This window comes from Serratia sp. H1w, from assembly GCF_000633355.1.
In the GTDB taxonomy this organism is placed as follows: domain Bacteria; phylum Pseudomonadota; class Gammaproteobacteria; order Enterobacterales; family Enterobacteriaceae; genus Chania.
This window is the reverse complement of record NZ_AYMQ01000006.1, coordinates 57,672-173,014: the sequence shown is the minus strand read 5'-3', so window position 1 is coordinate 173,014 and position 115,343 is coordinate 57,672. Positions and strand designations below refer to the sequence as shown.

109 protein-coding genes and 1 pseudogene (2 of these 110 cut by a window edge) are annotated in these 115,343 nt (G+C 54.5%); 50 read left to right on the top strand and 60 right to left on the bottom strand.

Features of this window, described 5'->3' with window-relative positions:
- On the top strand, positions 1-196 hold the 3' portion of the coding sequence (gene degS, locus U869_RS0102115) for an outer membrane-stress sensor serine endopeptidase DegS (protein ID WP_025122665.1). Its footprint begins 863 nt before the window's first position; 196 of the gene's 1,059 nt are visible here — the last part of the coding sequence; its start codon lies off the left edge, out of view; it ends in the stop codon at positions 194-196.
- Positions 197-255: 59 nt separating this feature from the next.
- Here the strand turns inward: degS and murA are convergent, their stop codons facing one another.
- From murA to mlaF, 7 genes are all read right to left on the bottom strand, one after another.
- Complete coding sequence (gene murA, locus U869_RS0102110; protein WP_025122666.1) at positions 256-1,515, bottom strand: UDP-N-acetylglucosamine 1-carboxyvinyltransferase; 1,260 nt, start codon at positions 1,513-1,515, stop codon at positions 256-258.
- Positions 1,516-1,568: 53 nt separating this feature from the next.
- Positions 1,569-1,823 carry a BolA family iron metabolism protein IbaG gene (gene ibaG, locus U869_RS0102105; protein ID WP_025122667.1) on the bottom strand — a complete coding sequence of 85 codons (255 nt, stop codon included), beginning with the start codon at positions 1,821-1,823 and terminating at the stop codon, positions 1,569-1,571.
- Between the two features lie 155 nt (positions 1,824-1,978).
- Positions 1,979-2,281 carry a lipid asymmetry maintenance protein MlaB gene (mlaB, locus tag U869_RS0102100; RefSeq protein WP_025122668.1) on the bottom strand — a complete coding sequence of 101 codons (303 nt, stop codon included), beginning with the start codon at positions 2,279-2,281 and terminating at the stop codon, positions 1,979-1,981.
- Positions 2,281-2,910: a phospholipid-binding protein MlaC gene (mlaC, locus tag U869_RS0102095; protein WP_025122669.1), complete on the bottom strand. Its 630-nt coding sequence runs from the start codon at positions 2,908-2,910 to the stop codon at positions 2,281-2,283. Before mlaC ends, mlaB begins: the two co-directional genes overlap by 1 nt.
- A 14-nt stretch (positions 2,911-2,924) precedes the next feature.
- Entirely contained in the window at positions 2,925-3,470 is a 546-nt protein-coding gene (gene mlaD, locus U869_RS0102090; protein WP_025122670.1) for an outer membrane lipid asymmetry maintenance protein MlaD, read from the bottom strand.
- Positions 3,471-3,474: 4 nt separating this feature from the next.
- A complete protein-coding gene (gene mlaE / locus U869_RS0102085) occupies positions 3,475-4,257 on the bottom strand; it encodes a lipid asymmetry maintenance ABC transporter permease subunit MlaE (protein WP_025122671.1) in 783 nt (260 codons plus the stop codon).
- Positions 4,258-4,261: 4 nt separating this feature from the next.
- Positions 4,262-5,077 (bottom strand): phospholipid ABC transporter ATP-binding protein MlaF, encoded by an 816-nt coding sequence (gene mlaF / locus U869_RS0102080; protein ID WP_025122672.1) that lies wholly within the window; start codon positions 5,075-5,077, stop codon positions 4,262-4,264.
- Between the two features lie 291 nt (positions 5,078-5,368).
- On the opposite strand from mlaF, the gene U869_RS0102070 reads away from it, so the two are divergent.
- From U869_RS0102070 to npr, 11 genes are all read left to right on the top strand, one after another.
- Positions 5,369-6,346, top strand: a complete 978-nt coding sequence (locus U869_RS0102070) for a calcium/sodium antiporter (protein WP_025122674.1) — start codon at positions 5,369-5,371, stop codon at positions 6,344-6,346.
- A gap of 15 nt (positions 6,347-6,361) precedes the next feature.
- The gene (gene kdsD / locus U869_RS0102065) at positions 6,362-7,333 is read left to right on the top strand and encodes an arabinose-5-phosphate isomerase KdsD (protein WP_025122675.1); all 972 of its coding nucleotides are present in this window, start codon (positions 6,362-6,364) and stop codon (positions 7,331-7,333) included.
- A gap of 17 nt (positions 7,334-7,350) precedes the next feature.
- A complete protein-coding gene (kdsC, locus tag U869_RS0102060) occupies positions 7,351-7,905 on the top strand; it encodes a 3-deoxy-manno-octulosonate-8-phosphatase KdsC (protein WP_025122676.1) in 555 nt (184 codons plus the stop codon).
- Positions 7,902-8,480 carry an LPS export ABC transporter periplasmic protein LptC gene (gene lptC, locus U869_RS0102055; protein WP_025122677.1) on the top strand — a complete coding sequence of 193 codons (579 nt, stop codon included), beginning with the start codon at positions 7,902-7,904 and terminating at the stop codon, positions 8,478-8,480. The genes kdsC and lptC overlap by 4 nt, the downstream gene beginning before the upstream one ends.
- Complete coding sequence (lptA, locus tag U869_RS0102050; protein ID WP_025122678.1) at positions 8,449-8,988, top strand: lipopolysaccharide ABC transporter substrate-binding protein LptA; 540 nt, start codon at positions 8,449-8,451, stop codon at positions 8,986-8,988. Before lptC ends, lptA begins: the two co-directional genes overlap by 32 nt.
- Positions 8,989-8,994: 6 nt before the next feature.
- Complete coding sequence (lptB, locus tag U869_RS0102045) at positions 8,995-9,720, top strand: LPS export ABC transporter ATP-binding protein (protein WP_025122679.1); 726 nt, start codon at positions 8,995-8,997, stop codon at positions 9,718-9,720.
- Positions 9,721-9,770: 50 nt separating this feature from the next.
- Positions 9,771-11,207 (top strand): RNA polymerase factor sigma-54, encoded by a 1,437-nt coding sequence (gene rpoN, locus U869_RS0102040; RefSeq protein ID WP_025122680.1) that lies wholly within the window; start codon positions 9,771-9,773, stop codon positions 11,205-11,207.
- A gap of 23 nt (positions 11,208-11,230) precedes the next feature.
- A complete protein-coding gene (gene hpf / locus U869_RS0102035; RefSeq protein ID WP_025122681.1) occupies positions 11,231-11,518 on the top strand; it encodes a ribosome hibernation promoting factor in 288 nt (95 codons plus the stop codon).
- A 194-nt stretch (positions 11,519-11,712) separates the two neighbouring features.
- Positions 11,713-12,174, top strand: a complete 462-nt coding sequence (ptsN, locus tag U869_RS0102030; protein WP_025122682.1) for a PTS IIA-like nitrogen regulatory protein PtsN — start codon at positions 11,713-11,715, stop codon at positions 12,172-12,174.
- A 129-nt stretch (positions 12,175-12,303) separates the two neighbouring features.
- Positions 12,304-13,161 (top strand): RNase adapter RapZ, encoded by an 858-nt coding sequence (gene rapZ / locus U869_RS0102025; protein WP_025122683.1) that lies wholly within the window; start codon positions 12,304-12,306, stop codon positions 13,159-13,161.
- Positions 13,158-13,430, top strand: coding sequence for a PTS phosphocarrier protein NPr (gene npr / locus U869_RS0102020; protein WP_025122684.1), 273 nt, complete (start codon positions 13,158-13,160; stop codon positions 13,428-13,430). The genes rapZ and npr overlap by 4 nt, the downstream gene beginning before the upstream one ends.
- A 39-nt stretch (positions 13,431-13,469) precedes the next feature.
- Here the strand turns inward: npr and U869_RS0102015 are convergent, their stop codons facing one another.
- From U869_RS0102015 to U869_RS0102000, 4 genes are all read right to left on the bottom strand, one after another.
- A complete protein-coding gene (locus U869_RS0102015; protein WP_025122685.1) occupies positions 13,470-14,963 on the bottom strand; it encodes an aldehyde dehydrogenase family protein in 1,494 nt (497 codons plus the stop codon).
- A gap of 20 nt (positions 14,964-14,983) precedes the next feature.
- The gene (locus U869_RS0102010; protein ID WP_025122686.1) at positions 14,984-15,349 is read right to left on the bottom strand and encodes a cupin domain-containing protein; all 366 of its coding nucleotides are present in this window, start codon (positions 15,347-15,349) and stop codon (positions 14,984-14,986) included.
- A 181-nt stretch (positions 15,350-15,530) separates the two neighbouring features.
- Positions 15,531-16,832, bottom strand: coding sequence for an FAD-binding oxidoreductase (locus U869_RS0102005; protein ID WP_025122687.1), 1,302 nt, complete (start codon positions 16,830-16,832; stop codon positions 15,531-15,533).
- A 97-nt stretch (positions 16,833-16,929) separates the two neighbouring features.
- On the bottom strand, positions 16,930-17,697 hold the full coding sequence (locus tag U869_RS0102000; protein ID WP_025122688.1) for a response regulator transcription factor: 768 nt from the start codon (positions 17,695-17,697) through the stop codon (positions 16,930-16,932).
- 286 nt (positions 17,698-17,983) lie between these two features.
- Between U869_RS0102000 and U869_RS0101995 the strand changes: the two genes are divergently transcribed.
- Positions 17,984-19,111: an iron-containing alcohol dehydrogenase gene (locus tag U869_RS0101995; protein ID WP_025122689.1), complete on the top strand. Its 1,128-nt coding sequence runs from the start codon at positions 17,984-17,986 to the stop codon at positions 19,109-19,111.
- A gap of 168 nt (positions 19,112-19,279) precedes the next feature.
- On the opposite strand, the gene U869_RS0101985 is transcribed toward U869_RS0101995, so the two are convergent.
- The 10 genes from U869_RS0101985 to U869_RS0101940 form a co-directional block, all read right to left on the bottom strand.
- Complete coding sequence (locus U869_RS0101985) at positions 19,280-21,196, bottom strand: transcription antiterminator (RefSeq protein WP_029988109.1); 1,917 nt, start codon at positions 21,194-21,196, stop codon at positions 19,280-19,282.
- 51 nt (positions 21,197-21,247) lie between these two features.
- Complete coding sequence (locus tag U869_RS0101980) at positions 21,248-22,477, bottom strand: lactonase family protein (protein WP_025122691.1); 1,230 nt, start codon at positions 22,475-22,477, stop codon at positions 21,248-21,250.
- 184 nt (positions 22,478-22,661) lie between these two features.
- Positions 22,662-23,402: a KDGP aldolase family protein gene (locus tag U869_RS0101975; RefSeq protein WP_025122692.1), complete on the bottom strand. Its 741-nt coding sequence runs from the start codon at positions 23,400-23,402 to the stop codon at positions 22,662-22,664.
- On the bottom strand, positions 23,399-24,517 hold the full coding sequence (locus U869_RS0101970; protein ID WP_025122693.1) for a DgaE family pyridoxal phosphate-dependent ammonia lyase: 1,119 nt from the start codon (positions 24,515-24,517) through the stop codon (positions 23,399-23,401). Before U869_RS0101970 ends, U869_RS0101975 begins: the two co-directional genes overlap by 4 nt.
- Positions 24,501-25,640: an amidohydrolase/deacetylase family metallohydrolase gene (locus tag U869_RS0101965; protein WP_025122694.1), complete on the bottom strand. Its 1,140-nt coding sequence runs from the start codon at positions 25,638-25,640 to the stop codon at positions 24,501-24,503. The genes U869_RS0101970 and U869_RS0101965 overlap by 17 nt, the downstream gene beginning before the upstream one ends.
- 55 nt (positions 25,641-25,695) lie before the next feature.
- A complete protein-coding gene (locus U869_RS0101960) occupies positions 25,696-26,346 on the bottom strand; it encodes a DUF4310 family protein (protein ID WP_025122695.1) in 651 nt (216 codons plus the stop codon).
- A gap of 11 nt (positions 26,347-26,357) precedes the next feature.
- On the bottom strand, positions 26,358-27,134 hold the full coding sequence (locus U869_RS0101955; RefSeq protein ID WP_021180718.1) for a DUF4311 domain-containing protein: 777 nt from the start codon (positions 27,132-27,134) through the stop codon (positions 26,358-26,360).
- 85 nt (positions 27,135-27,219) lie between these two features.
- Positions 27,220-27,516 (bottom strand): DUF4312 family protein, encoded by a 297-nt coding sequence (locus tag U869_RS0101950; protein WP_025122696.1) that lies wholly within the window; start codon positions 27,514-27,516, stop codon positions 27,220-27,222.
- Complete coding sequence (locus U869_RS0101945; protein ID WP_025122697.1) at positions 27,516-27,881, bottom strand: glycine-rich SFCGS family protein; 366 nt, start codon at positions 27,879-27,881, stop codon at positions 27,516-27,518. The genes U869_RS0101950 and U869_RS0101945 overlap by 1 nt, the downstream gene beginning before the upstream one ends.
- Before the next feature lie 36 nt (positions 27,882-27,917).
- Positions 27,918-28,235: a glycine dehydrogenase gene (locus U869_RS0101940; RefSeq protein WP_369795085.1), complete on the bottom strand. Its 318-nt coding sequence runs from the start codon at positions 28,233-28,235 to the stop codon at positions 27,918-27,920.
- A gap of 436 nt (positions 28,236-28,671) precedes the next feature.
- Here U869_RS0101940 and rnk point away from each other — a divergent pair, with 436 nt between their 5' ends.
- Positions 28,672-29,082, top strand: coding sequence for a nucleoside diphosphate kinase regulator (gene rnk / locus U869_RS0101935; protein WP_025122699.1), 411 nt, complete (start codon positions 28,672-28,674; stop codon positions 29,080-29,082).
- 42 nt (positions 29,083-29,124) lie between these two features.
- On the opposite strand, the pseudogene U869_RS29130 reads toward rnk, so the two are convergent.
- A pseudogene (locus U869_RS29130) lies at positions 29,125-29,912 on the bottom strand (sulfite exporter TauE/SafE family protein).
- A 117-nt stretch (positions 29,913-30,029) separates the two neighbouring features.
- Here U869_RS29130 and U869_RS0101925 point away from each other — a divergent pair.
- Positions 30,030-30,794 carry a helix-turn-helix domain-containing protein gene (locus tag U869_RS0101925; RefSeq protein ID WP_025122700.1) on the top strand — a complete coding sequence of 255 codons (765 nt, stop codon included), beginning with the start codon at positions 30,030-30,032 and terminating at the stop codon, positions 30,792-30,794.
- A 43-nt stretch (positions 30,795-30,837) separates the two neighbouring features.
- Here U869_RS0101925 and cybC read toward each other — a convergent pair whose 3' ends face one another.
- Positions 30,838-31,224, bottom strand: coding sequence for a cytochrome b562 (cybC, locus tag U869_RS0101920; protein ID WP_025122701.1), 387 nt, complete (start codon positions 31,222-31,224; stop codon positions 30,838-30,840).
- A gap of 255 nt (positions 31,225-31,479) precedes the next feature.
- Positions 31,480-32,820: a metalloprotease PmbA gene (gene pmbA, locus U869_RS0101915; RefSeq protein ID WP_025122702.1), complete on the bottom strand. Its 1,341-nt coding sequence runs from the start codon at positions 32,818-32,820 to the stop codon at positions 31,480-31,482.
- 200 nt (positions 32,821-33,020) lie between these two features.
- Between pmbA and yjgA the strand changes: the two genes are divergently transcribed.
- Positions 33,021-33,569, top strand: coding sequence for a ribosome biogenesis factor YjgA (gene yjgA / locus U869_RS0101910; protein WP_025122703.1), 549 nt, complete (start codon positions 33,021-33,023; stop codon positions 33,567-33,569).
- Positions 33,570-33,581: 12 nt separating this feature from the next.
- Here yjgA and U869_RS0101905 read toward each other — a convergent pair whose 3' ends face one another.
- From U869_RS0101905 to aaeX, 5 genes are all read right to left on the bottom strand, one after another.
- Entirely contained in the window at positions 33,582-33,881 is a 300-nt protein-coding gene (locus U869_RS0101905; protein ID WP_025122704.1) for a barstar family protein, read from the bottom strand.
- Positions 33,882-33,885: 4 nt separating this feature from the next.
- Positions 33,886-34,341: a ribonuclease gene (locus U869_RS0101900; RefSeq protein WP_025122705.1), complete on the bottom strand. Its 456-nt coding sequence runs from the start codon at positions 34,339-34,341 to the stop codon at positions 33,886-33,888.
- Positions 34,342-34,506: 165 nt separating this feature from the next.
- Positions 34,507-36,474 (bottom strand): p-hydroxybenzoic acid efflux pump subunit AaeB, encoded by a 1,968-nt coding sequence (aaeB, locus tag U869_RS0101895; RefSeq protein WP_025122706.1) that lies wholly within the window; start codon positions 36,472-36,474, stop codon positions 34,507-34,509.
- Positions 36,474-37,409 (bottom strand): p-hydroxybenzoic acid efflux pump subunit AaeA, encoded by a 936-nt coding sequence (gene aaeA / locus U869_RS0101890; RefSeq protein WP_025122707.1) that lies wholly within the window; start codon positions 37,407-37,409, stop codon positions 36,474-36,476. Before aaeA ends, aaeB begins: the two co-directional genes overlap by 1 nt.
- A gap of 7 nt (positions 37,410-37,416) precedes the next feature.
- Entirely contained in the window at positions 37,417-37,620 is a 204-nt protein-coding gene (gene aaeX / locus U869_RS0101885) for a p-hydroxybenzoic acid efflux pump operon protein AaeX (RefSeq protein WP_025122708.1), read from the bottom strand.
- Positions 37,621-37,946: 326 nt separating this feature from the next.
- Between aaeX and aaeR the strand changes: the two genes are divergently transcribed.
- The 4 genes from aaeR (at position 37,947) to U869_RS0101865 (ending at position 43,013) form a co-directional block, all read left to right on the top strand.
- Entirely contained in the window at positions 37,947-38,858 is a 912-nt protein-coding gene (aaeR, locus tag U869_RS0101880; protein ID WP_025122709.1) for an HTH-type transcriptional activator AaeR, read from the top strand.
- A 390-nt stretch (positions 38,859-39,248) separates the two neighbouring features.
- Entirely contained in the window at positions 39,249-40,151 is a 903-nt protein-coding gene (locus U869_RS0101875) for an acetamidase/formamidase family protein (RefSeq protein WP_025122710.1), read from the top strand.
- A gap of 10 nt (positions 40,152-40,161) precedes the next feature.
- Complete coding sequence (locus U869_RS0101870) at positions 40,162-41,505, top strand: APC family permease (RefSeq protein WP_025122711.1); 1,344 nt, start codon at positions 40,162-40,164, stop codon at positions 41,503-41,505.
- Positions 41,506-42,068: 563 nt separating this feature from the next.
- Entirely contained in the window at positions 42,069-43,013 is a 945-nt protein-coding gene (locus U869_RS0101865) for a nucleoside hydrolase (RefSeq protein WP_025122712.1), read from the top strand.
- A gap of 306 nt (positions 43,014-43,319) precedes the next feature.
- Here the strand turns inward: U869_RS0101865 and U869_RS0101860 are convergent, their stop codons facing one another.
- Together U869_RS0101860 and U869_RS0101855 are read right to left on the bottom strand one after the other, a co-directional pair.
- Entirely contained in the window at positions 43,320-43,640 is a 321-nt protein-coding gene (locus U869_RS0101860) for a hypothetical protein (protein WP_025122713.1), read from the bottom strand.
- 284 nt (positions 43,641-43,924) lie between these two features.
- Positions 43,925-44,623 (bottom strand): RluA family pseudouridine synthase, encoded by a 699-nt coding sequence (locus tag U869_RS0101855; RefSeq protein ID WP_025122714.1) that lies wholly within the window; start codon positions 44,621-44,623, stop codon positions 43,925-43,927.
- A gap of 357 nt (positions 44,624-44,980) precedes the next feature.
- Between U869_RS0101855 and U869_RS0101850 the strand changes: the two genes are divergently transcribed.
- From U869_RS0101850 to U869_RS0101825, 6 genes are all read left to right on the top strand, one after another.
- Positions 44,981-46,522, top strand: a complete 1,542-nt coding sequence (locus U869_RS0101850) for a class I adenylate-forming enzyme family protein (RefSeq protein WP_025122715.1) — start codon at positions 44,981-44,983, stop codon at positions 46,520-46,522.
- A gap of 138 nt (positions 46,523-46,660) precedes the next feature.
- Positions 46,661-48,016: an MFS transporter gene (locus tag U869_RS0101845; protein WP_025122716.1), complete on the top strand. Its 1,356-nt coding sequence runs from the start codon at positions 46,661-46,663 to the stop codon at positions 48,014-48,016.
- A 52-nt stretch (positions 48,017-48,068) separates the two neighbouring features.
- Positions 48,069-49,646 carry an acyl CoA:acetate/3-ketoacid CoA transferase gene (locus U869_RS0101840; RefSeq protein WP_025122717.1) on the top strand — a complete coding sequence of 526 codons (1,578 nt, stop codon included), beginning with the start codon at positions 48,069-48,071 and terminating at the stop codon, positions 49,644-49,646.
- A 76-nt stretch (positions 49,647-49,722) separates the two neighbouring features.
- Positions 49,723-50,460 carry a 3-oxoacyl-ACP reductase FabG gene (fabG, locus tag U869_RS0101835; RefSeq protein ID WP_025122718.1) on the top strand — a complete coding sequence of 246 codons (738 nt, stop codon included), beginning with the start codon at positions 49,723-49,725 and terminating at the stop codon, positions 50,458-50,460.
- A 10-nt stretch (positions 50,461-50,470) separates the two neighbouring features.
- Complete coding sequence (locus U869_RS0101830; protein WP_025122719.1) at positions 50,471-51,655, top strand: thiolase family protein; 1,185 nt, start codon at positions 50,471-50,473, stop codon at positions 51,653-51,655.
- A 191-nt stretch (positions 51,656-51,846) separates the two neighbouring features.
- On the top strand, positions 51,847-53,004 hold the full coding sequence (locus U869_RS0101825) for a sugar diacid recognition domain-containing protein (protein WP_025122720.1): 1,158 nt from the start codon (positions 51,847-51,849) through the stop codon (positions 53,002-53,004).
- A gap of 60 nt (positions 53,005-53,064) precedes the next feature.
- Here U869_RS0101825 and tldD read toward each other — a convergent pair whose 3' ends face one another.
- The 9 genes from tldD to csrD form a co-directional block, all read right to left on the bottom strand.
- Entirely contained in the window at positions 53,065-54,510 is a 1,446-nt protein-coding gene (gene tldD, locus U869_RS0101820) for a metalloprotease TldD (RefSeq protein WP_025122721.1), read from the bottom strand.
- 7 nt (positions 54,511-54,517) lie between these two features.
- The gene (gene nit1 / locus U869_RS0101815) at positions 54,518-55,375 is read right to left on the bottom strand and encodes a deaminated glutathione amidase (protein ID WP_025122722.1); all 858 of its coding nucleotides are present in this window, start codon (positions 55,373-55,375) and stop codon (positions 54,518-54,520) included.
- A complete protein-coding gene (gene yhdP, locus U869_RS0101810; RefSeq protein WP_025122723.1) occupies positions 55,372-59,184 on the bottom strand; it encodes an AsmA2 domain-containing protein YhdP in 3,813 nt (1,270 codons plus the stop codon). The genes nit1 and yhdP overlap by 4 nt, the downstream gene beginning before the upstream one ends.
- 232 nt (positions 59,185-59,416) lie before the next feature.
- Positions 59,417-60,886 (bottom strand): ribonuclease G, encoded by a 1,470-nt coding sequence (gene rng, locus U869_RS0101805; protein ID WP_025122724.1) that lies wholly within the window; start codon positions 60,884-60,886, stop codon positions 59,417-59,419.
- Between the two features lie 74 nt (positions 60,887-60,960).
- Complete coding sequence (locus U869_RS0101800) at positions 60,961-61,545, bottom strand: nucleoside triphosphate pyrophosphatase (RefSeq protein ID WP_025122725.1); 585 nt, start codon at positions 61,543-61,545, stop codon at positions 60,961-60,963.
- A gap of 10 nt (positions 61,546-61,555) precedes the next feature.
- Positions 61,556-62,044, bottom strand: a complete 489-nt coding sequence (gene mreD / locus U869_RS0101795) for a rod shape-determining protein MreD (RefSeq protein WP_025122726.1) — start codon at positions 62,042-62,044, stop codon at positions 61,556-61,558.
- Positions 62,041-63,030: a rod shape-determining protein MreC gene (gene mreC, locus U869_RS0101790; RefSeq protein WP_025122727.1), complete on the bottom strand. Its 990-nt coding sequence runs from the start codon at positions 63,028-63,030 to the stop codon at positions 62,041-62,043. Before mreC ends, mreD begins: the two co-directional genes overlap by 4 nt.
- Before the next feature lie 96 nt (positions 63,031-63,126).
- Positions 63,127-64,170 carry a rod shape-determining protein MreB gene (gene mreB / locus U869_RS0101785; protein WP_021180765.1) on the bottom strand — a complete coding sequence of 348 codons (1,044 nt, stop codon included), beginning with the start codon at positions 64,168-64,170 and terminating at the stop codon, positions 63,127-63,129.
- 321 nt (positions 64,171-64,491) lie between these two features.
- Positions 64,492-66,423, bottom strand: coding sequence for an RNase E specificity factor CsrD (gene csrD, locus U869_RS0101780; protein ID WP_025122728.1), 1,932 nt, complete (start codon positions 66,421-66,423; stop codon positions 64,492-64,494).
- A gap of 295 nt (positions 66,424-66,718) precedes the next feature.
- Here csrD and U869_RS0101775 point away from each other — a divergent pair, with 295 nt between their 5' ends.
- From U869_RS0101775 to accC, 6 genes are all read left to right on the top strand, one after another.
- Positions 66,719-67,696 (top strand): MDR family oxidoreductase, encoded by a 978-nt coding sequence (locus U869_RS0101775; RefSeq protein ID WP_025122729.1) that lies wholly within the window; start codon positions 66,719-66,721, stop codon positions 67,694-67,696.
- A gap of 132 nt (positions 67,697-67,828) precedes the next feature.
- A complete protein-coding gene (gene msrP / locus U869_RS0101770) occupies positions 67,829-68,830 on the top strand; it encodes a protein-methionine-sulfoxide reductase catalytic subunit MsrP (protein ID WP_025122730.1) in 1,002 nt (333 codons plus the stop codon).
- Positions 68,831-69,454: a protein-methionine-sulfoxide reductase heme-binding subunit MsrQ gene (gene msrQ, locus U869_RS0101765; RefSeq protein ID WP_025122731.1), complete on the top strand. Its 624-nt coding sequence runs from the start codon at positions 68,831-68,833 to the stop codon at positions 69,452-69,454.
- A gap of 261 nt (positions 69,455-69,715) precedes the next feature.
- The gene (aroQ, locus tag U869_RS0101760) at positions 69,716-70,168 is read left to right on the top strand and encodes a type II 3-dehydroquinate dehydratase (RefSeq protein WP_025122732.1); all 453 of its coding nucleotides are present in this window, start codon (positions 69,716-69,718) and stop codon (positions 70,166-70,168) included.
- 32 nt (positions 70,169-70,200) lie between these two features.
- The gene (accB, locus tag U869_RS0101755; protein ID WP_025122733.1) at positions 70,201-70,662 is read left to right on the top strand and encodes an acetyl-CoA carboxylase biotin carboxyl carrier protein; all 462 of its coding nucleotides are present in this window, start codon (positions 70,201-70,203) and stop codon (positions 70,660-70,662) included.
- Between the two features lie 11 nt (positions 70,663-70,673).
- Positions 70,674-72,023, top strand: a complete 1,350-nt coding sequence (accC, locus tag U869_RS0101750; RefSeq protein ID WP_021180772.1) for an acetyl-CoA carboxylase biotin carboxylase subunit — start codon at positions 70,674-70,676, stop codon at positions 72,021-72,023.
- Between the two features lie 173 nt (positions 72,024-72,196).
- Here the strand turns inward: accC and gatZ are convergent, their stop codons facing one another.
- The 6 genes from gatZ to U869_RS0101720 all read right to left on the bottom strand — a co-directional run bounded on the left by gatZ (position 72,197) and on the right by U869_RS0101720 (position 78,891).
- A complete protein-coding gene (gatZ, locus tag U869_RS0101745; RefSeq protein WP_025122734.1) occupies positions 72,197-73,492 on the bottom strand; it encodes a tagatose-bisphosphate aldolase subunit GatZ in 1,296 nt (431 codons plus the stop codon).
- A 32-nt stretch (positions 73,493-73,524) separates the two neighbouring features.
- Positions 73,525-74,484 (bottom strand): sugar kinase, encoded by a 960-nt coding sequence (locus U869_RS0101740; RefSeq protein ID WP_025122735.1) that lies wholly within the window; start codon positions 74,482-74,484, stop codon positions 73,525-73,527.
- A 22-nt stretch (positions 74,485-74,506) separates the two neighbouring features.
- Entirely contained in the window at positions 74,507-75,496 is a 990-nt protein-coding gene (locus tag U869_RS0101735) for an ABC transporter permease (RefSeq protein WP_025122736.1), read from the bottom strand.
- On the bottom strand, positions 75,496-76,989 hold the full coding sequence (locus U869_RS0101730) for a sugar ABC transporter ATP-binding protein (protein ID WP_025122737.1): 1,494 nt from the start codon (positions 76,987-76,989) through the stop codon (positions 75,496-75,498). Before U869_RS0101730 ends, U869_RS0101735 begins: the two co-directional genes overlap by 1 nt.
- 92 nt (positions 76,990-77,081) lie before the next feature.
- The gene (locus tag U869_RS0101725; RefSeq protein WP_025119630.1) at positions 77,082-77,972 is read right to left on the bottom strand and encodes a substrate-binding domain-containing protein; all 891 of its coding nucleotides are present in this window, start codon (positions 77,970-77,972) and stop codon (positions 77,082-77,084) included.
- A gap of 64 nt (positions 77,973-78,036) precedes the next feature.
- The gene (locus U869_RS0101720) at positions 78,037-78,891 is read right to left on the bottom strand and encodes a tagatose bisphosphate family class II aldolase (RefSeq protein ID WP_025119629.1); all 855 of its coding nucleotides are present in this window, start codon (positions 78,889-78,891) and stop codon (positions 78,037-78,039) included.
- Between the two features lie 390 nt (positions 78,892-79,281).
- Between U869_RS0101720 and U869_RS0101715 the strand changes: the two genes are divergently transcribed.
- The 8 genes from U869_RS0101715 to fis all read left to right on the top strand — a co-directional run bounded on the left by U869_RS0101715 (position 79,282) and on the right by fis (position 86,577).
- The gene (locus U869_RS0101715; RefSeq protein ID WP_025119628.1) at positions 79,282-80,112 is read left to right on the top strand and encodes a DeoR/GlpR family DNA-binding transcription regulator; all 831 of its coding nucleotides are present in this window, start codon (positions 79,282-79,284) and stop codon (positions 80,110-80,112) included.
- A gap of 10 nt (positions 80,113-80,122) precedes the next feature.
- On the top strand, positions 80,123-81,082 hold the full coding sequence (locus tag U869_RS0101710; protein ID WP_025119627.1) for a sugar kinase: 960 nt from the start codon (positions 80,123-80,125) through the stop codon (positions 81,080-81,082).
- A gap of 375 nt (positions 81,083-81,457) precedes the next feature.
- Positions 81,458-81,700, top strand: a complete 243-nt coding sequence (locus U869_RS0101705) for a YhdT family protein (protein WP_025119626.1) — start codon at positions 81,458-81,460, stop codon at positions 81,698-81,700.
- Positions 81,690-83,135, top strand: coding sequence for a sodium/pantothenate symporter (gene panF / locus U869_RS0101700; protein ID WP_025119625.1), 1,446 nt, complete (start codon positions 81,690-81,692; stop codon positions 83,133-83,135). The genes U869_RS0101705 and panF overlap by 11 nt, the downstream gene beginning before the upstream one ends.
- A 10-nt stretch (positions 83,136-83,145) precedes the next feature.
- Entirely contained in the window at positions 83,146-84,027 is an 882-nt protein-coding gene (gene prmA / locus U869_RS0101695) for a 50S ribosomal protein L11 methyltransferase (RefSeq protein WP_025119624.1), read from the top strand.
- 190 nt (positions 84,028-84,217) lie between these two features.
- A complete protein-coding gene (locus tag U869_RS0101690) occupies positions 84,218-84,952 on the top strand; it encodes a carbonic anhydrase (protein WP_025119623.1) in 735 nt (244 codons plus the stop codon).
- Between the two features lie 341 nt (positions 84,953-85,293).
- Complete coding sequence (dusB, locus tag U869_RS0101685) at positions 85,294-86,259, top strand: tRNA dihydrouridine synthase DusB (RefSeq protein ID WP_037408237.1); 966 nt, start codon at positions 85,294-85,296, stop codon at positions 86,257-86,259.
- 21 nt (positions 86,260-86,280) lie between these two features.
- Positions 86,281-86,577, top strand: coding sequence for a DNA-binding transcriptional regulator Fis (gene fis / locus U869_RS0101680; RefSeq protein WP_000462905.1), 297 nt, complete (start codon positions 86,281-86,283; stop codon positions 86,575-86,577).
- Positions 86,578-86,646: 69 nt separating this feature from the next.
- On the opposite strand, the gene U869_RS0101675 is transcribed toward fis, so the two are convergent.
- Positions 86,647-89,946: an autotransporter domain-containing protein gene (locus U869_RS0101675; RefSeq protein WP_025119621.1), complete on the bottom strand. Its 3,300-nt coding sequence runs from the start codon at positions 89,944-89,946 to the stop codon at positions 86,647-86,649.
- Between the two features lie 561 nt (positions 89,947-90,507).
- On the opposite strand from U869_RS0101675, the gene lpxP reads away from it, so the two are divergent.
- Together lpxP and U869_RS0101665 are read left to right on the top strand one after the other, a co-directional pair.
- Positions 90,508-91,428, top strand: coding sequence for a kdo(2)-lipid IV(A) palmitoleoyltransferase (gene lpxP, locus U869_RS0101670; protein ID WP_025119620.1), 921 nt, complete (start codon positions 90,508-90,510; stop codon positions 91,426-91,428).
- Positions 91,429-91,552: 124 nt separating this feature from the next.
- On the top strand, positions 91,553-92,245 hold the full coding sequence (locus tag U869_RS0101665) for a CTP synthase (protein WP_025119619.1): 693 nt from the start codon (positions 91,553-91,555) through the stop codon (positions 92,243-92,245).
- Between the two features lie 30 nt (positions 92,246-92,275).
- On the opposite strand, the gene U869_RS0101660 is transcribed toward U869_RS0101665, so the two are convergent.
- Both U869_RS0101660 and U869_RS0101655 read right to left on the bottom strand, forming a co-directional pair.
- A complete protein-coding gene (locus tag U869_RS0101660) occupies positions 92,276-92,965 on the bottom strand; it encodes an LrgB family protein (protein ID WP_025119618.1) in 690 nt (229 codons plus the stop codon).
- Positions 92,958-93,380: a CidA/LrgA family protein gene (locus tag U869_RS0101655; RefSeq protein ID WP_025119617.1), complete on the bottom strand. Its 423-nt coding sequence runs from the start codon at positions 93,378-93,380 to the stop codon at positions 92,958-92,960. Before U869_RS0101655 ends, U869_RS0101660 begins: the two co-directional genes overlap by 8 nt.
- 134 nt (positions 93,381-93,514) lie before the next feature.
- Between U869_RS0101655 and U869_RS0101650 the strand changes: the two genes are divergently transcribed.
- Positions 93,515-94,393 (top strand): LysR family transcriptional regulator, encoded by an 879-nt coding sequence (locus tag U869_RS0101650; protein ID WP_029987244.1) that lies wholly within the window; start codon positions 93,515-93,517, stop codon positions 94,391-94,393.
- A 275-nt stretch (positions 94,394-94,668) separates the two neighbouring features.
- Positions 94,669-96,372, top strand: a complete 1,704-nt coding sequence (locus U869_RS0101645; protein WP_029987243.1) for a SulP family inorganic anion transporter — start codon at positions 94,669-94,671, stop codon at positions 96,370-96,372.
- Positions 96,373-96,411: 39 nt separating this feature from the next.
- Here the strand turns inward: U869_RS0101645 and U869_RS0101640 are convergent, their stop codons facing one another.
- The 6 genes from U869_RS0101640 to dcuC form a co-directional block, all read right to left on the bottom strand.
- Positions 96,412-98,061, bottom strand: a complete 1,650-nt coding sequence (locus tag U869_RS0101640; protein WP_025119616.1) for a Na+/H+ antiporter — start codon at positions 98,059-98,061, stop codon at positions 96,412-96,414.
- A gap of 185 nt (positions 98,062-98,246) precedes the next feature.
- Positions 98,247-99,608 (bottom strand): NCS2 family permease, encoded by a 1,362-nt coding sequence (locus U869_RS0101635; protein WP_025119615.1) that lies wholly within the window; start codon positions 99,606-99,608, stop codon positions 98,247-98,249.
- A gap of 386 nt (positions 99,609-99,994) precedes the next feature.
- Positions 99,995-100,399: a VOC family protein gene (locus U869_RS0101630; protein ID WP_025119614.1), complete on the bottom strand. Its 405-nt coding sequence runs from the start codon at positions 100,397-100,399 to the stop codon at positions 99,995-99,997.
- A gap of 46 nt (positions 100,400-100,445) precedes the next feature.
- Positions 100,446-101,114 (bottom strand): glutathione S-transferase family protein, encoded by a 669-nt coding sequence (locus tag U869_RS0101625; RefSeq protein ID WP_025119613.1) that lies wholly within the window; start codon positions 101,112-101,114, stop codon positions 100,446-100,448.
- The gene (locus U869_RS0101620) at positions 101,111-101,566 is read right to left on the bottom strand and encodes a lipocalin-like domain-containing protein (protein WP_025119612.1); all 456 of its coding nucleotides are present in this window, start codon (positions 101,564-101,566) and stop codon (positions 101,111-101,113) included. Before U869_RS0101620 ends, U869_RS0101625 begins: the two co-directional genes overlap by 4 nt.
- Before the next feature lie 108 nt (positions 101,567-101,674).
- A complete protein-coding gene (gene dcuC, locus U869_RS0101615; RefSeq protein ID WP_081795876.1) occupies positions 101,675-103,147 on the bottom strand; it encodes a C4-dicarboxylate transporter DcuC in 1,473 nt (490 codons plus the stop codon).
- Between the two features lie 205 nt (positions 103,148-103,352).
- Here dcuC and U869_RS0101610 point away from each other — a divergent pair, with 205 nt between their 5' ends.
- Complete coding sequence (locus U869_RS0101610) at positions 103,353-104,699, top strand: adenylosuccinate lyase family protein (RefSeq protein ID WP_025119610.1); 1,347 nt, start codon at positions 103,353-103,355, stop codon at positions 104,697-104,699.
- Positions 104,700-104,757: 58 nt separating this feature from the next.
- Here U869_RS0101610 and U869_RS0101605 read toward each other — a convergent pair whose 3' ends face one another.
- Positions 104,758-105,669 carry a LysR family transcriptional regulator gene (locus U869_RS0101605; RefSeq protein ID WP_025119609.1) on the bottom strand — a complete coding sequence of 304 codons (912 nt, stop codon included), beginning with the start codon at positions 105,667-105,669 and terminating at the stop codon, positions 104,758-104,760.
- A gap of 351 nt (positions 105,670-106,020) precedes the next feature.
- Between U869_RS0101605 and U869_RS0101595 the strand changes: the two genes are divergently transcribed.
- Both U869_RS0101595 and U869_RS0101590 read left to right on the top strand, forming a co-directional pair.
- Positions 106,021-106,281: a YdgH/BhsA/McbA-like domain containing protein gene (locus U869_RS0101595; protein ID WP_025119608.1), complete on the top strand. Its 261-nt coding sequence runs from the start codon at positions 106,021-106,023 to the stop codon at positions 106,279-106,281.
- Positions 106,282-106,475: 194 nt separating this feature from the next.
- Positions 106,476-107,225, top strand: coding sequence for a 3-oxoacyl-ACP reductase family protein (locus tag U869_RS0101590; protein ID WP_025119607.1), 750 nt, complete (start codon positions 106,476-106,478; stop codon positions 107,223-107,225).
- 60 nt (positions 107,226-107,285) lie between these two features.
- Here the strand turns inward: U869_RS0101590 and ssb1 are convergent, their stop codons facing one another.
- Positions 107,286-107,828 carry a single-stranded DNA-binding protein SSB1 gene (gene ssb1, locus U869_RS0101585; protein WP_025119606.1) on the bottom strand — a complete coding sequence of 181 codons (543 nt, stop codon included), beginning with the start codon at positions 107,826-107,828 and terminating at the stop codon, positions 107,286-107,288.
- A 287-nt stretch (positions 107,829-108,115) separates the two neighbouring features.
- Here ssb1 and uvrA point away from each other — a divergent pair, with 287 nt between their 5' ends.
- Positions 108,116-110,944, top strand: coding sequence for an excinuclease ABC subunit UvrA (gene uvrA / locus U869_RS0101580; RefSeq protein ID WP_025119605.1), 2,829 nt, complete (start codon positions 108,116-108,118; stop codon positions 110,942-110,944).
- Positions 110,945-111,108: 164 nt separating this feature from the next.
- A complete protein-coding gene (locus U869_RS0101575) occupies positions 111,109-112,161 on the top strand; it encodes an NAD(P)-dependent alcohol dehydrogenase (RefSeq protein WP_025119604.1) in 1,053 nt (350 codons plus the stop codon).
- A gap of 10 nt (positions 112,162-112,171) precedes the next feature.
- Here the strand turns inward: U869_RS0101575 and U869_RS0101570 are convergent, their stop codons facing one another.
- The 3 genes from U869_RS0101570 to U869_RS0101560 form a co-directional block, all read right to left on the bottom strand.
- Positions 112,172-112,525: an MmcQ/YjbR family DNA-binding protein gene (locus tag U869_RS0101570; RefSeq protein WP_025119603.1), complete on the bottom strand. Its 354-nt coding sequence runs from the start codon at positions 112,523-112,525 to the stop codon at positions 112,172-112,174.
- 243 nt (positions 112,526-112,768) lie between these two features.
- A complete protein-coding gene (locus tag U869_RS0101565) occupies positions 112,769-113,962 on the bottom strand; it encodes an amino acid aminotransferase (protein WP_025119602.1) in 1,194 nt (397 codons plus the stop codon).
- Between the two features lie 74 nt (positions 113,963-114,036).
- Positions 114,037-114,504 carry an Lrp/AsnC family transcriptional regulator gene (locus U869_RS0101560; protein ID WP_025119601.1) on the bottom strand — a complete coding sequence of 156 codons (468 nt, stop codon included), beginning with the start codon at positions 114,502-114,504 and terminating at the stop codon, positions 114,037-114,039.
- Positions 114,505-114,728: 224 nt separating this feature from the next.
- Between U869_RS0101560 and U869_RS0101555 the strand changes: the two genes are divergently transcribed.
- On the top strand, positions 114,729-115,343 hold the 5' portion of the coding sequence (locus tag U869_RS0101555; RefSeq protein WP_025119600.1) for a transporter substrate-binding domain-containing protein. 153 nt of this gene lie beyond the right edge of the window; 615 of the gene's 768 nt are visible here — the first part of the coding sequence; its start codon is at positions 114,729-114,731; its stop codon lies beyond the right edge, outside the window.

The following is a 115,343-nucleotide window of genomic DNA, read 5'->3' as shown; positions in this document are numbered from 1 at the left end:
GGCTGCCAATGCAGGGTTCCATATTAATGACATCATCATTAACGTCGATAACAAACCGGCGGTGTCGGTATTGGAGACGATGGATCAGGTGGCGGAGATCCGCCCTGGGACGCAGATCCCGGTGGTAGTGCTGCGCGATGGGCAACGCATTACGCTGCATATGGCGGTGGGTGAGTTCCCGGAAGATAATAGCTAGGTAATAAAAAGCCCGGCAAGCCGGGCTTCATTCGCAGTAACAGGCCAAACCGGTGACGGTTACTCGCCTTTCACGCGTTCGATATTGGCACCCAGCGCGCGCAGTTTGTCTTCAATGCGCTCGTAGCCACGGTCGATGTGATAAATACGATCCACCACCGTGACGCCATCGGCAATACAACCCGCCAATACCAGGCTGGCAGAGGCACGCAGATCGGTCGCCATCACCTGAGCACCAGACAGCTGCTCTACGCCGTGGCAAATCAAGGTGTTGCTCTCAATTTCCGCGTGTGCGCCCATACGGACCAGTTCAGGCACGTGCATGAAGCGGTTTTCGAAGATCGTTTCGGTGATCACGCCGGTGCCTTCCGCAACCAGATTCAACAGGCTGAACTGCGCCTGCATATCGGTTGGGAAACCAGGGTGTGGCGCCGTGCGCAGGGTTACCGCTTTCGGGCGTTTACCATGCATGTCCAGGCTGATCCAGTCTTCACCGACTTCAACATCGGCACCGGCTTCACGCAGTTTGGCCAACACCGCATCCAGAGTATCTGGACGGGTATTGCGGCACAGCACTTTGCCACCGGAAACGGCAGCGGCAACCAGGAAGGTGCCGGTTTCGATACGGTCTGGCAGCACACGGTAAACCCCGCCACCCAGGCGCTCAACGCCTTCGATGGTGATCTTGTCCGTGCCCGCGCCGCTGATTTTGGCACCCAGCGTATTGAGGAAGTTGGCGGTATCGACGATTTCCGGCTCACGCGCCGCGTTCTCGATGATGGTGGTGCCAGTGGCCAGCGTTGCGGCACTCATGATGGTAACGGTCGCGCCCACGCTAACCTTGTCCATCACGATATGAGCGCCCTTCAAGCGCCCTTCCACGGAAGCCTTGACGTAGCCTTCTTCCAGTTTGATTTCCGCACCCAGTTGTTCCAGGCCGGTAATGTGCAGATCAACCGGACGCGCACCAATGGCACAGCCGCCTGGCAGCGATACCTGGCCACGGCCAAAGCGAGCCACCAACGGCCCCAATGCCCAGATGGAGGCACGCATGGTTTTCACCAGATCGTAAGGAGCACAAAACTCGTTTACGCCGCTGGCATCAACAAATACCGAACCATTACGTTCGATCTTGGTGCCCAACTGGTTGAGCAGCTTGATGGTGGTATCAATGTCCTTCAGCTTCGGGACGTTTTGCAGTTCGACAGGCTCTTCCGCCAGCAAGGCGGCAAACAGGATCGGCAGGGCGGCGTTTTTCGCCCCGGAAATGGTCACTTCACCGCTCAGACGGGTCCGGCCATGCACACGAAATTTATCCATTTGACTACTCTCTGTTATCTGTTCTGAGCTGCCTGCCCGCAGGGCAAACAGCCTTAAAATCCGTTGAGTTTGCGATCCCGCTGCCACTCTTCTGGGGTATAGGCCTTGATCGACAAGGCATGAATACGGTTGTCCGCGATGTATTCCATCAGCGGCGCATAGACGGCCTGCTGCTTCTTGACGCGGCTCATGGTGGCGAACAGTTCACCCACGGCGATCACCTGAAAATGGCTGCCATCGCCGGTCACGTGCGCGTCTTCCAGTGCCAACGCTTTCATCAGCACGTCTTTAATTTCGCTATTTTCCATAGTATCCAGTTCTGCATCGAAGGATCATAGTCACCCGGGGCGACTGCTTGGCGCCTATCTTAGTGGAATCCGCCGCTTTCTTAAACCAAAGAAAAAGCCCCTGAGCAACAGGGGCCTTTAGCTGACTTTTCCCGGTCAAGCCGCCAAAGATGTGGCTAACTTGCGGTTTCGACAGGCATTATTGCTGACAAATTGTAGAGCGTGATCAACGTTTGCAACCGTTCGGTGATGCCGGAAATTTTTATCTCGATTCCCTGCTGACGCCGCTGCTCACGTAAATGCAGCAACAGTGCCAGACCGGCGGAGTCTACACGCTGCAACTGAGCAACATCGATCACGGTTTTATCCGCCAACAACATCTCACGTTGCTGCCATAGCGGCAATAACGTCTCACGATCCAGCTCGCCGCTCAGCACCAGCGTTTGCTGTTGTGCTACCCAGCTCAGCGCTGCGGCCATCAGTTTTTCTGATCCAGAGTGATCGGCTGTTTCGCGGCCGCTTGCAGTTGCTGGGTCAGACCGTCAACGCCTTTCAGACGCAGGGTGGATGCCCACTCATTCTGCTTGGTTGTGATCATGCTGACGCCTTCGGCGATCATGTCATACGCCTGCCAGTGGCCGGTTTTGCTGTTTTTACGCCATTGGAAGTCCAGACGTACCGGCGGACGGCCACCTTTATCTACGATGGTTACGCGGATCGCAACGATATCGGCTGTGCCCAGCGGCTGCTCAGGTTCGATCTGATAGGTCTGGCCCTGGTACATTGCCAACGCCTGACCATACGCCTGTTCCAGATAGGCCTGGAAGGCGGTGAAGTAGGCTTCACGCTGTGCTGGCGTGGCGTCTTTGTAGTAACGGCCCAGCACCAGTGCCCCGGCATATTTCACCTGCACGAACGGCATCAGTTCTTCATGCACGATGGTGCGCAGGTAGTTGGGATCCTGCTTGATTTTTGGCTGCTCGCTTTTCAGGCGGGTAAAGGTTTTCTGCGCAGCGTCTTGCATCAGGCTATAGGGGTTAGTCTGATCGACCGCATTCGCTAGCGGCGCAACCACCAGCAGGGCAACCATTAAAAAACGTTTCAACATGCAGGTTTCCTCGATTAATGACTTGTAGCGGAATGTGCAGCGGCATCCGGTGCAGGTGCTGCGGCAGCGTCTGGTGAGTTCGGGCTATCCTGACCCCCGCTCTTGTACAGGAACTGGCCGATCAAATCTTCCAGCACCATGGCTGATTTGGTGTCCTGAATGGTGCCACCATCCTTAAGGATAGCAGTGCCCATTTCGGGATCTTCAAAACCGACGTTCAGCGCCAGATACTGCTCCCCCAATAGGCCGGAGGTGCGGATTGCCAGCGAGCTGGTGTCTGGTAGTTGGTTATACTGTTGCTGGATATCCAGCGCTACGCGTGGCGTGTAGGTCTTCGGATCGAGCGAGATAGCCGCAACACGGCCAATCATCACCCCACCGATTTTCACCGGTGAGCGAGCTTTCAAACCACCGATATTATCGAAGGTGGCATAGATACGGTAAGTCGGCTCATTACCGATCGATTTAATATTGGCCACCTGGAGGCAGAGGAAGATGATGGCGCACAGCGCAATCAGCATAAACGCCCCAACCCAGATTTCACTCTTCTTCGTTTGCATCGAATCAATTCCCAAACATCAGTGCTGTCAGCACGAAATCCAATCCCAACACCGCCAGTGACGAATGTACCACGGTCCTTGTCGTTGCCTGACTAATCCCTTCAGAGGTCGGTACGGCATCGTAACCATTGAAGATCGCAATCCAGCTAACGGTAATGGCAAAAACTATGCTCTTGATCAGGCAGTTCAGTAAATCCTGACGCCATTCTACGGCCCCTTGCATCGCCGACCAGAAGAAACCGCTGTCGATCCCTTTCCAATCGACACCAACAATCGAGCCGCCCCAGATACCGATAGCGACAAAAATAATCGTCAGCAACGGCATGCTGATCAGGCCGGCCCAGAAACGCGGGGCCACAATACGCCGCAGCGGATCGATCGCCATCATTTCCAGGCTGGAGATTTGCTCGGTGGCCTTCATCAGGCCGATTTCAGCGGTCAGAGCCGAACCGGCGCGGCCAGCGAACAGCAGAGCGGTCACTACCGGCCCCAACTCGCGCAACAGTGACAATGCCACCATCATACCCAGGCTGGCCTCGGCACTGTAGGTGGTAAGAACGATGTAGCCTTGCAGCCCCAGCACCATGCCGATAAATAAGCCGGAAACCATGATGATCAACAGCGACTGCACGCCCACGCTGTGCAACTGCTTTAACAGCAGCGGCCACTGCTTGCGGGGCTCCGGGCGCCCGACCAGCGCGTGGAACAGCATCAGCCCGGCGCGTCCAAAGGCTGCGCTGGTGTTGATGCCACGGCGTCCTAACGACGCTAACGCCTTTACAAACATGAGGTTATTTACTCCCTTCCCCTAAAAGCTCGGTCTGATAATCACCAGCAGGGTAACGGAACGGTACCGGCCCATCGGCAATACCATCCAGAAATTGACGCACTCGCGCATCAGGATTGTTCTGTAACTGCATTGCCGAGCCTTCGGCAATGACATGGTGATCCGCCACAATATAGGCGTAGTCCGCGATACTCAAGACCTCTGGCACATCATGGGAGACCACGATGCAGGTGATCCCGAGCGCGTGGTTCAGCTCATCGATCAGCTTGACCAATACGCCCATGGTGATCGGATCCTGGCCGACGAAGGGTTCGTCGAACATGATCAGCGTCGGATCCAGCGCAATGGCACGCGCCAAGGCTGCACGCCGGGCCATACCACCAGACAGTTCGTTCGGCATCAGATCTGCCGCGCCCCGCAGCCCTACCGCTTCCAGCTTCATCAACACCGTGCTGCGCAGGATCTCTTCCGGCAGGCGGCTGTGTTCGCGCAGCGGGTAGGCCACGTTCTCAAATACCGTCAGATCGGTGAACAGCGCCCCCGACTGAAACAGCATGCTCATCTTCTTGCGTGACTCATACAGCTGATGACGCGACAACGCCGGAATGTTGTCCCCATCAAACCAAATTTCACCGCAGTCCGGGCTCAACTGGCCACCAATCAGGCGTAACAGCGTGGTTTTACCAATGCCGGATGGCCCCATGATCGCCGTTACCTTGCCACGGGGAACCGTCAGGTTGATGTCTTCGAATATCAGCCGATCGCCGCGAGAAAAGTTCATGCCGCGCACTTCGACCAGATTATCTGCCTTCTGGTGCATGTTTATTGATCCTGTACAGGCTGTTTTTGTGCCAAATCATCCGTGATGGTAAAGCAATAGGGGCAATGCGTCCTATTTTTACCGAAGATTACCGCCAATTCGTTACCAATGATGCCATAGGTTTTACTTTTAGGCTCCAGACGGTCAAAATTAGGAAATAACGCAAAAAAATAAAGCGGTTCCACTTTTCACCGGGAAAATTCGTTGTTTTGTACAACGAGGGGTAAGCAAGCTGGCCGATGATGGCCTTTGACCGACGAACCGGGATTATACCCACAAATAGGACCCTGAATGTTTCTCGCAATAGTGCTGTTGATCGTTGGTTTATTTTTACTGGTGTATGGGGCGGACAGATTGGTTTATGGTGCGGCGGTGATTAGCCGTTCGCTGGGGGTTCCCCCGTTGATTATCGGCATGACGATAGTCGGGATCGGCACTTCGTTGCCAGAGTTGATCGTGTCGGTCACCGCAGCCCTCAACGGGCAGACCGATCTGGCGGTGGGCAACGTGATTGGCTCCAACATCACCAACATTTTACTGATCCTGGGGGTCGCAGCCCTGATCCACCCGCTGTCGGTTCGCTCTGAGGTGTTGCGGCGTGAATTACCGCTGATGTTAGGGGTCATAGTCCTATGCGGCTATGTGCTGATGGATAACACCCTGAGCCGGTTCGATGGCGTACTGCTACTATTGGCCGCCACTGGATTTATTCTGCTGATGTTGAAAATCGCCAGGCTGGCGCAGCGTGAAGGCAGCGATAGCCTGACGATGGAGCAGCTCGCCGAGCTGCCGCAGGACAGCAGCAACACCGTGGCCATTCTGTGGCTGGTGTTGGCCTTCATTATTCTGCCGCTGTCATCAAAGATGATCATCGATAACGCGTCGGTGATTGCCCACTACTTTGGCCTGAGCGAACTGGTAGTTGGTTTGACGATTATCGCCATCGGTACCAGCCTGCCCGAACTGGCTACCTCGATCGCCGGAGCACTAAAAGGCGAAGATGATATGGCGGTAGGTAATATCATCGGCTCCACGATTTTTAACACGGTGATCGTACTGGGCATCCCCGCCCTGCTATCACCGGGCAGCATCGATCCCGCCGCCTTCCAGCGCGATTACTGGGTCATGCTGGCGGCCGGTATCCTACTTGCCGCCCTGTGTATTGGCCGCAAACATCGTATCGGTCATCTGGCGGGAGCTCTGTTATTATGTGGCTTTATTGCGTATCTTGCAGTGTTGTTCTTTAACCCTTTCAGTACGTTCGGCTAACCGTTGGGAATGTGTATGTCGTCTATTTTTGACTATCAGCAGGCAGGCAAAGAAGTACTACAGATTGAGCGTGATGGCCTGGCCCAGCTCGATCAGTACATCAACGCCGATTTCGTCCGAGCTTGTGAAGCGATCAAAGAATGCTGCGGTAAAGTGGTGGTCATGGGCATGGGCAAATCCGGCCATATCGGCTGCAAAATTGCCGCCACGCTGGCCAGTACCGGCACCCCGGCGTTCTTCGTACACCCGGCAGAGGCCAGCCACGGCGATCTGGGGATGGTCTCTAAGCAGGACATCGTGTTGGCGATCTCCAATTCCGGCGAGTCGAACGAAATTTTGGCGCTGATCCCGGTGTTGAAACGCCAGCAAATACCGCTGATTTGCATGACCAACAACCCGGAAAGCTCAATGGGCAAGGCGGCAGAGGTGCACCTGTGTATCAAGGTGCCGCAGGAAGCCTGCCCGTTGGGTCTGGCCCCGACGACCAGCACCACCGCCACGCTGGTGATGGGCGATGCGTTAGCCGTCGCGCTGCTGAAAGCCCGGGGCTTTACCCCGGAAGATTTCGCCCTGTCTCACCCCGGTGGGGCATTGGGCCGCCGCCTGCTGCTGCGCGTTAGCGATATCATGCACAGCGGCGACGAAATTCCCCACGTCAGCGCCGATGCCACACTGCGCGATGCGCTGCTGGAGATCACCCGCAAGAACCTGGGCATGACGGTGATCTGCGACGATCTGATGAAAATCGCCGGTATTTTTACCGACGGTGACTTACGCCGGGTATTCGATATGGGCATCGATCTCAACAATGCCAAAATCACCGACGTCATGACGCTGGGCGGTATCCGGGTGCGCCCGAACCTGCTGGCGGTCGATGCGCTCAATCTGATGCAGCAACGCCATATCACCGCCGTGCTGGTTGCCGATGGCGACCAATTGCTGGGTGTGGTACATATGCATGACATGCTGCGCGCTGGCGTCGTTTAATGAAAGGAACCCACTGCATGAGTCTGGTTGAAACCTGTTACGGGCCGGTAGCTGAAGACGTCATGGTCCGGGCAGGGAAAATCCGCCTGCTGATTTGCGATGTCGACGGCGTGCTGTCAGACGGCCTGATTTACATGGGCAACAATGGCGAAGAGCTGAAAGCCTTCAACGTTCGTGATGGCTACGGTATCCGCTGTCTGAAAACCTCGGGTATTGAGGTGGCGATCATTACCGGGCGTTCGGCCAAGCTGCTGGAAGATCGGGCAAAAACCCTGGATATCACCCATCTGTATCAGGGCCAGTCCGATAAGCTTTTGGCCTTCCGTGAACTGTTGGATAAACTGTCGCTGATGCCGGATGAAATTGCCTACATCGGTGACGATCTGATCGACTGGCCGGTCATGGCCGAAGTCGGTCTGGCCGTAGCGGTGGCCGATGCGCATCCTATATTGTTACCTCGCGCCCACTATGTCACCCGTATCAACGGTGGCCGTGGTGCGGTGCGCGAGCTGTGCGACCTGATCCTGCTGGCGCAAAACAAGCTGGAGGACGCCAAAGGGCTGTCAATATGAGTAAAACCAAACTTTGGATCACCATCTTGTTGACCGTGTTCGCGCTGGCGCTGATTGGCTGGAACATGGCCGACTTCGGCGACGATGACAGTGCGGTGCCGGTCAACAACGAAGACCCAACCTATCAAAGCCAACATACCGTGACCGTGGTGTACAATCCGGCCGGGCAGCTAAGCTACAAGCTGGTGGCAGAAGAGGTTAAATATTACACCGCCGATGAGTTAAGCTGGTTCACCCAGCCGGTGATGACGCTGTTTGATGAGAATGCCGTGGCCACCTGGTCGATACGCGCCGATCGCGCCAAGCTGACCAAGAACCGCATGCTGTATCTGTACGGCCACGTGGAGGTGAACAGTTTGACAACCACCTCACAGCTGGAAAAAATCAAGACCGATAATGCCCAGATTAATCTGGTCACTCAGGACGTCTCTTCCGATGATGAAGTGACCCTGTTCGGGACGAATTTCACCTCTAACGGCATGAAAATGCGTGGCAATCTGCGGAACAAAACCGCTGAGCTGATTGATAAGGTCAAGACCAACTATGAAATTCAGAACCAAAAACCAACTCCGTAATCTGTTGATCGTCAGCCTCGTTTTGACCGCCAGCGCCCCCGCATTGGCGTTGAAATCGGACTCTGACCAACCAGTCAGTATCGACTCGGTAAAACAGTCGCTGGATATGCAGAGCAACGTCAGCACCTTTACCGACAACGTGGTGATCAAGCAGGGCACCATCGAAATCAAGGCCGACAAGGTCGTGGTGACGCGCCCGGGCGGCGATCAGAATAAAACCTATATTGAAGCGTTCGGCAATCCGGTAACCTTCTACCAGATGCAGGACAGCGGCAAGCCGGTGAAAGGTCACGCGCAGAAAGTCCGTTACGACGTGGCAACACAGCTGATCACCCTCACCGGTAATGCCTATCTGGAACAGCTCGACAGCAACGTGAAGGGCGACCGTATTACCTATCTGGTGCCACAGCAGCAGATGCAGGCGTTCAGCGATAAAGGCAAACGCGTGACCACGGTCCTGGTGCCTTCACAGTTGCAAGACAAAAACGGTCAAAAGAAGAGTAACTAATTACTTATGGCAACACTCATCGCAGAAAACCTGGCGAAAGCCTATAAAGGCCGCAAAGTCGTTGAAGACGTGAGCCTGAAAGTGAAATCTGGCGAGATCGTCGGCCTGCTGGGGCCAAACGGTGCCGGTAAGACCACCACGTTCTACATGGTGGTCGGCATCGTGCAGCGCGACGCCGGGCGCATCGTGATCGATGACGAAGATATCAGTATCCTGCCGCTGCACGCTCGTGCCCGCCGTGGTATCGGCTACCTGCCGCAGGAAGCGTCGATCTTCCGTCGGCTGAGTGTGTACGACAACCTGATGGCCGTACTGGAGATCCGCAAAGACCTCACCAGCGAGCAGCGTAACGATCGGGCCATCGAGCTGATGGAAGAGTTTCATATCACCCACCTGCGCGACAACCTCGGCCAGTCACTGTCCGGTGGTGAACGCCGTCGCGTGGAGATTGCCCGTGCGCTGGCCGCCAACCCGAAATTTATCCTGCTGGATGAGCCATTCGCCGGGGTTGACCCGATTTCCGTTATCGATATCAAGAAAATCATCGAGCATCTGCGTGACAGCGGCCTTGGCGTGCTGATCACCGATCATAACGTGCGTGAGACGCTGGACGTGTGTGAACGCGCCTATATCGTCAGCCAGGGCAAGCTGATTGCCCACGGCACACCGGACGCTATCTTGGCCGATGAGCAGGTGAAACGCGTTTATCTGGGCGAAGAGTTCCGCCTTTAGGTTCCAGCGGCAGGCCCGCAGGCCGCCGTTAACGGAAGTAGCAGAAGATTATGAAGCAAGGTTTGCAACTCAGGCTCAGCCAGCAACTGGCCATGACCCCCCAACTCCAGCAGGCGATCCGCCTGTTGCAGCTGTCCACGCTTGAGCTCCAGCAGGAGATCCAACTGGCGCTAGAGAGCAACCCGCTGCTTGAACAGACCGAAGACCAGCACGAAGAGATCGACGCCAAGGAAAGCGTCGAGACCGAAGGGCTGGATACCCGCGAAGCGCTGGAACAGAAGGACATGCCCGAAGAGCTGCCTCTGGATGCCACCTGGGATGAAATCTACACCGCTGGCACGCCTTCCGGCACCGGTACCGACTATGGCGATGACGAACTGCCGGTCTATCAGGGCGAGACCACGCAGACGCTGCAAGACTACCTGATGTGGCAAGTGGACCTGACGCCGTTCTCTGATACCGACGCCGCCATCGCCACGTCGATCGTCGACGCCGTCGATGACACCGGCTATCTCACCGTGCCGCTGGAAGACATTCTGGAGAGTATGGGTGACGAGAACGTGACAATGGACGAGGTCGAAGCGGTATTAAAGCGCGTGCAGCGTTTTGATCCGGTTGGCGTCGCGGCGCGCGATCTGCGTGACTGCCTGCTGATCCAGCTCTCCCAGTACGCCAAAGACACGCCTTATCTGGCGGAAGCCCGCCTGATCGTCAGCGATCATCTGGATCTGCTGGCTAATCACGACTTTCGCAGCCTGATGCGAACAAGTCGCTTAAAAGAAGATACACTGAAAGAAGCGATGCAGTTGATCCACTCGCTCGATCCGCGTCCTGGGCAGTCGATCAATACCGGCGAATCCGAGTACGTGATCCCGGACGTGCTGGTACGCAAGGTGCAGGATAAATGGGTGGTGGAGCTTAACTCAGACAGCATCCCAAGGCTGAAAATCAACCAGCAATATGCGGCGCTAGGCAATACGGCACGCAACGATGCCGACGGCCAGTATATCCGCAGCAATTTGCAGGAAGCGAAGTGGCTGATCAAGAGCCTGGAGAGCCGGAACGACACGCTGCTCAAGGTCACCCGCTGTATTGTCGAACAGCAGGAAGCGTTCTTTGAGCAAGGCGCAGAATTTATGAAGCCCATGGTGCTGGCGGATATCGCCCAGGCCGTGGAGATGCATGAATCGACAATCTCCCGCGTGACGACGCAGAAGTTCCTGCACAGCCCGCGTGGCATTTTCGAATTGAAATATTTCTTCTCCAGCCATGTGAATACCGACAGCGGGGGCGAGGCCTCCTCGACGGCGATCCGGGCATTAGTGAAGAAATTGATCGCGGCGGAAAACCCCGCCAAACCGCTTAGCGACAGCAAGCTGGCCACGATGCTTTCCGATCAGGGGATCATGGTGGCACGGCGCACCGTCGCCAAGTACCGAGAGTCTTTGTCCATCCCGCCGTCGAACCAGCGTAAACAGTTGGTTTGACCTCAATAGAGAAGGAAGACATTATGCAGCTCAACATTACCGGACACCACATCGAAATCACCGAACCCTTGCGTGAGTTCGTCAACACCAAGTTTGCCAAGCTCGAACAGTATTTTGACCGCATTAATCAGGTGTATGTCGTACTTAGTGTGGAAAAGGTGCAGCAAATTGCGGAAGCAACGGTGCATGTGAATGGCGGCGAGTTGCACGCCACCTCGGAAAAAGAAGATATGTATGCCGCAATTGACTGCCTGATCGACAAACTGGCACGTCAGTTGAACAAACATAAAGACAAACTAAAGCAACACTGACATTCTGGGCCGTTATACCCAGTGTAATGGCCCACATCGTAGTCGACTTGGCTACACGGCAACCCTCGGCGCGGCACCTGTATGGGTATGCGCCGATCAGCCATCAGGGTTAAACAGGCGAAAAACCGTATTTTGCAGGTTCTCAGCGCAAGCTGGCGGGAAAGCGGCAGGACACGGTTTTAAGTGAAGATGAGATGAACAACGAAATAATGCAATTAAGCTCGGTGTTAAACATCGAGTGCACCAGAAGCTCGGTACACTGCACCAGCAAGAAACGGGCTTTGGAAATTATCAGCGAGCTGGCGGCCAAGCAGCTTAACCTGCCTTCGCAGGTGGTGTTTGACGCAGTGCTCACCCGGGAACGTATGGGCAGTACCGGTATCGGCAACGGTATCGCGATCCCACACGGCAAACTGGAGGAGGACACTTTGCGGGCCGTTGGCGTGTTTATCCGCCTTGAGCAACCTATCGCCTTTGATGCCATTGATAATCAACCGGTCGATCTGCTATTTGCATTGCTGGTACCGGCCGATCAATGTAAAACTCATTTGCATACGCTGTCGCTGGTCGCCAAACGGCTGGCCGACAAAACCGTATGCCGCCGCCTGCGTTCAGCGCTGAGCGACGAAGAGCTCTACCAGATCATCACCGAGTAACCATCGGCTGGCGTGACTTCCAGCCATGAAAACGCTACTGTTTTACTTATGATATATCTGGGCCTTGGCCCAGATAATAGATCCTAACGGTGGCGATGAGCGCCATTGAGATGCCAGGGGAGTTACCACATGGTGCTGATGATTGTCAGCGGCCGTTCCGGTTCAGGGAAATCCGTTGCCTTGCGGGCGCTGGAAGACATGGGTTTTTACTGCGTTGATAACCTGCCGGTGGTGTTGTTGCCACAGCTGGCTCAAACGCTGGCCGAACGCAATAGCTCCGCTGCGGTAAGCATCGACGTCCGTAACATGCCGGAATCGCCGGAAGTGTTTGAATATGCAATGACCCAGTTGCCGGAAAGCTTCTCGCCGCAGCTGCTGTTCCTTGATGCCGATCGCAACACTCTGATCCGCCGCTACAGCGACACCCGTCGCCTGCATCCTCTCTCTGCCAAGAACCTGTCGCTGGAAAGCGCGATCGATGAAGAAAGCGATCTGCTGGAGCCGCTGCGTTCCCGTGCCGATCTGATCATCGATACCTCGGAAATGTCGGTGCACGAGCTGGCAGAAATGCTACGTACCCGCCTGCTGGGTAAACGCGAGCGCGAGCTGACGATGGTGTTCGAATCCTTCGGCTTCAAGCACGGTATTCCCATCGATGCCGATTACGTGTTCGACGTGCGTTTCCTGCCCAACCCGCATTGGGATCCGAAACTGCGTCCAATGACCGGTCTGGATAAACCCGTGGCCTCGTTCCTCGATCGTCACACCGAAGTGCACAACTTCATTTACCAGACGCGCAGCTATCTGGAACAGTGGCTGCCGATGCTGGAAACCAATAACCGCAGCTATCTGACCGTCGCCATTGGCTGTACCGGCGGTAAGCACCGTTCGGTGTACGTGGCAGAACAGTTGGCGGATTATTTCCGTTCACGCGGCAAGAACGTGCAATCACGTCACCGCACACTGGAAAAGCGTAAACAACAATGACGGTCAAGCAGACGGTTGAAATCAAGAACAAGCTGGGCATGCACGCACGCCCGGCGATGAAGCTGTTTGAGCTGGTGCAGAGTTTTGACGCCGAAGTGCTGCTGCGCAATGACAGCGGCACCGAAGCAGAAGCCAGCAGCGTGATCGCGCTGCTGATGCTGGATTCCGCCCAAGGCCGCCATATCGAAATTGAAGCCACTGGCCCGCAGGAAGTACAGGCGCTGGCAGCGGTGATTGAACTGTTTAATTCCGGCTTCGACGAAGATTAATGGGGGCGGAGATCTCCGCCCCTAAAAAAACAACGCCGATCAATACCTGACCATCACCGATTTCAGCTCGGTATAGTGCTCGATAAACGCGCTGCCAAACTCTCTACCCATCCCCGACGATTTCACCCCACCGAACGGCAACGCCGGATCGAGGAAGGTGTGCATATTGATCCACAGCGTACCCACTTCAATCCGTGGGATCATGCGCATCGCCTTGCTGAGATCGTTGGTCCATAAGCTGGCGGCCAGACCATAAGGTGAATCGTTGATCATGGCGATCATCTGCTCTTCATCCTCATAGGCCAGGAAAGTGCCCACTGGGCCAAAGGTTTCTTCACGCATTAACGCATCATGCGGCCCATTGGCGCGGATCGCCGTCGGGGCCACAAAGAAGCCCGGTCCGGCCAACGCCTTACCACCGCAAACAATCTGACTCCCCTCGGCCCGCGCCTTATCGAACAGGGCCATGACCTTGCGATAATGTGCCTCGTTGGCCAATGGCCCCACTTCCGTGCTTTCATCCAGCGGTGATCCCACCTTCATGGCCGCCAGGCGCTGCGTCAGCTTCTCCAGCACCTCATCAATATGGCTGGCAGGCAGATAGAAACGTTCCGCTGCGGCGCAGATCTGGCCCTGATTCAGGTAACCTGCCTCGATAATACCGTCGACCATCTTGTCGGCCGAAACGTCCGCCAGAAACGCGGCAGCATTCTTGCCACCCAGTTCCAGCGTGGTGCGCACAATCCCTTGTTCCATCGCAGCTTTCCCCACCGCGATCCCGGTAGGAACCGAACCAGTGAAGGTCACTTTGGCACAACGTGGATGGGCGATCAGTGCCGGGCCAAGGCGTGCGCCTGAGCCGTTAACAATGTTGATTGCGCCAGCCGGGATACCGGCAACCGTTGCCAGTTCGGCCACCCGCAACATGGTCAGCGGCGTGTATTCACTCGGTTTGAGCACCACCGTACAGCCGCAGGTCAGCGCCGCGGCCAGCTTCCAGATGGCGATCATGATCGAGAAGTTCCACGGAATGATGCCAACCACCACGCCCAACGGCTCGCGCCGGGTAAATGCGGTGTATTGTTCACCCTGGAAGGAAGGCAATGAAACGTTCAGCGTTTCCCCGCTGATTTTGCTCGACCAACCGGCAAAATAGCGCAGGAACTGCGAGGCCATATCAATTTCCAGCCCGCGAGACAGTTGAATGGTTTTGCCGGAACACAGGCTTTCCAGCTGCGCCAGTTCCTCGCGATGGGTTTGCAACAAATCGGCTAGCCGCGTCAGGCAGTTGCCACGCTCCAAGGGCGAAACCTGTGCCCAGCTGGCGTGGAAAGCGTCAAAGGCCGCCTGCATCGCCGCATCGACCTCTGCCTGCCCACCTTCATTCACCTGCGCGATGGTCTGCCCGGTTGCCGGGTTAACCACTGCAAAGCGTTCTTCACCAGCCCCAACCACGACCTGGCCGTTAATGTAATGGCCTTGCTGGCGATCCAGAAAGGCCGTCACCTGTGGCAACAGTGTAATATCCGTCATCGCATCGCCCTCCTTACGGGTTAGCCTTCGACAATCGCCAGATAGTGCTTCACAAAGCGATCGGAGGTAATTTCCCAGCGCACCGGGGTGCCCTTCTCGACAAACCAGGAATCGCCGGCCTGATACTGGGCCGATTCACCAGTGTTCTCATTGGTCAGCGTCGCCGTGCCTTCCCATACCGTGGCGTGTTCCGCAAACGGGTATTCCATGACGAAGGTGCCACGGGTGCAACTGAAAACGCCGCAGTTCAGGTTGTCTGTCGGAGCGCCAAAGATCATCGCTACGCCAACGTTGGGTTCACCGGCGACCACCGTCGCCCCCAGGTTGCTGACGCTGCCAATATCTTGCAGTTCTGGTAATGCTTGCTTGAGCAGTAATGGTTTCATGGTTTTTTCCTTTTAGCGTAGTGATAAGGGTTTTCCCCTCACCCTAACCCTCTCCCAAAGGGAGAGGGGATCGAATGTGCAACAAATTAGCTCGGGCATCTGACCACGGCACCGCGCTGGCTCCCTCTCCCTTTGGGAGAGGGCTGGGGTGAGGGGCCAGATAACCGACATTGCTAGTAAACTAACGGCGCCCCTTCCAGTAGCCGGAAGTCTGATGCCAGACCTTGCCCGCGGTGGTCATCACGCGGCGCAGTTTGTCTTTGCCGAAAATATCGACGTGAGGGATCGAACTCATCAGATCGTAGCGATCGGACCCCTCACTCATCCCCTCGGCCAGCACCTTGCAAACGATGTGGCTCGGCGTAACGCCAAAGCCGGAATAACCCTGCACGTAAAACACGTTATCGTGCTGTGGCAAAGTGCCGATCTGCGGGAACAGGTTAGCGCTGCAACACAGCGGCCCGCCCCAGGCCAGGTCGATCTTCACGTCCTTCAGATACGGGAAGATTTTCAGCATCAGGTTGCGGTTCCAGGCTTTCAGATCCGACGGGATATATTCGATCAGCCGGGTAGCGCTGCCGAACAACAGACGGTTCTCATTGGTGACGCGGTAATAGTCGATCACCGGCCGGATATCGCTGTAAGCCCCACGGATCGGGCTGATCTGGCGGATCAGTTCGTCTGACAGCGGCTCGGTAGCCAGTTGGAAGGCATAGGTATTGATGGTCTTTTTGTAGATAAAGGGATCCATGCCGTTGAGGAAACCGTTGCACGCCCATAGCATCTTGTTGGCGCGTACCGATCCCATGGCGGTACGCACGGTAATGCGCTTACCGTATTCCACATTCAGCACGTTACTGTTTTCGAAGATTTTCACTCCGTAACCGCTTAGCGCCTGTGCCTCTCCCAACAGCAGGTTGAGCGAGTGAACGTGGCCACCGCCCATATGTTTCAGTGCGCAGGTATAAGCATCGGAACCCACCACCTGCTTCACTTCCGAGCCGGTATAAAGTTCGATCTCTTCGTCCGGCGAGACCGCCTTGAATTCTTTAAGCCAGCTGCGCAGGGTCTTTTCCTGCCTGGCATTGCTGCCCAGATAGCCATAGCCGAAGCAGAAATCAGCATCGATGGCGTACTTTTTAATACGCTCGCGGATAATCCCGGCCCCGAGGTTACTGATCTTGAAGATGGTTTCTAACCCGGCTGGGCCAACGTGTCGTTTGATCTTCTCCAGATCGTGGCCGATCCCGGCCATCACCTGCCCACCGTTGCGGCCTGTTCCGCCGTAGCCGAGATGGCGCCCTTCCAGAATAGCGATATTGGTGATGCCTTTTTCCGCCAGTTCCAGCGCGGTGTTAATGCCGGAGAAGCCACCGCCGATGATCACCACATCAACATCCAGATCCTCTTCCAGCGTGGGGAAGCGCAGATCGTATTTCTTGGTCGCCGCGTAGTAGGTTAACGATTCGATTTCATTATTCATTTCCGCACTCCTTACCCATTGCCTTAGCCTGGATTATCAGCAGAGTGTGGGCGAGCGGCTATGTCCCTTTAGGGATATTCGCAACACTTTTTTAACATTATGCGGTACGACGCAGGGGGGAAGTTAAAAACAGGCTGAACAGCTCGGCCTGAGAGCCAATATTCAGCTTGCCGTAAATGTTCTTGCGATGATTTTTTACCGTGCCCAGGCTGATAAATAGCCGTTCGGCGATCTGCTGCGATCCGTTGCCGCTCAGGATCAGATCGACGATTTCACGCTCACGCGGACTTAACGCATAGCGTGCCTGGGCGGCGCTATCTGCCTGTGGGGCCGAGGAGGTTGGCACATTAGCCGCTACCACCACTTCCCCATGCAGCCGCGCCACGCTTTTTACCAGCGTCAACGCGCCACGCAGGTCAGCCAACTGGGGATAACGCACGCCGACCGTTTGCCGGGCCGAACCGAAAAAGATGCCCAGTCCCCGCTCCGGCGTCAGTTGCAAAAGCACGCCAGCTTCGTCGTGCCAGCCGGTTTTGCGGTAAAAGTTACGGTAGTAATCCGTCTGATAAAAACCGCAGGGGGCCAGTTGCCGCAGCGTAAATACATCGCCATGGCCGCCACCGTTCAGCGCCTGATAAAAGGGATCTTCGAGGTACGCGCCCTGCTGGTAGATCTGATTGACCGCATCACTGTTTTCTTTCTCGGTTTTCATCAGGCAACGCGGTGCCTGACCGTATTCGAAGGCGTAAACGATGGCATTATCGAAGGCAAAGAACCCCTCCAGATAGCCCAGCAGGCTGGCATAGAATTGGCGGGTCGCCACTGCGTCGATCACCGCCGATAATCTTTCGACCTGAATATTCATTTCGCCCCCGCAATCATTAACAAATTAACAATTAACTTTTCCCAGCGTTCCAGCGACCCACTTTGGGCTGACAGGCTATAAAAAGCACTCAATCGACCAGAATGCAAGGGCGCAACTGTTTACATGTTAATCAAATCACAACTTCGACCCTGACAACGATTACCCGCACAATCTGAGCTGGTTAATATCTTAACAATTTCGGGTTAAGCGGTGGAAAAGCGTTGGTTCGCCTTGCCAGGCTGAATTATGCTGGAGTTTCGATGACCAGATACGCCAAGGAGAGAGCATGACCACTAGTCTGATGATCGCCAACCGGCAAGCCTGGTTTGGCAAGGGCAGCATCCAGCAACTGATCCCACTGCTCCAGGCTGAGACGCAGGCCACGCTGCTGTTCACCTGCCGATCGTTCCTAAACGGTAGCTTCTATGCTGAACTGGCTCCGGCGCTAACGCCGTTGCTAATCGGCAGAGAAATTGTCGCCCATGAAGCCTCCCCCCAGGAAATCGACCAGTGGGTGCCACGCTGGCGGGGCCAGGTGCAAAGAGTGGTGGCTATAGGTGGGGGTAGCGTATTGGATGCTGCCAAGGCGTTCTCCGCCCTGATCGAACACCCGCTGCCGACCCTGCGCTATATGGAAAAAGTGGGCGACAGCAAAATCAGTGGCGCAACGCTGCCGCTGATCGCCATCCCCACCACCGCAGGCACCGGCAGCGAGGTAACCCAGAATGCGGTGATCACCGATACTCAGGTCACCAAGGTGAAAGCCTCTTTGCGACATAACAACTTTGTGCCGCAGGTGGCGATCCTCGACCCCGATCTACTGAAGGGAGCGCCAGATAGCGTACTGGCCTATTGCGCCATCGATGCCTTTACCCACCTGTTTGAAGCCTATCTTTCCAAGACCGCCAGCAGCCTGTCGCGGGAAATGTCGTTGACCGGTATTCACCACTTCCTCACGGCCTGGCCAGCGCTGAAGCACAGCGATGAGGCCCGCGAAGCGATTATGCAGGCATCCTATCTGGGCGGCCTGACGTTAAGCATGGCGGGCCTGGGCGTGATCCATGGCATCGCGGGTGAGGTTGGGGCATTGCGTGATTACCATCACGGCCAGGTCTGTGGCCGCCTGCTGCTGCCGTTCCTGGAGTTGCTGGATGAAAGTGAGCAGGCGCAGCAGCGTACGCTCATGAGCGAGCTTGCCCTGCGGCTATTTCCTAATGAACCGGACACCCCCGCACGCTTTTTGATCGACTTTATCACCCGCCACGCCATCGCCCCGTTCTGGCAGGACGATCTCTCCCTTAGCCAGGCAGAGTTGGCCACCGTGCTGGAGAAGTCCAACAGCAAGAACGCCTGGCTCACCTACACCAGTGAGCAACGCAGATTAATGATCGATGGGGCGTTCTTGATTGAATGATAATATAATCAGGATTATAGCTTCGAGGGGGAACAACAATGAGCTTGGTTGACTGGATTTTAGGCGGCATCGCCCTGGGGCTGATCGTCGGCGCGCTGATGAAGATATTCGGCAAGAAGAAAGATCAATAATTCGGTGGTCCCCCTCTGCATTCAGAGGGGGAAACCGTTAAATACGGCTCAGGCAGTCCAGTGCCACCGCTTTGAAACTGTCGAAATTGTCACTGCCCAGCAGACGGGTCATCGAACGTTCGCGCACGAAGGTGACAAACAGATCGTAGATTGCCATCGCCTCCTCGTAATCCGTTTTGCTGATTGCCAGCAGGAAAATGACGTGCGCCACCTCACCTTCACCCCACGGAATACCCTGCGGAGCCAGCAGCGTCACCACCACCGTCTTTTTCGCTAACAACCCAAGAGAGTGCGGCAGAGCGATCCCCTCCCCCAGCAAGGTGGAAACGATAGCCTCACGCTCAACGACCGAAGGGTAGAAATCACTGCCTACATAGCCTTCCTGCTCCAGTTGGGCGCAGACTTTGTGAAACAGCTGCTCCTGCGTCAGCGGCTCGTTGACGATCATAAAGTGACTGGCATCGAAGAACTTTTCCAGCATGTATGGCTTGGTGCGATCCACCAGCACCAGCTTGCCCAGTTGCTCCAGCTGATACTCCGTAGGGAACGGCGACATCACCACGATCGGCTTGTTCTTCTCGCTGATGCGTGCGTTAGAAATAACAAAATCTTCTTCGATACCGGGAAGAATTTCGTAATCACGCAGCGAAACTATGCGTGTCACCACCAGTTGCGGATACTTGCGCGCAATCTGTGCCTGGATCATCCGTACCGTGGAATTACCGGTATCGCACACCAGCATCACCTGCGGATGGCGCTCATAGCCAATGTTGTAGTGCCGCTCCAGACCCACACCGATGTGCAGCACCAGATAGCCGATTTCGTTTTCACTCAGGGTATAAGGCGTGTGTTTACCCCAGCTCGAGACCGCCGCCAAGGTCACATCATAGGCCATCGGATAATGCTGCTTGATGTTGGCCAACAGCGGGTTCGGAATATTGATCTGGTATTTCACCCGGGTGATCATGGTCTTGATATGGGTGAGTAGATCGGCCCGCAGCTGCTTGTCGTTCTGCAAATTGTAGTTATAGTGCGAGTTGATGTAGGACAGGATGTAATCCACCAGCGCCTCTTCGTCATCGGCGTTGATTTTGGTCGGCTGCACCTCCTGTACCCTTCTGGCAGCGATGTTGACCCGCAAATAAGCCTCTTCCGCCGCCGCGATTTCTTTACCCGTCGCCTTGCTCAGTTCACCTGCCAACCAGGTTGATGCTTTGCGTACTGCGTCATCGCCGTCTTCCACGTCAAAATCCTGTAGCGGATAGCCGTCAGTGATACGCCGCAGCGCCACGGCACAGTAGAAGACCAGGTATTGCTCACCTTCATCGGTCAGGCGGATAGCATATTGCGACAGCAGCGGGTGCAGCAGCCCGGCAAAGGTCAACACCTGCGGCTGATGGAGGATATCGTTGTTCAGCAAGGGGTTTTCCGCATCCGCCAGGTGCAGTTGGAACAGCAGATCGGTCAGACAGGAGCGGATCGCCATTTCCGCACCAAACAGCTTCATCCCGTAGCGCGGCTTGGTCTCGATGGTTAACTGGTAATGCGCCAGGCGCTCCCTCACCTCAGCCATGTCGTTTTGCAGCGTACCCCGGCTGACAAACCATTCATCGGCCAGATCTTCCAGCTTCATCGAGAAGGCTGAGGTCAAAAAGCGAATCAACAGATAATGCACCCGTTCCTGCGCGCTGCGCGGCGTGGCGTGCTGTTTACGTTCCCGATGCTGGAGCGCACTAAAGCGGGCTTCATCATCAACCTGAAGGCGATATCCGGCCCCACGGCTATGGACAAACTGCGCACCATAACTTTCCAGGATATCGTTCAGCGCGGTGATATCGGCGCGCACCGTGCGGGTAGACACGGCAAAACGCTTCGCCAGTTCGTCCTGTGGCAGCGTTTCGGACTGCAAGGCATCGAACAGATAGGCCAAACGTGGGTAGGGAAATCTCACCATTCTCTTTCCGTTATTAACGTGCCCGCCCGAGGGTGCAGGGCGGGCAACTGGTTACTTCGCTGCGGGCAAGAATACCATTTGTGAAGGGCTGCCCACCGGAGTATAGCCTTCTACAAAACTGAGTTTGCCGCTGAGCTTGTCTACGCTAAAGCGTGTGACGTTATCGCTGCGCTGGTTCATGGCGTACAGATAACGGCCACTCGGATCCAGGGTGATAGTGCGTGGGTAATCACCCCGCGTCCAGGTCTCCGCGATCGGTTTCAGTTCGCCCTCGCCGCTAACGCTGAACTGCGCAATGCTGTTGTGCAGGCGGTTGGTCACATACAGGTTGTTACCATCCGCTGACAGGGCCATGCCGGCGGCAAAGCTGGTGCCCTTATAGTCGGCAGGCAGCGTTGACACAGCATGCAGTTGTTGCAGCGTCCCTTGCTGGCTATCGAAGCGGTAGCTGGTAAGTGTAGATGCTTCTTCGTTGATTAGTAGGACAATTTTTCCATTGGGATGGAAGATAAAGTGGCGCGGACCCGCTCCGGCTGAAGAGGCGGCGATCCAGGCAGGATCGTTCGGCGTCAACTTGCCGCTTGCGGCATCGAACCGCCACTGATAGATACGATCCAACCCCAGATCGGTGGAAAACACAAACTTGCCGCTCGGATCGCTGGCAATCATATGCGCATGCGGACCATTGTGATCGCTGATGGCAAAGCTGCCTTCTACTGCGGCGGCTGGTTTGGCCGCGCCCGCTGGGCCTGCATCTTGCTGTACAGAACTGGCAGGCCCCAGCTTGCCTTCACCGTAAACCGGGAACGCCGCAACGCTGCCGCTGACATAGTTAGCCACCAGCAGATGACGGCCATCCGGTGTCAGAGACAGGTAAACCGGCCCGGCCCCCTGTGAATCGACCTGATTAAGTTCGGTCAGGCTGCCGTCCTGCGGGTTGACGCGATAGGCGACAATACCGCCGTGCCGGGTGCCATTAAAATCGGCTACCTCGCTGGCAACGTACAGCGTCTGCCCTTTGGCATCGCTGACCAGTTGAGCCGGATTCGGCAGGCTGCTGACCAGCGTTTTGCCGCTCAGCGCACCGGTTTTCGCATCCACCTGCATGCGGTAAACGCCCTCACCGTTCGGATTGTAGGTACCTATATAGGCAAAATGAGACGACGTAGGTTTCATTGCATCCTCAGCATGTAACGCCGGGCTGGCGATAGCCAACAACGCCAGAGACAGCGCGCTCCACAGCGGAGCGATGGGTAAACTCGATGCCTGCCAGTTTCGCATAGTTATCCTTTTAACCGAAAGATAGAGGTGACAAGATGCCCCTCACCCTAACCCTCTCCCACAGGGAGAGGGGACCGAACGTGCCACATCTTAACGTCTCAAAACGGGCGCAGCATGCAACGCCCCTACTCCGTACCAGCTCCCTCTCTCTTTGGGAGAGGGTTGGGGTGAGGGGAAGCCGGACTTACCCCACCAGCCGCTTGGTGATCTCCAACAGCGTTTTGACGTCTTGCGGACGCGTGTTGCCGCTGGCGGAATCAATGATGGAGCTGTAGATATGCGGGATCACCTGCTTCACGCCCGCTTTCAGGGCAATCTCCAGGATCGGCTCGAAGTTTTCCAGATCGATGCCGCCGGTCGGCTCCAGCATGAAGTCATGCTCGGCACAAGCTTTCGCCACGTACTCGTATTCGTCTTGATGCTTGAGGCCGCCCATCGGGAAATACTTAATCGAGCTGCCGCCCATATCTTTCAGCAAAGCAATAGCGGTTTCGACCGGCACGATGCCATCTGGCGCTTGAGCGCTCAGTGGCCCGGTGGAAATCTTCACCCAGCCCACCCGGCCAGTTGGTGACACCAACCCGTTGACCACAGTTTCGTTTTGCTTCAGCAGTGCACGGCTGGCACCGACACCTGTGAAGACCTGGTTCACGTGCTGCGGTTGGACACGCTCGGAGATCAGGCTGACCATATTCGACTGTCGTGGATCGCCCGCTCCCAGACCAACGGAGAGCGCGTTCTCGATCAGACGCGCGTAACGCGCCATATCCGTGATGGCACTCTCCACATCAGGATAATTTTTGGAAAGAACGCCCACCAGCACGTGCCCCTGCGCCGCATCATAGATTTCCTGCGCGTTGGCTTTTGAGCCAGCCAGCACGTTGAGGCAGACACGATCCTGGTAGTAATTAGGCTTCAGCTTCATGCTTGGGTCTCCGTAAACAGATTTTTAATACAGGTAAACACGGTCATCAGTTGCTGTTCATTCACGCTGCGCACATCCACTTCAATTTTGCCTTCGTTGGCCTTGTAGCCACGGAAGTAGATGGCGATATCACCGGTTTTCAGCCGTTGCACGATATCGACGGTCGACATCCCCAGTACCGCTTCATCAAAGGTGATTTCAACCCGGGCAATATCGCGCCCTGCGCTGTCCCAGACGGTTTTGGCGCTGATGCCATTCAGGGTATTCAGTTGGCTGATAAACGGCGTCATGCGCTCTACCATTTGCGCACCGGTGGTTTTCTCTGAGGTCAGGTAACTTTCAATTGCCTGCGTCAGGCCGAGGATGCCCTCTTTCCCCACCTTCATCGCCCGGCCAATACCGCCGGACTGAAGTTTTACCCATTCCACGTACTGCTTCTTGCCGATCACCAGCCCGCTGGTTGGCCCTTCGATGGCCTTGGCACCGCTGTAGATCACCAGATCGGCTCCCATCTGGTAGTAACACACCAGATCTTCTTCGGCGGCGGCATCGACGATCAGCGGCAGGTTATGCTTACGTGCCACCACGGCTGCTTGCTCAACGGAGAGAATGCTTTTCTGCACACAGTGGTGAGATTTGATGTACAGGATGGCGGCCGTCTGCGGAGTAATGCAGGCTTCAAGCTGCTCAGGGGAACATTCGTTGGCATAACCCGCTTCGACCACTTTGCCGCCACCTAGGGCGACCATGGTATCCACCGGAGCGCCAAAGTTGACGTTGTGGCCACGCGGCAACACGATCTCGCGGGGTTCATTCACCGCTGCCGAGTGCAGGTTAACCAACAGATTGGCGTTGTCCTTGACGATCACCGCCGCCACCGACTGGGCGATACCGGCAGACGCGCAGGAAACGATCACCGCATCTTCCACATTCAGCAAACCGGCAATATAGGCCCCGGTTTTGTTGACCAGATCCTTGATTTCAAAGTAGTGATTCAGGCCGTAATCCACCGCATCAATCACCTCCTGACGTGGCGTGGAAACGCCGAGAATGGTCATGCGACCGGAAGTGTTGATCACCTGCTTTAAATTATATTTTTCATACACTGAAGACATGAGCGGCTTTTCCTTGATCGGTTAATAGGACTTCCCCGGCCACCACGGCAGCCAGCGGCACCAACAGTTGTTCGCCATTGACGGACTCCCCTTCGGAGTCGGCAAATACCTGCGGCCGTTGGCAGAGATCAAAAATGGTCAGGTCGGCATCGAAGCCGGGTTTCAACTGCCCCTTGGTGGTCAGACGCAGCGCCGCAGCAGCATTTTCCGTTACGCAGCCAATGACCTGCGCCAGAGACAGCCCGACGGTAAAGAATTTGGACATTACCGTCGCCAGGCTATGCACCGGGCCAGCCAGGCGGTTGCGGCAGTAGATATCGGAACTGATGGTGTGCGGGAAGATCCCCAGCGCGATGGCCTGCCGGGCAACCTCAAAGCTGAAGCTGGCCGAACCGTGGCCCACATCGAGCAGCACGCCGCGTTTTAACGCACGTTGGATAGACTCGCGCAGCGTACCGGCAGGGGTCAGAATACGATTCGGTTTGCCGTTGTAGCAGTGGGTAATGATGTCACCCTGGGTCAGCAGATCGGCGATTTCGTCCAGATCCGGCGGGTTATTGCCGATATGCACCATCAGCGGCAACTGCTGGTTTTCCTGCTGGATCTCTTTGGCCAATACCAACGGCCTGGTGCCGTTCTGGCCGACCACGCTGCTGCTCATACGCGCCTTGATGCCGATGATGAATCCCGGTTTGCCGTCGATGGCCTGCTTGACCCGTTGTTTGTTGATATCCGCCATATCGGCCAGCTCATTCTGCCTTAACAGACCGATGCGCGAGATATTGAGGAAGGCAAAAACGTTGGTTTTGGCACTGCGCGTCAAAGCATAGAATTCATCAATGTCGTCGGTGCCGGTGCTGCCTGCGTCGACCACCGAGGTGACGCCGCTGCTGACACCCACCAGATCCGGGTCGTCGTGATAAATCGGTGAAGAGGGATAACAGTGTACGTGGGAGTCGATCCAGCCAGCGCTCAGGCGGTAGTTCCCCGCCAGATCCAGTTGCTTGTGGGCGCTGGCATCTGCCGCCAACTGCCCGACGACGGCAATTTTGCCCGCCTCGATAGCCACATCGGCCAGGGTGTCATCCACCAGTCTGGCACGCCGGATGATTAGGTCATACATACTTCGCTACTCCTTGCCAAACCCCGGGTGATTAACCCAGGGCCTGGCATCTTGATTAAGAAATGGCTACCGGGAAGAATGCCCCCAAGATCATCGCCCCCAGGATCGCACCACCGGTAATTGGCTTGCCCCAGACATAGAACAGCAGCGCACCCAGCAGGGAACCCAGACCGATCGGAATCGAAGCGGCCATGGCAGACAGGATGATCAACGGCCCGAGGAAACGCCCTGAGGAGTTACCCGCCCCCATCATCACATCCGCCCCGTAGGTGGAATTGCTCTGGTTGATGGTGAATTTACGCGCCAGAATAATCAGATAACCAATCGCCAGACCAATGACCAGGCCCGTGGCTAACGAGGCGGCAAAGTTGGCAACCGGGAAAACAATCCCCGCACCCAGCAGCAACGCTGGAACACCCAGGCCAACCCCGGTCTGGATCGCCCCGCCAATATCCAGGATCCCTACTAGAGAACCTTCGATAATACGGGCGAACAGGAAGCTGGCACCAAACGCCGCCACTGCACCGTAAACCCCGGTGTCCATCCCGGCACGCAGCATGGAAACGAAAGCGACTTCGTTAAATGCGCCAATGCCATACAGGTAATACATGTGTGTCCCGGCGAACACGCCGGACGAGAGCAGGCCAACAAAAATCGGGAACGACCAGTCGGCATACCAGAAGCCTTTATCTGCTTGTGCTTCCATCATTCAGCTCCTTATTTTCCGCTCAGGGTGTTATGAATGGCATCCAGCCAGCCAGGCACGCCCAGGCTGAAGGATTCGAGAACTTTCATATCAAAGCCGCGGAAGAAGCCGCTCAACACGAACAGCAGCACAATCGCCACCATCATGATCTTGGTGACTTTGTTCCAGCCGCTCTCTTCAACGCCCTTGCCAATCAGGATCCCCAGAACCAGACCCGGCACGGCGTTACCCATGATCAGCTGCGCCAGACCACCGAAGATGGTGCCCCAGAAGCCAGAGCGTTTGCCCGCTTCGATCGCCGCCAGCCAGAAGATCACCGGCATCACGGTGTTCACCAACAGGTTGGCTGCTGGAACCAACACTTTGATCGCCGTAACCTGCAAGGCCGCAGGTACTGCCGAAGCGGTGGTGTTAAGGAAGGCAACGACCAAAATGCCGATGATGCCGCAAGCGATGGCCATCTTTTTGGGATCGTGCATCGTTTCCGCGACGTTGCGGTTTTTGATCATCAAGGCTGCCGCACCCCAGTTTGGGATGATGCGATGGTCAACGTCCTGCGTGAAGGCCCCCGCCGCCACAGAAGACGCCCAGGCGTTGAAGAAGAAGCCCAGACCAAATGAGAAATGTGAAGCCGGATCGCCTTCGCAGGAGTTCAGCTCGCCCAAGGTACGGAACGCACCCATGCCCTGTGTCGTCGGTGCATGGAACATACGTGCAGCGCCAGCCCCTACACCGACGCCAACCAGCCCGCCGATAATAATCGACTTAAATAAGATGATTAAAAACATCAGAATATCCTTCTTATGTCATGCCCAGTGGATCCCAAGACGCAGCCATAGCGCTGTGGCTTGAAACACGACGGATATAACGTTTTTATTTCTGGGTGAAGACCACCTTTTCGGTATTGATGATCGTCACGTTCACGGTTATTTCCAAGGAAACGGCAAAGCTTTTTCTTTCGCGTGGCAGGAAGAAGAAAAGAAATTTTTCTTTGGTGGTTCTCTCTTCCGCCTTTAATATTTTGACGTCCTGCGGTTCGATACGCAGCAGAACATTATTGGTGGATTTTAAAATCACGCCCTGCACATTAGCTAATGCACCGGCAAAGGCTTTAGCTTTAGTATCGCCTTTGCCCTCCACGTTAACCGAGGTGGTATAAGTCTCTTTCATCAAGGATTGCCGTATTTTTTGACATACGCTTCCACTAGCCGCTGGCCTAATTCTTCTTTATCCATAAAGCCAAAGCCTAATACCGTGCAGCCTTCGTTAATTGCCGTTACGCCTTCTTCGATAGAACGCATACCATATCTGGATTTATAACCATATTTGGTTTGCGCAGTAATAGCACCGGCACCGCCGCTGCCACAGAAGGAAATGCCCAGTTGTGCATTCTCTGCCTTCATCACATCGCCCAGCTTCATGTCTGCCGCCATGCCAGGGATGACAATCGCCTTGGCACCCGCATTTTCAATACCTTGCCCTACTTTCTGGCCTTTACCCAGCCGATCGCCGATCACTACGGTTATTTGTCCCATGGGTTCTTCTCCTGAATAATTGTAATAGATTTAACGCTATTGGTTGTTATCTTTAGCCACTTCAAAATGGACCGAAAGCAGATAGGCCTCTTCAATCGGTAGCGTGGCAAACTTATTTACCACTCGCTCTGCCAGTTGCATCGAGCCGGCAGAAATTTCATCAAACAGTGATTTATCCACTTCCGGCAAGGGCTCACCTGTTATTGAGCGCAACACCATTGCGCGGATATGGGACTCCAACATTTGTTGTTGTACCGCATTGGTGTAGATATTCTCTTCACCCAACATGGTAGTAATATCGGCCAGCAGTTGCGTGGTTATCGCTGCGGCCTCATCGATATCAGCCTGTGCCAGGTTACTTACCGAAGCTGTTCCGTCATTCACTTTGCAGTCACCTCTGGATCGGACATTAATCTGTCGCCGTATAATCCGCTTTCTTTGATGCCTTTACCCTAACCCCAGGGGCATTGCTTGTGTAGCGCGTTTTTTTCCAGTTCGAACTGGAAATTAAGTGACGCTGGGGGATCCATTTCGCAAAACCCGGCTTTTTTCGCTAAGACAATGAGATTGCAAAAAGAGTTTGCAACGCAAAGTTGCCAGTTAGCGTCGCGACGCAAAAAACTTCGTGATCGAGATCTCTTTCTTTTCCCGCCCTAACAGCCTACTATCATTAGGACAAACCGACATTCTTTCACACCCCCGCTCCCAACGGTGCGGGGGTGTTGCTTTTGTGTTGTTTTCCGAATTTATGGCGCAGAAAGGGCGCCCTTTGATTGGACTGGAGAGTGGAATGACCAAACCAACCATTACCATTAATGAGCTGGATGCGGAACGCCTGGATGCGCTACTGGCACAGCCAGCCTTTGCCAATACTGACGTCGCCGCCGCGCTGAACGCCGAACTGGATCGCGCTGACATTGTGCCGCCATCGCAGATCCCTGCACACGTCGTCACCATGAACAGCCGCGTACGCTTTCGCGATCTGCATACTTCAGAAGAACATGTGCGCACGCTGGTTTACCCTGCCTCGCTCAAAGACAGCGCTGAACAGCTGTCGGTGATGGCACCTCTGGGTGCGGCACTGCTGGGCATGCATGTGGGTAACCAGATCAGCTGGAAGTTACCTAACGGCGAAGAAGCGCGGATTGAAGTGCTGGAATTGCTGTATCAACCTGAAGCAGCGGGCGAGTATCACCGCTAAGCCAGGTTTCCGGGCGGCCATTCAGCCGCCCTTTTTGTGCCTTTACAGGCATATCGCGATCAGTACCCCCAGCAACAGTACTATATAAATTCTGGCATGCAGCCTGTCATCAATGCCGGGCAATACCCGTTTGGCAAAGACGATCCCCGTAATACCCGCCACCAGCAACACCCCCAGAATCAGCAGGTTCACATAACCAAAATATTCCGGCCCACTGACCTTGCCCGCACCGAGGTAGCTATACAAGACGGTTGCCACCACCGCGACCGGGATCGATAACGGATTGGCCGCGCTGACGCAGTGCTTCATCTCATAGCCTTGGCGACGTAACAGCGGAACGGTCATTACGCTGCCGCCGACTCCCAACATGGCGGCGATCACGCCAATGATTGGCCCACCGACGGCTACCGTGGCCGGAGATAACGCCGTTCTGGCTGGTTTGGTCAGAAATCCTTTACGCAGCAGACAATCGGCAATGGTCACCACCATATAGAGGATAAACAGCCCGCGAATGACGGAGTCGGTCAGTTGCGTGGCGGCAAAGGCACCGATAACCGCCCCCACCGCGATAAAATAGATCAGCGGATCGATAGTTTCCCGCAGGATATTGCCGCTGCGCCACTGGTCACGCTGGCATAGCTGGCGTTCAAAATCATGACCGCCGCCGAGGTTGCCACGGCAATGTGCATCGCCTGATCCGCGTGGTCACCCGAGGAGGAAACCACATGATAGACGAAGGGCACCACCACAAAACCGCCGCCAAAACCAAAAACAAGGGTGGTTATTCCGGTCAAAAAGCCGGTAAACAGCACCAGTAAAATAACAGTCATCGCCCTGCCACTCCGTAAGATCGTTTGCCAATGGGCAGGATAAGCGACTAGGCAATGGCCTGCATGCTATCATTGGCCATCTATCATCGCGTTTCGGCCAATATGATAAGGCAGGCTATGCGCAATACTTCCATTAGCTCCCTCGATCACACGCCAAGAGCGGTGATTGCCATAGGTACCGACTATCCACCGGACTATCTGCTGCCCTTACATAGCCATCGACGCGCACAGTTGCTGTATGGTGCCACTGGTGTGATGCAGGTTTTTACCCGGCAGGGAAATTGGGTGGTACCACCACAGCGTGCCGTATGGATACCGCCGCAGGTCGCCCACGAAGTCAGGATGATGGGAGTGAGCACTCGCAGTCTATACATCGAACCGGATGCACTGATCGCGCCAATCGCCGAGGTTTGTCAGGTGGTCAGCATCAGCCCGCTGATGCGTCAGTTGCTGATCGCCGCCGTTGATATGCCGTTGCTCTATCGGCAGGAAGAGCGGGATGGTGCCTTGGTGGCGCTGCTACTGCATGAGCTAGCCCAGATGCAGACATTACCGCTGCATATCCCACTGCCGGAAGATCCTCGGCTAAGTGCCTTGTGTCAGGCTTTTCTACGCCAGCCAGACGCCCACGCACCACCAGGGCATTGGGCCGACGGCCTGTTTATGAGCCTGCGTACCTTTAGCCGCTTTTTCCGCCAGCAGACCGGGATGTCATTTTCACAATGGCGTCAGCGCGCCTGTGTGGTACTGGCGCTGGCGCGTTTGGCCGCAGGTAACAGCGTTACCCAAGTGGCGATTGAATTGGGCTATGAGAGCAGTGCGGCTTTTTCGGCGATGTTTCGACGGGTGTTGGGGTTACCGCCGTCTTCCTATCTGAATTGATCCCTATGATCGCCTTCGACGATCATAGGGAATAGCGTGGCGTTTAGCGGAATTTCTTGTGGTTGGCATCGCGGGTTTGCTTGAAGTCCTGCGCGACCTTACGCGCTTCCTCCAATTTCCCCTGATTCGCCAACGCCAGCGACTGATCGATCTGTCCAATCAGCGTCGCCAGCCCTTGACGAAATTCCGTCATCTCCGGGCCGTTTGGCGCTTTGCTTTCCAACTTCGGCGGCGTGCCTTTCTGGGCATCCGTGGCAGCAGCGCGCATATTTTGCAGGCTCTGCTTGAAGGTATCGGTGGAGTCGGTTTTCAGTACGATTTTGTAGTTGGCGGCCAGGGTATCCATGTCATCGGCCAGATCGGCCGCCATCGCCCATGAACTGGCTCCCAGCAGCGTCAGTGCTGCCAACACTTTCAATGTCTTCTTCATGCTCACCTTCCCATTATTGTTTTAATTAACTCGTTATTAACATAGGCATAGAACGGCAAAACCGATACTTAATATTTGTAAGGAAGGTTGAAGTGAGCCCCTCACCCTAACCCTCTCCCAAAGGGCGAGGGGACCGATCGAGTTCGCTAAAACTCCCCGTACTTCCCGAAGCAGCACAGGCTAATCCACGATGCCGGACAGCTCCCTCTCCTTTTGGGAGAGGGTTGGGGTGAGGGGAATGAGATGGGTTGGGATTTACTGCCCGGCGATCTTCATTTCCGGCAGCAGCACGGAACCGCACTGGATATTGCTGCGCAGTTCGATATCGCTGCCGATGCTGACGATATTACGCAGCATATCTTTCAGGTTACCGGCAATGGTGATCTCGCTCACCGGATACTGGATCTCGCCGTTTTCCACCCAGAAGCCTGAAGCCCCGCGTGAGTAATCGCCGGTAATACCGCTGACACCCTGCCCCATCAGCTCGGTGACCACCAAACCGGTGCCCAGTTGCTTGAGCATACCGGCAAAGTTATCGCCCTGGCCGGCAATGCGCCAGTTGTGGATGCCACCAGCGTGACCGGTGCTGTGCAGCCCCAGCTTGCGTGCGGCATAGCTGGTCAGCAGCCAGGTTTCCAGCACGCCGTCTTTGACGATGTCGCGGCGCTGGGTACGTACGCCTTCGCTGTCGAACGGCGTAGACGCCAACCCTTTCAGCAAGTGCGGATGTTCTTCAATGGTCATCCACTCCGGCAGGATCTGTTTACCCAACGAATCCAGCAGGTAGGTGGACTTGCGATAAACGCTGCTACCGCTGATAGCACCGACCAGGTGGCCAAACAGACCGGTTGCCACTTCCGAAGCGAACAGCACCGGGGCCTTCATGGTCGACAGCTTACGTGGGGAGAGACGCGCCAGCGTGCGGCGGGCACATTCCTGGCCGACCCACTCAGGGCTGGCCATATCGCCCATCGCACGGCCAATGGTGTAGGCGTAATCCCGCTCCATATCGCCATCATGCTCGGCGATCACACAGCTGGAGAGCGAATGGCGGCTGGAGCAGTAGCTTTGCAGCATGCCATGGCTGTTGCCGAATACCTTGATGCCGTAATGGCTGTTGAAACTGCCGCCTTCGGTATTGGTAATACGCTTGTCCGCCGCCAGCGAAGCCTGCTCGGCACGGGCAGCCAATTCGATACCGCGTTCGGCATCCAGCTCGGTAGGATGGAACAGGTCGAGATCCGGCGCATCAAACGCCAGCAGATCTTTTTCTGCCGGACCAGCGTGAGGATCGGGCGAAGTATAGCGAGCGATATCCAGTGCCGCCTGCACGGTGCGAGCAATGGCATCCGGATTCAGATCGGTGGAAGAGGCACTGCCTTTGCGGTTTTGATAATAGACGGTAATGCCCAACGCGCCGTCGCTGTTGAACTCGACGTTCTCCACTTCGCCGAAGCGGGTGCTGACGCTGATACCGGTGGTTTTGCTCACGGCAACTTCTGCCGCATCGGAACCGGCGCGTGCCAGCTCCAGCGCCTGTGAAACGGCTTGTTCCAGCGCTTTGCGCTGCTCTGCAACTTGGGTGACTACTTTCATCAATCTGCCATACTTAATCAGAGAATCGTTGAAAAAAGTGCCGTGTCGGCATGGTTTTGCGCGTGATAACGCGCCAAAATAATTTCGGCTGTACCCGCTGGCCACAGCCTGATCTACTTTTGAGTCTAACAGGAACCGCGTGGAATTTCGCATAAAGCCGGCAACCTGTTAGGATTAGCCTCTTTTTAACGGAGCCTACCATGAACAAACAGCCTGAAGACTGGCTCGACGATGTCCCGGAGAACGAAAACGAGGACGATGACGAGATTATCTGGGTCAGTAAAAGTGAAATCAAACGTGATGCCGAAGCGCTGAAAGACCTGGGAACCGAACTGGTTGAACTGGGTAAAAACGCCTTGGAACGTATCCCATTGGATGAAGATCTGCGTGCCGCCATCGAGCTGGCGCAGAAGATCAAGAAAGAAGGCCGCCGCCGCCAGATCCAGTTGATCGGCAAAATGCTGCGCGCTCGTGATGTCGAACCGATCCAGACCGCACTCGACAAGCTGAAGAACCGCCATAACCAACAGGTTTCGCTGTTCCACAAGCTGGAAGCGCTGCGCGATCGTCTGGTGGCAGAAGGTGATGACGCGATCCCGTCCGTGCTGGATCTGTATCCAGAGGCCGATCGCCAGCAGTTGCGCGCCCTGATCCGTAACGCGCAGAAAGAGCAGGCCGCTAACAAGCCGCCAAAATCATTCCGCCAAATCTTCCAGTACCTGCGCGATCTGGCCGAGGCGCAACAGTAAACGCCTGCGGCATCAGCGCGGGTGAACCGCTGCCATGCCGCTCGTTTCACGGATATTGAACCGCAGGTTGCCCTCCAGCTCTTCCTCCGCTTCTTCAAACAGCAGAATGATGGCACCAAAGCGGCGTTTGCTGCGGGCGTTGAGATTGAGAAATTCAATCTCGACCGGTAGGCTGATGTCGCCGGTCACAACGTCCCACAGCGCGTCCAGGTTGGCGCCAAATTCTTCACCCAGTGCGAACCGTTCGGCAAAATGGCGATAGAACGCGGGAATGTCTGGTATCTGGTTAAAATCGAACTCTACTTTTCCCATCGGCTCACTCCATCCGCATGAAGTTCTTATAATGGTCGTGCGTGACATAAATCAGACCGTCACTGGAATACAACAGCCGATCAGCACCGCGTCGGCCACATCGGTAGTTGATATCCGCTTCACGCCATACCCGGTTGTTGGCGGTTGGTAACTGCCCTTCACGGTTGGAAAAACGATCGCCACCAATGGCCTTGCCCGGCAATACCTTGCACAGGTTACCGTCGCTCGCATCCCAACCCTGCTCGCGTGCCTGTTTTTTGGTGATGTAGTAGTCAGGAAGCCGCTGATGCTGCTGCACATAGCTGACCACCCTCTTCTGCTCCGTCAGTTGTTCAATGCTGGTGCTTTCTGCCGTCGGGGTCGACACGTTGGTAATCGCCCGATCGCCCTCCCCATGCAGCGCACTGAAACCTGCCACCACCAAAGCAATCAACATCGCGATAAGCGTACGTTTATTCATACCGTCCCTGCATCTATAGCAAAAATTAATGAATCAAAGATGACCAAGATGTAACCATTTCTCTTGCAGAGGGGGCACTGATACGCCCCCAGAGGGCATTTTAGCCCCCGAAGCCGGGGGGCGTAAACCATGCTCAGTATAGACCTTGACGGGAAGCTGAAGATATCAATCAATCAGCGCATGACGGTAGCGGTGCAGCATATCTGCCAGGCGTTTTACCGGCCCGGTGACGCTAAGCGGAGCGAAGTTGTCCACCAACTTTTGCTGATATTCATTCATCTCTTTGAGTAGACGATCGTAGTAATAAGCCCGCTTCACATCACTCTTGGCGGTCACTACGTGGTCGGCGGTGCTGCGGATCTGCTTGTGGAACACCGAAAGCTCTTCCCGCTCCGGGATCTCGGTCATCTGCATCCGCTGGTGGGCAATGATCAGGTTAAGCGCCAGACGATATTTGGCAATGTCGTTCGGGAACATCATCAGCAGTTGGTTCAGGCGCTGATACAGCGCAGGTAGATGGTTCTCCTTACGGCGTGCCGCCTTGGTGGTCAAGGCTGAAACGGCACTGCTGACCAGTTGGTTCATCAACGTCCTGCCAGTGCGTTCGCGTGAAGTATCACGGATCAGGAACAGCACGATCATCGCCACAAAGCAGCCGATAATCTGGCCGATGGCACTATCGATAAACGACGAGACATGGAAGGTCATCGGGTTACTCAACACGATGATGTTAATGGTACTTGCCAGAGTGCCCAGCGATCCCAAACGGCGTTTCTGCACTTCGATGCCGATGACAAAGGACATGATACCCAGGCTCAGACACAGCAAGAACATGCTTTGCTGGGTTTCCGGCAGGATAAACATATAAAACAATGCGCCCAGCGGCAACGCCACCAGCACACCCAGCAGGAAATCGAGCGCCATCATTTTCGGATTTGGCGTACGCATCGCCAGCGCGGTGACTACGGCGATCATCACCATACAGCCGCTACCGGACGTCCAGCCGGTCCACAGCCAGAACAGGCAGCCGATTGAGGTCGCCGCCCAGGCTCGCAGCCCGTTAATCAGCGCGTGGTGGCCTTCCGCCGATGGCCTTTTTACCACCACCTCGCCGGCCAGTATTTCGTTTTCTATCGCATTGATACCGCTGTTGGTATGCACGCCTTTTGCCACCAGCAGATAGCGCGTTGCCGCCCCGACCCAACCGGTGATGGTTGGCAGGTGTTCATCGCTACGGTTGGTCGCCAGCACCTGGCGCACCAGCTTCAGGCGTTTATGGACTTCCTGCGCGGTTTCCGCTGGCACCATCAGCAGTTCACGGATATTTTCCTTCACCGCATCCGGGTGATTAAGCAATATCAGGTAGGTTTCACAAGCCTGGGTGATCAACGTCAGCGAAAGCGTATGTAGCGCATGCAAACGGCTGTTAACCCGCTGCCAACGCGACGACTCCAACATCAGATTGCTGCGCATCCCGTTGATGGCGGTGGTGCTTTTGACCAGATCGCTCCAGGCGCGGTCGATATCCTCTTTGCTGGCGTCGCTAATACACATCTGCATCAGCTTGTACTGCCCCACCAGCAACTGATCCACCGCGCGATCGATATCCTGTTTGATCGAACGTGGGGAGAACAGCAGGTCGGCCAGTATCGCACTGAGGATACCGAGCACGATCTCGCTACAGCGCTCTACGGCGAACTGTGGTGCGGCCAATAGCGAAGTGGTGGTGGTTGCCGAGGTCACGATGATAATCAGCGCCGTATAGCCCGCCAGCCCCCAGGCGTAGGAGTTTTCGACCTTCACCAGCGAGGAGATCCAGGTGCAGACCCCCAGCCAGACACAGCAAAGCATCAGCATCACTACCGGTGCCCGCGCGCAGGTCACGATAATCAACAAACCGACAAAACAGCCGATGAAGGTGCCGATAATACGTAGCCAGCCACGATAGCGAATGGCACCGGAGAAAGGCTCACCCCCGGCGGCAAAGGCTGGGCCAGCAGCCACAATGGCCGCCGTCAGCACTGACCAGCGCGGGGTTTCCAGATTAAGGTGAAAGCCGACAAACAGCGCGAAGACAATCGCAAAGCTGAGCTTGCAGGCAAACCGTAGCCGCAGAAAGGTTGGGCTGCTCATTAGCCGAACTCACGTAACCGATGCATCAACCGGATAAAGGGCGAGCCGCTGTCGACGTTACGATCGTTCTTGCCGGTAATGACCACGGTCGCAGTGGTCCCTGCCGGGTAAGAGTGTTGCTGATCTTTCTCATCCAGCATGATTTTCACCGGTACGCGCTGTGCCAGACGCACCCACTCCAGGTTACTGTCGATCGACGCCAGCCCCTTGCTGTTGGGGGTGCTGCTGCTGTTATTGACCGCCGCAGCCAGGCTATCAACGGTGCCATGCAGAATGCGGTTACTGCCCAGCGGGGTGATCTCGGCGCGATCGCCTTTGTTCAGTCCTTCCAGCTTGGTCTCTTCCAGATAGGCGATGACGTAGAAACTGTTTTTCTTCACCAACGCCACCGCAGTGGAGCCACGGGTAATAAATTCCCCCGTATGGACGTTGAGGTTGGTGACCCAACCGTCTGCGGGCGCACGTACCGTGGTCCGTTCCAGATCCAGCTGCGCCAGATCGCGCACGGCTATAGCCTTGGCCAACTGATGCTGCACGGTTTGCAATACGTTATTGGATTGGTCGATTTCTTCTTGTGACATAGCCTGGATCCCCAAGCGCACACGGCGGCCCGCTTCACGCTTCTTCTCCGCCGCCAGGGTCTGGTAATAAGCCACATCGGCGTTGGCCTCAGCCAGTGCCTGCTGGTAGCGCGGCTGGTCGATCACCATCAGGATCTGGCCTTGCTTCACCAGTTGGTTGTCGGTGACCGGTACGTAGGTCAGCAAACCGCTGACGTCCGGGGCAATCGCCACCACGTCGGCGGTGAATTTGGCATCACGCGTCCACGGTGACTCGGTGTAAAACGCCCAGGCCTTGAACACGGCGATGGCTGCCAGCAGGACCAGCAGCAAGGTGATCGCGATGCGAAGTATTTTTAATGACAGAGTTTTCACAGCAGCCTCAAACGAAAAGACGAGAAACCAGATAAAACAAACAGCAATACAGCGCGGTATTGAACAACGCCGGATGCCAGACAAAATCGTAAATCCCGGTTGGCTGCAACAGGCGGCGCACCACGAAGAACAGTGCCAACGACACCAACAGCTCAAAAAATACCGGGGGGAACGACAGTCCAAAAATGACCATGACCGGAAGCAAACTCATCACTTTTTCCTTAATTGTTTACTACACCGGGACTTTCCCTGCTGATTTCACATACCATTTACATTCTAGCGCACGGACGCCAAACGTTATGATCTGGCAGTTGACCAGGCCACAAACCTGAAAAAGGGTTAAGCTAAGAGCAGGCTTCCGCGAGAGGGAATGTAGGGATGACCTGAGGGATCACGCAGCCACGGCAATCTACCGCGGCATGGCTGACCACGCTCAAGCGTTCAGATGATCTTTACACCCGACGCGTTATATTAGCCTGCTTACTATCAACTAATCTACAATCTGTGATCTAAATCACTTTTAAGCCAGAGTGAACAATGGAAAGACTAAAACGGATGTCCGTGTTTGCCAAAGTTGTTGAATGCGGGTCGTTTACCGCTGCGGCACGCCAGCTCGATATGAGCGTTTCATCCATCAGCCAGACAGTGTCCAAACTGGAAAATGATCTACAGGTGAAGCTGCTGAACCGCAGCACGCGCAGTATCGGCCTGACCGAAGCCGGTAAAATCTACTATCAGGGCTGCCGCCGCATGTTACAGGAGGCCGCCGAAGTGCATGAGCAGCTTTATGCGCTGAACAATACGCCCATCGGCACGCTGCGCATCGGCAGCTCTTCCACCATGGCGCAAAACGTTCTGGCGACCATGACTGCCGACATGCTGCAAGAATATCCTGGCCTGACGGTCAACCTGGTTACCGGCATACCTGCCCCTGACCTGATTGCCGATGGCCTGGATGTGGTGATCCGCACCGGCGCACTACAGGATTCCAGCTTGTTTTCCAAACGCCTGGGCTCAATGCCGATGGTGGTCTGCGCCGCCAAAAGCTACCTGACCCAGCACGGCACACCGCAAAAACCGGCAGACATGGTGAATTTTTCCTGGCTGGAGTACAGCGTGCGGCCCGACAGCGAGTTTGAGTTGATGGCCCCGGAAGGCATCAGCACGCGTATTTCCCCGCAGGGGCGCTTCGTGACCAACGATTCACAAACCATGATCCGTTGGCTCAAAGCGGGTGCCGGGATTGCCTACGCACCGCTGATGTGGGTGATTGAAGAGATTAAACGCGGCGAGATTGAGATCCTGTTCAAGCGCTACCATTCGGAACCCCGCCCGGTTTATGCACTCTACACCGAAAAGGACAAGCTGCCGCTCAAGGTACAGGTCTGTATCAATTACCTGACAGAATACTTTAAACGCGTGGCGGAAGTGTATCAGGGCTACCGTTAATGCCCCCTTAATCCCTGGGGGACCCTCTCCAGGGCTGGATATAGCGTTTAACGCTATAAAACCGATCGCTAATCTTATTCTGAATAATTATCGAAAGATTTTACTTTCGATTGATTCCTATTCTCTACTGATAACTCTGCTGTATTCATTCGGGTTAACCGATCGGTTATGCGGACACTTCCCCCCTAATTAAATGCAATAAACCGCCGCGATAATTATTTTAAGCATATCCTGCCAATATGGCCGAAACGCCTATTCTGTTACCACTTTCGCGTGCTTGCTTCCGCCCCGGCGGGTGTGATTTATTGATGTTTAGCGCTGAAGCGCCAAATTGAAATAACCGCCATACATAATAAAAACACGGCTTCATTATTCATTATAGGAATCACCATGGAAAAGATCTCCCGCTCATACCTGGTCTATGCCATGTCGCGCGATAATGCCCCCGTGGCCACCGTTACCAGCGGCAGCGATGTTTGTTTTGAAACCTGCGACTGCTTCGAAGACCAAATCGCCTCCGAACAGGCTGCCTTCACCGAACTGGATTGGAGCCGCATCAACCCGGCTACCGGGCCGGTTTACGTGCAGGACGCCATCCCCGGCGACGTATTACGGGTCGAAATTAAACGCATTACCCCAACCAGCCATCAGGCCGTCATGGTCACCGCACCGGGCCTGGGCGTGATTGGCGATGAACTGCAACAGCCGCAGATCCGCACCGTACCGCTGGAAGACGGCTTCGCGCTGCTGCCTGGCGGCGTACGTTGGCCTTTAAAGCCGATGATTGGCGTGATTGGCGTCGCCCCGGCCGAAGATCCGATCTCCTGTGGCACGCCGGATGCCCACGGCGGCAACATGGACTGCAAAATCATCACTGAAGGCTGCACGCTGTGGCTGCCGGTTAACGTTCCCGGCGCGCTGTTTGCACTTGGCGATCTGCATGCTGCCATGGGCGATGGTGAAGTCTCCGTTTGCGGCCTGGAGATCCCTGGCGAAGTGGTGGTGAACCTGACCGTGGTAAAAAACCGCGCGCTGCCAACCCCGATGATGAGCACCGCCGATGCGCTGTACACCCTGGCCTCGGCCAAGACGCTGGACGAAGCGGCCGAACTGGCAACACGTAACATGGCGCACTTCGTGGCCGATTACAGCACCGTCTCGCTGGCCGACGCCATCAACCTGCTGAGCATCACCGGCGATCTGCAAATCTGCCAGGTGGTCGATCCGCTGAAAACCTGCCGCTTCGCGCTGCCACGCAGCGTGGCCAAGCAGTTAAACATCCAGCTGGATTAAGGGCCACACCATGTCTGTTGAACAATTTGGTTATAAACAAGAGCTGCACCGAACCCTCACCCTGAAAGATCTGGTGATTTACGGCATGATCTTTATGGTGCCGATCGCGCCCTTTGGCGTGTTTGGCTACGTCTGGGAAGGCGCACAGGGCATGGTGGCGCTGGCTTATCTGATCGGTATGGTGGCGATGTTCTTTACCGCCATGAGTTACTGGTCGATGTCCCGTGCTTTCCCCGTTTCCGGTTCGGTCTACGCCTACGCCCAGCGTGGTATCCACGAAACCGTCGGCTTCTTTGCTGGCTGGCTGATCCTGCTCGATTACATTCTGGTGCCTTCGCTGCTGTATATCGTCAGCGCAGCGGCGCTCGGCCCGATCCTGCCCGAGGTTCCGGCCTGGTTGTGGATCGTCACCTTTATCGTAATTAACAGTGCGATCAACCTGGTGGGGATCCAGTTCACCGCCAAGGCCAACCGCTACATTCTGGTGGCAGAGATCGTGATCCTGACCATCTTCGTCGTGATGGGCCTGACAGCGCTTTATTCCGGCGAAGGAGCGGGTGGCCTGACGCTGAACCCGCTCTACAATGCCGAGAAATTCAGCCTGCCGCTGGTGATGGGCGCAGTGTCGATCGCGGTGCTGTCGTTCCTGGGTTTTGACGGTATTTCGACGCTGTCCGAAGAGAGTAAAGGCGGCGCCGATGCCGTGGGGAAAGCCTCGCTGTATGCGCTGCTGCTGGTGGGGACGCTGTTTATTCTGCAAACCTGGATCGCCGCCGATTTGGCTGCGGGCCAAAACTTTACCAACCTGGATACCGCGTTCTATGACACCGCCAATCTGGCGGGGGGCTCCTGGTTAAAACAGGCCACCATCTGGGCGACGGCACTCTCCTGGGGGATCGCCAATGCGTTAGTCGCGCAGGCCGCCATCTCGCGTATTCTGTTTGCCATGGGGCGTGACCGCCAACTGCCGAAGATCCTGGCCAAGGTGCATCCACGCTTTAAAACCCCTTACGTCAGCACCCTGCTGGTCGCGGTGATCTCCCTCGCTTCCGGGCTGTACTTCAACGGCAGCATCGACAACCTGAGCCGGTTGGTCAACTTCGGGGCGCTGATGGGCTTTTTGATCCTGCATCTGTCGGTGATTAACCACTACATCATCCGCCAGAAATCCAAGGCCTGGGTGCAACATCTGCTGTTCCCGTTGGTCGGCCTGGCGATCATCGCTTTTGTGCTGTACGAAATGGATATCGAAGCCAAGATCCTCGGCCTTAGCTGGCTGGCGGTGGGCATCGTGTATTACTTTGTACTGCGCGTGGTGCTGAAGAGAGAGCCGGTGCTGAAGCTGGAAGACTAGACCATTGGCTAATGACGCCCCTCACCCCCGCCCTCTCCCAATGTACGAGCGGGGGCAACATAAACACTGGTTTCCGGGAGAGGGAGCTAGTCCGCAGCCGATGTCGGGTTCGGCAATCAACTGGTGGCACATTTAGACGGTGCCAATGTCAGATACGTTACTCAATATGTAGCACATTCGGTCCCCTCTCCCTATGGGAGAGGGTTAGGGTGAGGGGCAATATTTCCCCAATACTTTGATGATGTTAACAAAACGACCCACCGACCTATCCCTCCCCCGCAGTGCAGACCGAGAACGTCATAAACATTCGTTTAAGGAAGGGAAGCTAGCCCGAAACTGCGGCCAGGTACATCAGTAATCTGCGGCATATTTAGACAGAGCCGCTGTCAGGGACGGAGCCAGCATGTAGCACGATCCGTCCCCTCTCCCTGTGGGAGAGGGTCAGGGTGAGGGGGCAGATTTCCCCAATACTTTGATGATGTTAACAAAACGACCCACCAATCATATCCCTCCCCCCGCCGCTAAGTTATGCTCGAAAAAACTCCCACGCATCAGGAAAACTAATGAAAAAAATCATACTGGATTGCGACCCGGGGCATGACGATGCAATCGCGATGCTGCTGGCCTGGGGCAACCCGGAGATTGAGCTGCTGGCCGTAACCACCGTCGTAGGCAACCAAACGCTAGAGAAGGTCACACGCAATGCGTTAGCCGTCGCGCGCATCGCCAACATCACCGGCGTACCTTTTGCCGCTGGCTGCTCGCGGCCTTTGGTACGTCAGATTGAAGTCGCCCCAGACATTCACGGCGAATCGGGACTCGATGGCCCGGTCTTACCAGAACCCACTTTGCAACTAGCCGATATCCATGCCGTCGATCTGATCATTGATACCATCATGGCGCATCCGCCAGGCACCGTAACGCTGGTACCCACCGCTGGCCTGACCAACATCGCCATGGCGGTACGCAAAGAACCACGCATCGCCGCACGCGTGAAAGAAGTGGTGTTGATGGGCGGCGGTTACCACGTGGGTAACTGGAGCGCGGTGGCAGAATTCAATATCAAAATCGACCCCGAAGCCGCGCATATCGTGTTCAACGAACCTTGGCCGTTAACCATGGTTGGGCTGGATCTGACGCATCAGGCATTGGCTACGCCAGAAGTGAGCGCACGTATCGCTGCCATCGGTACCGGACCGGCCAAGTTTGTGGTCGAGTTGCTCGAGTTCTTCGGCCATATGTATAAGCAGGCACAAGGGTTCACTTCACCACCGGTGCACGATCCTTGTGCGGTCGCCTATGTAATCAATCCCAACGTAATGACGGTGCGTAAGGTGCCGATTGATATCGAGCTGACCGGTACTCTGACGTTGGGCATGACGGTCGCGGACTTCCGCTTCCCTGCCCCGGCGGATTGCCATACTCAGGTGGCAGTGAAGCTTGATGAAAAGGCTTTTTGGGATTTGATTGTGGATGCGCTGGAACGGATTGGGGAGGTTGAGGTTTGAGGGGTTAATGGATGCTAGCGGGGGTGTCGCTAGGCGTGATCCCCGCGTCTGCTCTGGTTCTGACCGTCTGTTAAGTGCCAGGAGCGGGCGTTACTAATAGCTCAAGCAAACTGCCCCCTTAGCCCTTAATGAAGTAATGGAGGGGTTGGTATTAATTGGTCAATATCGAAAGATCTCTAACAGGGAAAGGACCGTTTTTAGGGGATAACTATATTGCCATCTAGTCACCGTTAAAATATGCACAGAGAGAGCATATTTCACAACAGCCCTCTCAGTTTTATGAAAAGTAATAAAACTTGGGAATATTTAAACGCATTTGAACGTCAGGCGAGCAACGCCATTAACAAGTAAGTGTGTATCAATATCAGTTTTGACTTCTCTCATGGATTTATTTTGTACCCTACAAAAATCAGAAGCCTTTTTAGTTGCAGTGCCAATAGCTCCTTGTATACGACCTGCAGCAGGAGCTGCTTCTACCTCAGTGAGATAGTCCCCATTATCCAGTTTTTTGACATCGGACTGATATGTCAAACCCAGGCCTTGAAACTGTGTTTTATCATTTTGCACAGCGCAACCGCTTAAAAAAGAACCGATTAAAATGGTAGTAGCAATTATTGATGTTTTCATGTGAAGAATAATCCTGATGTATTTGGTTACCCTCTATTCTACAAACTGGAATGAAACATTAATTAAACCAATTGCTATTTATCGATTTGCATAAGGTTATCGCATTGAATATTTTGAGAAATAAATCACACTAACCGACAAACAAGAACGTCAGGTGATCTGCTCCACATGATTCAGACACATCGATGTAAGTATGCATTCCTAACTTCCGCTCCTCGCTCATAACTGACATCACACAACGTGCTAATCAAAGGAGAGCAGATGTCGCATCGTTATCAATACGTTCAAAACGAACAAGCATTACGAGCTTTAACCAACTCACCACTAACAGGATGAACAAAATCCAACTCACTGGCATGCAGCATCAGTCGCGGAGTCCGTTCGGTGCCTGGCAACAAAAGACCACCATACAGGTCACAGCCCAAAATAGGATGTCCTAACTGCTGGCAGTGGATACGTAGTTGATGGGTGCGCCCGGTCTCCGGGGTTAGTTGTACCCGCGTCAACGGCAGTAACTTCCCGTCTTCCAGCTCGCGATAAAAGCGTTCAACGGCCTGATAGCGGGAACGAGCGGGCTTGCCGTGGATTGAGCAAATCGACATCAGCGGGAATAGCGCCGGGTCTTTGGCAATCGCCGCATCTATCACCCCTTCGTCCTCGCCCAAATGTCCGCAAAGCAGAGCGCTATACACCTTGTTCACCGTGCGCTGGCTGAACTGCTGGCAGAGAGCGGCATTGATCGCCTTATTGCGGGCAACCACCATCAGCCCGGAAGTACCGAAATCAAGACGGTGGACCAGAGTGCAACCGGGGAATAGCTTCACCAGCCGATGATGCACCGAATCCAGATTTTGCGGATTCTTCCCCGAGAGGCTGAGCAGTCCGGCAGGTTTGTTGATCAGCACCAGATGATCGTCCTGATAGAGGATCTCTATCTCGTCATGGCACGGCGGGGCAATAAAGGTATCAAGGATCGTAGACATCGGGCTGCCGGATGGGGAGTGAGGGCGGATAATAACGAATTTTCAGCCAGCTGACGAATATGGCTGTTTGACCGCATAAACCAATTAGCTTTGGCGCTATGCCAATCTCCCTCTTTTAGGCATCTGCATAAAAGCAAAAGCCACAAATCACCTTTCTCATCATAATTTTTATCATTTTTGATAACATTTACTAACCAGCACGTCATAACATCGATTTTTTTGCCGCCCCCGGGTTGGCGTTTTACACAAAGCGCCAGCCCAGTTTGCCGTAGCAAGATGTGAAATTTTGCGCATTCTTGCCTCGTTGCCTTTCCCTATACTCACCACCATCAGTAAATGTCGGTGCAGAGGCAAGCTATGCAGCAGGTCAAAATCACACACCTCTATCAGAGTTTACAGCTGAGCGTTAATCGCCGGGCTGACCATACCGCCCTGTTCTTTGAAGGCCATAAATACAGCTATAACCATTTGAATCACAATGTTAATTTAAGCGTCGCCTGCCTGAAAGAAAGCTTTAATCTTGCTAAAGGCGATGTGATTGTTCTGGCGCTGGGTAACCGACCTGAATTCTGCTCGCTGTTTTATGCCGCGATGGCGCTGGGGATTATCGTGGTGCCGTTAAGCACCAAGTTAAAATCGCAAGACAGCCAGATCATCCTGACCAGCGTGAACGCCAAAGCGGTGTTCTACGATCCCAATAGCCAGCCATGGATGCCTAAGCTGGAAACCGGGCAGCACAGCCATCTGGTATCGTTGGCCGAATGGCAGCTGATGCTCAGTAATGCAGATGACCAAAAAACCATCCCACCGGTGAAGCCAGCAGCAATCGAAGCGGATGATATTGCCGCAATTATTTATACCTCCGGTACCACGGGTTCCCCCAAAGGGGCAGCGCTCACCCATGGCAACTTTATTGCGGCTATCACGGCCTACCAACAGGCTCTTCAGCTCACCGAGCAGGACAGTGCCATTCTCCCCATCCCTATTTGCCATATTACCGGTCTGTCCGCCCTGCTCTGCCTGTTTATTCATCTTGGCGGCACGCTGCATTTGCAGCAAAGATTCAGCGCGGAAGAGATCCTGAAAACCGTCAGCAGTCACCACATTACCTTCCTGCATGGTTCGCCCACGGTGTTTATTCTGCTGCTGCAAGAAGCGGAAAAACATCCACAGGTGGGGGATTACAGCAGCCTACGGATGATCGCCTGTGGTGCCGGGCATTTGAACGTAGGGATTATCGAAAGGTTGGCGCAGCTGTTCCCGGCGACGGAAATCAGGCCGATCTATGGGCTGACGGAAACCTCTTCGCCGGCCAGCATCTTCCCAACCGATGTTCGCAGCAGTGACAAGATAGGCAGTTCTGGTTTGCCTATCCCAGGCCTGAGCTGCCAAATTCGTGACGATCATCAGCGGGTGCTTGCCGCCGGTGAAATTGGCCATCTGTGGCTGAAAGGCCCGGACGTCGTCAGCCAATATTGGAAGAACCCGCAGGCAAATCAGCAATATTTCCACGATGGCTGGTTTTACACCGGCGATATTGCCTGTCTCGATCAGGACAACTATCTGTATATCAAAGATCGTAGCAAAGACATGATCAACCGTGGCGGCGAAAAAATATACTGCATAGAAGTGGAAAACCTGATCTCGAATTACCCTGGCGTCAAGGAAATTGCCATTGTTCCCAGCAACAGCGAAATCTACGGTGAAGAAGCCGTGGCTTTTATCGTGGCACATCGTAACAAGCCTTTGGTCAGTGACAATATTATCCATTGGCTATCGAATAAGATCGCCAAATTTAAAATACCTTCAAAAATCGTCTTTACCGCAGAATTACCCAAGAATGCCAATGGTAAAACCGACAAACTGGCATTACGAAAAAAATTGGCACCGCCCATATAGCAAGCCGTGTCCAATAAGCGCGCCAACATCAGGAAACGTGAAGCGCAACCATTAAAATAATAGAGCACCTGTACCCCCAATAATAATACAGAAAGCTCTACTCTGTTTAATCGCCTCATTACGAGGAGGAGCCTTATCATGTCAAATCGGCCGTTAGATATTGCATCGAAAAGCCAGGCGGCTATTACGAATGCAAAAATATATAAACACCTGATGCCGTTACTGATCATTGTTTATATCATCAGCTTTATCGACAGAACCAATATCGGCATTGCCCGCGCGTCGATGTCTATCGATCTTGGGCTTTCCGCCACCGCCTACGGGTTAGGCGCCGGTCTGTTCTTCCTGACCTATTCCACTATGGAAATCCCCAGCAACCTGATTATGGCGCGAGTCGGGGCCCGGTTCTGGATCACCCGCATCATGTTCACCTGGGGGGTGATTTCCGCAGGTATGGCCTTCGTCACCGGCCCCACTTCGTTCTATGTCATGCGCCTGCTGTTAGGCGCGGCAGAAGCAGGGTTGTATCCGGGTATTATCCTGTACCTCACCTATTGGTTTGGTCGTGAAGATCGCGCCAGAGCCGTCGGCATGTTCCTGCTCGGTGTCTGTATCGCCAACATCATCGGGGCACCTGTAGGCGGCGCATTGCTCATGTTAGATGGGCTAGGTGGACTGCACGGCTGGCAATGGATGTTTATCGTAGAGGGGATCCCGGCGGTGTTGCTGGCGTTCTATGTCTATGCCGTGCTGCCCAATAAACCACGCGACGCCAAATGGCTGACCAAAACCGACATTGAGTATATTGAAAACAAGCTGGCCGCCGAGCAACCTGTCGGCGTGGATAAAAACCAGAAGTTTTCCTTTAAAACGGCGTTTACCAACAAGACCTTCATGCTGATCGTGGCGATCTATTTCACCCATCAGATTTCGGTCTACAGCCTGACCTATTTCCTGCCCAGCATTATCAACAGCTACGGCAAAATGAGCACCCTGACGCTCGGTCTGTTAACCGCCATCCCGTGGATTGCAGCCGCTCTGGGCGGCTTCTTCCTGCCCAAATACGCCAATACCGCCTCTCGCTCCCGCATCATGTTGGTATCCGGCTTTGCGTCGATGGCTATCGGCTTCCTGATTGGTGCCGTGGGTGGCCCGGTATTGGGGCTGATCGGCTTCTGTATCGGCGCTTCGATGTTCTTCGTCGTGCAATCCATCATCTTTACCTACCCGGCAACGCTGATGAGCGGCCCCATGCTCGCTGGCGGGCTCGGATTATTGGCTTGCCTGGGCATTACCGGTGGCTTCTTCGGGCCTTACGTGTTCGGGCTGCTGGAAGATAGAACAGGATCACCTAGCGCTGGCCTGTGGTTTGCCATCACGTTGCAAGCTCTTGCCATCATCGGGGCCGCGCTGGTGAAACAACCGGCAGGCAGCAAAGATAAATCAGCCAATCCAGGCCCGGCAGCAGCCATGAATAGTGTGATTGAGAAATAAAGCCTAAACGCGGTGCCATGTGCACCGCCGCACAGAAGTAAGGTAGGAAGCGATGAGAAATAAAGTGATTTCGGCTCAGCAAGCCGCAGAGTTGGTCAATAGCGGCTCGACGCTGTGCACCATCGGCATGACACTGATCGGGGCTGCAGAGTCGATCTTGAAGGCACTGGAGCAACGTTTTCTGGCAACAGGAGCACCGCATGGGCTGACCTATATTCACTCTGCGGGGCAGTCAAATCGTGAGCGAGGCAATCAGCACTTTACTCCCCAGGGGATGGTAAAACGCATTATCGGCTCGCACTGGGGGTTGGCACCCAAGTGGATGGAAAAGATTGCCGCTAACGAGGTCGAAGCTTTCTGTTTGCCGCAGGGGCAGATTGTCCATCTGTACACGGCCATGGCGGCCGGTCAGGCCGGGTATTTATCCAAAGTGGGGCTGGGTACCTTTATCGACCCCCGTCTGGAAGGCGGCAAAATGAATACGTTGACCCGTTCCCTGCCAGATTTGGTGGAGGTGGTCAGCTTGCGCGGAGAGGAATACCTGTTCTATCCGGCACTCCCGCTGGATACGGTGATCATTCGTGGCACCACGGCGGATACCGCTGGCAACCTCACCTGTGAGGAAGAAGCTATGAAGCTGGAGATCCTGCAAGCGGTGCTGGCGGCGAAACGCTTTGGCGGCAAGGTGATAGCCCAGGTAAAAAACCTGGCCGAAAAAGGCAGCCTGCATCCGAAGCAGATCGTGGTGCCGGGGAATTTTATTGATGCCATTGTGGTGTGTGACAACCCCGAGCAGGACCACCGCCAGACCTCCTCCTGGTTCTATGACCCAGCCTATTGCGGCAACCTGATTGCCCCCGTCAGCGAAGTGGAAACGCTGCCGCTCAGCATCCGCAAGGTGATTGGCCGCCGTGCTTGTCAATTCCTCACCCCCGACTGTGTGATCAATCTGGGCACCGGCATACCCAACGATGTCATTGGCACCATCATTCATGAAGAAGGGCTGAGCGAAGAAGTCACCATCACGGTTGAATCGGGCATCTACGGCGGCGTGCAGGCCGGTGGGATTGATTTTGGTATCGGCAAAAATCTGACCGCCATGATTAATCATCAGGAGCAGATGCTGTATTACAACGGAGCCGGTGTCGATATTACCTATATGGGCGCGGGCGAGATGGACGCCAACGGACATATCAATGCCACCCGTATGGGAGACCGTTGTACCGGGGCTGGCGGATTTATCGATATTACCCAAAACGCCCACCATGTCGTCTTTTGCTCCACATTTACTGCCAAGGGGCTGGAAGTGGCATTCCAGCATGGGCAATTAAACATTCTGCAGGAAGGCACGGTTAAAAAACTGGTGAAGTCGATTAACCAGATTTCCTATAACGGTGAAATAGCCCGCCAGAAAAAACAAAAAATGCACTTGGTAACCGAGCGCGCGGTATTTGAGCTGACGGCCCAGGGTCCAATGTTAATAGAAATCGCCCCTGGCATCGATCTTGATCGGGACATCCTTCAGCAAATGGAATTCATGCCGCTGATTTCACCCACATTAAAACAGATGGATGCGGCACTATTTTGTGATGCCCCTTTCGGCCTGAAGGAAATGCTGGCCAGGCCATAACACGTGTGGGGCAACGTATTTGTTATCTCTGCGCTCACTCAGCGTGGTCAGAAATTATCATGATAAGGAGTACCCTATGTCTTTAACCAATAAAGTGGCTATCGTCACCGGGGCCAGCCGTGGCCTTGGGCGAGGCATTGCCCAGGTATTAGCTGAAAAAGGGGCCGCTATAGTGATTTGCGATGTCGATCAGGAAGGTGGCAATAAAACCGCCGCCGAACTGGTGAACGCGGGCCATAAAGCCATTTTCATCGCCTGTAATATCGCCAACCGCGAAGAGGTAAACCGGTTATTTATCGCGACCGAGCAGCAACTGGGGCCGGTAGATATTCTGGTTAATAACGCCGGAATTAACCGTGATGCCATGCTGCACAAGCTAACGGAAGAGAACTGGGATCTGGTGATGGATATCAACCTGAAAGGGACCTTCCATTGTATGCAGGAAGCCGCCGTGCGGATGCGTGAACGTGCCTGTGGGCGGATCATCAATATCTCTTCGGCCAGTTGGTTGGGCAATGTGGGGCAAGCCAACTATGCCGCTTCAAAAGCCGGGGTGATCGGTCTGACCAAAACGGCCTGTCGCGAGCTGGCAAAAAAAGGGGTGACCGTTAACGCCATCTGCCCAGGATTTATCGCAACCGATATGACTCGCGGGGTACCGGAAAAAGTATGGGACATCATGATCGGCAAAATTCCCGCAGGCTTCGCGGGCGATCCGGTTGATGTCGGCCACTGCGTCGCCTTCCTGGCTTCCGACGAGGCACGCTATATCAATGGCGAAGTGATCAACGTTGGCGGCGGCATGGTGCTGTAAGGAGAACCGAATGAAAAATGCAAATGACATTGTGGTCGTCAGCGGTGTACGCACGGCGATAGGGACCATGGGCGGCAGCTTTAAAGATACGCATCAACATGATTTGGGCGCTGCTGTGATCCGTGAAGCCGTGGCTCGTGCCGGGCTGCAACCGGCACAGATTGATGAAGTGGTGGTGGGTAACGTAGGGCAAATCGCGGAGAGCGGTTTTATCGCCCGCATTTGCCAACTGCGTGCCGGGTTACCGAACGAAACGACGTCCTATTCGGTGAATCGACAATGCGGCTCGGGTCTGCAAGCGATTGTCGATTGCATGCTGGAACTGCAAACCGGTAATGCCGAGGTCACCGTCGCCTGTGGGACGGAGAATATGACCCAACTGCCCCACTATATTCGCAAGGCTCGCTATGGTTATCGCCTTGGCCACGGAGAGTTGGAAGACGGCATCGTCTCTATTTTAACCTGGCCGGAAGGCCCTTATCACAACGGTATGACTGCCGAGTTCGTTGCGGAGCGCTTTAACATCAGCCGTGCGGCGATGGACGAGTTTGCCTGGGGCAGCCAGCAAAAGGCCCTGGCAGCCATCAAAGAGGGGCATTTTACCTCGCAAATCCTGCCGCTGGAGGTTCGTGAAGGCAAGAACAGCCGCCTGTTTGCCATTGATGAACATCCAAGAGATACGCCGAAAGAGAAATACGCGCAGCTGAAACCGGCGTTTAAAAAGGACGGCACCGTCACGGCAGCGACATCATCAGGCATCAATGATGGAGCCGCCGCGCTGGTCATCACCACGCGAGCCAACGCTGAAAAACTGGAATTGCCTATCAGGATGGTGATCCGGGGCTGGGCAGTGGCAGGTTGTGAGGCAGAAATCATGGGCTTTGGCCCAGCTCCGGCGACCCGTAAGCTAATGCAAAAACTGAACATGTCTGTGCACGATATCGACCTTATCGAGCTTAATGAGGCCTTTGCCGCTCAATCATTGGCAGTGATTAACGATCTGGAGCTTGATCCGGCCAAAGTGAACGTCAATGGAGGGGCAATAGCGCTGGGGCATCCGGTGGGTGCCAGTGGAGCCATCATCGCGGTAAAACTGATGTATGAGATGGAGCGCCGTGGCGTCAATACCGGTTTAGCCACCATGTGTATCGGTGGTGGACAAGGGATCTCTATGCTGTTTGAACGGGAAAGATAACCTGACAACCCGCCCTTCTACCCGATAGAGGGGCGGTGAAGGAAAAGCGGCTTACACATTGAGTTATATGAACTGTTTTAGCTTTAATAAGCCATTCTTATTTATTGATAACATGAAATTGGCAAGGAACATCCGCTATCATATTTAATCGCCCTCACTATAATAGAGGTTTATATCATAAAGGTATGAGTATGCTGATCACCTTAGAGCTGGCTAATACCATTGTGAAACGAGCGATGAGTATTATCCACTATAACGTTAATGTTATTGACCATCAGGGGGTCATTATTGCTTCCGGCGAACCCCATCGGGTCGGTGAGCGGCATGAAGTGGCATTTGAGGTGATAAAGAACCGCCAGCGGATGACAATAGAAAATGCTCAGCAGGCCGCCCAGTATAAAAATGTTCAGCCCGGTATTAATCATCCGATTATCGTGGATGATCAGGTGGTTATGGTGATTGGTATCAGTGGTAATCCCGCCGCGATTGCACGCTACGCCGAGCTGGCCATTCTGGCGGCGGAGTTATTGATTAAGCAGTCTTTAGCTATCCGGGAAATGAACTGGCAATACCGTATCAGAGATCTGTTACTAAAACAGTATCTGGAAGTTGGCGATACCGAGAAAGGTAAAGAAATACTTTACCAATTGGTACAGCAAGAGATCGACCTGTCACAACCTCTGTTGCCGGTATTGATTAATATTGAAACCGGGGGGAATTTATTGGGACAGACCATCGATCACATCCTGAATAAACTCTCACATATTTTAAAATCCCAACGGGTAATATTGCTCAGCAATGATGAGATCCTGTTAATTATCACCGAGATCGAACGGACCGATCCCACGGTTAAAGATATTAATGAATTTATGGAAACACAGCTGAGTCATTACACCATCGGCATAGGTGTGGAGTCTGGATCTGCCGCGATTTTCCGCCAATCGGTGTTTATGATCAAAGAGATGATACAACATGGCCGGGAGTCGTTAGCACAACCACGGGTGATTAACGGCCAGCAGTTTGCTTTCAGCGGGCTGTTGCATGAAGCCAGAAGCAGCTCATTTACCCTGTATTTCAAACAGAGGATCGATAAATTGCTGATGCTGAGCACTGGCCAAATGCTGCTCAACACCTTGAGTACCTATATCGCACATAATGCCGAACTGGCCAACGCTGCGCGGGAACTCGGAGTGCATCGCAACACGCTCACCTACCGGCTGAACCAGATCAAGGAAGCGACCTCGTTAGATCCGTTCAATTTCAAGGAACTCAGCCAGTTGATGATTTCGCTTTACTATCATCAGGGAGCACAGCAGCCAACTGCGGCAGGCGAAAGCCAAGAATTTTAGCCGTCAGTTGGATGATACTGTAATGCTGACCCTGACCAGCGAAGGTCAGGGTCGGATGCATTAAGCCGTGCCGCCCACGGTAAGCGAGTCCAGCTTCAGCGTCGGTTGGCCAACGCCCACCGGCAAGCTCTGCCCTTCCTTACCGCAAACGCCCACGCCCTTATCCAGCGCCAGATCGTTACCGACCATCGAGATCTGCTGCATCGCCTCAATACCTGAACCAATCAGCGTAGCGCCCTTCACCGGTTTGGTGACGCGGCCATTTTCGATCAGATAGGCTTCGGAAGTGGAGAACACAAACTTCCCGGAGGTGATATCAACCTGGCCACCGCCAAAGTTCGGCGCATACAGGCCATACTCCACGCTGGCGATAATATCTTCTGGTGTCGATTTGCCCGCCAGCATGTAGGTGTTGGTCATACGCGGCATTGGCAGGTGCGCATAAGACTCGCGGCGGCCGTTGCCGGTAGGCGCTACGCCCATCAGCCGTGCGTTGAGTTTATCCTGCATGTAGCCTTTCAGAATGCCGTTCTCGATCAGCACGTTGTACTGACCCGGTACGCCTTCGTCATCGATAGCCAGTGAACCACGGCGGCCCTGAATGGTGCCGTCATCCACAACCGTGCACAGCTCGGAAGCCACCAGCTTGCCCATTTGGCCGCTGAATACCGAAGTACCACGGCGGTTGAAGTCGCCTTCCAAGCCATGACCGACCGCTTCATGCAGTAACACGCCCGGCCAGCCCGCGCCCAGCACTACCGGCATGGTGCCAGCGGGTGCCGCTACGGCAGAGAGGTTAACCAGCGCCATACGCACCGCTTCTTTGGCAAAAGCATCGGCACGTACTTCACCGTCCACGATTTCCAGGAAGTAGTCATAGCCGCAACGGCCACCACCACCGCTGGCTCCACGCTCACGTTTACCGTCTTCTTCCACCAGCACGCTGACGGAGAAACGCACCAGCGGGCGAACGTCCGCCGCCAGAGTGCCGTCCGTTGCCGCGACCAGTATCTGCTCGTACACGCCGGTGATGCTGGCGGTGACTTCCTGTACGCGCTTGTCTTCGGCACGCGCAATCTTGTCTACCCGGTGCAGCAGCGCAATCTTCTCTTCCCGCGGCAGGCTTTGCAGCGGATCGAGCAGCGGATACAGCGCCTGATAGCCGATCTCGCCCAGCGTATGGACTTTACCATTGCCGCTGTCACGCACAATGTTGCGAGCGGCCTGGGCACTTTGGTTCAGGGCGTTCAGGGTGATTTGGTCCGCATAGGCAAAACCGGTCTTTTCACCGCTGACCGCACGCACGCCAACGCCCTGATCGATATTGTACGAGCCATCCTTGATGATGCCGTCTTCAAGCACCCAGGCTTCGTGGTAGCTGGACTGAAAATAGAGGTCGGCGTAATCGAGGCGGCGTTCGGCCAGTTGACCCAATACGGAGAACAGGTCCTGATGACTCAGCTTATTCACAGCGAGTAACTGCTCACTGACAAACGACAGGCTCATAATTTTTTCACTCTTTATTGGCGGAGTTTTCAACCGGCGCAATCAGCGTCGGCTGGAATCGGTTGTGCTGCATCACCGGCATCTGTTTGCGTACGGTATGCAGCTTGCCGGTATCGACGCGCACTTTCAGCGCGGAGACCGCATCGGGGTTTTCTGCCAGCACATTGCCCCAGCTGTCTACCACCATGGAATGTCCCCAGGTGCGACGGGTAGCTCCGTGGCGGCCAACCTGTGCGGGAGCCAGGATCACACACTGGTTCTCGATCGCACGGGCACGCAGCAAAATCTCCCAGTGTGCTTCACCGGTTACGCGGGTAAATGCGGCGGGCACCGAGATCAGCTCCGCACCTTGCGCACGCAATGCCTGATACAGGCCAGGGAAGCGCAGATCGTAGCAAATCGTCATCCCCAGGCGGCCTACCGGCGTATCGACCACCGTGAGTTGCTGACCATGCTGGTAGGTATCCGACTCGCGGTAATGGGCGTGGATATCATTGATATCCACGTCGAACATGTGCAGTTTGTCGTAACGGCCACGGATTTCGCCCTGATCGTCAAACAGCAGGCTGCTGGTGGTGATGCGTGTCGGATCTTCGCGGCTGATCAAGGGCATGGAGCCAACCAGCAACCATACCCCATAACGGCGAGCCATATCACGCACTGCCTGCTGCAATGGGCCATTGCCTTCAGTTTCCGCATGTTCACGGTAAGCGGCCGAGTTGGCAAACAGTAAGGCGTTCTCCGGAGTCATCACCAATTTTATCCCGGGATTGAGCTGCTTGATTTGCTGCTCAATCTGGGCCAGGTTGTCCCGTACTTGCTCACCGCTACACAGCTGTAATAACGCAACGTTAGCATTTTTCATGGCGCCTTATCCTCTTTTGGCTTACGCAACACCTCATTAATACTCGGGTGGTCCAGGCTGCCGGTAATGTCATAGCGGATAAACGAAATCTTGCTCCACAACGGCCCCAGCACTTTCGAGGCCGCAAACACCGCCGCCCCCACAATCGGGTTGATCACAAACGCGGTTGCTACACCTACCGTCGCCGAGATCTCTGGCGCAATCACGGCCTGCATATCAATCTGGCGTTTCACCAGGTCGATCTGGCCGCTCATGGCGATATCCGCCGCCAGCCCATCCACCAATAAGTTATCTGTATGCATTATGCCATCTTTCGTCCAGATAGTGCCGCGTATGGAGTCAAAGTAAAAGCCATTGCCGAAGGTATCGCGGAAGTCGAACTGCAATTTACGCAGCAGGGCATCAAAGCTGACCAGCCGTAGCAGTTGCCCGGCCCGGCCACCGCCAACGTTGTCGATCTCGCCTTTGCCCAGATAGACCTTCATGGTGCCGTTCAGCGTGTCGATCTGCGGTTTCCAGGGTTGCCCATGCCAGTGCAGATCAAAATCGATATCGAAAGGGGAATCTTTTAACGGGATGGTCACGCCAAAGAAGCTGGCGGTGCGATCGATTTTGCTGCCCAGCAGTTTGCCCTTTAACGCACTGCGCTCTTCCTGAGCGTTCTGTTTCCACAGGCCACTGGCGGTCATGCGGCCGTAGCCGGTATCCACCAGGCCATGGCTGAGCACCAGCGAATCACCATCGTGCTTCACGTCGGCCTCAACAGTGCCGAGGTTTTGCCCCATCATCCAGCAAGATTTACAGCGCAACATCAGTGAAGGCCAGTCCTGGAAGGAAATTCGCTCTGCCGTGGTCAACGGGTTAGTGCTACCTGCGCTACCTTCGCCACTGGCAAACTGCGGGTTGTAATAAAGATAGCCAAGATCGGCGCGCCACATACCTTTATCCGGCATTGTCAGGCTGCCATCAATCTCTTTGCCCTTGGCGGTCACCTTGGTTCCAGCCAGTTGCTGCTCTACCGCAAGCTGAAGGTTATGCCAAGCCTGTCCGCCCAGCGTTAGCTGCGGGGTCTCGAGCGTGACGCTGGTTGGGAAGACGAAATTGCCTACCTTGCCTGCACCGCTGCTCTGCTTCATCGCCGGAGCCAATAGCCCCAGCCATTGCTCACCATCCAGCGCGGGCAGATTGAGTACCAGAGATTTGTCTTTGGGTAGCGCCGGGGTAGCGGAACCGCCCGTCTTCCAGGCGGCACGTGCCAACACCACCTGCTGTTTGGCCAGCAGCCATTCGCTGTTGAAGTGGTTTTGTTTGCCCGCACTGCCATTGAGCATAAATCCGTGCAGGCCGCCGTTGACTTTTACGCTGACCGGTAGCGCTTCCCCTGCCGGTTTATCAAGTGGAGAAGGTAAGTGACTGCTTACTTTTTTCAGGTCGGCATTGACCCCAATGTCATAGCTCGGCTCGCCTTTATGCGGCAGGTTGATCGCCACTTTACCCAGCCAGGCGGCACTACCTGCCAGCATTTTGGCAAACTCCGGCGGCAAACCCTCAACTTTGGCCGGTTGCCAATCGCCTTTCAGCCCAACGTTAACCTTATAATCCTGTTTGCCTTCCACTGTATCGAAGTTGACCGCCAGCGGTTGCCCAAACCAGTTGGCCGTCAGGGTGTCACTTTGCAGGTTGCCGTTGTTGAAGCGGAATTTGCCACTGACTCGCTCGAGCTGGCTCTCCAGCGGCTTGACCAGCAGCGAGTTGTTGTTCAGCGTAACCTCACCGCTGGCGTTAACCAGTTCACCATCCAACGGGATATCGAGGTGTAAGCGCCCACTTACATTGCCACCCACCTGCAACTCATCCAGCGCCGCCCCGACCGAATCATCCAGTGGGGTCTGCATGAAGTAGTCGTGAATATCTTGCCCCTCACCGGCAACCTCAGAATCAATCAGCAGGCGCTCTTTACGATAGTCAGGAATGACGGCGCTGATGTTCCTGCCGGTCACCTTACCCAACAGGGTTTGCGGTGCATTCATCCACAGGCCGCTGTTGGCAAAATCGAGGTCGATGGCCAGATCGTTCAGCGCTGGCCATTCCGGCTGGAACTGGAAGGTAGCGTGGCGTAGTGGGACAAACACCTGAAACTGCCCTTCGTTCTTCTCATAAGGGAAGTGTTGCGGATCACCGGCATAGATCAGGGAGGCATTATCAACCTGCCCGCCCTGGATCGCCCCGCTGAGATAATCCACCAGATGTTTACCCATCAGTGGCTCAGGGAAATAGCGCCAGGCATCGGCACCATCGTAGAGACGAATGCCAGCCAGAATATCTAACCAAGGTTCGCCCTTGGCCGGTTGCTGATAGCGGAAATCACCGTTGACCCACAGGGACTTAGCCTGCACATCCAGGCCTTTGCTGGCCAATTGCCAGCCTTGGTCGTTGTTTTGCCAGGTCAACGCTCCGCTGGCACGGCTGATCTCCAACGGTGCCCGGAACATATCGCCATAAGGCAGCGTGCTGTTGTTCAGCCCCAGCGTCAGGCGGCCATTTTCCACGCCCCCGGTTAACGCACCGGAAAAGTGATCAACACCCGGCAACAGTTTCCAGTGTTGCCAACTCAGATCCTGCCACCACGCCTGAAAACGAGTCTTTTCGGGCTGTTGCAGTGGGATATCCAGCGCCAGCGCCCTTAGCATGCCGTGAGGCTGCAAGTCTTTCCAACGCTCCAGTACATCCGGGCTAAGGAACGAGAAGGTGGGCAGCAACGCTTCCAGCCGTTCCAACTGGATGCCGGTAGCACGGATACGCAGTTCTTCGCTTTGGTTTGGCCCGATAAATTGGTTATTTTCCGGCAACCATAGACCGGTAAGGGTTCCTGGCGCCCAGGCTTGACCATCGGTTTTCAGATTCAGTGCAGGCACATGTACCTGCCAGCCGTTACCCTCGCGGCTCAGTGCCAGCGCCAGGTTATCGACATCCAGCCGATGCTGATCGCTGCCCACCGACCAACTGGCGGTGCCTTTATTAAGTAAGGCATTACCACTGTAGATTGCACCGTTCTTGATATTGAGCCAGGCCGCCAGGCTGAAGTCCGCACTTTCCAGGCCGGTATTGGTTTGCAGCCAGCGGCTGAACCAGGGCTTCATGTCGATATCATCGGCCTGCATATAGATGGTGCCGGTGTTCAGCAACCCCTGCTCATCCCGCAGATCCAGGCGTAGCTGCACCGCACCATGCTGACCATTCAGACTGGTCAGGCTGATCTGGCCTTCCGCACGATGTCGGTTATGGCTATTGAGCCAGGTCATTTGCGGGATATGGAATTCAGCGCGCGAGCCAGATGGGGTCAGAAAAGAGAGACGGCTGTTGCGCAGATCAAAGTGATCCAGCTGATACAGGAACAGATCGCTGACGCTGTTTGAGGTAAGGCCGTTGCCATTATTGCCTTCACCGCCAAACGTTGCGTTAAGATCGAACTGCAATTGATAGAAGGTGAGATCGCGGAACTGCCAGCGCCAATGCAGCAGGGATTGCCACACGTCCAGCGCCAGCGTGACCCGCTCGATCTGGATCGTGCTTTTTGGCAGGGTCACATGGATGTTGCGGGCTTCCAGCGTCGGGCCAAAGGTTTCCCAACTGCCCTGGATAAAGTCGGCCTCGACGGGGACCCCGGCGATCGCCTGTACCTTCTCCAGCAACAGTGGACGATAATGGTTAAGCTCAGGCAATACCAGACGCAACCCGCTGATCAGCAACGCCACAACAACGATTAAAGTGGCGCCTGTGGCTAACAGGATCCCGGGCAGTCGCCTCACGCATTTCTCCTTAGTGACCAAATATATAACCTTGTTCCCCTCACCCTAACCCTCTCCCACAGGGAGAGGGAACCGATCGAGTTAGGCTGAAAGTATGTGAGCCTTCATGAGCACCGGCTGATCCACCTTGGATGAGGAGACGATCACGGTTACCTAGATGACTTCTTTACCTCCAAAAAAGCAGGAACTAACAGCTCCCTCTCCCTATGGGAGAGGGTTGGTGTGAGGGGCATTACATCATCACGACGTCAAACTGTTCCTGGCTGTATAAAGGTTCAATCTGCACCTTGACCTGTTTGCCAACGAAGATCTCCACTTCTGCCAGCGCATGTGACTCTTCGCCTTTCAGCGCCTCACCCACGGCCGCAGACGCATAGACCAGGAAACGATCGGAATCGTAAGCATGATGTACGCGCACGATCTCACGCATAATCTCATAGCAGACGGTTTCCACCGTTTTCACCGTTCCACGGCCCTGGCAGGTCGGGCAGTCGTTACACAGCACATGCTCAATGCTCTCACGTGTGCGTTTACGCGTCATCTCCACTAATCCTAGTTGAGAGAAACCGTTGATTGTGGTTTTTACCCGATCTTTACTCAGTGCCAGCTCCAACGAGTGCAATACCCGGCGGCGGTGTTCGTCATTGTTCATATCAATGAAATCAATGATGATGATGCCGCCCAGGTTGCGCAGCCGCAGCTGTCTGGCGATGGCCTGCGTCGCTTCGATGTTGGTATTGAAGATGGTTTCATCAAGATTGCGGTGGCCAACGAAGGCACCGGTGTTGATATCCACGGTGGTCATGGCTTCGGTTTGATCGATGATCAGGTAGCCGCCGGATTTCAACTCCACCTTACGCTCCAGCGCACGCTGGATCTCGTTCTCGACATCATACAGATCGAAGATCGGCTGGCTGCCGGTATACAGCTCCAGCTTGTTGGTGATATCCGGGATATATTCGCCGGTAAATTCCACTAACTGATCGTGCGTCAGCCGTGAGTCAACGCGGATACGATCCAGCGCCGCACCGGCAAAGTCACGCAGGATACGGTGCGCCAACGCCAGCTCGCCATACAGTTTGTACTTGGTCTGGTTACGCTTTTTGCGTTCCATGACCTTGGTCCACAACCGTTTGAGGAAGGCAGCATCCTGCGCCAGCTCTTCATCGCCAATCCCTTCCGCCGCGGTGCGGATGATAAAGCCGCCCAGATCGTCACAATAGGCCGCCACGGCGCGTTTGAGACGCTCGCGTTCGGCTTCACTTTCAATGCGTTGGGAAACCCCTACGTGCGAAGCGCCCGGCATAAACACCAGGTAGCGTGAAGGCAACGTAATATCGGTGGTGAGGCGTGCGCCCTTGGTGCCAAGCGGATCTTTCACCACCTGAACCATCAGATCCTGCCCCTGGCGCACCAGTTCGGCGATATCACGCACGGAGAAGTTCTTTTGTTCATCACCGGCAACACACTCGGTGTGCGGCATGATATCGGAGGCGTGCAGGAAGGCCGCTTTATCCAGGCCAATATCGACAAAGGCCGCCTGCATGCCGGGTAACACGCGGCTGACACGCCCTTTGTAGATATTGCCCACGATGCCACGCTTGGCTTCGCGCTCGATGTGGATCTCTTGCAGAATGCCGCCGTCAATATAGGCAACCCGCGTTTCAGACGGCGTGATATTTACCAGTAGCTCAGCTGTCATACTTTCTCCTCAGAGCCGGTATAGCGCCTGCCCCTTATCTTTCCTGTGCTGACACGGGAAATCTAGTGGTGACCTCAACCGGTTCTAACCTCTCGTAATGCGACAAAATGACTGAGCAGCTCATGTGTTTCGACCAGCGGCAACCCCATCACCGCGTGATAACTTCCGGTTATCGTTCTGACGAAACAACCACCCTTGCCTTGAATTCCGTAGGCGCCCGCTTTATCCATCGGTTCGCCCGTGGCGATATAGTCGCAGATATCCTGCGCTGACAGATTGCGGAACGTCACGTCGGTGACAACCAGCTGGCATAACACGCCCTGTTTATCGGCGATCGCCACGGCGGTCATCACCTGATGCTGTTTCCCGGACAAGGCTGCCAGCATCTGCGCTGCATGCTCTTCATCCTGCGGTTTTTCCAACACCTGACCGTTCAGCACCACGATAGTATCTGCGCCCAGCACAGGCCTGTCTTGTTGCGCCAAAAGCACGCCCGCCCTGGCTTTATCCTGCGCCAGCCGACGAACATAGTTCTCCGCCGCTTCTCCTTCCTGTCGCTGCTCTTCAGTATGCGTCAGAATGACTTCAAACGGTACGCCAAGCAGCGTAAGCAGTTCATGACGACGGGGAGAACCGGAAGCAAGATAGAGCGAAAACATCGTTATGACCTCATTGTACGGCAAACTGGCGGCGGATCTTACGCATCAGCAGGAATAACCACGGCCAAAGCACACCGTTGATCACACTACTCCAGAACACTTCGGGGCGGAAAGAGACGTTGATCACTAAAAACTCCGCCCAGAACACCACCACGTCCATAGCCAATGATAGCAGCACGACGATCAGCGCCTGCTGCCACAGGGCCATATTGCGGAATAATTGGAATTTGAACGCGACGAGATAGGCGATGATGCCCATGGCCAGCGCACGCACACCGAGCGTGGAGCCCAGGATCAGATCCATGATCAGCCCCAGGATAAACCCGGTGCCGACGTTAACCCGATGGGGCAACGCCATTACCCAGTAAGTGAGGATCAGCAGCAGCCAGGATGGCCGGAACATATAGATTTGTTCCGGCCACGGCATGATTTGCAGCACCAAGGCCACCAGGAATGACAGCCAGATGATCCAGCGCCCGTTGCTGCGATAACGGTTCATCGCGCTGTCCCCGCAGCGGGCTGAACGGTGCCGGTAGCCGGTGCAGGCAACGGAGCCGGTGGGCCCATGGCATCTGCCGGTGGCAATACCTGTGGCATCATCTGCATCAGGCGTTCATTGGCGACACGATGTACTTCTTCCGGCGGCAGCGGCATGGTGCCGTTGCGATCGGCGCCCCACAGTAACAGCAGGTAACGCAGGCGTTGCAAGCCAGCCGTTGGGCGGGCCTGGATCACGGTATAGGCGCGTTGGTTATCCACTTTGACCGAGGACACCACACCGACCGGATAGCCTTCCGGGAAGCGACCACCCAAACCCGAGGTGACCAGCACATCCCCGACGCGGATATCGGTATTACCCGGCAGATGTTCCAGTTGCAGATCGTCCGTGCAGCCACTGCCTGCGGCAATCACCCGAATATCATTACGCAGTACCTGGATCGGCAGCGCATGGGAAGCATCGCAGATCAGCAGCACGCGGCTGGTCATTTTAGCCACCGCTACCACCTGCCCGACCACGCCTTTATCACTGATCACCGGCTGGCCTTCATAAACGCCGTTGTCCGACCCTTTATCAATCACCACCTGATCGCTATAAGGGTCTGAACCGGTCGAGATCACCTGAGTGACCATCTTGTGTTCGTCCTGGCGCAACGGCGAGCCGAGCAGCTCACGCAAACGGGCATTTTCCTGTTTGAATTGGCCAAGAAGAAGAATATCGCTGTTTTTGAGTAACAGTTCCTGCCGCAGAGCTCGGTTTTCCAGCTCCAACTGTTGGCGGGTAGCCAGCGTTTCCGAAACGCTGTCTAAAACTTTACGCGGCCCATTAGCCAGAAAGTAAAAAGGGCTGACGGCGGTATCCATGTAGTTTCGTATTTTAACGAACGTACCGAGCCGGCTGTCGGCAACGATCAGCACAATGGCCACGATCACTGCCAGGAAAAGTCGTAGTTGCAGGGAAGGCCCCCTGCTAAAAATCGGCTTCATAAATTATGCACGTTCCTCGACAACAGAAAGGGGAACGCACCAGATGCCAGGCTCATGCCGTCATCCGCTACGATCCCACCGTTCTGGGGCTGCTCACTATTCTTCGCTGAACAAATCGCCGCCATGCATGTCGATCATTTCCAACGCCTTGCCACCACCGCGAGCCACGCAGGTAAGCGGATCTTCTGCCACCACCACCGGGATACCGGTCTCTTCCATCAGCAGGCGGTCGAGGTTACGCAGCAATGCGCCACCACCGGTCAGTACCATACCGCGTTCGGAGATGTCGGAAGCCAGTTCCGGCGGGCACTGTTCCAGCGCAACCATCACCGCGCTGACGATACCGGTCAGAGGTTCTTGCAAAGCTTCGAGAATTTCATTGGAGTTCATGGTGAAACCACGCGGCACACCTTCAGCCAGGTTACGGCCACGCACTTCAATTTCACGCACTTCGTCATCCGGGTAAGCCGAGCCGATGCCGTGCTTGATACGTTCTGCGGTCGCTTCACCGATCAGTGAACCGTAGTTACGACGCACATAATTAATGATGGCTTCGTCAAAACGGTCGCCGCCGATACGTACGGAAGAGGAGTACACCACGCCGTTCAGCGAGATCACCGCCACTTCGGTAGTTCCACCACCGATATCAACCACCATGGAACCGGTCGCTTCCGATACAGGCAGGCCCGCACCGATCGCCGCAGCCATTGGCTCTTCAATCAGGAAGACTTCACGCGCGCCTGCACCCTGAGCGGACTCACGGATCGCACGGCGTTCAACCTGGGTAGCACCAACAGGGACGCAAACCAGTACGCGCGGGCTTGGGCGCATAAAGCTGTTGCTGTGAACCTGCTTGATGAAATGCTGCAGCATCTTTTCGGTGACAAAGAAGTCGGCGATCACGCCATCTTTCATTGGGCGAATAGCCGCGATATTGCCGGGCGTACGTCCCAGCATCTGTTTGGCGTCATGACCTACGGCCGCAACGCTCTTAGGTGAACCGGCACGATCCTGGCGAATGGCAACCACCGACGGTTCATTCAGTACAATGCCTTGTCCTTTAACATAAATCAGGGTATTGGCGGTACCCAAGTCGATGGACAAGTCATTAGAAAACATGCCACGAAATTTCTTAAACATAACGAAAGGATAATCCTGCAAGCTGGGGGCGAAAAATAAAATCCGCCTACTTTACCAACCACACGAAGCAGCGACAAGGCGCAAAAACGTCCTACTTCGGTGAAAAATAGTCTGCGTTGTTTGTGACCGAATGCACGGAAAGCGAATGGGGCCTGATATCCCTCAACAAAGGCTCAGCTAGCCACCAAATCAACGTACCACACGGTGTAACACAGCTCATAAAATCTAACATTTTTCCTGATTGTCACCGGTGGTAAGCACCTACTGACGCCCACAGGAAAAGACGGGCCATTCTACGTTAATTTTTGCCCGGTCATCAGGTTAAACACGATATCGACGCGAATATTTTTTGCGACCCATGTCGATCGGCTCTGGCGAGGCAAAAAATTCACCCTGCCCACCAAGGATCCCGCGTTCTTTCAGCGTCTGCCATTCGTTGCGCGTACGCACGCTGGCGGCAAAAACCTTCGCATGAGTGCCTTCGCAGGCACCGGTCAAGCTCTGAACGAACAGCTGATTCTCATCCCGCCGGTCAATACTCCTTACCAACCCTGGGTGAAGCTTGACGATCTCCACCGGTAACGACTTGATATACGAGGTACTCACCACCGTCAATCCGGCCTGAGAAACCGCCAGACGACAGCCTACTCCGGTCAGCAAGCGCAGCACCGGACGCAAACGGTCGATATGTTGACACACATCTGCCTCTGCAAGTTCAATCAGAATTCGCCGACGGTGACTTTTTTCACACTGTAGCAGGGTATCGCGCAGCCAACGTTGGAAACTGCGCTGCAATAATGAATCAACACAGAGCGGAAACGCCAGCGTCTCTTCCGGCCACAGCGCCAATAAAGGAATAATCCGATTCATCTGCTGACGGTCATAGCTTTCCGCTAAGCCAAGCTGATTGATCAACGGCATATACTCGGCAGGCAACAGTTCCTGCGCACCGTCATAAATCCGGCTCATGATTTCACGGTGATGCACATCGCCGTCCACCGTCACCGCCGGTTTTTGATACAAACGCGGGCCGCCACGAGCCAGCACCTGTTCGAGCAGCGTGCGCCATTTGACACTACCACGCCCTTTCTCTGGCACATCGCTATCATAGACATACCAGCCGTTTTCACCTTGCAGCACGGCATGGCGGGTCGCCTGTTCGGCGTAATCGATGATCTCTTCCGTCGTCTGGCCGCTGCGATAGGCAACAATACCGATGTGCAAGAACGCCTCGCGGTCGATCAGTGCCGTTGAGGGCAAGGAATCGATCGCGTTGACCAGTTGTGCCGCAATGCCATCCGCCTCTTTCAGCGTGCGGTGAGGCAGCAGAACGGTAAAATCACTGTGGAAATAGCGGGCCAGCAAGGCGGCAGGGTAGCGCATGACAAAGGTGGACAGCAGGTTGACCAACGAATACATCAGATCCTGCACCGCAGCGTTACCATGCACGTCACGCAGGGTATCGAAATCCGGCAGGCGCACCATCATGACGATGCCATGCGACCCTTCATCCTCCAGCTGAGTGGTGAGCTGGTTATCAAAGAACAGACGGTTATTGAGGCCGGTTTTCGCATCCTGGGCGGCAAAGGCCCGGATCAAGGTATCAACCCTGCTGCGCTCCTCCCGAGCTTCAGCCAGATCGGCCAGCAGGCGGTCTAGCGCCCCGCTGACGCTGGCGGGCCATTCACGGACATCGCCCTTCAGCACCTGTTCGCGCTCACCGTTAAGAATGCGCCGTGCCCGGCGCTCCAGGCGATCTTCACCTATCGCCTGTTCGCGTAGCCAGCGTAAGCTGAACAGCAGGATCACGACCATGATGACGATCGACACCGTTACCGCCGCCGTGGACTGCAATGAGCGCACGTCACTGGCGAAGGGATCGAGATAGGTAACACTAACCCGGGTACCAGGGTGATGCATCATGGTCAGCGAGGTCTGTCGGTAGCCGGTCAGCGATGCCCAGGGGGCTTTGAGGGTCGGTAGGCTGTAGGAGAAAAGGTTGCTGGTTTCGGTGTCTACGTGAATGGCGACGATGCCTAGCGGCCGCATCACCAAGGGTAGCCAGTTTTCCTGTGCTTGTAGCGGTTCAAGCAACATGGCCTGATCGATTGAGGTAGCCAGCGCTTCAAAACGGCGCTCCAGGCGCTCCTGAGTCACGTAAAAGAAACTGTATGAACACCCCATCAGCATCAAGAACATAGCCAATGCGACGAGCAGGGTGATTAGAGCAGAGAGTTTGGTGGTAAATCTCATCCCTGTGCCTTCTGCGCGATGATAAAATGAAGAGTCACCTTTTGATGTGCAAAGGCCCCGTTCCTGCTCGATTGAATACAACGCAATACCCTGATTTTAAAAATGATGAAACAATTCCAATTTCTTTGCCAAGCATCAGGTTAGCTTTACCAAGCTATCAAGCCTAGCCGACGAAGAAAACCATTAAGCACTATTTTTTTGTCCTTTATCAGGACAGGCTTTTTTATTATGCATATAGTCAGACAATACCGGACTACACATTCATATAATATATGAAAAACAGGGGAACAATGACATGCGTGTATTATTGTTGGAACAAGTTGGCGATCAAACCCTGGCACAAGTCAAGGATATCGATAGCGACCGGCTGCCAGAAGGGGACGTGACGGTCGACGTCAACTGGTCCAGCCTTAACTATAAGGATGCCCTGGCGATCACCGGCACGGGGAAAATCATCCGTCACTTCCCAATGGTTCCTGGCATCGATTTTGCCGGCCAGGTCCACAGCAGTAAAGATCCGCGTTTTAAACCAGGCCAGAGCGTGGTGCTCACCGGCTGGGGCGTGGGTGAAAATCACTGGGGCGGATTGGGCGAACAGGCCCGCGTCAGCGGCGAATGGCTGGTGCCGCTGCCAACAGGGCTGTGTGAACGCAAAGCGATGATCCTCGGCACCGCCGGTTTTACCGCCATGCTGTGTGTGATGGCGCTGGAAGAAGGTGGTGTGAAACCGGAAGACGGCGACGTGCTGGTCACCGGAGCCAGCGGTGGCGTGGGCAGCACGGCGGTCGCCCTATTGTCCGCGCTAGGCTATAGCGTCACCGCCATCAGCGGGCGCGACAGCAATACCGACTATCTGAAATCCCTCGGAGCCAAAACCGTCCTGCCCCGCAGCGATTACATTGAAACCCCGCGCCCGCTGGAGAAACAGCTGTGGGCCGGGGCCATCGACACCGTCGGCGACAAGTTGCTGGCTCGCGTGCTGGCACAGATGAATTACAACGGCACCGTTGCCGCCTGCGGTCTGGCGGGAGGCTACCAGTTGCCGACTACCGTCATGCCGTTCATTTTGCGTAACGTGCGTCTGCAAGGCGTTGATTCAGTGCAGACGCCACTGCACCGTCGCCAAACCGCCTGGGAACGTCTGGTCGGGATCCTGCCTGAAAGCTTCTACGAGCAAGCCACGCGGGAAATTCAGTTGGAAGACGTGCCTGCCGCAGCCAGCGCGCTGATGAACAATCAAATCACTGGCCGTACCCTGGTGAAAGTCCGTTAATCATCAGCTGTAAGGGGGCGCGGGTTGCGCCCCACAACAAATTCCCTCTTGTTTACCTCTCTTTACATCCATCCTCTCGCAGAAAGTTGGCTTTCACGCCATGCTTAGAACATCACTTGCGGAGAACAAACCATGAAACAGCAGCGAAAACTGACCGAGGCCGATGTCACGCCGGAAAGCGTGTTCTATCAGCGGCGCAAGGTACTCCAGGCGCTCGGGATCACCGCCGCCTCGCTGGCTTTGCCCATTCAGGCGCAGGCCGATTTACTGTCCTGGTTCAAAGGTAACGATCGGCCCCCTGCCCCGGCAGGCAAACCGCTGGATTTCAGCAAGCCCGAAATCTGGCAAGCCAAGCTGGCGCTGACGCCCGAAGAAAAAGTCATGGGGTACAATAATTTCTACGAATTTGGCCTGGATAAAGCCGATCCGGCAGCCAATGCGGGCGATCTGAAAACCGCAGGTTGGCAGGTGAAAATCGACGGCGAAGTCGGCAAGCCCATCACGCTGGATATCGACGATTTGCTCAAACGATTCCCGCTGGAGCAACGCATTTATCGCATGCGCTGTGTCGAAGCCTGGTCGATGGTGGTGCCGTGGATCGGCTTTGAGCTGGGCAAGTTGCTGAAACTGGCCGAACCCAACAGCAACGCGCGCTACGTGGCTTTTCAAACGCTGTACGATCCCGAGCAAATGCCCGGCCAGAAAGACCGTTTTATCGGCGGTGGCCTGAAATATCCCTACGTCGAGGGCCTGCGTCTGGATGAGGCCATGCATCCGCTGGCCCTGTTGACCGTTGGCGTGTATGGCAAAATGCTGCCTCCGCAAAACGGTGCTCCGATCCGCCTGATCACCCCGTGGAAGTACGGGTTCAAGGGTATCAAATCCATCGTGCAAATTACCCTGACCCGTGAACAACCACCCACCACCTGGAATCTGTCCGCTCCCAACGAATATGGCTTTTATGCCAACGTGAACCCCCATGTCGATCATCCGCGCTGGTCGCAGGCCAGCGAACGCTTTATCGGTTCCGGCGGCATTCTGGATGTACAACGCCAGCCGACACTATTGTTCAACGGTTATGCCGAGCAGGTGGCTTCGCTGTATCACGGCCTAGATTTACGGGAGAACTTCTGAGTGCGTTTAACCCCCAAGCAGATCACCTGGCTAAAAGTCGCCATCTACCTGGCGGCATTCCTGCCCTTTTTGTGGTTGGTGTTGGCGGTCGATCAGGGCTGGTTCAGCGCCGATCCGGCCAAGGATATCCAGCATTTTACCGGCAGGATGACGCTAAAATTGTTGTTGGCCACCCTGCTCGTCACCCCGTTGGCCCGCTACACCCGCCAGCCGCTGCTGATCCGTTGCCGCCGCCTGCTGGGTTTGTGGTGTTTTGCCTGGGGAACCCTGCATCTGGTAAGCTACTCGACGCTGGAACTGGGGCTGAACAACATTGGCCTGCTGGGGCGTGAGTTGGTCACCCGCCCCTATCTGACCCTGGGGATCCTCAGTTGGCTGATCCTGCTGGCCTTGGCGGCCACCTCAACGCTATGGGCGCAGCGCAAATTGGGGGCCAACTGGCAGAAGCTGCATAACTTCGTCTATCTGGTGGCGATCCTGGCGCCAATCCACTATCTGTGGTCGGTTAAAACCTATTCGCCGCAGCCTTTTATTTACGCATCGCTGGCGTTGCTGTTGTTAGCGCTGCGTTACAAGAAATTCCGCTCGTGGTGGCGTAAACCGCGGCAAAACCGGCAAGATTGACGGTAAAAAACCGCCACGGTGGCGCGGAACTTTTCTGTGTTCTACCCCTCATAATCCAATAGCGGCACTAGCGGTTTGCCGATTTAGGGTTGAATATCTTCGCTGATAAGACCAGTATTTAGCTGCGAATTGCTACGATATCGTTATAATGCCCGACCTTGACCCTGTTGCTGCGGTAAAATCTGCGCGTAACAGGTGACAAATCGGTGACATCGGGTTATTTTCTACGATGATGGTTTTATTGCCGGAGATACCAGCACAATGGCGGATAAGTTTCACATTTTGCTTCTGAACGGCTCCAATCTGAATCTGCTGGGGACGCGCGAGCCGGAAAAGTACGGCAGCGCCACGCTGGCAGAGATTGTTAACGGATTGGAAAACCAGGCGCTCGCGCTAGATGTCACCCTGAGCCATTTGCAGTCCAACGCCGAGCATGCGCTCATCGATCGCATTCATCAGGCACGCGGCAATACGGATTTTATCCTGATTAACGCTGCCGCGTTCACGCACACCAGCGTGGCGCTGCGCGATGCACTGTTGGCAGTGCAGATCCCGTTTATCGAGATCCACCTGTCCAACGTGTATGCTCGTGAGCCTTTCCGCCATCACTCCTACCTGGCTGATATCGCGGTAGGCGTGATTTGTGGCCTCGGCCCGGATGGCTACACATTTGCTTTACAGGCAGCGGTTCGCCGTTTGTCAAAAACCCACTAATTGCTACACAAAAAGAGTACGGAATCACACTCATGGATATTCGTAAAATCAAGAAACTGATCGAACTGGTTGAAGAATCAGGCATTTCTGAACTGGAAATCTCTGAAGGCGAAGAGTCGGTTCGCATCAGCCGTGCCGCACCGGTGCAGGCTTACCCAATGATGCAACAGTACGCAATGCCAGCCCAGCAGCAACCTGCTCTGGCCGCCGCCGTTGCCCCTGCTGCCGCAGAAACTCCAGCAGCACCAGCGGCCATGAGTGGCCATATCGTTCGTTCACCAATGGTAGGCACCTTCTACCGCACGCCTAGCCCAGACGCGAAATCCTTCGTGGAAGTGGGCCAGAAAGTGAACGCAGGTGATACTCTGTGCATCGTTGAAGCAATGAAAATGATGAACCAGATCGAAGCGGACAAATCCGGTGTGGTTAAAGCAATTCTGGTAGAAAACGGCCAACCGGTTGAATTTGACGAGCCATTGGTCGTCATCGAATAACGAGGCGCACCATGCTTGATAAAATTGTTATCGCCAACCGTGGCGAGATCGCGCTGCGTATCCTACGCGCTTGTAAAGAACTGGGCATCAAAACCGTTGCCGTTCACTCAAGCGCCGACCGCGATCTGAAACACGTTCTGCTGGCGGACGAGACCGTCTGTATCGGTCCTGCACCTTCGGTTAAAAGCTATCTGAACATCCCGGCCATTATCTCCGCCGCCGAAATCACCGGCGCCGTGGCGATCCACCCGGGGTATGGCTTCCTGTCTGAAAACGCCGATTTCGCCGAGCAGGTAGAGCGCTCAGGCTTTATCTTCATCGGCCCACGTGCCGAAACCATTCGCCTGATGGGTGACAAGGTTTCAGCCATCAGCGCGATGAAAAAAGCTGGCGTACCTTGCGTACCTGGTTCCGACGGCCCGCTGACCGATGACATGGACAAAAACCGTGCCTTCGCCAAGCGCATCGGTTATCCGGTGATCATCAAGGCTTCCGGCGGCGGCGGCGGTCGCGGCATGCGTGTTGTGCGCGGCGACAAAGATCTCGAACAGTCCATCTCCATGACCAAAGCGGAAGCCAAAGCGGCTTTCAACAATGACATGGTGTACATGGAGAAGTACCTGGAAAACCCACGCCACATCGAAATTCAGGTGTTGGCAGACGGCCAGGGCAACGCGATCTATCTGGCTGAACGTGACTGCTCCATGCAGCGCCGCCACCAGAAAGTAGTCGAAGAGGCACCAGCACCGGGGATCACCCCAGAGCTGCGCCGCTACATCGGCGAACGCTGTTCAAAAGCCTGTGTGGAAATCGGCTACCGCGGTGCGGGTACCTTTGAGTTCCTGTATGAGAACGGCGAGTTCTATTTCATTGAAATGAACACCCGTATCCAGGTAGAACACCCGGTTACCGAAATGATCACCGGCGTAGATCTGATCAAAGAGCAGCTGCGTATCGCTGCCGGTCAGCCGCTGTCGATCAAACAGGACGAAGTGAAGGTACAAGGCCATGCGGTAGAATGCCGTATCAACGCCGAAGACCCGAACACCTTCCTGCCAAGCCCAGGCAAGATCACCCGCTTCCACGCCCCTGGTGGTTTCGGCGTGCGTTGGGAATCGCATATCTACGCTGGCTATACCGTGCCACCGTACTACGATTCCATGATCGGCAAACTGATCACCTACGGTGAAAACCGTGACGTGGCGATTGCCCGCATGAAGAACGCCCTGGCTGAGCTGATCATCGATGGCATCAAAACCAACGTTGAACTGCAGCAGAAGATCATGACCGACGAAAACTTCCAGCATGGTGGCACCAATATCCACTATCTGGAGAAGAAGCTGGGTCTGCAAGAAACCTGATTATCGGTTCACGATGAAGGGTTAATAAAAAACACCGCATGAATGCTTCTGCGGTGTTTTTTTATTTACAGAGTGGAGAGGGAATTTCCCCTCACCCTAACCCTCTCCCAAAGGGCGAGGGGACCGATCGCGCCATAATTGACTCCCGCACACGGGCGCAGCATGCAGCGCCCCTACGCAGTGACTTTTGTGCCTAAGTTGGAGTGAGGGGTATCACATCCATAGGCATACGCGCGCAGCACTTCCTGGATCTTGTCGATAATCAGGCTGTGCGGATCGGCCCCCCACTCTCCAGCCATCAGGCGTGGGAATTGCTGTGGGAAATATTGGCTGAGCATGCCAAGGGGAATAACGGCCCCACTCAGGTTTGCCACCAGCTTGTCGATCGCCGCGCTGATGCGTGGTTCAGGCCAGTAATAGCGGATCCGATCGGACAGGCTGTAGTGCATATCGATCATCGCCTTCGAATGACGCGGATCGTAATACTTCTTCCAATACTTGGGCTCGTCCTGCATCACGCTATCGATTACCGCCAGTACATGACTCTGGTGCTCTGCGGCGATCAGTTCCTTCTCGATCAACGCCAGGCTGAAGATCGCCTCACGCAAGGCGAAGGTCAGCGCCGGGCCGACTTTCAGGATCGCAAAGTGATCGCGCACCAGTTGGCGGAACGCTTTCGGGGTTTGATAATCCGTCGAGTGAGCCTCAAACACCAACGGCGTCGACTCAATCATTTCGGAAAGCTTGCGTGCCTGCTCCGGTTGATAATGGATCACCGTAGAATGGTCGAATTCTACCCCTGGCTGCACCACCAACCCAACCACTCGCTCCATCGCCTGTTCCAACCCAAGCCGGGCAAATGCTTGCCGATGGGTCTCGATAGTTTCGGCAGCGTCCTGTGGCCGCGTGACATGTACCTGGGCGATAGCGTGGCTTTCCCCGCCTGGTACAGGCACCTCCGTCCCTATCACATAGCTCAATGCCTGCCGTTGCTCTGGGGTAGCTGCTGCCTCTGCCACAGCACACAGCCGCGCCGCACGCTCGGCCACGACCGTTGGCGGCAACGGAACCGGATCGTCCGCACAGGACATGGACGCATCCAGATGAATTTTACTGAACCCGGCCTGAACGTAGTCGGCAATCAGGCGTTCGGCTTTCTCCATCGCCAGCTCTGCCGGTTCATCCTGCCAGCAGTTCGGCCCAAGGTGGTCTCCCCCTAATATGAGCCGTGACTGCGGGAAGCCAACCTTGGCGGCAATGGCATAAACAAACTCGCGAAAATCCGCCGGTTTCATCCCGGTGTAGCCACCAAACTGGTTTACCTGATTGGAGGTGGCCTCAATCAATACCTTACGCTGGCTGGCCAGATCAAAACGCAACGTGGCCTCAATCACTAACGGATGCGCCGAACAAACTGAACAGATACCAATAGGCTTGCCGCTTTTATGCTGCTTAATAATAGATTTCATACTCATGGCCTTTTCAGAGGTCAAAATAGTGTTTACAGCGCGCCAACTGCAACAGCCTGTTGTTGCTGCAAGAATGCGTCGATCTCGGCAAAGGTGGAGGTGCCTTCCATCGGCCCACGCCGGGTCACCGCCAGCGCGCCGCAGGCATTGGCATAGCGCAGCGCCTGAGCAACGCTGTGCCCCTGCAACCGGCAGGCAATGTAAGCGCCGCCAAAGCAGTCACCCGCGCCGGTCGGATCGACCTCGTCCACGGCATAGCTGTCAATATGCAGAGTTTCATCCGCCGAGTAATAACTGGCCCCTTGGCTACCTCGTTTCACCACCACTTCTTTAATGCCATCTTTCAGGTAACGGGCAATCGCCTCATCCAACGTGGTTTGTGAAGACAGCAGCATCACTTCGCCTTCACTCGGCATATAGATATCGGTCAGTTCCAGTACGTAATGCAGCGCATCACGCATCTCAGGGATATTGAGCATTTCCTTACGGATATTCGGGTCGAAAGATAAGGTTCCGCCGTTGGCTTTGACGATGTCCGCCGCCTTCTTCACCGCGTCCACCATATGGAAGGAAAACAGCGACGATCCCATAATGTGGAAATGCTGGCAGTCCTGTAGCAGCTCGGCGTTAACATGCTCGGCCGATAACTTCCCGCAGGCCGCGTTCTTGATATTGAAGATAAAATCACGATCGCCGTTGGAGTGGTAAGTGACAAAGGCGCTGCCGGTCGTCTCATGCGGCAGCACGCGGATACCCCGCGTATCCACCCCATCGGCCTTTAAGCGCTCGATATTCAACGTGCCAAAACCGTCATTACCCACGCAGCTGATAATGCCGCACTGCCCGCCCAGTTTGGTCACCTGGTCGATGAAGATCGCCGGAGCACCGCTGGGGAAAGGGCCATTCCATAAGCCCGGATGGGTAAATGACTGGCCAACCTGATCGGCCATGATCTCAACCAGGATCTCGCCGATGGTATAAATTTTTCTCATCATCTTGTTCCTTTTGTCATCGCTAGCCACGTTTCTTCTTGTTTCTGACGTCGACATACACCGCGATCAGGATCACCAATCCCTTAACCACCATCTGATAGAAGTAAGGCACGTTCATTAGGTTCATACCGTTATTGATTACCCCGATGGTCAGCGCGCCAATCATGGTGCCAATCACCGTGCCGTAGCCGCCATTCAGGCTGGTCCCCCCCAGCACCGCAGCGGCGATCGCATCCAGTTCATAGCTCAGTGCTGCGTTGGGCTGACCGGAATACAGACGTGAGGCCAGGATCATGCCGCTGATGCCCGCCATCACGGCGGTGATCATAAAGACCTTTATTTTCAACGCTGAAACGTTAATGCCTGAATAAACTGCCGCCTCTTTATTACCGCCGGTGATATAAATTTTGCGGCCAAAGGTGGTTTTCGACAGGATGAAGTGGTTGACGATCAGCAATACCAACAGGATCCAGATTGGGATGGGAATATAGAGGAACTCGCCGTTGCCCAGCGCCAGAAACGCTTCGCTTTGGATCATGACCGGCGTGCCGTCGGTGACGATATAGGCAATGCCCCGGAAGATGCCCATCGTCGCGACGGTAACGATAAACGACGGGATACCGGCCAGCGCGGTCAGGCTACCATTTACCAGCCCCAGCACCATCGCAGCCATAATCGACAGCGGAACCACCAGAATAAACGGGATACCAAACGACAGGCCGAGCGCGGCAAAGGTCCCCACCAAGGCAATGGTGGAACCTACCGAAAGATCGATATCCCCCAGCAACAGCACATACGTCATGCCATAGGCGGTAATGGCAATGATCGAAACCTGCAAAATAATATTGGTAATATTATTCACGCTCAGGAAGCTGTCGTTGATCACGCTGAACAGGATCACCAAGGCCACCAGGCCCGCCAATATGCCGCCATACTGCTTGGCGGCTTTTGCCAATTTACCTGGCCCGTTGAACGCCGAATGACTCTCGGCGGCCAGCACTTTGTCGCTCATTAGTTAACTCCTGTTGCTGCGGTCATAACCTGGGTTTGCGTAAGTCCATCGGTGGCAAAGATTTCGGCAATCTGCTTGGCGCGCATCACCACCAGCCGATCGCTGAGTGCCATCACTTCCGGTAGTTCGGAAGAAATCAGGATGATGGCGGTTCCCTGTGCGGCCAGTTGGCGTATGACGTTGTAGATCTCGAACTTGGCACCGACATCCACGCCGCGCGTTGGCTCGTCGAGGATTAAGATGCGCGGCACCTTTTCCAACCATTTCGACAGCACGATCTTTTGCTGATTACCCCCGCTCAGGGTGCTGACCAGCTGATGTGGCGAGCTGACCTTGATGTTCATCCGCCGGATCGCCTGCTGGGTTTTAGCTTCTTCCTGCTTATGGTTGATCAAGCTGGAACCCGCATACTGGAAGGCCACGTGGTGGGTGTTCATGCTCACGTCATGCATCAGCACCAGCCCCTCCTCCTTGCGGTTTTCCGTCACGAAGGCAATGCCCTGCTCTATCGCCTGTTTTGGGTTGCGAATGGTGACGGCAGCCTCATCGATACGGATTTCACCCTGATAGCCGGTCAGGCCAAAAATGGCCTTCATCACGTCTGAACGCCCCGACCCCACCAGCCCAAAAAAGCCCAGCACTTCGCCAGCACGCAGCGAGAAGTGAATATCGTGAAACAGTTTGTCCTGCGACAATTGCCGGACTTCCAACACCGGCACCTGCTCTGCCAGCGGTGCTTCACCGATACGTGGCGGGTAGATGTTGGTCATTTCGCGGCCAACCATCTGGGCAATCAACCGGTGAATATCGGTTTGGTGTTTATCATGGGTAGCGATGAACTCGCCGTCGCGCAGCACCGAGATATCGTCGGATACCCGCATGATCTCATCCATTCGGTGCGAGATATAAATCACCGCGCAGCCGCGTTGTTTCAGCTTGTCGATAATGCCAAACAGGATGTCGGCCTCGTTATCACTCAGTGACGAGGTCGGCTCATCCATGATCACCACGTCTGCCGGGTAGCTCAGTGCCTTGGCAATCTCCACTAGTTGGCGCTGCGCCATCGACATGGTGCCGACAATCTGCTGCGGATCGAGCGGAATGGCCAAATCTGCCAGCAGGCGTTGGCAATCATTCACCATCTGACTATCGTTAATAAAACCAAAGCGAGTAGGTTCATTATTAGCGTAGATATTCTCTGCTACGCTCATATTATTGCTCAGGCTGAGCTCCTGAAAAATAATAGCAATACCCAAGCTTCTGGAATGCTGCGGGTTATTAATGGTAACGTGCTGCCCCTTGAGAACGATCTCCCCTTTGGTTGGCGGATAAATACCTGCCAGAATTTTCATCAGCGTGGATTTACCGGCACCATTTTCGCCCAACAACGTATGGACTTTACCTTTGCGTATTTTCAGGCTGACATTCTTTAGCGCATTAACGTGGCCGAAACTTTTGGCTATTTCCGTTACCGCCAGCACCGTATCCGTCATTATTTCCTCCGCTCACGGTTGCCCCTCACCCTAACCCTCTCCCAAAGGGAGAGGGGACCGACAGTGCCACATTGGCCGCCAACGGTGAGGGTCTATTTGCCGGTATAAACACCAGGTGCAACCGGGATGGTCTTCGCCACCGGTTTACCATTCAGATGGTCAACGGCAGCATCAATAGCCTTGGCCCCCATCTGGTCTGGATATTGGCGGATAACGGCCACGAAGGTTTTACCGCTGTCGACGGCGTCACGCGCCTCTTTCATACCGTCAAAACCGATGATTTTGATATTGTCGTTACGTGCCGATTTGGCGGCGATCACCGCAGCCAGCGCGGCATCATCACCAAAACCAAACAGGCCATTCAGATCCGGATGCGCCTGCATCATGTTCTGCGCCACGGTCAACGCTTCCGCACGGGTAATGCCGGTCTGGATCGCCACAACCTTCACGTCTGGCGTATCGGCCAACCCTTTTTTGAAGCCTTCCACACGGGCCACTACCGATTGCAGCGCCGGGTAATCGATGATCGCCACCTTGCCTTTACCATTGAGCAGTTTGCCCATCAACTTGCCCGCCTCGACCCCACCGGCGTAGTTGTCGGTAGCCACGTGCGTGACCACTGGCACACCCTCGGCGGCTACGTCGACGGTAATAACCGGAATACCCGCTTTTTCCGCTTTGATAATCGCCGCCTGTACCCCTTTGGAATCCACCGGGGAAATAATAATCGCGTCGACCTTCTTGGTAATAAAGTCTTCCACATCGGACAGTTGCTTATTCAGATCCTGATTGGCGATCGAAATATTAAGAACCACATCATCTTTCTTGGCTTCCGCTTTCATGGCGTCGGCCAGTTCAATATAAAATGGGTGTTGTTGTGTCAGCAGCGATGCGCCAATTTTATACTCTTTGGCCAATGTGGCCTGCGAGAATATTGCCAGTCCGATGGCCAGCACCGAGCCTAATACCTTTATCTTATGCATGTTCTATCCTCAGTTTTTATTATTTCTGTTTGATTGGTTTGCTGCTTTGTAGGGTGTTACTGTTTTATAACTGGCCTTCACAGCCGCATACGCCAATCACCTTTTCCACCACGCGCTGCATGGCGCTTTTCGCTGGCTGCATATAGTGGCGTGGATCATTGGCATCGGGATGCTGCTGGAAATACGCTTTCAGGGCATCCGAGAAGGCGATTTTCAGCTCGGTGGCAACGTTGACCTTGCAGATGCCTAAACTGATGCAGCGGCGGATATCGCTGTCGCTCAGGCCAGAAGCTCCGTGCAACACCAGCGGCACCGCCACGCGATCGCGGATCTGTTCCAGGCGGGCGAAATCCAGCTTGGGTTCGGACTGATACAGGCCGTGGGCGGTACCAATCGCCACCGCCAGCGAATCGATCCCGGTGCGAGCAACAAATTCCACAGCCGCGTCAGGGGAGGTGTAGATTGCGTCTTTCCCTTCCACGATCAGGTCGTCTTCCTGACCTCCCAGGCGACCCAGTTCGGCCTCGACGCTGGCGTCGTAGCGGTGGCTGTACTCAACGATTTGTTTGACCAGCGCCACGTTCTCTTCAAAAGGAAAGTGAGAGCCGTCGATCATCACCGAACGGATGCCGGCATTGATCTTATGGAAGATATCGGCGGGCTCTTCGTGATGATCCAAATGCAGTGCCAGCGGGATCTGATATTCGTTGGCCAGCGCTTTGACGATCATGATGATGTTTTCCAGCCCGCCGTAACGGTAAGTGCCGGTAGTCCCCGCCAGAATAACCGGCGAGCGATACTGCGCAGCGGTCTGAACCACCACCTGCAAGGTTTCCAGATTGTGGATGTTGAATGCCGGCACCGCGTACCCTTGCTGCTGCGCTTTTTGCAGCATGTTTTTGCTTGAAATGATGTACATCGATTCTCCTTGATCCCACACCTGATGATTACAAAATGAAAACTACATCACTCTAACTTTCCAAGTGAAACCGAATATAGAGATAAAGTGGGCAAAAAAGCGTGACTGGGATCGAAGATTATCAAATAACTTTCAAAACGTAACTTAACTGTAAGGTAATTACGAAACATAAGCTGATGGCGCGGTAACAACCCGCTTCATCTGACAACGCCGCGGGTCACATGACAGTTTAAAAATCAATTAACAATATGAATAATAATAAAAATATCAGTATATCTGCTTATCTCACCCTGACTTTCAAAATAGCGAAAGCCTGCGTGGGTATTACTTTCAATTAGAAAGTATGAAGGATATAGTAGCCCTCATCACCGTTTAACGATGGGGGCGAATGTGCCCAGAAAGTCATCTAACCTGCTGAAACGCAGATTGAAAATTGCCGAAATCGTCGGCCAGCAAGGGGAGATCAAGGTCGAAGATCTTTCTGCCCAGTTGGGGGTTTCGGGCGTGACGATCCGTGGCGATCTCAGCTACCTGGAGCAGCAAGGCTACCTCAAACGATCCTTTGGCGGTGCCATTGCAACCCCAACGCAGCCGTTGGCGGTGCCGATCGAGCCAGGGCTAGCCTTGCCGCCGCTCACGCTGGCGAATCAGTTGGAAATTGCCCGCCATTGCGCCAGGATGATTGCCGATCGCGATACGCTGTTTCTCGGCCACGGCGACATTTGCCGCCGGATCATTCCTTTCCTCAGCGGCCTGAAAAAACTGCGGCTGATCGTCAATGACCTGCAACATGCGATCCTGGCCGATCAGTTTCTGGATGGTGAGATTATCGTCGCAGGCGGGGAATTGATCCGCTCACACACCGTGCTGAGCGGTAAAGCGCTGGATACCGTGATCCAACAGTTCACCATCAACCACTGTATTCTGGAGGCCAGCATTACGGATAGCTCGGGTATCCTGAATATCGATCAGCCACTGCTGGCGTCCCACTACCAACGTTGTCTGGACAAGGCGCAGAATAAAACCGCCATCATTACCCATTTGCCTATCCAGGCCAGCGCTATCGGCACTATCGGCCACCTCAGCCAAGTGGATAATCTGGTGACCAACCGTGGCGTGAATGAACATTACCAGCAGCAATTATTCGAATCCGACTTCAGCATCCGCTACACCAATAACGAATGTTTTACCTGGGCCAACCGGGAAACGATCGGGGAATAAAGGGGCACTTATGTCAGTTAGCATCTGCACGATGGGTGAGTTACTGGTTGAATTCCTTTCAAAAAATTATAATCAGGGATTCACTCAACCAGGCGAGTTTCTTGGGCCGTTCCCCAGCGGAGCGCCGGCTATCTATGCCGCTCAGGTGGCGCGGCTTGGCTTTGGCTCGACGCTGTTTGGCTGCGTGGGCAACGATGATTTTGGCCGCCTGAATATCGAACGCCTACGTCTGGAAGGCGTGATCACCGACGGCATCAGCGTGATCGACAAGGCCCCGACCGGCACGGCATTTGTCAGCTATCGCAACCCCGTTGAGCGCGATTTTATCTTCAACATCCCCAACAGCGCCTGCGGTTTCTTTACCGCCGATCATATCGATCTGGCCTTACTGAACCAGTGCCAACATTTCCATATCATGGGTTCGTCGCTGTTTTCATTCCGCATCATCGATGCCATGCGCCGGGCGATCCAGATTGTCAAAGCCAACAAGGGGACGGTATCGTTCGATCCCAATATCCGCAAAGAGATGCTCAATATCCCCGAGATGAGCCAGGCTTTCGATTACATCCTCGAATACACCGATATTTTCCTGCCAAGCGAGGGCGAGGTTCATCACTTTGCCAGTAGTAAAAATCAGCAGGAAGCGGATATCGTGCAAGAGCTGCTGGCCAGCGGCGTGAGCCATATCGTCATCAAGCGTGGCCAGAAAGGGGCCAGCCATTACCAGCAGCAAAATGGCCAGACCCAGGAACGACACACACCAAGCTACACCAGCAAAATGGTCGATCCGACCGGCGCAGGTGACTGCTTTGGCGCTACCTTTGTCAGCCTGTTCCTGTCCGGCTTCAGTGCAGAAAAGGCGTTGCAGTATGCCAATGCCAGCGGTGCACTGGCAGTTTCCCATAAGGGACCGATGGAAGGATTATCCAGCCTGGCGCAGATCGAGCATTTTATCGAGCAACAGGCATAAACCTCATCAACCGGCCAGCCCTTGACCTAATCCTAGTCAGTTAAGGTTAGCCGGTTTCCCCTCACCCCAGCCCTCTCCCAGGGTACCGACTGAGAGCGTCATGAACACTTGCATGAGGGAGAGGGGGCTAACTCGGAGCCGCAGTCAGGTGCAGGAGATAATCTGTGGCACATTCGGTCCCCTCTCCCTGTGGGAGAGGGTTAGGGTGAGGGGCCACGGCAAGCTAGCCAGCGTATTGCGTTACTAACTGACTAGCATTCACCCATGGCCGGTTTTTTTATCCCTGTAGCCCACATAACGGCTTGGCAAAACCGTCCCTTGTCGTAAAATCCCCTCCTTTGCCAATCCATAACCGTAAACCCCCTGGAGGCACGGATGGAACAACGCTTTGTTCAAGCTAACCGCGAAGCACGCTGGGCATTTGGCCTGACGCTGCTTTACCTACTGGCCTGGTCATTGGCAGCTTATCTGCCAGACAGCACCGCCGGTATTACTGGCCTGCCACACTGGTTCGAAATGGCCTGCCTGCTGGTACCGCTGTTGTTTATCGGCCTGTGCTGGCTCATGGTGCGCGGCATCTTCCGCGATATATCCCTGGAGGATAGCGATGCAAACTGAGGTCATTCTGCCGCTGATCGCCTATCTGCTGCTGGTGTTTGGCCTGTCGGTCTATGCCTATACCCGTCGCCAGAGCGGTAACTTCCTGAGCGAATATTTCCTCGGCAACCGTTCGATGGGCGGCTTTGTGCTGGCCATGACGTTGACCGCGACCTATATCAGCGCCAGTTCGTTTATTGGCGGGCCGGGTGCCGCCTATAAGTACGGCCTGGGCTGGGTGCTGCTGGCGATGATCCAGTTGCCCGCCGTGTGGCTTTCGCTCGGCGTGCTGGGGAAAAAGTTTGCCATTCTGGCGCGGCGCTACAACGCTATTACGCTGAACGACATGCTGTTCGCCCGCTATCAGAGCCGCTTGCTGGTCTGGCTAGCCAGCCTGAGCTTGTTGGTGGCCTTTCTTGGGGCGATGACGGTACAGTTTATCGGCGGTGCCCGCCTGCTGGAGACCGCGGCGGGGATCCCTTACGACACCGGCCTGCTGATATTTGGTATCAGCATTGCGCTGTACACCGCGTTTGGCGGCTTCCGTGCCAGCGTCCTGAACGATGCCATGCAAGGGCTAGTAATGCTGATCGGCACGATATTGCTGCTGGTAGCAGTGATCCACGCAGCGGGTGGCTTGCACAGCGCGGTAGATAAGTTGCAACAGATCGATCCGGCGTTGGTCTCACCGCAGGGTGGCGATCAGATCCTCAGCCTGCCGTTTATGGCTTCGTTCTGGATCCTGGTGTGCTTTGGCGTGATTGGCCTGCCGCATACCGCCGTGCGCTGCATCTCGTATAAAGACAGCAAGGCCGTACACCGTGGCATTATCCTCGGCACCATCGTGGTGGCGATTCTGATGTTTGGTATGCATCTGGCTGGCGCGCTGGGCCGTGCGGTGCTGCCAGATCTGAAGATCCCCGATCAGGTGATCCCAACGCTGATGATCACCGTGCTGCCGCCGTTCGCCGCCGGGATCTTCCTGGCCGCGCCAATGGCGGCAATCATGTCGACCATCAACGCACAGTTGTTGCAATCTTCCGCCACCATCATCAAAGACCTGTATCTGGGCGTTCGCCCGCAGCAGATGAACAATGAGAAGATGATCAAACGCTTCTCCAGCCTGACCACGCTGATCCTCGGGTTGCTGGTGCTGCTGGCCGCCTGGCGTCCACCGGAAATGATCATCTGGCTGAACCTGCTGGCGTTCGGCGGGCTGGAAGCGGTATTCCTGTGGCCGCTGGTGCTGGGCCAGTACTGGGAACGTGCCAACGCGCAGGGTGCCCTTAGCTCAATGGTCACCGGTGCGTTATGCTATACGCTATTAGCCAGCTTCGACCTGCATCTGGCCGGGTTGCACCCTATTGTGCCCTCGCTGTTAATCAGCCTGTTGGCGTTTTATCTCGGCAACGTCTACGGCGAAAAGCGCCAGTTGGCGTCGTCCTTACCTTCTTGAGAGAATTGTTATGCCTTGGATCCAACTAAAACTGAACACCACCGGCAGCCAGGCAGAAGACCTGAGCGACGCGCTGGTTGAAAGCGGCGCGGTGTCGGTCACTTTTCAGGACACCCACGACAACCCAGTGTTTGAGCCGCTGCCGGGCGAAACCCTGCTGTGGGGCGATACCGATGTGATCGGCCTGTATGATGCCGAAACCGATATGGCCGAGGTGGTCGCCATGCTGGAACAGCATCCGCTGTTGGGTGCCGGTTTCCGCCATAAAATCGAGCAGTTGGAAGATAAGGACTGGGAGCGCGAGTGGATGGATAACTTCCACCCGATGCGTTTCGGTGAGCGCCTGTGGATTTGCCCAAGCTGGCGCGACGTGCCGGATCCGGCTGCGGTGAATGTGATGCTTGACCCAGGTCTGGCATTTGGTACCGGCACACATCCAACCACCGCCCTGTGCCTGCAATGGCTGGATGGCCTGGATCTGGCTGGTAAAACCATTATCGATTTCGGTTGTGGTTCCGGCATCCTGGCAATCGCTGCGTTAAAGCTCGGTGCAGCCCGCGCCATTGGCATCGACATCGATCCCCAGGCCATTCAGGCCAGCCGCGATAACGCGCAGCGTAACGGCGTTTCAGAGCGTCTGGAGCTGTATCTGCCAAAAGACCAGCCAGCCGATCTGCTGGCCGATGTGGTAGTGGCAAACATTCTCGCTGGCCCGCTGCGTGAGCTGGCACCGTTGATCAGCGATCTACCGAAGCCCGGCGGCTATCTGGGCCTGTCGGGCGTATTGGCGACCCAGGCCGCCAGCGTAGCCGAAGCCTACCAGGACAAGTTCACGCTTGACCCGGTTGCCGAGCGCGAAGAGTGGTGCCGCATCACCGGTCAACGCAACTAGTTACATTTTCCCCGCCAGTCAAAAACCATCGGAAATTTAACCAGTTCCGGTGGTTTTTTTATTTTCCTAGGAATCACCCCATTTATCCCCACGCAAGCCGGGCGTATTCTCCCGCGCGGGGTGATGGCGGCCCGCAGCACATGAGCCGCCCACTCAGGATAATTGGTGTTTTCGTTTACAAGGATTAGAAATGAAAGGAAAAATGGTACTTGCCGCCCTGTTGGCAGCCAGCTTCTCGATCGGTGCCGCAGAGCATGCTCATTGGGGTTATGAAGGCCAGGAAGACCCGGCGCATTGGGGCAAGCTTTCGCCCGATTTTTCGCTGTGTGAAACCGGTAAAAACCAATCCCCGGTGAATATCCAGGGCGCGCTGAAAACTCAGCACGGTAAGCTCGAGCTGGCTTTCAAGCCGGGCAAACAGCAAATCGTCAACAACGGTCACACCATCCAGGTTAACGTCAGCGAAGGCAACACCCTGCGGTTGGATAACGATACCTTCACGCTACAGCAGTTCCACTTCCACGCCCCAAGTGAGAACGAGATCGACGGCAAGCAGTTCCCACTGGAGGCGCATTTTGTCTACAAGGATAAAGACGGTGCTCTGGCGGTACTGGCGCTGATGTTCCAGGAAGGCAAAGCCAATCCGCAACTGGCGCAGGCCTGGCAACAAATGCCCGCCACTGTTGACCAAACGGCGACGTTGAACCAGCCGCTGGATATCAAGGCACTGCTGCCAAAACAGTTTAACTTCTACCGCTTCAGCGGTTCACTGACCACTCCACCTTGCTCAGAAGGGGTCAGTTGGTTGGTGCTAGATAAGCCTGTAAGCGCTTCTGCCGAGCAAATCAACCAATTCCATTCGGTAGTCCACCATGCCAACAATCGCCCGGTACAGCCGCTGAACGGCCGCGTAATCGTCGATTAATACCGCAGTGACCACAAGAGGGGTGGCGGTAACTCCCAACACCCTTCTTGCCGATTTGTCAAAGTATTAACCTGACAATGTTACAATTTACCTGATGTTACGATCTGTTATTGCCAAGGCGTAAAGATAAAATCCTGCCAATCGGGGAATATTTTAGCGCACTAAAATTAAGCACATTTATCCAACGCATTGTTAAATAAACATAATATTTCAACTCAAGGTAATGAATCGGAGTTTTAGTACCCAATTATCATCAATTGGTCAAAGTTTGGCCTTTCATCTGAATGAAAAAATGCGTAATATACGCGCCCTTGCGGACACAGTATGGTCAGTCTTTGTCTATGCGCATTGGACACCACCAGTTAACAAATTGCCTGATTGCGGCCCCGATGGCCGGCATCACAGATCGCCCATTCAGAACCTTATGTCATGCAATGGGTGCTGGGATGGCTGTATCCGAAATGCTCTCCTCCAATCCGGAGGTGTGGCGCACGGATAAGTCACGTCTGCGTATGGTACATAGTGATGAACCAGGGATCCGTTCCGTGCAGATAGCCGGATGTGATCCTGATGATATGGCTGCCGCGGCGCGCATTAATGTGGCCAGCGGTGCACAGATCATCGATATCAATATGGGGTGCCCAGCCAAGAAGGTGAACCGGAAGCTTGCAGGGTCTGCGTTACTGCAGTACCCGGATCTGGTTAAACAGATCCTCCTCGCGGTCGTTAATGCGGTGGATGTGCCGGTAACACTTAAGATCCGCACCGGCTGGGAACCAGAGAACCGTAACTGTGTAGAAATTGCCCAACTGGCCGAAGATTGTGGTATACAGGCCCTGACGATTCATGGCCGAACCCGTGCCTGCCTGTTCAACGGCAACGCGGAGTACGACAGCATTCGGGCAGTTAAGCAGAATGTTTCCATTCCGATTATCGCGAATGGCGACATTACTGACCCGCATAAAGCCAGAGCAGTGCTCGACTACACTGGGGCTGATGCCCTGATGATAGGCCGTGCTGCTCAGGGGAGACCCTGGATCTTCCGGGAAATCCAGCATTATCTGGACACTGGGGAGCTGCTGCCACCGATGCCACTTGGCGAAGTGAAGCGCTTGTTAATAGGGCATATTCGGGAATTGCACGGCTTTTATGGCCAAGGCAAAGGATTCCGGATTGCTCGAAAGCACGTCTCTTGGTACTTACAGGAGCATGCCCCTAATGACCAGTTTCGGCGCACATTCAACGCCATAGAGGATGCCAGCGAACAGCTGGAGGCGTTGGAGGCATATTTCGAAAATCTTGCGTAACAAAAAAGAGCTGACAGAACTATGTTCGAACAACGCGTAAATTCTGACGTACTGACCGTATCAACCGTGAACTCACAGGACCAAGTGACTCAAAAGCCTCTGCGTGACTCGGTTAAGCAAGCACTGAAGAACTATTTTGCTCAACTGAATGGTCAAGACGTTAACGATCTGTATGAGCTGGTACTGGCTGAAGTTGAACAGCCACTGTTGGACATGGTGATGCAGTACACCCGTGGCAACCAAACCCGCGCTGCCCTGATGATGGGGATCAACCGCGGTACATTGCGTAAGAAATTGAAAAAATACGGCATGAACTGATACTAGTCAGTCAGGCTGTTGAAAAAAGGCGCTTTTACCTCATTTGGTTGGCGCCTTTTTCTTTGCCTGTCAGAAACGCCAGACGGCTGACAGATTGCCCGCTAGCGAGTCAAAGCCTGAACGAAACAGCTCACTCTCCACCCCCACGCCCAGCTCCACATCCTTATTGATTTGATAACGTACCCCGGCTTTTACTCCCATGGCATCACGCCCGGCCACCTGGCTATTGTTGCTGAAACTCGCCGTGCGGTAGTTGGCGAAAGACGCTTCTTGCGACACATCGGTATCCAGCAACTCGTGATCCCAAGTGAGTTGCAGATCGGCGGCAATCGCCGCTCCTGAAGTGAGTGGCACACCCCAACTGCCGTTTATCCCAATGCTGGAACGGAGAGAATCAAAGGTGCTCGAATTTAACGCCAGGCGGCTACTGTCACTGCCCGTCTCTTTCACGTCCGGGCGATGTAAGGTGGTGTAATTCAACGCGGCCACCGGGCCAGCGCTCAGATGGTCGTTCAATGCCCAACGGTAGCCACCACCAGCGGCAACAGATCCTGCCAGGCCGGTCCAACTGGCCTGTTGTTTCGCCTGATAAGTCTCTACGCTGATGCTGCGATCCAAGCGGCTATCTTCAATACCAAAGCGACCACTGCCGAACAGGTACATTCCAGCCCGTTGATCGACGGCGTAACGAGCCTGAATCCCCAGATCGAAAGCCGTGGTTTTACCGGTCGCGTTTTCCGGTGATTTGACCGTGACCGATTGGCCACTGACCGCGCCGTGGAAACCATACACCCAGTGACTCTGCTGCTCGCTTTGCTTTTCGGCACCAAACACGACGCCATAGCTGCTGGCATCATAGCCAACCCGATCGCTTTGCCGTTGCTGCCAGAAGCCGCCGCCAAACGGGATGGCAAAACTGTGCCACTCTCCGGCAACCTGCAGTTCTGGCGTAGTGGTGCCACTGACGATCCGCGTAATCTGTTGTTCACGATTAAGCGAGCTGGCGAACATCGCACTGTAGGCTGCGAGGGAAAGTTGCTGCAAGGCACTGCTCACACTGCTGCCATCGGCGGCTGAAAAGTCCAACGTTTGGTACAGCGGTTGAATATCGGTACCCGCGACCGTAACCATGCGGTCTAACGCCTGGCCAACCTGCTGCGCGTTGCTGTCCTGGGCGTATTGGCTGTAGGCGTTATCAGCACGCAGCATCGCAAGCTGCCAATGATTCTCTCCTTGCGGTGTTGCCTGCAAGGCCAACGTAGGCGAACTGAGCAAAGCGTTTACCGTACGGAATTCACCGCTGTACGACGTTGCTTTCAGTATCTCGTCCGAGTCCAGCCGCCAGTCTGGCGCGTACCAGTTTGGTTGCGGTGCAAACGTCAGTTGACCGTTGAGTTCAGCATGGCCGTTAATCACCAAAGTATCGTGCCCACCGTGCCCATCGACTTCCAACAGTAATTGCCCATTCTCACCCTGTTGATAGAGGCCGGTGACTTCGATTCGCCCTAGCGAATTACCCGGCGCAAGAATACCGTCATTCACAAAACTACCCGCCGGGTTCAGGGTATAATTGCTGTTGCCTGCCAGCGTGGAACCCGGTGCAATCAACATGCTGTAAATATAATGATCGCCATTCAGCGACGTGATCCCCCCATGAGTGCTCAGCGCCAGGTTGGTGATACCATAAATATTGCCCTGGTAGTTGAACCTGAAATTGGGATCGGGTTGCTCGGTTGCCTGCCCTTGCGAATTGGCTATGCGCCCAAAGGTCAACTGGGTAAGGCGCTGATGCCCATTATTATCCAACTGATTATACTCAGCGTAGATATCACCCTCCAGCCGAGCACCGTTTAATATATTAATATTATTGACCAGCGCGTTTGGCGAGATATAAATAGCCGCGCCTTTACCGGCAACCCGTCCGCTAATGTCGGCGCGATCCACCAACCCTCCCTCCAGCTCGGGTAATAATTTGGCCGAATATTCGCCAACATTGTGTATCCAGGAACCTCGGTAATCTACATCGTTGCCCAACAGGTTATTACCAAAATCAAAACTTAGGGCCAGACCATTGATGCCTGATGCCTGAATATCACCACGTTGAATAAGGTTATGATCCATGCCATAGGCAAACATCACCGCACGACCATTGATCCCATCCGCATAAATGCGTGTCCCAGGCTCAACGTTCAAAGTGTTGTTTTGCCCGTCGATGCGAACACCAGCCCCACCAGCGCCCTCAGTTAGCAGATCCGCTTGCTGAAAGATGCGGTTATTGCTGCCGTAAACATGCAAACCAACGCCCATTGTTGCGGTATTATATTGCCCCACTACGTAGCTATTGCCCTGCTCATTACGTAAGAAGTAGCCGTGCCGATTAACCAGCGTCTGCCCATCACCGTAGAGCGAAAAACCGAAGAAATTACGCCGATCGATCTGATAATCCATGTCCTGCAATAACGCCAACTCGGCTTCCATAAACGTAGTATAGTTGCGGTAATTCTGGTGGCTCATCATGCTGTTTTTCAGCTCGATATGGCTCATATAGTTATCATCAACCGAGCCATCATCAGCCAACATTCTCACCGGAACGCCGGGCATGGCCCCCGCCAGCACTTGATCCACGTTTTTACCTGCGAAATACCCCTTATCGAGGCGTACATCAAAGCCTTGCGGATCCCATGGGTTCTTACATCCCTCGCATAATATGACCTGACCTGGCCGGGCTGGGTTTCCATTGTCATCACGCAGATGCTCGGTCCACGAACCAAAAGGCTGATTGTCAAAAGCCGGAGTGAATGTCTCAGCTCCCTGCTGGTCAGATGCCATATTGGAAATACCTAACCCGTGAGCTAACTCATGGACAGCAACGCTGACCAGATCCGTCTTGCCAGAGCGGGGTAATTGCGCCGGAACATAGGGAATATTATCAAAGTCCAATTTTCCCATGACAAATTGGGCATGAGAGCCAAAGGTTAACTCACCAGTATCAACACCGTTCAGCGCCCCCTGCAATTGCGTAATGCTGGTGACACCATCGGTTACTGATTCGCTGGAACCTGCTGCGTTAGCCATATCAAACGTGCCCACATTGACGACCGCAGGTAATTGCCCTAGTTTGGGGGTAATAATTTCGGCCCAATAATGCATGGCATCCAGTATTTTTGCTTTCTGCTGCCGATTCAAATCCCAGGTCGACTCATACGGCTGCGTGGCATCGCCCATAAAAGGACCGTCACCGAGATCAAAGAAACGCACCTGAAATACCGCAGTATTCTTTGGGTTATAGACCAGATAACTTTCTTCGGCGTAGGTACTGTAACTAGGTAATAAACTGGTTAATGCCGCCGTTATAATGAGCCTTTTCATACCAACCATCCTTGCACCAGAAGAGAAACGAGCGATTCTTCCATTATTGTATAAAGAATCATAAGTAAATTGCCTGCAATTTTAATACATATCAATATAAATTATATCGCTACCAGACCATTTACCCGCTATATGATTAATTAAATTATTTGATGCGGGTCACGCCGCTAGCCAACACTTAAAACATGCCAGTTGGGATCTGCCCAATAATGGCGATCTTTTCCTGTGCTGATCAGCCTTTTGTAAAAATCTGAGTGGCACTGGGGCAATGACCCCCGCCACGCGGCCAAACCAGGCAGTAAGCCAAATGGGAATCTTCGCATGCCCGCCCGCTCTCACACCCACGTTTTGTGTGGTATCATACCGCCTACGAGAGCCCCCTTCGCTGGCATATGCAGCCGTTGTTCCGAAGCCTGATAGCAGTGCGAACCGCCCTTCGAATGTAAAGGTTTAGTCAATGGCTAAACGATCACCATGACCGGGTGTCTGAGTATTGTATCGCTATCGAGTCGCTTCTTTATGCGCTACAGGTTTCTACCCCATTTCGCATATAGAGTTAATATGAAGCGTCCACAGACTTTCAAACGTGCATTACTGCACCCACGCTACTGGCTGACCTGGTTTGGCCTAGGCGTTCTGTTCCTGCTGGTTCAACTGCCCTATCCCGTGCTGCATAAGCTCGGCGGGTGGATGGGCCGCACCTCAATGCGCTTCCTGAAACGCCGCGTGTCGATCACCCGCCGCAATCTTGAACTGTGCTTCCCGGAAATGGATGAAGCCCAGCGCGAGCGCAAAATTATCGGTAACTTCGAATCCCTCGGCATGGGCCTGCTGGAAACTGGCATGGCCTGGTTCTGGTCAGATAAGCGCGTGAAACGCTGGTTCAACGTGACCGGTATCAACCACCTGAAACAGGCCCAGCAGGATGGCCGTGGTGTCTTGGTGATTGGTGTACACTTTATGTCGTTGGAACTGGGTGGCAGGGCGATGGGCCTGTGTCAGCCGATGATGGCGATGTATCGCCCGCACAACAACAAAGCCATGGAGTGGGCACAGACCAAAGGCCGCATGCGTTCCAACAAAGCCATGCTGGATCGCAAAGACCTGCGCGGCATGGTGCAGGCACTGAAACGTGGCGAAGCCGTCTGGTTTGCTCCCGATCAGGATTACGGCCCACGTGGCAGCGTGTTTGCCCCGCTGTTTGCTGTCGATCAGGCCGCCACCACTAGCGGTACCTTTATGCTGGCCCGTATGGCCAAACCGGCGCTGGTGCCTGTCGTGTTGATCCGCCGCCCGAAAGGCTGTGGCTACGATCTGCTGATCCAACCGGCATTGGAAGACTACCCACTCGACGATGAGGTCGCCGCCGCCGCCTACATGAACAAAGTGGTAGAGAAAGAAATCATGCGTGCCCCAGAGCAGTATCTGTGGCTACATCGCCGCTTCAAAACGCGCCCGGCCGGTTCGCCGTCACTGTATTAAACTCACTTTCTGAGGGGGCCAGCTCTGGTGCCCCTCGCGCATTTTGTGCTCTGCCTAGAAAAACTCACAGATCAAAATTTAACTCTGCTGTAACATCCTTTTTTACCCGCACAGGAAAATGGAAATGTTAAAAACGCAGGTTCGTCTTGCTCTGGTCGGCGATTACCGCAGCGAAGCCGTTGCCCACCAAGCCATCCCCGTCGCTCTACAACTCACCGCCTCACACCTGGATATTGATATCCAATCCCAGTGGCTCCCCACAGAAACGTTGACCGATATCTCTGCCTTACAGGGTTACGATGCTATCTGGGTGGTACCCGGCAGCCCCTATCGCAATGATGACGGCGTCTTTATGACCATCCGCCATGCCCGCGAGCAGAACATCCCCTTCCTGGGATCCTGCGGTGGATTTCAATATGCCGTGGTGGAATATGCACGCAATGTGATGGGCTGGCATGATGCTGGCCACGCGGAGACCGATAACGGTGGGCGCCTGGTGATCGCTCCGCTAAGTTGTTCACTGGTCGAGAAAACCGGCACCATCCTGTTCCAGCCGAACACCATGATCGCCCGTGCCTATGGCAAGCTGGAAACTCATGAGGGCTACCACTGCAACTTTGGGGTGAATCCTGAATTTGTCGCCGATCTGGAACAGCATCCGCTGATCATCAGCGGGCATGATACTGAAGGGGATGTCCGTGCGGTGGAGCTACCGGGACACCGTTTTTATGCCGCCACTCTGTTCCAGTCCGAACGTGCTGCGTTACGTGATGAGCTTTCTCCGCTGATTGTGGCCCTGATCCAAGCCGCTCGCTGAGTATTTCTGGGGGGCTAACTCCAGCCCCCATTACCACATCAAACGGCCAATCAATGGTGCGCCGATCACCGTGATAATCCCTGCCAGCATCATCACCAGGCTGGACACCACGCCTTCCTGTTGGCCGATCTCATAGGCTCTGGCCGTTCCGGCTCCGTGCGAAGAGGCACCAAATCCCGCCCCTTTCGCCAAACCACTACGCACCGACAGGCGCAGGAACAGAATATCGCCCACCGCCATGCCAAACACGCCGGTGATCACCACAAACAGTGCCACCAAGTCCGGTTGGCCGCCCATCTGCTTGGCCGCTTCCAACGCGAACGGCGTCGTGATGGAACGCACCGCCAGACTGCGCTGCACTTCATCCGGCAGCGTCAGCCAACGAGCCAGCCACACTGAGCTGTAAACGGCGACCACCACTGCGGTGAGTACCCCAGCGCTAAGGGATAGCCAATGGCGGCGGATAATATGCAGGTTTTCATAGACCGGCACGGCAAAGGCGATCGTTGCCGGGCCAAGCAGCCATAGCAACCAGTGCGTTTCACCGATATAGCTCTGATACGAGATGTGCGTCACTACCAGCAACAATACCAATACCATCGGCGTCAGCACCAACGGCATTAACAACAGACTACGACGGCGGCGGTAGAGCCTTTTATTGGCAAAATAAAGCACCAGCGTTACCACCAAGCAGGCCACGCTGAGGATAACGTCATTCATGATGGGTTTTCCGCCGTTGCAGCCAGATCTCAAAGCGATAAACCCGGTCTACCACCAGCCCTGTCACGCCCAGCGTCAACATGGTACTGATGGCAATCACCAGAAAAATCTTCCAGCCTTCCACCATCAACAACTGGGCATAGTTCACCACCGCCACCACCGCTGGCACAAAAAACAGCAGCATTTCAGCCAGCAACCAGCGTGAGCCGGCTTTCACCCAGTTAAGCGGCAAAATACGCAACAGGATTAGCGCCAACAGCAGCAACATACCCACGATGTTCGCGGGTAACGGTAGATGAAATTGTTGTACCAGCCGATCGGCAAGCAGGAATAACAGGGCATATAGCACCACCTGGATCGGCACCTGTAGGCGGGTCAGAACAGCAGGCGCGGAACGGCGTAACGCCAGAGACATGGAAGGAACCTCGGAAATAATCACGGCTTACAGTATACGCAGCCGGGAAACCCTGCCTGAAATGAATTAAAATCATCAACATCATGCCGTGAGGGAATACTTTCCCGGCGGTATCGCCATCAGGAGAGTCCAACGTGGATGTCCGCACCCTGCGTTACTTTGTGGAAGTGGTTCGCCAGCAAAGCTTCACCCGCGCGGCCGAGAAGCTGTTTGTCACCCAACCCACCATCAGCAAGATGCTACGCCATCTGGAAGACGAGCTGGAGTGTACGCTGCTGGTACGAGAAGGGCGCAAGCTACACCTCACTGATAGTGGGCAGGCGGTCTATCAACGCGGCCTGGCCATTCTCGATGAGTTCCGTCAGTTGGAGGCTGAACTGGAAGATATCAGCTCGGTGAAAAAGGGTGTGCTGCGGCTGGGTATTCCACCGATGGTCGGCAGGCAAATCGCCGGTTTGATCCGCCAGTTCCGTCAGACCTATCCAGGGATCGAGTTGAGGATTTCCGAGCTGGGCGGCCAGTCGGTTGAGCAGGCGGTATTAACCGGGGAGCTGGATCTGGCGATGACGATACTGCCCGCCGTCTCTGACCAGCCGTTAACCTTCTTACCCTTGTTAAGCCATCCGATGTGCGTGGTAATGCCAAAAACGGCACATTGGCTCAATCGCACCAGTATCGCCATCAGTGAGCTGGCCGAATGGCCAATCCTGATTTATAACGAGGATTTCACGCTATATAAAATGCTGATGGCAGCCTTTCAGCAGGCGGGTTGCGAACCCAAGATTGCCGTACGCAGCGGCCAATGGGATTTCCTGGCGGCGATGGTGCAGGCCGGAGTCGGCATTGCCACTTTGCCAGAGCCGGTCTGCCAATGGTTGGATAAAGAAAGCCTGCTTTGGCTACCGTTAGAACCACGAATGGAATGGCAAGTCGGGCTGATCTGGCGTCAGGGTAACTATCTTTCCCACAGTGCGCAGGCCTGGATTGCCTGCTGCCGCGAGTATTGGCCGTAGCCAGCCCCTCACCCCCAACCCTCTCCCGAAATATAAACCGAGGATGTCCTTAATACTCGTTACAGGGAGAGGAAGCTAGTCCTGAGCCACAGCCAGGTACTGGAATTAAACTGTAGCACTTTCACTCCCTTCCCCCATTCTTCGGCCACCAAATTCAAGTCACAATCGCCTGCTATACTTCGGCTAATACTCCCTAAAAATAACAAAAATCGCTGATCTACTCTTCCGGCTAACGAAAGAGACAGCACGCCCATGACTAAGCCGGATGGAAAAAGATGCCGCGAAAATCCCTCCAGAATATCGCTCCAGGCCTGATGAACCTGCTCGCTTACGAGCGCAGTTGGTTAAAACCTGATATCCGTGCAGGCCTCTCGGTGGCAGCAGTGGCATTACCGGTGGCGATTGCCTACGCCGAGTTGGCGGGCGTGAGTGCCATTGTCGGGCTCTACTCCTGCATTCTACCGATGATCGCCTACGCCATTTTTGGCTCATCACGTCAGCTGATCGTCGGGCCCGATGCGGCAACCTGCGCGGTGATCGCCGCCGTGGTCACACCGTTAGCTGCTGGCCATACCGAGTTGCATTGGCAATTGACCATCGTGATGACGCTGATGATGGGAACCTGGTGCCTGATCGCCAGCCGTTTCAAACTGGGGGCGATTGCGGACCTGCTGTCACGCCCCATCCTGAATGGCTTGCTTAACGGCGTGGCGCTGACGATTATCGTCAACCAGATCAGTAAAGTGTTTGGCTATGCCTCGCCCTCCAGCGAATTGATTGAGCGCATTTACGCGCTGCCGACCAATTTACTCAACAGCCACTGGCCGACGATGGCTATCTCGCTGCTGACGTTGCTGATACTGCTCGGCGTCCACTACGCCCGGCCTAACTGGCCCGCACCGCTATTCGCCGTGGTGTTGACGACGGCGTTGACCTGGGCGGCGAATTTACCGCATTTTGGTATCGCGACGGTCGGCGGCTATACCGGCGGCAGTTTGCCGATGGTGACATGGCCGAATTTTAAACCGGGGCTACTGCGCGATCTGGTGATCCCGGCGCTCAACCTGGCCGTCGTCAGCTTCGTCAGTATGATGCTGACCACCCGCAGCTTTGCAGCCAAAAATGGCTACGAGGTGGATGCCGACAGCGAGTTTCGCGCCCTGGGATTGGTGAATATCGTCTCCGGGCTTTCGCAGGGATTTGCCATCAGCGGCGCCAACTCCCGTACCGCGGTGAATGATGCCAACGGGGGCAAGAGCCAGTTGGTTTCGATCATTGCCGCGCTGGCGATCGCGGTCGTAGTCGCGTTTTTTAGCGAGCCTTTGCAGTTTATTCCCATCGCGGTTCTCGGCGTGGTGCTGATTTACGCCTCTTGGTCGCTGCTGGATATGCGCAGCATTTTCCGGCTGCGCAAGCGCAATCGTTCCGCGTTCTATCTGGCGCTGTTTACCTTCTTGAGCGTGCTGCTGGTGGGGATCATTCCCGGCATCGGGCTGGCGGTACTGCTGGGTCTGTTGCAGTTTCTACAGACGGTTTTCCGACCGACTGAACAACTCCTCGGCGTCAACGCCGACGGGATGATCCATTCGATGGGTAAGAGCAACGAGATAAAACCGGTCGATGGCGTGATTATGTACCGCTTCAATTCGCCGTTGACCTACTTTAACGTGGCCTATTTTAAGCGGCGGATCACCAGCCTGGTGGATGGTTCGTCCTTACAGCCGCGTTGGGTCGTCATTGATGCGGTGGCCAGCTTTACCCACGCGGATATCAGCGTTCTCGCAGCTATCGAAGAATTAAAGCGGGATCTGCAACAGCGAGGGATAAGCCTGGTGCTGGCAGGCCGACGTACTGAACTGACACGCTGGTTTCGCGTGGATCGCGCCAGTGGTAAAGATCGTGGCCTGATCCTGGTGCCTGACCTGTATCTGGCGTTGAAGCTGATTCAGAGTAAAGAGAGCAAGGCCGAAGCCTCGTAGAATAAGAAAAGGGCCGCTCAGCGGCCCTTAAGCAGAGGGTTAGCCTTCTCGTTCAACCAGCAAGGCTTCCAGCAGGTCGAGATCGTGCAGCAGTTTTTGCAGCGTCTCGTTGCTGATTTTCTGCGTGGCGCGCAGATGATAAAGCTCACCACGTTCCGCCCGCAACGCGGTCAACCGGAAACGCCGCTCAAGGTTTTCCAGCGCCAAGGCGTTTTCGATATCATCTTTGCTGGCAATGCGCCGCCGCAGCATACCGATCACCCGGGAACTCACCTCTTTCAGCACCTGCGGATCGAAGTTTTCCTCGGTGTCTGCCACCAGCCGTTCTTCCATCTTGTTGATGCTTTCGATCGCTACTTCGGCAGCCATGGCAATCGCCATGCGCTCTTCGGTCTTGCTGACGCTCTTGTCCGCCACGTGTACACCCCGTAGCAATAACGGCAAGGCCAGTACGCCGACGATCAACGACAGCAAGATCACCCCGGTGGCGATAAACACCAGTTGATAACGCGCCGGGAAGGCGGTGCCGTCGCTAAGTAACAGCGGGATGGAGAGCACACCGGCCAGCGTAATCGCCCCACGCACGCCAGCGAAAGAAGCGACCCAAAGCTCACGCGTGCTGTATTCGCCAAACTGCAGTGGGCGTTTTTTCATAAAGCGATTGCTGGCCTTTTTCATCAGCCATAGCCAACTGAAACGCAGCACCAGCAGCGCACCGTAGATGATCGCCACGTCGGTGAACAGATACCAGGTCTCGATCGTCGGATCCAGTTCCGCCTGCACAATCGAGGTTTCCAGGATACCCGGCAGTTGCAGCCCCAACAGGATGAACACCATGCCGTTGAACACAAACTCCAGCATCGCCCAGACGCTGTTGGCACGTAGACGCATGGCCAGTGGGGCGTTGCGGATCACCCCAGACTGGCTGATGGTCATCCCCGCCGCAACGGCAGCCAGGATGCCAGACACGCCGATATGTTCGGCAATCAGGTAGGAAGCAAAAGGTAACAGCAGCAGCAACACAATCTGCGTGGCCGGATCGTCCCCGCTCCAACGGCTCATCACGCGCAGCGATTTACTGTATGTCCAAGTCACGGCCACACCGGCCAGCAGGCCACCGATCGCCACCTTCAGGAACTCCATGGAAGCACCGCCGACAGTGAACACCATGGTGCCCATCGCCACCGCGATGGCAAACTTCAACGATACCAGGCCAGAAGCGTCATTCATCAACGCCTCCCCTTCCAGCACGCCCATAATGCTTCTGGGGATGCGCCCTTTGCCGACAATACCACCCAGTGCCACCGCATCCGTTGGCGACAACACCGCCGCCAGCGCAAACGCCGCAACCAACGGAATACCCGGCACCATCATGTAAATGAGATACCCGACGCCGACAACGGTGATCAACACCAGCACCAATGCCAGCCCCAGGATTTCACGCCCGTGGTGCAGGAATTCGCGCGTCGGTGTTTTCCAACCGTCAGCAAACAGCAATGGCGGAATGAACAGCACTAAAAACAGCTCAGGGTCAAAATCAACGTGCAGCCCGAAATTCGGCCAAGCTAACAGGGCCCCAATGGCTATCTGCATTAACGGTAGCGGGATCTGGAACGGCAACATGCGCGTTACCACCCCAGACAGGGAGACCACCAGGATCAAAATGAGGATTGTAAAAAAGATTTCCATGCTTTCCTTAGACTCTTAAGTTCAGATCACCAAAGCTCGCTGGCAACAAGTATCTGGATAGTAGATCACTTTTTTTGCTACGGATAAAGCTTGTTGTGCCTTTCAAAACACATCACAGAAAATAAGGAGAATAGTCTGAAGGAAATGCACAACGGGGCCAGAGGATGGCCCCGTTGCAGAGCGGCTTAAATTGCCCAACCGCCCGCATAGAACGCAACCAGTGCCACGGCGATCAACACGGTGCCAATGTTCAGCCTGCGCCATTCACCAGAGAACACGCGGCCAATCACCAGCGAGCTGAAGCCCAACATGATGCCGGTCACGATGTTACAGGTCAGCACGATAAACACTGCGCACAGCAAACCGGACATAGCGTCAACAAAGTCGTCGAAGTCCAGCTTGGTGACGTTGCTCAGCATCAGCAGGCCAACGTACATCAGTGCTGGCGCAGTTGCGTACACCGGAACCAGATAAGACAACGGCGACAGGAACAGGATCAGCAGGAACAACAACCCAACCACTGTGGCCGTCAGGCCAGTTTTACCGCCTGCCGCCGTACCCGCCGCAGACTCGATATACACCGCCGCAGGTGCCGCACCAACCAGCCCGGAGAAGATGCTGCTCAGGGAGTCAGAAGTCAGCGCTTTGCCACCGTTAATGATCTGGCCATCTTTATCCAGCAGATTGGCCTGCCCGGCAACCGCACGGATGGTGCCCGTGGCGTCGAACACCGCCGTCATCACCAACGCCAACACGCTTGGCAACACGACCGGTTGTAAAGCACCCATGATGTCCAGGCTGAAGATCAGCGACTTACCGTCTGGCCCAGCCAGGCTAGGCATGGCAAACAGCCCTTGGTATTTCACCGCCGGGTCGAAAATCAGGCCGATAACCGAAATGGCGATAATGACCAGCAAGATCCCACCAGGCACGCGCAGTTTTTCCAGGCCGAAGATCACCGCCAGCCCGAGTAACGTCATCACCACCGGGAATGAGGTAAATGCCCCCAACGCCACCGGCAAACCATCCAGCGGGTTTTTCACTACCAGGCCGACACCGTTAGCCGCGATCAGCAGCAGGAACAGGCCGATACCAATACCGGTACCATGCGCAACCCCCATCGGCAGATTACGCAAGATCCAGGAGCGAATACCGGTAATCGAAATGATGGTGAACAAGATCCCCATCAGGAATACCGCACCCAGCGCCACAGGAATGCTGATGTGCTGACCCAGTACCAGACTGAAGGCGGTAAATGCGGTCAGTGAAATGGCACAGCCAATCGCCATCGGCAGGTTGGCCCACAGGCCCATCAGCAACGAACCCAAACCGGCAACCAGGCAGGTGGCAACAAATACCGCAGTCGGTGGGAAACCGGCTTTACCCAGCATGCTGGGAACCACGATCACCGAGTAGACCATCGCCAGGAAGGTGGTTAACCCTGCCACCACTTCCTGACGCACGTTGGTACCCCGTGCTGTAAGTTTAAAATACGCATCAAGCCCGCCTTTGGGTGTTACGGCGTTATTTGCTTGAGAATTCGACATGTTGCTGTCCCCTGTTTTTCATTGCCAGCCTGGATGAAAAGGCGTGTTATCCCACTGATGCATGGTCATTACGAAACCGTTTCCGTCACGTTCGCTTCCTTACCCTTCAGGAACGCGGCAAAAAGACGCCGTGTAAAAGGCAAACGTTTAACTCTCATCGCATGCAGCGGGTGATTTATGGTGGTCTTGCCCCTAAAAACCCCAGACGTTACTGGGCAGGGTTTTTAAGGCAAACGATTATCTAGCCTTCTATGCCGTCGGATCAACTAAAGATCGCGACATTTTATGCGAAAGTGCATCGGGGAGCATCATGGGTGCAGTTGTGAGATTTATCACGTTGCAAATTGGGGAGAACAGCGCCCCGATGTTACGGGGCGAAAAGGTTATCACGCCTGCAGTGCGTGCTCGTCCATGTACATCAGTTCCCAGATATGACCGTCCAAATCCTGGAAGCCATGACCATACATATTGCAGTGTTCCTGCGGCTGATTATAAGTATTACCACCGGCGGCAATGGCTTTGCGCACCAATGCATCCACGGCGGCACGGCTGGGCTGCGACAGGCAAATCAGCACCTCCGTCGCTTTGTTGGCATCGCTGACGGGGTTGGGGGTAAACAGTTGGAATTTCTCGTGGGTCAGCAACATCACGTAAATGCTCTCACTCACGACCATGCAGGCGGCGGTGTCATCGGTAAACTGTGGATTGAAGATAAACCCCAGTTGGCGGAAGAACTCGATAGAAGCGGGCAAATTGCCAACGGGCAGGTTAATAAAAATTTGCGTAGCCATGGGCTACCTCCTATGAAAGTGACCCTATCGAGTATAGTTCATGCCTTCAACCCAGCAGGTTGAACGGCCCCCCCTGCTCCAATGCCCGCTGATACGCAGGGCGCGCGTGAATACGCTGCAGATAGTCTTGCAGTTTCGGGCATCCTTCCAGCCCACCCCGCACGGCCAACGCCTCCACCGGGAAGCTCATCTGGATATCCGCAGCGCTGAATTCGTTGCCCACAAACCAGGTGCTTTTATTCAGGTGTTGCTCCAGATAGTCACGGTGCGTCGCAATCTGTTTATCCAGATATTCCCTCTGCACGCCTTTACCAATCGCCCCAGCTATCGGACGCATCACCCACGGGATCGGCGGATGCCCCAAACGGCTGAACACCAGCTTCATCACCAACAAGGGCATCAACGATCCTTCGGCATAGTGCAGCCAATAGCGATACTCCTGGCGAGCGTGAAAATCGGTAGGTGTAAATAATCCTTGCGCGTCATAGGCTTCCTGGAGGTATTCGATAATGGCTCCCGATTCCGCCAACGTCAGATCGCCATCAACCACGATCGGTGATTTCCCCAACGGATGGATTTTTTTCAATTCGGGGGGAGCCAGCATGGTGGTCTTGTCACGCTGATAACGCACCACTTGATAGGGAACACCCAGTTCCTCCAGGAACCACAGGATGCGCTGCGAACGCGAGTTATTCAGATGATGCACGATAATCATGCTGTGACTCCTTCGGTGGCCTGGAGCCGCTGCCACACCAACTCGCCAATCTGTACGCTGTTGCCTAACTGCAACGGTACAGTGCGCAATGTCAGCGTATCGCCGGTGAAGTTGTAGAAACGGATCTGCTGGCTGCCCAACCAGTTGGGAAACGAGCAACCCTCGACCTGATGGATGACACACTGTTTATCTTCATCAATCCGGTAGCGGCCAAAGTAGCAAAGCATGTTAACAAAAGCGGTGCGGATCTCCCGATCGCTACCCTGCGCCAAATCCTCCGAGGCAAACCTTGGCCGCGTTGCGCTATACAGCTGCGCCGCCATGGTGCCGTTAGACTCGTAGTTGATCCGCCCCAACACTTGCTCACCCAAAGGGTGATGTAGCGCACCGTCCTCCCCTTTAAATACGGAAGAAACCAGCGCCCAACTGCCAATAAATTGATTCGTTGTCATCACATCACTCCCTAAAAGCCCTGGTTAAAAGGTAGTTGTGATTTCAACGATCGCCAATCATGCCGGTGATTCAGTTTAATCAGCTGATATGTGGATCCTCATATTCCCTCATAAATAGGACAGCGAAAGCACCATCATCAGGACATAGGCAATAGCTAATTGCACACAGTTTCTTTTGATTATCTGGAACGGTGTCACGCCGACGAAACCAGATACGGCGATGATCACGCCTGAAATGGGTGAAAAACTTCGTCCTAGACTGGCTGAAAAGTGCAATGGCACCAACATTTTAAACACCGAAATACCCGCCCCTTTCGCCACTTCCGCGCTAAGAGGCGCAAAGGCATTAAACACCGTGCCGGTCCCCATGATCACTGAACCGCTGAAAATCAGTAAACTAAACAGCACGACAATGACAGTGGCATAGTGACCCTCATTGGGAATAAATCCGAACAACGTATCAATAAAGCCAATCTTTATAATGCCCGCCACTAAAACCTGAGCACAAAGTAGAATAGAAACCACTGTAATGAAAGACTGCCCCATCTGATCGAAGAGCCCAAGCACCTTATCCGTTGATTTTTTGAGGTCAAAGGTTCTGATTGAATCAATAAGGAAAGCAATAAAGAACGAAAAAATAATCGCCGAAACCACATCGATTTTAATTTGCAAATAAGAAGGCAGATACTCCTCTACCAGACTGGAAAAAACGAAGAGAACGATCATTGGCACCACGGGTAGCAGGGCATAGTACGTCGGAACCTGTTTGAAAAGGTCGGCATCCCTCGCCTGATTTTCACTATCATCTTCATTTTCAGATTCTTTTCTATCCCAGTATGCTTGCATTACCATATGAGATATCCCGATAACCACGAAGAGGATGGCAACAATAGGAACCTGTTTTTCGACAAAAAATGAAAATAGGTCATAGCCGGTCAGCTCGGAAATCAGTACACTCCCGGTGGCGGATGGCCCGTAGTCAATACATATCCCGGAGGCAATCACTGAGGCTACCGCCGCTTTTGAACATCCAATAGAACGTAAAACCGGGTATAGCGTCGTGAGCATCAACAGAGCCAGCCCTGAAGGGCTTGAAATAAACAAGGCCAAGATCTGCATCAGGATATAACAACTGCCTAAAAGCACGTACTTGGCATTGATTCTCCGCAGGGGTTTAATACAAACACCGACCAGTTTTGCAGAGGCGCCGATATCGTTCATATATCTTGAAAACCCGGCGATAACCATAATAATCAAGCCAAGTTTGGAAATGCTATCGGAAAAAAGCACTTTGATTTCAACGAAAATATCAATGAACCTGGAACCGGAGGCTGCCTTGGTAATACTGACATCAGGAAAGTAAATCACCGTGGCGATTAAAAGCGTAATACCCCCGGTTAAAATAACGGCTTGAGCATAATATTTCTTGGCGATACCAGCGCAAACCAACACAATCACCAAAAAGGTGATAGCAAGAATAAAGGTTTTGTCACCAAACAGGAACTGCAACGCGCCCAGTGCCACTAACCCCATGATAATAAATAACATCATTTTAGCTTTATTCAACATTACCCTTTGCATGATGACTCACCTTTGCATGAAGAAGCACCCGACAAATACCATTACCTTTATGATATGATCACATAACCAATAAAACATGTGATAACGATCTCAAAAGCAACAAATCGCCATAAAACGGTAAATCCCGGTTGACTGCGCTGGTTTTTCATACCAATAATTTAAAAAAGGAATGTTTACATAACCAAAATGTAATGATAGGTCTATCATGAACACGGGTATGTTCGAATCATGTATCACGGGTCACTGGTTCAATCCACAAGCTGTTGAACTCTGGTCTGATGTTAAAACTATTCAAGCGTGGCTGGATGTCGAAGCGGCTCTTGCTCAAGCACAGGCAACATTGGGGATCATTCCTGCCGAGTGTGCGCAAAAAATCACCCAATCCGCTAACGCAGAGTTGCTGGACATTGACGCCATTAAACAAGGGATCCGCGAAACCTGTCACCCATTCGTGCCTGTCTTGCGAGAGTTTGAACGTGTCTGTGGCAAACAAGCTGCAGGCTATATTCACTGGGGAGCCACGACTCAAAACATCTTTGATACAGCGGCATCGTTACAGCTACGTGCCAGCCATAATCTGATCGCCGAATACCTGGAAAAAACATTGCACTCTTTTGCCGCGCTGGCTTTGAAATCAAAGAGCTACACTCAAGCGGGAAGAACTCATGGGCAGCATGCCCTACCCATTACTTTTGGCTTTAAGGTCGCGTCGTGGTTTGCCGAACTTCAGCGCATCAAAAAGAGACTCGTCAATGCCACGTCAGAGGCCTTTACTGTCAGTCTGGGAGGTGCCGTAGGCACTTTCTCTGCCATGGAAGGCCAAGGTAGGGAGATCCAGGAAGGCATGGCCGCCTTACTCAATCTGACCTCCAATACGATCCCGGTAAGAACCTCCAGCGACTCGCAGACACATTACGTCGCCATTCTTGGGCAATTGGCGAGTTTTACTGAAAAAGTCGCGCAGGAAATCATTTTCCTGCAAAGAACGGAACTGGCCGAGCTGGAAGAAAGTTTCCATCATGGAAAGGTAGGCAGCTCCACGATGGCCCAGAAGCGCAATCCGCAAAATGCCCAAAATCTGGTTGGTCTTTCACAACTGCTACGCATGCGTGTGCCCTTATCGTACATGGCGATGATCAAAATGAACGAAGGTGATGCTGCGGAAAGTAATGTGATGGATGTTACCCTGCCCGAAGTGGCTATTCTGTCAGTCTCGATCAGTGAAAATCTGTTTAAACTTATCGACGGATTGCAGGTTTATCCAGAAAAAATGCTGGAAAATATCAAGCTGACCAAGGGCCTGATCCTCTCTGAATCGATTATGATGGCTCTGGCTAAAGACACTGGCCGTGCCGAAGCCCATCATATATTGTACGAAGCCGCCATGGAGTCAGTGTTAACCGGCGCAGCATTTTCCGCATGTATACGTTCTCAACTCACCAAGGAGGGAATTGTTGCTACTATCGATATCGACAAATTACTTGATGAGGCAAGTTATATCGGGGAAGCTGAGAGCTGCGTTGACTTTGTCTTGCAGAATGTAAAAATATAAGCCGTATAAGGCATTGGTATATCTGAAGAGCTCATTCGTAACTCAATGAGCTCTTTATTCATTTTGTAGACGCCAAACTATGTGTCACATACTCGACATAATCACTGCAGTAAGGATTCAGGCTATTGGATGGGTAGAAAAATGCCATTTCATCGTAAATCTCCACATCAATGTCTTTGACAATCACGTCATCATTGGCCTGATGAATGACCGGAAAATCTGGCGCCAAACACAAGCCAATATTTTCCTTAACAAAACTCAGGGCCACCAGCGAATCCGACACTTCTGCGATAACATTGACTTGCACACCAGAACTATTGAAGGCTTTCATAATCTTGGAAAACAAAATATTTCTTGTGGTGTACATGATAATATTTCTGAAATTAAAATCGGAAAGAACCAATTTTTCCTTTTTTGCCAACTCATGATTTTTGTGCATCATGCAAACAATCTTGGATTTAAAAATGGGTTCTACGGTTAATTCTGCCAGATTGTTATTGATATCCGCATTAGCCAGCGCAATATCGGCCCGTCCTTCTCTGAGAAAGTTCATCATATCGACAGAGTTAACTACACTAAATGAAACCTTGACATTACTTCTTTCTTTAGCATAGCGAGCTGTCAAGGGAGCGAGATAGGAATAGGCAATAGTTGGGGTGGTGATCACTTTTAATGTCTTGCTGGATTGGCTGGCCCAATTATTATCATCTATTCTCTCGAGGGCGCTAAAAATATTAACGATCTCCTCATAAAAAAACAAAGCATCCTTTGTCGGGTTCAGACGACCTTTCTCACGGGTAAATAGAGTCTTGCCCAACTTTTCTTCGATACTGGCAACGGCCTTGCTGACTGCGGGTTGGCTTATGCCAAGAGACTCGGCAGCCTGGGTCGCAGAACCTTTCTCAATAATAGCCTTGATAATCTCAAAATCTCTCAAAGAGGCCGATCTTATCGATAGATTATTCTTCATGCCTGCTTCCCGATACCTGGCTTAACGTTAGTGAACTGACCTAACTGGTTGGTCATTGTAACAAGGAAAATGAGCATAATTGAAGAAGAAACAAGCCCCAGCAGCTGTTCGCCCAAGGGCGATGCGCTGCCCTCACAGCTTTGCATAGCCGATATTCCTCATAAAACACGCCTTAAACAACCAGCTCGCAGGAAGTCGTGATTTCAACGATCGCTAACCATCGTCCTAATTCAGTTTATTTGATAAAGATACTCAAAACTCTCCGATTTTTTAATCCACAGCGGTGGCCTATCATTCAACACATCGAGAGACAACAGCCTCTCACCTAACAAAACCTCTGAGGAACGAATCATGAAAAGCATCAAAATTTTTGCTACCGCTGTACTGTTAACTTCCGCTTCTTTCGCCAGCATTGCTGCTGACCAGCTCGCTAGCCAACCCGCTGCCGACTCACAAAAAATCGGTGTAGTTTCAGTAAGCGGTGCCAGCAACCTGAGCGCCCTGGAAGCTGAACTGGCTAGCAAAGCCGCCGCATCCGGTGCCAACTCTTACCGCATCGTTTCCGCCGGTGGCCAGAACAAACTGTTCGGCACAGCAGAAATCTTCAACTAATCGTCAGATTATGAGCCCCGCAAGGGGCTTTTCGCGTTTTAACCGCGAGTAAAAATCTGAACAACCAAACTGCTCTATAATTGACCAGTCAACCGGCACTTTCCAGACAGAGCCATGCTCTGGCAATCCCTAGCCCGTTCTTTCCCGACACTGCTTTTTCTACTCATAACCTTCACGACTTTTGGAGATATATCATGTCGATAACTCAGCTTCTGTCAGGTCGAGTGGCTTTTGTCCAAGGTGGTTCACGCGGTATCGGTGCAGCCATCGTGAAACGTCTGGCACGCGAAGGTGCCACCGTCGCTTTTACCTACGTTTCCTCTCCCGATAAGGCAAATGAGGTGGTTGAGGCCATTACGTCTGCTGGCGGCCAAGCCATTGCCATTCAGGCAGACAGCGCCGACGCCGAGGCTGTGCAACAGGCGATACGCCAAGTGGTGAACAGCTTCGGCAAGCTGGATATTCTGGTCAATAATGCGGGCGTGCTGGCAATGGGTCAGTTGGAGGAGCTGTCATTGGCGGATCTGGATCGTACGCTGGCCGTTAACGTTCGCAGCGTGTTCGTTGCCAGCCAGGAAGCCGCGCGCCATATGAACGACAACGGGCGCATCATCAATATCGGCAGTACCAACGCCGAACGCATGCCGTTTGCCGGTGGAGCAATATACGCCATGAGCAAGTCGGCACTGGTCGGCTTAACCAAAGGCATGGCTCGCGATCTGGGTTCACGTGGCATTACCGTCAATAACGTCCAGCCCGGCCCGGTGGATACCGATATGAACCCGGCGGAGGGTGACTTTGCGGAACTGATGAAAACCATGATGCCCATTGGCCGCTATGGCAAGGATGAAGAGATTGCCAGCTTTGTGGCTTATCTGGCCGGGCCAGAGGCGGGATATATCACCGGTGCCAGCCTGACGATTGACGGCGGCTTCTCGGCGTAATCTCTTTTAAAGCAAAAAAGCCCCTTCCGGGGCTTTTTATCATGGTGAACCAGACGGTAATCAGAACGGAATATCGTCGTCAAAGTCCATTGGCGGTTCATTGCTGGTTGCTGGCGCGCTGTTTTGCGCTGGGCGAGCCTGCTGCTGCTGGCCACCGCTGAACTGGTTGCCGCCCTGTGGCTGCTGAGGTTGACCCCAACCGCCCTGCTGACCACCCGCTGGAGCGCCGCCGCCTGCTGGAGCACCGCCGCCCTGGCGGCCACCCAACATCTGCATGGTGCCACCCACGTTGACCACGATTTCGGTGGTGTATTTTTCTACGCCAGCCTGATCGGTCCATTTACGGGTCTGCAATGCACCCTCGATGTAAACCTGGGAGCCTTTACGCAGGTATTCACCCGCCACTTCTGCCAGCTTGCCGAACAACACCACACGGTGCCATTCCGTTTTTTCTTTCTGCTCGCCAGTAGCCTTGTCACGCCAGCTTTCGGAGGTCGCCAGGGTAATGTTGGCAACTGCGCCGCCATTAGGCATGTAACGGACCTCTGGGTCTTGGCCCAGGTTCCCGACCAAAATTACTTTGTTTACGCCTCTGCTGGCCATGTTCGATCTCCCGATGAGTCATTAAAGTGGATTCAGACCACATTTTGGATAGTCTAAACCACAAATTGTAGCATGCCACCTGCTTAGATTATACCTGCGAAGTGCCTTCCAAAAATGTCTCGGCAATCGACCTTGTTGCATTCGTATACTGGATATTCATTCAGGTTTTTTTGTGCCATAATTATGCGTTTCGTACTGGCCGAGCCGTTTTTTTGCGCAATAGATCACATAATCGCCCACAAAAGAACGCAGACAGGCGCGGTGTATCATCAAGACGGGAAGTGTAAATGGACAATATCGAAGTTCGTGGTGCTCGAACCCACAATCTGAAAAACATCAACCTGATTATCCCGCGCGACAAGCTGATCGTCGTCACCGGTCTGTCGGGTTCAGGCAAGTCCTCACTGGCTTTTGATACACTGTATGCCGAAGGACAGCGGCGCTATGTCGAGTCGCTCTCTGCCTACGCTCGCCAGTTTCTTTCGCTGATGGAAAAACCGGACGTCGACCATATCGAAGGTCTGTCACCGGCTATCTCCATCGAGCAGAAATCAACCTCGCATAACCCGCGTTCTACGGTCGGGACCATCACCGAGATCCACGATTACCTGCGTCTGCTATTTGCCCGCGTTGGCGAACCGCGTTGCCCGGATCACCACGTGCCTCTGGCGGCGCAAACCGTCAGCCAGATGGTCGATAACGTGCTCAACCAGCCGGAAGGTAAGCGCCTGATGCTGCTGGCTCCGGTGGTGAAAGATCGTAAAGGTGAACACACCAAGACGTTGGAAAACCTGGCAACCCAGGGCTATATCCGCGCGCGTATCGACGGCGAAGTGTGTGACCTTTCCGATCCGCCGAAGCTGGAACTGCAAAAGAAACACACCATTGAAGTGGTGGTCGATCGTTTCAAAGTGCGTGACGATCTGGCCCAGCGCCTGGCCGAGTCATTTGAAACCGCGCTTGAGCTGTCCGGTGGTACCGCCGTCGTCGCCGATATGGATGACGAAAAAGCCGATGAGCTGCTGTTCTCCGCCAACTTTGCCTGCCCGATCTGTGGCTACAGCATGCGCGAACTGGAACCTCGGCTGTTCTCGTTCAACAACCCGGCCGGTGCCTGCCCAACTTGTGATGGCTTGGGTGTGCAGCAGTTCTTCGACCCTGAGCGTGTGGTGCAAAATCCGGAGCTTTCCCTGGCCGGTGGCGCTATCCGTGGTTGGGATCGCCGCAACTTCTATTATTTCCAGATGCTGCGCTCGCTGGCGGAACATTATGGTTTTGATGTGGAAGCGCCATTCAGCAGCCTGGACGCCAACGTGCAGAAGGCAGTGCTGAGCGGTTCGGGCAAAGAGTCGATCGAATTCAAATACATTAACGATCGCGGTGACACCACCGTGCGCCGCCATCCGTTTGAAGGCGTGCTGCATAATATGGAGCGCCGCTACAAAGAAACCGAATCCAGCGCGGTACGCGAAGAGCTGGCCAAATTTATCAGCAACCGCCCTTGCGCATCATGCAAAGGAACCCGCCTGCGTGAAGAAGCCCGTAACGTATTCGTGGAAGATACGACGCTGCCGGAAATCTCCGAGCTGAGCATCGGTCATGCCATGACCTTCTTCCAGAATATGAAGCTGAGCGGTCAACGCGCCCAGATCGCCGAGAAGGTGTTGAAAGAGATCGGCGATCGGCTGAAATTCCTGGTTAACGTCGGGCTGAACTATCTCTCACTATCTCGCTCTGCGGAAACGCTGTCCGGTGGTGAAGCCCAGCGTATCCGCCTGGCCAGCCAGATCGGTGCCGGGCTGGTCGGCGTGATGTACGTGCTGGATGAGCCTTCCATTGGTCTGCACCAGCGCGATAACGAACGCCTACTGGAAACACTGATCCATCTGCGTAACCTGGGTAACACGGTGATTGTGGTAGAACACGATGAAGACGCGATCCGCGCGGCTGACCATGTGATCGATATCGGCCCAGGCGCTGGTGTCCACGGCGGCCAGGTAGTAGCGGAAGGAACCGTTGAAGACATCATGGCACAGCCTGATTCTCTGACCGGCCAGTTCCTTAGCGGCAAGCGTTCTATCTCTCTTCCGGCCGAACGCGTGCCAGCGGATCCGACCAAGGTACTGAAACTCAGCGGCGCGCGTGGCAACAACCTGAAAGACGTGACGCTTACGCTGCCCGTTGGGCTGTTTACCTGCGTGACCGGGGTTTCCGGCTCCGGCAAGTCAACGCTGATCAACGATACGCTGTTCCCGATTGCCCAACGCCAGCTTAACGGTGCGACCATTGCCGAACCGGCCCCTTACCGCGAAGTGACCGGCATGGAGCATTTTGACAAGGTGATCGATATCGATCAAAGCCCGATTGGCCGTACACCACGTTCAAACCCGGCCACCTATACCGGGATTTTCACCCCGGTGCGTGAACTGTTTGCCGGTGTGCCTGAATCCCGTACCCGCGGCTATACGCCGGGCCGCTTCAGCTTTAACGTGAAGGGCGGCCGCTGCGAGGCCTGCCAAGGCGACGGCGTGATCAAGGTAGAGATGCACTTCCTGCCGGATATCTACGTACCTTGCGATCAGTGCAGAGGCAAACGCTATAACCGCGAAACGCTGGAAGTGAAGTACAAGGGCAAAAGCATTCACGAAGTGCTGGAAATGACGATTGAAGAAGCCCGTGATTTCTTCGATGCCGTACCCGCCTTGGCGCGCAAACTGCAAACGCTGATGGAAGTAGGGCTTTCCTATATCCGTCTGGGGCAGTCTGCAACCACCCTTTCCGGCGGTGAAGCACAACGTGTGAAACTGGCGCGTGAGCTGTCGAAACGCGGTACCGGCCAAACGCTGTATATCCTTGATGAGCCAACCACCGGCCTGCACTTCGCCGATATCCAACAGTTGCTGGCTGTGCTGCATCAGTTACGCGATCAGGGCAACACCATCGTGGTGATTGAACACAACCTGGATGTCATCAAGACGGCGGACTGGATCGTCGATCTGGGGCCGGAAGGCGGCAGCGGCGGCGGTGAGATCCTGGTGTCTGGCACGCCAGAGACCGTGGCGAACTGCAAAGAGTCCCATACCGCGCGGTTCCTGAAGCCAATGCTGGCAAGATAATTCCCCAACTCAGCGGGCCGGTTCTACGGCCCGCTCTTTCCTCCCTGCTGGTAATTAAAGAGAAACAGGCAAGCTTTACGCATTTTCAGGCATTTCCCTCCACCGCTGCTGCTTTTATCATCAATACTCTATGACTCACCCATTCATCAATGATTGGAGTTGCCATGAACATTACCCATGCCTATGCCGCGCATAACACCAAGTCCGCACTTGTTCCTTTTGATTACACGCCGCGCGCCCTGCGCGAACACGATGTACAAATCGAGGTGTTGTTCTGTGGCGTCTGCCACTCTGATGTGCACCAGGCACGCAACGAATGGAGCAACAGCATTTACCCAGTGGTGCCTGGCCATGAGATTGTTGGCCGCGTAACCGCCATCGGCAACCATGTCTCACGCCATCAGATCGGCGATCTGGTTGGCGTGGGCTGTATGGTAGATTCCTGCCGCAGTTGCCCAAGCTGTGAAGAAGGATTGGAGCAATACTGTGAAGAAGGCTTTACCGGCACCTATAACGGTCAGGATCGGCAAACCGGCGCTATCACCTATGGTGGCTACTCAACCGCTCTGGTGGTCGATCAGGACTTTGTCTTGCGTGTTCCAGCCAACCTGGACCCAGCAGGTGTAGCACCGCTGCTGTGTGCCGGTATCACCACCTATTCGCCACTGCGCCAGTGGAATGTCGGGCCGGGCAAAAAGGTCGGTATCGTTGGCCTTGGCGGGCTCGGGCATATGGGCGTCAAGCTGGCGCGAGCCATGGGAGCGCATGTAGTGCTGTTTACCACTTCACCATCAAAAATTGCCGATGCCAAACGCCTCGGTGCCCATGAAGTGGTGATCTCACGCAATCAGGAAGAGATGGAGCAACATACCAACAGTTTCGATTTTATTCTTAACACGGTAGCGGCCCAGCACGATCTGAACCCCTTCCTTAACCTGCTACGCCGCGACGGTACACTGACGCTGGTAGGAGCACCAGAGCACGATCACCCATCACCTCAGGTGTTTAACCTGATCATGAAACGCCGCCGCATTGCCGGTTCACTGATTGGAGGTATTGCAGAAACCCAGGAAATGCTGGATTTCTGCGGGCAGCATGGCATCACTTCGGATATCGAGCTAATCCCGATACAGCAGATCAACGAAGCCTACGAGCGGATGCTGAAAAGCGATGTGAAATACCGCTTCGTGTTAGATATTAATTCGCTCAGGGCATAAGCACTGTTTATCAGGCCCGCAGCGTCTGACGCACCTGTTCGGGCAGCCCAGCCAGCACCAGTTGGTATGAGCTGTCGATCAGGTGATAAAACTGTGAGTTGGGCAGGTTGCCGTCAAGGAAGACCGCATTCCAGTGGGCCTTGTTCAGATGTTCGCACGGGACGATCTCCGGGTGCTGCTCACGCAGGCTTTCCGCCAGTTCCGGGCTGCTCTTGATCGCCAACGCCGGGCGGCCTTGCACTTCACACACCATAGCGAACATGACATCCCCCACCTTGATCTGGCTGGCTTGCCATTGGTTTTGATCGCTTTGGTGTGCGCCAGGTTTCGCCATGCAGTATTCCAGCAGTGCTGAGTTATTCATTGGTTTTTCCCGATAAGGCACAATGCGGCGCGAACCACTGTGAATACGCTGTCGTCAGCCAGATGCCTTGCCGGTTAGTTCGAGAACCGCGCCCACTATCTGCAAGCAAGGCCTGATGGCGCATACGAAAAGTCTGAGCGCCCTCAGTCAGTATATTCTTTATCCCCTTGGCAGCAACCGCCAGTACGCAGAAACAATAAGGGGCGATATTGCTATCGCCCCTTGATCACTGCATTCAGGTTATTACTGCACTGCGGCGAACGCCTCGGCGACTTGATGGACGTTATTGTGGTTCAACCCAGCCACACACATACGGCCACTGTGGATCAGATAGACACCGAACTCTTCACGCAGCCGGTCAACCTGAGCCGCGCTGAAACCGGTGTAGCTGAACATGCCGCGCTGCTCCAGTAGGTAATCGAAGTTACGCTGCGGCAATGCGCCCTTGAGCGTTTCGACCAGCGCTTGACGCATTTCCAGAATACGGGTGCGCATAGATTCCACTTCGGCCAACCATTGCGCTTTCAACTGCGCATCGTTCAGCACTTTTGCCACCACCTGCGCACCAAAATTCGGTGGACTGGAGTAGTTACGGCGCACGGTGGCTTTCAACTGTCCCAATACACGCTCGGCGGCTTCGCTGCTTTCACACACCACAGAAAGCCCACCCACGCGCTCGCCGTACAACGAGAAGATTTTCGAGAATGAGTTGCTCACCAGGCACGGCAAACCGGCAGCCGCAATGGCTCGAATGGCGTAGGCATCCTGCTCCATTCCGCCGCCAAAGCCTTGATAGGCGATATCGAGGAACGGGATCAGTTCACGCTCGGCAATCACTTCAACCACCTGAGCCCACTGGGCATTGGTGAGATCGGAACCGGTCGGGTTGTGGCAGCACGGATGCAGCAGCGCAATGCTCTTGGCCGGCAACTGTTGCAGCGTGCTCAGCATGGCATCAAATTTCACCCCCAGCTTTTCACCGTCGAAATAGGGGTAAGTATTCACTTTGAAGCCCGCGCCACCGAAGATAGCCACGTGGTTTTCCCAGGTAGGATCGCTGACCCAAACCTGCGAATCCGGGAAATAGCTTTTCAGAAAGTCGGCACCCACTTTCAACGCGCCGGAGCCGCCGACGGTTTGAATGGTGGCGATGCGCCCCTGTTGCAGCATAGGGTGTTCAGCACCAAACAACAGTTGCTGGATCGCGCTACGGTAAGATTGTAGACCTTCCATCGGCAGGTAGACCGAAGCCCCCTGCTCAACGCTGTTAAGCTGGGCTTCAGCGGCAGCAACGGCCTTCATCTGTGGGATGATGCCTTGCTCGTTGTAGTAAAGGCCAATACTCAGGTTCACCTTGTGCGCACGGGGATCTTTTTTGAATTTTTCCATCAGCGACAGGATCGGGTCACCTGCATAGGCTTCAACATTCTGGAACACGGGTTGATTCTCCTGATTTGGGTTGTTCGGGCACTGCCACTAATATAGCCACAAATCGCTGTTGGGTTTCACCTTTATCGCGTCACCGGCAACAAACCGTTTTCTTTGATCCGCTCAAGCACCACCGCCGTTTTGATATGTCCCACGCTTTTATGACGCGACAGCGTCTGACTGATGAAGTCACTAAGCGCAGGCAGGTCTGCTACCGCCACTTTCAACAGGTAGTCAGCATCACCAGTAGTTTTGTAGGCATCAACAATGGCATCCACTTCTGCCAGCATCTGATGGAAGCTGTCGATCTGCTCTTGGGTATGGGTCAGCAGGCTAACCTCGATCAAACCCACCAATCCCAAACCTACCGCCTCAGGTGCCAGCCGGGCATGATACCCTTTGATCAATTGGGCCTGTTCCAGGCTGATGCGACGGCGCGAGCATTGCGAAGCCGAAAGCCCAACCAGTTCGCTCAGTTCCTGATTGGTCAGACGACCATTGGCCTGTAACAGCGTCAGGATTTTCATATCAAAATCGTCAATGTTGTACATAGCCACCTGTAAAATGTGTTAATAAATGTTGACGTTACAGCCTAGCAGCTTTTTTAGCCTTGCAACCATCCAGGCTGACGGGTTGTAAGAGACGCAGCAGCAAAGCCAGCTTCTCCGCTCAGAAATGGCATAAAAAACGGCTAAATCATGCAAACCAACAACAACTAGCGGCAAAACCGCGCATAAAACCACAAAAGTACTTGCCGACATAAAAAGGAAATTTGATGAAAAAACTACTGCCTCTCGCTTTGCTGGTCGCCGCCGGGAGCGCTAGCGCGCAATCTAATCTGGACAAGGTATTGCAGCAAAAAACACTGACAGTCTGCACCACCGGTGATTACAAGCCTTACACCTTCCTGAAAGAAGACGGTAGCTACGAAGGCATTGATATCGCCATGGCTGAATCGCTGGCCAACAGTCTGGGGGCCAAGGTTAAGTGGGTAAAAACCAGCTGGAAAACCCTGATGCCAGACTTTGTGGCCGGGAAGTGTGATATCGCCATGGGCGGGATTTCAGTGACGTTGGAGCGCCAAAAGCAGGTGTTTTTTGCCGAGCGGCTTGATACCGACGGCAAGATCCCCCTGGTACGTTGTACCGACGTGAAAAAATACCGCACCGTTGAGCAGATCAACAAACCTGCGGTGCGGCTGATCGAGCCAGCCGGTGGCACTAATGAAGCCTTTGTCCGCGCTCATCTGCCTAAGGCCAACCTGACTCTGTCCCACGACAATATGGGCATTTTCCAACAGTTGGTAGACCGCAAGGCCGACGTAATGATCACCGACGCCTCCGAAGCGCTGTACCAGCAGAAACGCTATCCCAAGCTGTGCGCCGTGAAC

Bases quoted from the DNA above. Each gene is read 5' to 3' on its own strand.
- rng (WP_025122724.1), bottom strand. From the start codon at position 60,886: ATGACAGCTGAGCTACTGGTAAATATCACGCCGTCTGAAACGCGGGTT.
- U869_RS0101570 (WP_025119603.1), bottom strand. From the start codon at position 112,525: ATGAATAACTCAGCACTGCTGGAATACTGCATGGCGAAACCTGGCGCA.
- lpxP (WP_025119620.1), top strand. From the start codon at position 90,508: ATGAAGCGTCCACAGACTTTCAAACGTGCATTACTGCACCCACGCTAC.
- U869_RS0101975 (WP_025122692.1), bottom strand. From the start codon at position 23,402: ATGAAGCTGAAGCCTAATTACTACCAGGATCGTGTCTGCCTCAACGTG.
- U869_RS0101635 (WP_025119615.1), bottom strand. From the start codon at position 99,608: ATGTCGAATTCTCAAGCAAATAACGCCGTAACACCCAAAGGCGGGCTT.
- U869_RS0101800 (WP_025122725.1), bottom strand. From the start codon at position 61,545: ATGTTTTCGCTCTATCTTGCTTCCGGTTCTCCCCGTCGTCATGAACTG.
- fis (WP_000462905.1), top strand. From the start codon at position 86,281: ATGTTCGAACAACGCGTAAATTCTGACGTACTGACCGTATCAACCGTG.
- lptC (WP_025122677.1), top strand. From the start codon at position 7,902: ATGAGTAAAACCAAACTTTGGATCACCATCTTGTTGACCGTGTTCGCG.
- panF (WP_025119625.1), top strand. From the start codon at position 81,690: ATGCAAACTGAGGTCATTCTGCCGCTGATCGCCTATCTGCTGCTGGTG.
- yjgA (WP_025122703.1), top strand. From the start codon at position 33,021: ATGAACAAACAGCCTGAAGACTGGCTCGACGATGTCCCGGAGAACGAA.
- U869_RS0102015 (WP_025122685.1), bottom strand. From the start codon at position 14,963: ATGACGGATATTACACTGTTGCCACAGGTGACGGCCTTTCTGGATCGC.
- U869_RS0101675 (WP_025119621.1), bottom strand. From the start codon at position 89,946: ATGAAAAGGCTCATTATAACGGCGGCATTAACCAGTTTATTACCTAGT.
- U869_RS0101905 (WP_025122704.1), bottom strand. From the start codon at position 33,881: ATGGGAAAAGTAGAGTTCGATTTTAACCAGATACCAGACATTCCCGCG.
- U869_RS0101725 (WP_025119630.1), bottom strand. From the start codon at position 77,972: ATGCATAAGATAAAGGTATTAGGCTCGGTGCTGGCCATCGGACTGGCA.
- U869_RS0101825 (WP_025122720.1), top strand. From the start codon at position 51,847: ATGCTGATCACCTTAGAGCTGGCTAATACCATTGTGAAACGAGCGATG.
- lptB (WP_025122679.1), top strand. From the start codon at position 8,995: ATGGCAACACTCATCGCAGAAAACCTGGCGAAAGCCTATAAAGGCCGC.
- U869_RS0101955 (WP_021180718.1), bottom strand. From the start codon at position 27,134: ATGTTTTTAATCATCTTATTTAAGTCGATTATTATCGGCGGGCTGGTT.
- prmA (WP_025119624.1), top strand. From the start codon at position 83,146: ATGCCTTGGATCCAACTAAAACTGAACACCACCGGCAGCCAGGCAGAA.
- U869_RS0101720 (WP_025119629.1), bottom strand. From the start codon at position 78,891: ATGTACATCATTTCAAGCAAAAACATGCTGCAAAAAGCGCAGCAGCAA.
- accB (WP_025122733.1), top strand. From the start codon at position 70,201: ATGGATATTCGTAAAATCAAGAAACTGATCGAACTGGTTGAAGAATCA.
- U869_RS0101775 (WP_025122729.1), top strand. From the start codon at position 66,719: ATGCGTGTATTATTGTTGGAACAAGTTGGCGATCAAACCCTGGCACAA.
- U869_RS0102070 (WP_025122674.1), top strand. From the start codon at position 5,369: ATGTTTCTCGCAATAGTGCTGTTGATCGTTGGTTTATTTTTACTGGTG.
- mreB (WP_021180765.1), bottom strand. From the start codon at position 64,170: ATGTTTAAGAAATTTCGTGGCATGTTTTCTAATGACTTGTCCATCGAC.
- U869_RS0101610 (WP_025119610.1), top strand. From the start codon at position 103,353: ATGAACACGGGTATGTTCGAATCATGTATCACGGGTCACTGGTTCAAT.
- U869_RS0101870 (WP_025122711.1), top strand. From the start codon at position 40,162: ATGTCTGTTGAACAATTTGGTTATAAACAAGAGCTGCACCGAACCCTC.
- U869_RS0101590 (WP_025119607.1), top strand. From the start codon at position 106,476: ATGTCGATAACTCAGCTTCTGTCAGGTCGAGTGGCTTTTGTCCAAGGT.
- U869_RS0101830 (WP_025122719.1), top strand. From the start codon at position 50,471: ATGAAAAATGCAAATGACATTGTGGTCGTCAGCGGTGTACGCACGGCG.
- mreC (WP_025122727.1), bottom strand. From the start codon at position 63,030: ATGAAGCCGATTTTTAGCAGGGGGCCTTCCCTGCAACTACGACTTTTC.
- dcuC (WP_081795876.1), bottom strand. From the start codon at position 103,147: ATGCAAAGGGTAATGTTGAATAAAGCTAAAATGATGTTATTTATTATC.
- U869_RS0101845 (WP_025122716.1), top strand. From the start codon at position 46,661: ATGTCAAATCGGCCGTTAGATATTGCATCGAAAAGCCAGGCGGCTATT.
- U869_RS0101730 (WP_025122737.1), bottom strand. From the start codon at position 76,989: ATGACGGATACGGTGCTGGCGGTAACGGAAATAGCCAAAAGTTTCGGC.
- lptA (WP_025122678.1), top strand. From the start codon at position 8,449: ATGAAATTCAGAACCAAAAACCAACTCCGTAATCTGTTGATCGTCAGC.
- U869_RS0101925 (WP_025122700.1), top strand. From the start codon at position 30,030: ATGCGCAATACTTCCATTAGCTCCCTCGATCACACGCCAAGAGCGGTG.
- U869_RS0101640 (WP_025119616.1), bottom strand. From the start codon at position 98,061: ATGGAAATCTTTTTTACAATCCTCATTTTGATCCTGGTGGTCTCCCTG.
- U869_RS0101855 (WP_025122714.1), bottom strand. From the start codon at position 44,623: ATGTCTACGATCCTTGATACCTTTATTGCCCCGCCGTGCCATGACGAG.
- uvrA (WP_025119605.1), top strand. From the start codon at position 108,116: ATGGACAATATCGAAGTTCGTGGTGCTCGAACCCACAATCTGAAAAAC.
- U869_RS0101620 (WP_025119612.1), bottom strand. From the start codon at position 101,566: ATGACAACGAATCAATTTATTGGCAGTTGGGCGCTGGTTTCTTCCGTA.
- U869_RS0101965 (WP_025122694.1), bottom strand. From the start codon at position 25,640: ATGTATGACCTAATCATCCGGCGTGCCAGACTGGTGGATGACACCCTG.
- U869_RS0101645 (WP_029987243.1), top strand. From the start codon at position 94,669: ATGCCGCGAAAATCCCTCCAGAATATCGCTCCAGGCCTGATGAACCTG.
- mlaB (WP_025122668.1), bottom strand. From the start codon at position 2,281: ATGGCCGCAGCGCTGAGCTGGGTAGCACAACAGCAAACGCTGGTGCTG.
- U869_RS0101575 (WP_025119604.1), top strand. From the start codon at position 111,109: ATGAACATTACCCATGCCTATGCCGCGCATAACACCAAGTCCGCACTT.
- U869_RS0101840 (WP_025122717.1), top strand. From the start codon at position 48,069: ATGAGAAATAAAGTGATTTCGGCTCAGCAAGCCGCAGAGTTGGTCAAT.
- U869_RS0101950 (WP_025122696.1), bottom strand. From the start codon at position 27,516: ATGAAAGAGACTTATACCACCTCGGTTAACGTGGAGGGCAAAGGCGAT.
- U869_RS0101995 (WP_025122689.1), top strand. From the start codon at position 17,984: ATGACCACTAGTCTGATGATCGCCAACCGGCAAGCCTGGTTTGGCAAG.
- fabG (WP_025122718.1), top strand. From the start codon at position 49,723: ATGTCTTTAACCAATAAAGTGGCTATCGTCACCGGGGCCAGCCGTGGC.
- U869_RS0101875 (WP_025122710.1), top strand. From the start codon at position 39,249: ATGGAAAAGATCTCCCGCTCATACCTGGTCTATGCCATGTCGCGCGAT.
- U869_RS0101970 (WP_025122693.1), bottom strand. From the start codon at position 24,517: ATGTCTTCAGTGTATGAAAAATATAATTTAAAGCAGGTGATCAACACT.
- rpoN (WP_025122680.1), top strand. From the start codon at position 9,771: ATGAAGCAAGGTTTGCAACTCAGGCTCAGCCAGCAACTGGCCATGACC.
- U869_RS0101900 (WP_025122705.1), bottom strand. From the start codon at position 34,341: ATGAATAAACGTACGCTTATCGCGATGTTGATTGCTTTGGTGGTGGCA.
- aaeX (WP_025122708.1), bottom strand. From the start codon at position 37,620: ATGAGTTTGCTTCCGGTCATGGTCATTTTTGGACTGTCGTTCCCCCCG.
- mlaE (WP_025122671.1), bottom strand. From the start codon at position 4,257: ATGTTTGTAAAGGCGTTAGCGTCGTTAGGACGCCGTGGCATCAACACC.
- U869_RS0101945 (WP_025122697.1), bottom strand. From the start codon at position 27,881: ATGGGACAAATAACCGTAGTGATCGGCGATCGGCTGGGTAAAGGCCAG.
- U869_RS0101630 (WP_025119614.1), bottom strand. From the start codon at position 100,399: ATGGCTACGCAAATTTTTATTAACCTGCCCGTTGGCAATTTGCCCGCT.
- U869_RS0101560 (WP_025119601.1), bottom strand. From the start codon at position 114,504: ATGTACAACATTGACGATTTTGATATGAAAATCCTGACGCTGTTACAG.
- U869_RS0101625 (WP_025119613.1), bottom strand. From the start codon at position 101,114: ATGATTATCGTGCATCATCTGAATAACTCGCGTTCGCAGCGCATCCTG.
- U869_RS0101705 (WP_025119626.1), top strand. From the start codon at position 81,458: ATGGAACAACGCTTTGTTCAAGCTAACCGCGAAGCACGCTGGGCATTT.
- U869_RS0101690 (WP_025119623.1), top strand. From the start codon at position 84,218: ATGAAAGGAAAAATGGTACTTGCCGCCCTGTTGGCAGCCAGCTTCTCG.
- csrD (WP_025122728.1), bottom strand. From the start codon at position 66,423: ATGAGATTTACCACCAAACTCTCTGCTCTAATCACCCTGCTCGTCGCA.
- U869_RS0101655 (WP_025119617.1), bottom strand. From the start codon at position 93,380: ATGTCTCTGGCGTTACGCCGTTCCGCGCCTGCTGTTCTGACCCGCCTA.
- U869_RS0101980 (WP_025122691.1), bottom strand. From the start codon at position 22,477: ATGCGAAACTGGCAGGCATCGAGTTTACCCATCGCTCCGCTGTGGAGC.
- U869_RS0101735 (WP_025122736.1), bottom strand. From the start codon at position 75,496: ATGAGCGACAAAGTGCTGGCCGCCGAGAGTCATTCGGCGTTCAACGGG.
- U869_RS0102000 (WP_025122688.1), bottom strand. From the start codon at position 17,697: ATGAATATTCAGGTCGAAAGATTATCGGCGGTGATCGACGCAGTGGCG.
- U869_RS0102010 (WP_025122686.1), bottom strand. From the start codon at position 15,349: ATGAAACCATTACTGCTCAAGCAAGCATTACCAGAACTGCAAGATATT.
- ssb1 (WP_025119606.1), bottom strand. From the start codon at position 107,828: ATGGCCAGCAGAGGCGTAAACAAAGTAATTTTGGTCGGGAACCTGGGC.
- U869_RS0101660 (WP_025119618.1), bottom strand. From the start codon at position 92,965: ATGAATGACGTTATCCTCAGCGTGGCCTGCTTGGTGGTAACGCTGGTG.
- mlaD (WP_025122670.1), bottom strand. From the start codon at position 3,470: ATGCAAACGAAGAAGAGTGAAATCTGGGTTGGGGCGTTTATGCTGATT.
- U869_RS0101740 (WP_025122735.1), bottom strand. From the start codon at position 74,484: ATGAGAAAAATTTATACCATCGGCGAGATCCTGGTTGAGATCATGGCC.
- ptsN (WP_025122682.1), top strand. From the start codon at position 11,713: ATGAACAACGAAATAATGCAATTAAGCTCGGTGTTAAACATCGAGTGC.
- gatZ (WP_025122734.1), bottom strand. From the start codon at position 73,492: ATGAAATCTATTATTAAGCAGCATAAAAGCGGCAAGCCTATTGGTATC.
- U869_RS0101860 (WP_025122713.1), bottom strand. From the start codon at position 43,640: ATGAAAACATCAATAATTGCTACTACCATTTTAATCGGTTCTTTTTTA.
- kdsD (WP_025122675.1), top strand. From the start codon at position 6,362: ATGTCGTCTATTTTTGACTATCAGCAGGCAGGCAAAGAAGTACTACAG.
- cybC (WP_025122701.1), bottom strand. From the start codon at position 31,224: ATGAAGAAGACATTGAAAGTGTTGGCAGCACTGACGCTGCTGGGAGCC.
- tldD (WP_025122721.1), bottom strand. From the start codon at position 54,510: ATGAGCCTGTCGTTTGTCAGTGAGCAGTTACTCGCTGTGAATAAGCTG.
- hpf (WP_025122681.1), top strand. From the start codon at position 11,231: ATGCAGCTCAACATTACCGGACACCACATCGAAATCACCGAACCCTTG.
- npr (WP_025122684.1), top strand. From the start codon at position 13,158: ATGACGGTCAAGCAGACGGTTGAAATCAAGAACAAGCTGGGCATGCAC.
- kdsC (WP_025122676.1), top strand. From the start codon at position 7,351: ATGAGTCTGGTTGAAACCTGTTACGGGCCGGTAGCTGAAGACGTCATG.
- U869_RS0101960 (WP_025122695.1), bottom strand. From the start codon at position 26,346: ATGGAAGCACAAGCAGATAAAGGCTTCTGGTATGCCGACTGGTCGTTC.
- ibaG (WP_025122667.1), bottom strand. From the start codon at position 1,823: ATGGAAAATAGCGAAATTAAAGACGTGCTGATGAAAGCGTTGGCACTG.
- U869_RS0101865 (WP_025122712.1), top strand. From the start codon at position 42,069: ATGAAAAAAATCATACTGGATTGCGACCCGGGGCATGACGATGCAATC.
- accC (WP_021180772.1), top strand. From the start codon at position 70,674: ATGCTTGATAAAATTGTTATCGCCAACCGTGGCGAGATCGCGCTGCGT.
- aaeB (WP_025122706.1), bottom strand. From the start codon at position 36,474: ATGAGCAGCCCAACCTTTCTGCGGCTACGGTTTGCCTGCAAGCTCAGC.
- msrP (WP_025122730.1), top strand. From the start codon at position 67,829: ATGAAACAGCAGCGAAAACTGACCGAGGCCGATGTCACGCCGGAAAGC.
- nit1 (WP_025122722.1), bottom strand. From the start codon at position 55,375: ATGAAAAATGCTAACGTTGCGTTATTACAGCTGTGTAGCGGTGAGCAA.
- aaeR (WP_025122709.1), top strand. From the start codon at position 37,947: ATGGAAAGACTAAAACGGATGTCCGTGTTTGCCAAAGTTGTTGAATGC.
- U869_RS0101850 (WP_025122715.1), top strand. From the start codon at position 44,981: ATGCAGCAGGTCAAAATCACACACCTCTATCAGAGTTTACAGCTGAGC.
- mlaF (WP_025122672.1), bottom strand. From the start codon at position 5,077: ATGCACCAGAAGGCAGATAATCTGGTCGAAGTGCGCGGCATGAACTTT.
- U869_RS0101605 (WP_025119609.1), bottom strand. From the start codon at position 105,669: ATGAAGAATAATCTATCGATAAGATCGGCCTCTTTGAGAGATTTTGAG.
- U869_RS0101665 (WP_025119619.1), top strand. From the start codon at position 91,553: ATGTTAAAAACGCAGGTTCGTCTTGCTCTGGTCGGCGATTACCGCAGC.
- rnk (WP_025122699.1), top strand. From the start codon at position 28,672: ATGACCAAACCAACCATTACCATTAATGAGCTGGATGCGGAACGCCTG.
- rapZ (WP_025122683.1), top strand. From the start codon at position 12,304: ATGGTGCTGATGATTGTCAGCGGCCGTTCCGGTTCAGGGAAATCCGTT.
- aroQ (WP_025122732.1), top strand. From the start codon at position 69,716: ATGGCGGATAAGTTTCACATTTTGCTTCTGAACGGCTCCAATCTGAAT.
- mlaC (WP_025122669.1), bottom strand. From the start codon at position 2,910: ATGTTGAAACGTTTTTTAATGGTTGCCCTGCTGGTGGTTGCGCCGCTA.
- U869_RS0102005 (WP_025122687.1), bottom strand. From the start codon at position 16,832: ATGAATAATGAAATCGAATCGTTAACCTACTACGCGGCGACCAAGAAA.
- U869_RS0101710 (WP_025119627.1), top strand. From the start codon at position 80,123: ATGTCAGTTAGCATCTGCACGATGGGTGAGTTACTGGTTGAATTCCTT.
- U869_RS0101985 (WP_029988109.1), bottom strand. From the start codon at position 21,196: ATGGTGAGATTTCCCTACCCACGTTTGGCCTATCTGTTCGATGCCTTG.
- dusB (WP_037408237.1), top strand. From the start codon at position 85,294: ATGCGCATTGGACACCACCAGTTAACAAATTGCCTGATTGCGGCCCCG.
- mreD (WP_025122726.1), bottom strand. From the start codon at position 62,044: ATGAACCGTTATCGCAGCAACGGGCGCTGGATCATCTGGCTGTCATTC.
- U869_RS0101595 (WP_025119608.1), top strand. From the start codon at position 106,021: ATGAAAAGCATCAAAATTTTTGCTACCGCTGTACTGTTAACTTCCGCT.
- pmbA (WP_025122702.1), bottom strand. From the start codon at position 32,820: ATGAAAGTAGTCACCCAAGTTGCAGAGCAGCGCAAAGCGCTGGAACAA.
- murA (WP_025122666.1), bottom strand. From the start codon at position 1,515: ATGGATAAATTTCGTGTGCATGGCCGGACCCGTCTGAGCGGTGAAGTG.